Source organism: Paenibacillus sp. FSL R5-0517, from assembly GCF_037974355.1.
GTDB lineage: Bacteria > Bacillota > Bacilli > Paenibacillales > Paenibacillaceae > Paenibacillus.
On sequence record NZ_CP150235.1, the window covers coordinates 5,767,007 to 5,882,349 of the forward strand.

A 115,343-nucleotide genomic window follows, 5' to 3' on the forward strand; every position below is an offset into this window, starting at 1 on the left:
CGTATGCTTCTTCATGCCCCGCACGTATTAACGTTACAAGTTGTATGTACTCATCTTGATCACTCATTATCCATCCCCTTCCTCCTTACACTATATATTGGCATGCCCGCATCATATCGTTCGATTTATTTTATGGAATGAGTAGACAAGGTTATGGTTCAGGCTGATACAAAAAGTCCTCTGGTGTTCATCATGATATAATATACCTAATATTGATATAACTGGAGTTTTTGCATCTGAATTTTACAATCACCTTTAGGATTTTGGTTATCTTTTCTTCTTTTTCTTTTCAAAAACGAACATAGGAGTAAATTAGCAGGGGTGGTCACAACTGTAATGAAATTTTTTAGCAAATTGTACTCAGAATATCTACTGATTCCACGATCTCTACGTTTATTGTTTCTGTGGGCATGGATTGTTTTGTTTTTTGTTGCTGGTGCCAAATTCAGATGGTTTTACTTCCTACAATAATCTGCCGAACAGTCTGTTCTCATCGGAAATAAAAAAAGAGCTGAGTCGTCATCATGACGTCTCGGCTCTTCTGATATTCAGAATTTCTATAGAAAATCCCTCACAAGTTCTTCAGAGTTTATCTCTACTATGGTTGCATTGATAAATCCGTATAGGAGTTGAGCATTTGAAGCTTTCCAGTCCTTCATCTACCAAATCAGCTTGGATTTCCCTACTTTGGCTTGCAGCCGTCCCGATCTTAAATATTTTCTACGGTGTACTAAATCGCCCCGGGGCTCATGTCTATAGTCTTGCAACGCCCCTCGATTCCATGATCCCTTTTGTCCCGTTATTTATCATCCCTTATGTATTATGGTACCCGTTCATTACTGGTGCATTAATAGCACTTGCTTTTAAGGAAAAGCGCACCTATTTTCAAACGCTCATTGCACTTTGCAGCGGTCTGGTGATCTCATACCTCTTCTTTGCTCTGTTCCAGACAGCGATTGAGCGCCCGAATATCCGGTGTGAGAAAGGAATTCTTTTCACGATGGTTGATTATATCTACCGTAACGATCAACCCTACAACTGTTTTCCAAGTATTCACGTACTCACGAGTTACCTGATCCTTAGAGGAACGGGTGTATTTGGACGAGCGATATGGGCGATGACTTCCACCTTCTCGATTCTTATCATCGTGTCTACCGTACTGGTAAAACAACATGTCATCGTAGATATTGCAGGTGGCATCTTGGTTGGAGAACTTTGTTTCCGATTGGTTGGATCAACCCTCCATTCTTCCTCATCCCATGTTAAATCGACTCGATTGGAGTGAATTGGAGTGAGATGAATATTGACAGCTGGCTCTTATCTTTCGTCAAAAAATTGAAATGCACTCCACAACCTATTATTTCGTGTGCTCAAACACTCCATCCAGATGAACACAGCACACCTATGGATCAAGTCTTGCCAATTAAGTTGGCAAGGCTTTTTTCTCTTGCACGTCATTGTTTGGCTTTACTTATGTATTCTTTAGATTTTCTTCAGATTTATACTCATTAATTCCTTAGTTTTTTTCATTATGCTTGCAATATCAACAAGAGAGGGGGCAAAACAATGATCAGTAATACGATCTTGGAGCTGCTTCATCAGTATGGATATCTGATTTTTTATTTTGCCTTCTCATTAGGGCCTTTCGGCATTCCAATTCCGAACGAGATCACGATTATCAGTGGTGCCATTCTAGCCCACACTGGAGTTATCAATTCATGGATCACATACTTCTGTATTTTATCAGGACTACTAACGGCCATTACCTTTGCTTATTTTGCAGGGAGATTATTTGGAACCAAGATAAAACCCAAATTTCAACATCATAAACACTTCGTCAAGGCCGAACTGATTTTGAATAAGAGTGGCAAATGGGCGATGTGCATTGGTTTGTTCATTCCAATTGTGCGATATGTTCTTCCTTTGCTTATTGGAATGAGCGGTGTGCATTATCGAAAATTTGCTCTCATCTCATATTCCAGTGCTTTGTTATGGACCTTAACGTATTTTACAGCGGGAATCTACTTCGGCGGTCCTATTTTATCCACGCTTCAATTATTACATCTCTAACTGGTTTTGCTAACACACCATCACAGATACGGAGGAACCACACACATGAATTCCAATCAACCACTATTATTTCTGAAAAGCTTTCTTCAAAGCCCCAAACATGTTGGCAGCATCATTCCCAGTTCCCGGTTTCTCGCCAACAAAATGGTGAATCAAGCCTCTTGGCTGGAGGCAAAAGCAGTTGCCGAACTCGGATCGGGTACAGGGCCGATCACTCGTTATATTCAACAACAGGTGCAGGACTCCACCAAAGTCCTATTGTTTGAGATGAACGACACAATGAGGAATAATCTTCAGACAGCATACCCGGAGTTCTCCTGTTATCCAGACGCCGCTCGATTGGTAGAATCCATAATTCAAGAGGGCGTTCAGCAATTGGATTACATCTTTAGCGGGTTGCCCTTCTTCAACTTTGAGCCTGAATTAAGAAATACGTTGGTAGAGCAGATCCATAAGGCACTCAAACCCGGAGGATTTTTCATCGCCTTTCAATATTCACTTCAAATGAAAAAATTATTATCCGAACACTTTATCATCGAAAAAATAGAATTAGTGCCTTTGAATATCCCACCTGCATTCGTTTATGTCTGTCGCAAAAAGGAAACAATTTAAACATTCCTGACTATCGTTTACACTGATGTTATCCTCTTGATAAGAAATTAAAATGTTATTTAGATTAGAGCAAAAAGGAGTGTTGAATCATGAGTACCATTCTTGTTGTTGATGATGAACCCGATATCCGTGATGTCATTCATGTCTATTTACGTAACGAAGGATATCAGGTCATTGAAGCAGCCAACGGCGAAGAAGCGCTAAATATTATCAATACAACATCAGTCCAACTCGTCATATTAGATGTTATGATGCCCATTATGGACGGAATCAAAGCCTGCTTCAAAATAAGAGAAGTATCAACCACTCCGATCATTATGTTATCTGCCAAGGAAGAAGACATTGATAAAATTACAGGCCTGACTACCGGGGCCGACGATTACATGGTCAAACCCTTTAATCCATTAGAATTACTGGCTCGTGTTAAAGCTCAGCTCCGACGTCAAACATTGATCGGGAAACCGGAATCGAGTTCACTGATCCTCATTAAGGACCTTGTCATTGATACAAGCAAGCATTCAGTAAAGTTAAAAGAGAATGACATTTCACTAACCCCTCTGGAGTTCTCCATTCTGGTGTTACTTGCGAGTCATCCTGGACAAGTATTCAGCTCCGAGAAGATTTACGAAACCGTATGGAAAGAACCTTACGGGTATTCGGATAATACGGTGATGGTTCATATTCGCAATCTGCGAGAAAAGCTGGAATTGACTCCACGAGAACCTCAGTATATTAAAACGGTATGGGGAGTAGGTTATAAAATTGATTAAACGATTACAGCAATCCAAACAAACGAAAAAAATACAGATCCATATCCTCAATCGAATGGTGATCAGTTTTGTAATTTCAATTGTCGGATCAGTGATTATCAATAATATCCTTATTACGATTGTGGCAAAAATCAGTGAAGGTTTGGAGTGGAATTGGATTCTCAACTACTTCCCTTATATTCTGACACCTATATTTATCTTAATCTTTACGCTTACTTTTTTGAGTTCCACACGAAAAATTGTAAGAGACATCATTTCACTGGAGCAAGGGCTTCAAATCATATCTGAAGGTAATTTAAACTACAGGGTACCTGTAGTTCGACAAGATGAACTGGGCCGGGTTGCTTCCAACATTAATCATATGACTGAACAGTTGCAGATACAGATGAGCAAGGAGCGCGAATTGGAAAAATCCAAGATGGACATGATCACAGGCATCTCACATGACCTGCGTACACCGCTTACCAGCATAATTGGTTATATTGAACTTCTCAAATCAGAATCATTTCAAGACAAAGCTGAGTATGACCGCTTCATTCAAAACACCTATAACAAAGCAACGCATTTGAAGAAGTTACTCGATGATCTATTTGAATACACACGTCTTAACGCAGTGAACACCCAATTGGATTTGAAAAAGGTTGACCTATGTCAGCTATTGGATCAATTGTTGTTTGAATTCGAGCCTTTAGCTCAGGAGAATGGGGTTCATATTGAGAAAAAACTCGGTGATGCTCCAATCATGGTTTCCTTGGATAGTGATAAAATTGCACGAGCCATCGACAATCTTCTCATGAATGCACTGAAGTATTCCTTTAAACCGGGTACGATTCATGTTCGAATGAGTGTGCGGCATAATCACGTTACCATTGAAGTAGAGAATAAAGGCATGCCACTAACAATAGAACAAAAAAACAGACTGTTTGATCGCTTTTATAAGGTGGATTATTCGAGGAATAGCGAAGGCATTCAATCAGGATCTGGTCTGGGTCTTTCTATTGCGAGGAACATTGCGGAGTTACACCAGGGGACTTTAACACTACAACATACACTTAACGTATTTATCTTCCAACTAAACTTGCCTTCCAACATCAAGTGAACCATCAATGCATCTAACCATGGAGGATACCAAGATGAAAACACCCGAACCATTTCTTTTCCTGCAAGGATTTCTGAGGAATCCCAAACGAGTAGGCAGTGTCCTGCCCAGTTCCAAATTTCTAGCTCGTAAAATCGTCCAATCTATACGATGGGATGAGGTTAGGAGCATTGCTGAGCTGGGGCCAGGAACAGGCGCTGTTACACGTCTCATGAGAGCACATTTACCGCAATCTGCAACTGTGTTTTTATTTGAAAGAGACCCCAAAATGAGAAGTAATCTGAAGAGGACATATCCTGAATTCATGTTCCATTCGAATGCATCCTATCTGTTGAAAAGAATCAATCAAGAACATGTGCAACAATTGGATAGTATCATTTGCGGACTGCCCTTTTTTAATTTCTCCAGAGAAATGAGACAAAATATCCTGTCACAGATCCATACAGCGCTGCGACCTGGAGGCATTTTAGTTTTGTACCAGTACTCACTTCATATGAAGAAACGTTTAGCTGAGTTATTTGAGATCGAGAAAATTCAATTTGAACCCCTCAGCTTCCCGCCTGCTTTTGTGTATGTTTGTCGTAAAAGACAAGATGAAGGAGCCAGTAAAACAAGCGAATTGGAGGAAAGCTGATTGTTTTATTACTACAGAACTCAATCGAATTATGCAAATGATGTTTTGCTATCTTCTCATTTTACGGTTGCCAGCCAATGATATGCCTCATCTATGTCATGAAACTCTTGAGATGGATTGGATATGTCCATTCCTGAGAGCATTCGGTTTGCACTCGATTTAGCTATCGCTTTATGGGGAACTAGCAGTGCTGAATACTTTAGTCCTGCTTCGAGTGATCTCGGATGCCACTCTTTTGCAACCCACTCTTGGTCATCTGGCGAAATAACAGCCAAGTGACGGCTATCGTATAACGTCTTATTCGAGCGTTTTTGCACCGCTAACTCCAACAATTTATTTAGCGGTGTACGATATTGTTCACCTTGTGCAAAGCTCTTCCATTGCAAAACAGCTACCTTATTTTCCTCATTCCATGAAACGGTTGCTTGGGGGGAATCATAAAAGATCAAATCGACCAGCTCCTTTTTAGATGTTTAATGTCCTGTCTTATCCTGTGAGGATCTAATCATGCGAGTCATCATCTTACGCGGCAACAACCGCGGCATAAACGCGATGAATCGGTTCCGAGCACCAGGCATAATTAACGTCTTGCCACGCAAGAAACCTTGGTACCCTTCTTCAGCCACCTGCCCCGCTTCCATGATAGGGCCCTGCAGCATCTTCGAGACACCCATACCCGAACGATCAACAAAGCCGGTAGAGGTCAGGCCTGGACACAGTGCCGTTACCGTAACACCCGTTCCGCTTACTTCATTCTCCAAAGCTTCGGTGAACGATAACACGTATGCCTTTGTTGCATAATATACCGACATCATCGGTCCAGGGAAAAAACCTACCAACGAAGCCACATTCATCACACCGCCGTGCCCACGTTGGATCATATCCGGTAAGAACAGCTTGGTCATGATGGTTAAAGCCTTGATATTCACGTCAATCATATTGACTTCTTGTTCCAGTTCCGTTTCCATAAACGTCCCGAACAGACCGAAGCCTGCATTGTTGACAAGATAATCAACAACAATCCCCTTTTCCTTCAGCTCATGATAAATCTCCTGTGGTACCCCAGGTGCCGCCACATCTTTGGCAATAACCGTCATCTGAATGCCATACTTTTTCTGATACTCCTGAGCTAAATCCTGTATCTTACCCTCGCTTCGTGCTACCAGCACAATATGATGTCCGCCTTCGGCAAATCGATCTGCTAACTCTTTACCAATCCCACCTGAGACCCCTGTGATGAGAACTGTCTTTCTCATGTCGTTACCTGCCTCTCTTTTCTTTTCTATAACATATGTTCATCTGAAACACCCATATTAGAACGAACATTCTTTAAAAGGCAGAAAAAAGACTACCTTAGTATGAGATCCATAGATAGCGTCCCTATACGAAGAAGTTTTTCCTCGGTTATTGAAGTCTTGGCCATCACCCTTAGCCCAACGCCTACATTATGCAAATATTCCGCCAATAGCTCGGCGTTGTACTCCATTGTGAATTCACCTTCTTGCTGTCCCCACACAATCATGTCCTTGATGAGTTTCTCCGTATTTGCAAACATCTCCGTCGATCGGTTGTTCATGTCGTCATCGCGTGCCGCTAATTCTACCGTCGAATTGACAATCAAGCAGCCTGATGAAGGATGCTCCTCTTCATGAATTAAAGAGGAAAATATAAACTGAAGTGCTTCCGTTGCCGTTGTAGAACGCTTTACACCTGCCGCAAGAGCTGAGCTGATTTTGTGATCATACAGATCTACTGCCTTCAGAAACAAGGTATGTTTATCACCAAATGTGTCATACAAGCTTTTACGATGAATTCCCATATGATGGACCAGATCCTTCATAGACGTCTTTTCATAACCTTGTTTCCAAAAAAGTCTCATTGCTTTATCCAGAACAACAGACTCTTCGAACTCTTTGCTTCTCGCCATTGGCTTTCCTCCTGTTCAGAAAATGAACATTGAATAGCATGAGCATCATCTTAACGAGATTTTAGAAGGTAACAATGACTTTGCCCTGGGAGTGACCCGTTGATACTTTAATTAATGCCTTTTCAATATCATCAAACGAATAAGCGGATTCGATCGAAGGCTTAATGTCTTCTTTTTCTACAAGAGCTGTAATCTCTTGCAATTGGACCCCGCTGGAGTGCACGAATAAAAACCGATATTCATTTTGGTTCTTACGTGCTAACGAATCCAGGCGTGCACCTACCAGACCAAATAGTGCTCTCTTCCACAACGGGAATTGACTGTCTACTGCAAAGCGATAATTGGGTCCCGCTTTCAAAGAAACTAATTTACCCTGTGGTTTCAAAATGCTCAATTCAGCTTTGATCTCGTCAGCACCCAAAGTGTCAATGACATAATCGATGTCGGACAGGATGTCAGCATAATGCTCCGTCTTATAATTAATGAATTGATCTGCTCCAATGGATAGAGTACGTGCTCTTCCTCTCTCACTGCCACTTGTGATAACCGTTAATCCCATAGACTTGGCAATCGGGATAGCCATCGCACCGAAACCACCAGTTCCTCCAGGTATAAACAGCTTTTTATTCGGTTCAGCTCGAAGTACATCATGCAATGCTTGATAAGCGGTCAGGGCAGTAAGAGGTACTGCAGCCGCTTCAATAAAGGACAAATTCTCCGGCATCATGGACAAAGCATTTTCATGCACGGCTGCATATTCAGCAAAAGCACCAATTTTATTCAGAGGTAACCTTGTGTAGACCGAATCGCCCACTTTAAAATTCAAAACATCATCACCAACAGCTTCAATGACACCTGATAATTCATTACCTAAAGTTAAAGGTAAGTTATAGTCGGCAATCATCCGAACACTGCCATTCATATTCAAGATATCCAGCGGATTTACACCCGCAGCTTTTACTTTGACAAGGACCTCATGGCTCTGAATCTGAGGTATCTCGATATCATTGATTTTCACTTGGATTTTTTTGGAGTACTTCTGAATCTGAGCTGCTCTCATCAGTTATCCTCTTCCTTTGCTTATAGACTATAGAAGTTGAACTAAAGATTATTTACACTGACACTACGATGACAGAACAACCCTCCAATCGCTGTTATCCCCAGATTTTTTTGATTCCCTTTCTATAGGGAAAATCCGGTGATAAAGGCGAGGTGTATGCTTCCGAAGAGCTTTCTTTCAGAAAGCTTGTAGCTTCGCTTTTTCAGGTTCTTTCTGTCCTCTACGTTATCGTGTAAATGATTCGTTCAACTTATGTAGGAACATGGCTAACAAGGTTCAGTTGTACGCCATGCTCCATGGTTGGTGCTAGTGTTGCCCCTCTTGTGACTTCAATTCATCCAACGTAGGATAATCCGTGTACCCTTTACTTCCTGAACCAAAGAAGGTTGCAGGATCTGCTTCATTAAGTGGTGCACCTTGTTGAAGACGTTCCACCAAATCCGGATTGGCCAAAGACCATACACCAACCGGTACCAGATCAGCCAGACCTCGATCTAGATCTGCACTGAGATCTTCTAACGTTCTTCCGGCCCGGTTGACCAACAATGGATTTTGCCAAATTGAACGAATGTCCTGGAGCAGTTCTTCATTTCCAAGATGCATAACATGAAGGTACACCAAGTCCAATTGGGCTAATTCTTTGGCAAGATAACGATAAAGTTCAGGACCTTGTTCCCCATCCTGAATTCCGCCAAGAGGTGTTCCTGGAGAGATTCGGAAGCCTGTACGTTCTGCTCCAATTTCTTCGACAACAGCTTTCGCTACTTCAATTGCAAACCGAGCACGATTTTCTATAGATCCCCCATACTCATCTGTCCGCGTATTTGAATTGTCTCCGAAGAACTGATTGATCAAATATCCATTGGCTCCATGAATTTCGACGCCATCCGCCCCTGCTTCGATCGCTGCGGCTGCTGCTTTACGGAAATCGGCGATGGTCGTTTGAATATCCTCCTGACTCAATTCCCGGGGAACGGGGATATCCTGCATCCCTGTAGCCGTAAACATTTCTACACCCGGTGCGATGGCAGATGGAGCAACCGGTTGGCGATGATGCGGGGTATTGTCCGGATGTGACATGCGACCCGCATGCATTAATTGGATGTATACATATCCGCCAGCTTCATGCACCGCATCCGTTACCTTTTTCCATCCATCAATATGCTTGTCGGTATAGATGCCAGGTGACCACAAGTACCCCTGTCCATCATCCGAGGGTTGTGTACCTTCCGTAATCAGGAGTCCCATGGTCGCACGCTGAGCATAATAAAGTGCAGCCAACTCTCCAGGTGTACCATCTTCTTGCGCCCGACTGCGTGTCATGGGTGCCATCGCTAGTCTATGAGGCAATTCCATGTTGCCAATCTTTGTTTTACTCCATATCTTTTCCAATGGGATGTACTCCTCTTCTTATTTGAGATTTGGTAAAAAGATGTATGCGTGGATGCTTCTGAATTAACTTAGTTCTGAGAGCACTGGGTACATCGGAGCCGTCAGTTGGAAATCATAGTTCTGGTCTACAATCCCCACAACCACATCGTTGCGATCATACAAATCTAACATGAAGCCCGCCATTTCTTTAGCTGTATGGTATTTGGACATATTGGCTTTGTAATCAAAAGCTTCAGCATTCAGTGATTTTTGAATGAATTCTGTTTCAGTGATCGCTGGTGCTAGGATCTTCGCTTTTAGTTGCGCACCTTTCAGTTCAAGTTCTTTGGCAAGACCTTCGGTGAAGGCACTAACATAGTATTTCGATGCAGAATAAGCAACATTGCCTACAGCAATGGCATATCCAAGTGCGGAGGAGACGTTAATCAACTGCGTGTCTTCGATATCCGCATAATCTCGTACATACAGTGTAGACAGGATGGTCAGTGATTCGATGTTAACTCGCAGCATGGTCTCTACTTTATCCAAATTTTGTTCAGCAATGAACGAAACCTCTCCAAGCCCTGCATTATTGATCCAAGTCTCGATTTCATATTCCTTCAAATCGTTGTACAATGCGTAAGCCTCTGCCGTAACAGACAGGTCACTTGTGTGAACAATAACACTCACTTTAGGATTGATACTCTGAATGGTGGATTTAAGCTCTTCTAACTTATCCAATCTTCTAGCTACCAAAATCAAGTTTTTCCCTCGTGCTGCAAATGCCAATGCCGTCTCATATCCAATCCCTGAACTTGCTCCTGTAATTACAGTGTATTTCATCTTATTTCTCTCCCTCATATTCTTTAGTTTAGTGCGATTTCAATTTCGAGAACGATCGTTCTTAAATGTGTAAAAAAAATGATTTCAACTCTGGATTCTTCGCTTGTTTGCTTGTAGCCAATCCGGTGTCCAGCCTTTTTCCAGAGCATCCAGGGTTACACCTGGCGGAACGATCGCATCGATCGCATCCAAGATATCGGCGCTCAAACGGATGTCGCTGCCTTTTAGAGTTTCACGCAATTGCTCAATGGTTCTTGCCCCAACTATCGCGGAAGTAATTGCTGAGTGAGCTTGTGTAAATGCCATCGCAAGATGCGGCAACGTTAATCCTGATTCATTTGCAAGGGCTTGGAGCTTATCCACCGCTTCAAACTTGGTACGGTTTTCCTCTCGATTTGGGTCCACAACAGTAGAAAGTTTCCCAAGTGATGCCGCTGCTCTGGAACCTTTGGCAGCCACTTCGCCGGAGCGGTATTTTCCTGTTAGCAAGCCGCCAGAAAGTGGGCTCCATACCAATACACCCATTCCATATTTTGAGGTTGCAGCGAGCAAATCAAATTCAATACTCCGATTCACAATGGAATAAGGTGCTTGTTCGGATACAAAACGTGCTGTTTTGTTACGTTCGCTATTCCATTGTGCTTCGGTTACTTGCCACGCTTGAAAATTAGATGTACCAATATAACGAATTTTTCCTTCTCGAACCAAATCTGTCAGTGCATCAAGACTTTCCTCAATATCGGTTTGAAGATCTGGCTGATGTAGTTGATACAGGTCAATATAGTCCGTTTTTAACCTCCTCAAGCTATCCTCTACTGCACGTTTAATCCATAATTTTGAGTTACCGGATTGATTAAGTCCACTGCCCATAACCATTCCGCCTTTTGTGGCGAGAACAATATTTTGTCTACGCTCTTTCAAAAGGTTGCCGAGAATCTCTTCAGATTGACCAAGGGAATATACATCCGCCGTATCGATGAAATTAATACCGCCTGCCAACGCTTCATCTAAAAGAACAGCTGCTTCACTTTCCGTGACTTTCCCCATAAAGCCCCACGTACCTGTACCTAATGCAAAACTGCTTACTTTGAGACCCGTATTTCCTAATACACGATACTCCATGTTTCATTCACCCTTTCTTCATTTGGCACATCGAGAACGATCGTTCTAAAATAATTTCAAAAAAAGTAGCTAGATTTCATATCACGTCCCATAACTTTCTGCTACCTCAACAATATAACATATATAGAACGATCGGTAAAGAATATTAAAAAAATTTATTTTAATAAGAAAGACACCTCAAACACCCTTATTGATGTTTGTGATGTCTTTTTGCATGGTTACAATTCTATTTACTACCTACACCATCCGCTGCCTCATCGCCTCAAACAACAAAATCGTTGCCGCCATTGCCGCATTAAGCGACTCCGCCTTGCCTTGCATTGGAATCGTAATTGCATCATCCACCAAGCGTGCCGTAGCATCCGAGATACCCTTACCTTCGTTGCCAATCACAAGCCATACCGATTGCGTAAAATCATAACTATAGCAAGAATGCTCTGCCTGCAAAGAAGTACTTACCAGCTTCACACCCGCACCCTTTGCTTTGGGAAGCAAGGACTCCAACTGGCCCTCCACAATAGGCAAATGAAACAATGACCCCATCGTCGAACGAATCGTCTTCGGGTTATATACATCCGCACAGCCTGCGCCAAGTACGACACCTGCTGCTCCAGCTGCATCCGCACTCCGAATAATCGTCCCCACATTTCCTGGGTCCTGCACCCCATCCAGTACCACAACAAGCCCGCGCGCGCCGTCAATGAGGCTTTCCAGTGGCTCACTGCCTTTACGCACAATTGCGAATACAGGCTGTGGTGTCATCGTATCCGTACATTTGGCGATAACCGCAGGAGATACACTGACCCATTCTACACGCTGTAACGGGTTCTCAAGCCCGGCCAGTTCGCTAGGTACGCCTTGCTCTCCGTCGTACACAATACACTCCAGATCTGCTCCGGCGCGCAACGCTTCCTGTACCAGATGAATGCCTTCAATGATATATTTATGTTGACGGGTACGATGCTTTTTCTCCAGCAGCTGTGCCCATTCTTTTACACGTGTATTTTGCGGTGATACAATATCCATCTTTCCATCCTTCCCATCTGCATCCATCACTTCGGATATGCAAGTTCCATTTTCGTCAAATGATCCTTGTGACCCACAATGACCAGCACATCTCCAGCTTCGATCCGGTCCTCCGCGTACGGAGAGATGTTCATCGAGTTCCCACTACGAATCGCCATGACGTTGCATCCAAAACGTGCACGGATGTTTAATTCCATCAGGTTTTTGCCGATCATTTGCTCGGAAGCTCTCATCTCCAGAATACTGTAATCCTCAGATAACTCAATGTAATCCAGTATGTTAGGCGAGGTCAGATGATGGGCTACGCGTAATCCCATATCCCGCTCAGGATAGATGACCTTGTCTGCTCCAATCTTCTGCAGCACCTTACCATGAAGCTCATTTTGAGCTTTTACGATTAGGACCGGTACACCCATATCTTTCAATATCAGGGTTGTCAGAATACTCGCCTGAATATCTTCACCAATTGCCACAACGACAACGTCGAAATTCCGTATGCCCAGCGCCCGCAGCGCTTCTTCATCTGTTGAATCTGCCGATACCGCATGAGTCACCACATTGGACATTTCCTGTGTCCGCTGCTCGTCCGCATCAATTGCCAGCACGTCGAATCCCATACCGCTCAGTGCATTGGCAACACTTGATCCGAACCGTCCCATGCCAATTACGGCATACTGTTTCTTGGCCATTAGGGTCTTAACCTCCCGCTGCACTTCAGCATAACGCATCATTACGGATACCCATGCTAACGTAAATAATCCTTCGTAGTATACCACAAAGCCCGATAAACTTGAATGCGCTCGCGCTTCCTAGGGAACAGTATTAGAGCAGCCGAATATACGAGGAGGGAATTGCGATGCCCATTACATTAAGCCTGCGTGAAGCGATTGTTCATAAAGTTCATGACAAGAGTGATGATCAGCTCCGGGAGATGATTGAAGGTTCAGTAGATGGACCGGAAGCTGCATTACCTGGACTTGGCGCCATTTTCGAGATGATCTGGAAGAACACAGAACCTGCCAAGCAGGAAGAACTCATTCAAATCGCGCAGGAGCATCTGCACACCATTCCCGTTCAACCGCTTCGCTAATCGAAGCATTGAAGGGTAGGGTAACCATCAAACCGTTTGTTCAGTCTGCAAAAGAAAGCTTTCCCTTATTCGGCTGGATCATACCCGCCTCGAGTTAAGGTGTATAGCAATAGATCCCTCCGCCAATCGGCGGAGGGATCTTATTTTGTACAAGCGTTACCTCATGGTGGCAGCTTGTTACATCCAACCAACCCTTCAATGATTAGCCGGATTACGTCTGTCTGCTTGCGCTTAAGGTGCAGTCTCCAAGAACTTGGCTGTAGGATTTTTATCCATAGCCGTTCTCATGGCGTACTCATTTTCGAAGAGCACGACATAATTTCCTTTTTTATCTTTTACAAGCGCAGAGTTAATCCGGAATTTGCTTGCGTCCAGATTCTCGTCCACGATCCAGCGAGCAAACTGATAAGGCATGCGCTGCAATTGCACGTCTACCCCATACTCGCCTTTCATCCGGTATTCAAATACCTCGAACTGCAGTTGACCAATTACGCCGAGAATCGTCTCGTCGAAACTTGCCGTCTGGAACACCTGAATGGTTCCTTCCTCCGTCAACTGGTCAATCCCTTTTTGGTACTGTTTATGTTTCAACGCATTTTTTACGGTAACTTTGGCAAATATCTCTGGCGAGAACGTTGGCAACTCCTCAAAGACAACCTCGCTGCCTTGGCTCAGTGAATCGCCAATCCGGAAGATACCCGGATCGAACAAACCAATAATATCGCCGGCATATGCCTCTTCAACAATATCCCGGTCTTGTGCCAAGAATTGCTGTGGCTGTGACAGCTTGATCTCTTTACCTACACGAGTATGCTTCACACTCATTCCACGTTGGAACTTGCCTGATACAATACGCAGGAACGCAATACGATCCCGGTGTGCCGGGTTCATGTTCGCTTGAATCTTGAATACATACCCGCTGAATTTCTCATTCGTTGGCTGGATTTCTCCTGCCGTACTGCGACGTGGTTCAGGCTTCGGTGCCAGTTCCAGGAAGTTCTCCAGGAAGGTTTGCACACCAAAATTATTAATCGCACTACCGAAGAAAATAGGTGTCAATTCGCCGCGTTGAACTTTCTCCATATCAAACGGATCTCCCGCAACATCCAAAAGCTCCAGATCCTGAATTAACTGATCATGCAGATATTCCCCTGCCATCTCACGGATAATTGGATCTGTATAACCGTCTACTTTCTGAACTTTGATTGTCGAGTGATCGTCCCCTTGGAACAACTCCACCTGATTTTTCATCCGGTCATATACACCGCATAGTTCGCGACCTGTACCAATAGGCCAGTTCATTGGAACGGAACGAATACCCAGTACATTTTCAAGTTCTTCCATCAGATCAAACGGGCTTTTACCCTCACGGTCGAGTTTGTTGATAAACGTAAAGATTGGAATACCACGCTTCGCACACACCTGAAACAACTTGATTGTTTGTGCCTCGACACCCTTCGCTACGTCAATCAACATGACCGCACTGTCAGCAGCCGTCAGTGTACGATACGTATCTTCACTGAAATCCTGGTGACCCGGTGTATCCAGAATGTTAACGCGATGGTTCAGGTAATCAAATTGCATTACGGAAGAAGTAACCGAGATCCCCCGTTGTTTCTCAATTTCCATCCAGTCACTTGTTGCGTGTTTGCTGGCTTTCCGAGCTTTTACCGTTCCCGCAAGGCGAATCGCGCCCCCGAACAGCAACAGTTTCTCGGTTAATGTCGTTTTACCCGCATCCGGGTGAGAGATAATGGCAAACGTCCGGCGTTTGTCCACTTCCTGTTGAAGAATATCATTTGCAGCTTTGCTCATAGGTTTAATCCCTTTCGTCCGTTCATTCACGTTAATCCGGCATGGCCGGTCCATCATTCAATCTTTATGCAATCCGGCGAGGCCGGTTGATTGTACACTGGTCATTTTGCATATGAGGTATTCATACACTAGATTAATTTTACACATTTACAATGGAGTTCATCCTCCTCAAAATCTGTGCTTTCATCGTTACCGTGAACTGCTTCTTAACCCAACTCTCCTATTGTACCATAATCTGTACCGAAAATAACCGATTACTACCGCAGATTCTTCTCTTTTCAATTGCAAAAAAAAGCACCCTTCAGCCATAATCATGGCATCCAGGCACTCCTCATTTATTTCATGTTATTGTGTTTTAGAAAATCAATGCATCCAGCGCGTATTGTCCGCCACCTGTCAGGGCCAGCGCTACACCAATTACCAGAATCGCGAGATTATATTCGAATCCGTTCTGCGTGGACCAGTAACCGTTCGCACCATGGACTTTCACAATCGCAATGACCATCGTCAATGCAATCAGAATACCGCCTACCGGTGTAAGCAGACCCAGAGCAAGCAGCAAACCGCCACCGAATTCCGCGAGTCCAGCCAGTAAAGCCACCAATGCACCTGGCTTCATGCCCATCGACTCAAACCAGCCGCCTGTACCCTTGATTCCGTAACCTCCGAACCAACCAAACAGCTTTTGAGCCCCGTGCGCCATGAACGACAATCCAATCACCAAACGAATCAATAACAACCCTACATCCAACATCATTTTCTTTTTCCTCCATTCGATATATACAAAATAGTATTCTCAGATTAAAGATATTATGCACATTTTTTCATGATTCTCTGTGACGCAAACCCCTTCAACTGGTTTACATTTTATCTCATGAATGATCACTTATCCGAAACGTTGGCCCGGATGAAGTTTGTCATTGGCGTAACTCTTTAACTCATGTGTTGAGTATAAGTTACATACTTACTTTTTGTCAACAACTTAATTTAAATTACTTATTTCCTTTTGATGGATGCCTTCCTTTTCCCCGCTAAAAAGCCTGAGTACACCGCATAATTTGCGATACCCAGGCTCAGTCATGTTGTCTATGCTGTTAATGTCCTTACCCTACCCATTTACTTGCCAGATCACGCTGTCCTCATCCTGACCATTCACCGGCCACCAGTGGAATCCGTCCTGCTCCAGCAGCTTGTCTGTCGCTTCTGGTCCCCAGGTTCCAGCAGGGTACGTATGAAGCTCTCCCTGATTCTGTCCCCAGGCTGCTGCGATCCGATCCACAAAAGACCAGGCTGTCGCCACTTCATCCCAACGGGTAAAGTACGTAGAATCCCCTTCTGCCGCATCGTGCAGCAGACGTTCATACGCTTCAGGCGAGTTGATTCCAATCATGCAGCTCTGGCAGAAATCCATCGCGAGCGGCTGAATCTCGGAATCCGAGCCTGGTTTTTTGGCGTTGATCTTGATATATATGCCTTCCATCGGATTCACCCGAATCACGAGCAGATTCGGTTCCAATTTATACTTTTTCCCAAGATACACGTTGTTCGGCATCGACTTGAACTCTACTACGATCTCGGTCGTTTTCACCGGAAGACGCTTGCCTGTCCGAATGTAGAATGGAACACCCGCCCAGCGGAAATTATCCACGAATACACGTGCTGCAAAATAAGTCTCCGTATTCGACTGCGGATCAACCTTGTCTTCCTGACGATACCCCGGAAGCTGCTTGCCACGGTACTCACCTTCGGCATACTGTGCCCGCACAACGTTGTTGCTGACTTCCTCATCCGAAGTAAAGGCACGCAATGAGCGCAATACCTTCACCTTCTCATCCCGAATGTCTTCCGGGAATAGGCGACTCGGCGGTTCCATCGCAATCATCGTTAACATCTGAAGCATATGATTCTGCCCCATATCACGCAGTGCACCAGAGTGATCATAATAACCGCCACGTTCTTCCACGCCTACTGTCTCACCGAGCGTAATCTGAACGTTGGCAATATGTTTGTTATTCCAGAGCGGTTCAAAAAAAGCATTTCCGAACCGAATGACTTCGATATTTTGCACCATTTCCTTGCCCAGATAATGATCAATCCGGTAGATTTCCTCTTCACGGAATACCTCACGAATCTGCTCATTCAGATGTTCAGCCGATTGCAGATCATAACCAAATGGTTTTTCGATCACCAAACGGTTCCAACCCCGACTTTCCAGCATACCGCCGTCCCGCAAACTGTACGAGACACTGCCAAACAGCTCAGGTGCCAGTGCCAGATAGAACAGCCGGTTCCCCGGCGTGTTAAACTTCGATTCCAGATGCTCCGTTTGCGCACGCAGCTCTTTGAATCCGTCCACATTATTGATATCTAGTGCTTTGTATTCAAAATGATCGACAAAAGCGTTCCACTCATCAGGTTCCCCCGCCGGATAGCGGCAGAACTCTTTAATGGATTCATAGATGTCTTCCCGGAATTCTTCTGGGGACCTCGGACGACGTGCTACGCCAATAACCGCAAAGTCATCGGCAAGCTTGCCTTCACGGTAAAGACTGTAGATAGCCGGAAACAGCTTCCGGCGGGCCAAATCACCCGTTGCTCCAAAAATGAAAAATACTGCACCTGGTGTCTGTACTTCATCTTGCGATTGTTTTTCAACCATGGGCTCCTCTTTCTTCCGGGAAGATAACCTATATGCTCTCCCCGAGCTATGTAATGGTGTTATATATGCACGACATACAACCGTCAATTACCAGCAAGTTCCTTCTTGGATGTGATGCCATTTTAGCATATCAACTGAACGGATGCACTATTTCCAACTGATTTTTCTAGTAAAGATTCTCACTTCACTGTCTGAATAACTAGAAAATTCCAGCCTCAATACTCAATCGTAATCACCGGAAACCCCACTGTAATTCGATTGTGCATCTCATCACCAATCTGGTGAACTGCGAGCTGCATATTCAACATATGCGATCCACTCCTAATCGACAGGGGCAGTTCAGCCGCCTCATAAGAGACACTTGCGCTGGCTACATCCGTATAACGTTCAACGGAGGTGATATCCACCTTTGTGGACAGCTGTTCTTCGATCAGTTCCAGTTGCTGACTCGCATCATGTTCAGTAGCAGTACCTGCTGTACCTTGCACAGACATATTCCAGGTTGCCTTCATCCCTGAATCTACAAGTAGCTGACCGATCTGTTCATGTGCTGTCATGAATGTGTTCCGATCCGTGTGCGCATCCCCTGACAGTTGTACGATGGCGTAATAACCGTTGTCTCCTGACTCAACGACATTGACCAGTACACCTGCTTCTCCAGTAGCTTCATTAACAACCCCCTCACTGCGATACACACTATGGCCCGTCTGGCGAACCCGTACTGGTTGTTCCAGCCCCAAGTGATTAGCCAATAATACAGCCTGCGCTTGTGCATCTCCCCGGCCTTCTCCTTGCCATTTAATAACCAGACGATCCACATTATCAATCACGCTGTCAGCAGTATAGATTAACTGTTCCAGTTGGGCTGCTTGGGATTCGTTCTTCTCTGCATATACCTGTGTCACACTGATAAGAATAATGATAGCCATTGCCAATATACCTGCTGTCATCCAACGATTTAACATTTGAATCCCCCGTTCCTTCTTGCATTCTATGAATCTATCAAAAGCATGCCCCTTTCCCACATCAGCTATACTTCGTTCAAAGACATCAAAAAAAAGCCCCACCCACCACTTACATGGCAGATCAGAGCTTTCCATTCAAACTTTTCTATCTAAATTGAACTCATCAATATTTACACTAGCCACTCCGATGACAGAACACCCTTCCAATCGCTGTTATCCCCAGATTTTTTGATTCCATTTATAAATATTAAATCCGGGGATAAAGGCAAGTGTATGCTTTCGAAGTAGCTTTCTTTCAGAAAGCTTTTGCTTCGCTTCTTCAGGTTCTTTCTGTCCTCTTATCTATTACTTCCGTACATTACTGCACGGTTCTTTGGCTTAATTATGTGATTGCATATATTCTTGTTATTACTCTGCAAGTCCGTTTTTATAAGCATAGATCGCGGCCTGTGTACGGTCGTCTACGCCCAATTTGGCCAGTAAATTCGTGACGTGAAACTTGACTGTCTTAATGCCGATGATCAGGTCATCTGCGATGTCCTGATTCGACTTGCCTTTGGCCAGCAACCGGAGCACATCCATCTCACGGTCCGTCAATTCATCATGCAAAGGAGCTGCTGCCTGTGGCTGTCGGAATCGATTCATCATTTTGGAAGCCACCTGTGACTCCAGAACGGATTGCCCGCGTGCTGCTGCGCGAATTGCATCTGCCACTTCATTGGCTCTTGATGTTTTTAACAGATAACTGAATGCGCCTGCTTCAATGACAGGATACATTTTTTCATCATCCAGGTAACTCGTCAAGACGATGACTTTGCACTCCGGATACATTTTAAGTACCTGACGTGTAGCCTCGATGCCATCCATACCTTCCATCACCAGGTCCATCAGAACAACATCAGGCTTATATTCCTGCGCAAGCCGAATACCTTCTTCTCCACTGCCTGCTTCACCAACAACTTCAATTCCATCTTCGGTATCCAGTACCGCTGCCAGACCAATACGTACCATCTCATGATCATCCACGAGCAATACTTTGATCGACGTTTCCGTCTCCGTTTCGACTTCCGGTTCCATTGACATGTTCTTCCTCACTTTCATCGTTCATCAAAGGTATCGTAATCTCAATCCGCGTTCCCTTACCAGGCGCTGTTACAAATTGTATGGCTCCACCAATCTCCGTAACACGTTCACGCATGTTAGCCAGACCGTAGGAGGCTTGTTTATTCTCATCCAGATCAAAGCCTTGCCCATCATCACGAATCAGTACCCGAATCGCATCTGTGCGGCGCTGGAGCCGTATCTCCATTTTTTCCGCTTTTGCATGCCGTAACGTATTGGACATAGCCTCCTGAACGATCCGAAACAGATGATTCTCGATGCCTTTGATGAGATCGATGTCTTCATCTATTTCGAGCACAATATCCATGGGGACTTTCGTTTTCAGTTCCATCACCAGATCACGCAGACCTTGTTCGAGTTGTTTGCCCTCCAGATAGACTGGCCGCAGATGTAACAATAACGCACGCATCTCGGATTGTGCTACCGAAGCCATCTCTTCAATCAAAGCCACCTGGCGCTGAGCACGTTCAAAATCCTTCTCCATCTTCCGTCCAACGGCCGTTGCTGTCATAGATATCGCGAACAATTGCTGCGATACCGCATCATGCAGTTCCCGTGCCAGTCGCTGCCGCTCTTCCACAATAGCCGTAATTCTGGCTTGTTCAGCAAGCTGTGCATTATGAGTAGACAATCGCTGGAGCGAAGATACCTGATCTTCCCACTTTTTGCCGATTCGTCCGAGTTGCTCACTTAAACGGCCCACATCATCATCGCCCAGATCAGGTACAGTGCGTGATAGAGAGCCCTTCTCCCACAGTAGAAGAGTTTCCCGCAGTAGTTCTAGCCGACGTTTAACCCGATAACTCTGATAGAACCCAAAGACCGCTCCAATCCCAATCAGAAGCAGCAATAAGGCAAGACCCGATTGAATCAGATGACTCCAGCCTTTAAACGGAGCAAGATAACCATATGTATACAATACATACAAAATAACAGCAAGGACAATGAAAACCAGGAGGATCCCTTCACCCATACTTCGGGTTACCATGTCGGTATGTCGTTTTGTCTTCATCGGGGTCTCCTCCTTCTCTTCATCTATTTTACTACGGATTACTTATGCTTAGGTCGCCAACAATATAAGAAATAACAAATTTTGCTTTATGTTCACTGGATTCATAACCAGGAGTTCTCCATACTAATTTGTTCATCATGCCGCTATCTTGTTCACCATGAAGATTAATTCGGCCGAAAAGAACCGATGCTTCAATCTCAACACCATAATCTTCTGGCAGCGTAAGGCGAACATTCCCCATAACGCCTTGCAGCAACACGATTGTTTGTTTCTCCTCCGGAATCGAAAGAGACAGATCGGCGTTAACTTCACCCATGGCATGCCACAGACTCATACTCCGTAACGTCCAGGATGATTGATCCCAGTAGTACCGGGCCATGAAATTCTGTTTTTTCATAACTGCTTCGTCCAGGTGAATCTTTTTGTTTTTTGAATAAAAATAAGCTAAAGAAGCCAGTACAATCAAAAATACAATCATTAAATTATCCAGCAATAACAGTGCCGCACCAATGCCAAGATACCGATAACCTTTCCGAGTATCTCCTTTGCGGACCTGAAGCATTCCAACCGTTAACAGAATTAGTGCGGCAGCGGTCAGCAAGTTAATATTCTGATTTAATAACATCATTGTGCCAATAATAATAATGACAACTGCTAGCCATTTACTCTTCTTATTCATCCCCGCCGCACCTCCTCTGTAAGTTTATCTTTCTTTATTCAACGGAAAAGCCATACCAGGCAATGAAGTCCTGTATGGCTTAACTTTTGTTCTACCAACCGTACATTATACACGATTTATAGAATATCATATTGTCCACGGGGCGAACAGTTATTCTTTTGAAGTTCCGTTCGCTTCATTCTTGGAACCACTGCCCATTTTGTTTTTGAGGGCTTGTAATTGCTGATCCACTTTGAACTGTTTTTCCACATCTACAGGGTTCGTATACGTGGATGATGTGTTGCGATAAGGTGCACGAGCTACGTCCGCTTCAGCTTCCAGTTGCATGATTTTCTCTTCCATGCGGTGGAATCCTAGTGATGCGCCACCACTTTCAATGGAATGCAGGCTGTTAATGGAAGACATTTGTTTTTTGGCTTTTGCCATTTGTGCACGGGATACGAGTTCATTACGTTTGTTACGCATTTTGTAGAACTCATCTTTCATATCATGCAACTGTTGCAACAGGTCTTTTGCTTGTGCTTCGGACTGTGCATGCAGTTCATTGTACTCCGTAATTTTTTGATCAAAGTAGATTTTCTCTTCAAGCAATTTGCGTGCCACTTCTTCCTGACCGTTGGCCAGAGCAGCTTCTGCTTGGGACTCACGTTGTACCGAAGTACGCTCTGCTTCGTCCAGACGTTGTTTCATGCGACGCTCATTCGCCATTTGTTTGGCAACTGTTACCTCTGCCTCATGAATCTCAGCCTCCATATCACGCAAGTACTGGTTCAACATTACAATCGGGTCCTCTACCTTATCCAACATATCATTTACCGATGCTTTCGTCATATCCTTAATCCGTTTAAATACTCCCATTTTACTTTTCTCCCTTCTCGTAACGAGATAATTTTTGGCGAAGCTCTTCAACTTCTTTTTTCAGTGCTTTTTTCTCGATATCTTTCATCATGGAATCAAGTTCACTTTCTTGTGGTGCACCTGCTCCGTAGGCATTGTTGTCATAAGAACGCGGACCGGATTGAGGTCTGCTGTTGTATCCAGGGCCGGGACCGAAGTTACCAGGACCTTGTTGATTGTGATTATTTTGAAAAGGACCTCTTGGCGGCTGATGATCATAGTTGTTGTATCCTCTGCCAGGACCAGGGCCCGGGCCGTAACCATACGGATCATAAGGCGGATACGGTTCCTTTGGCACCACCAGTGCTGCAATAAAGTATATTAACAACGACGTGCCGCCAGTTACGAAGATACTGATGACGAAGATGATACGCAGCAGGGTGGAATCCATTCCAATACTTTCGGAAATTCCGCCGCACAAGCCGGTTAACATCCGGTCACGCGTTGAGCGGTATAATTTGCTCATGTTCTTGCTCCTTTCGTTTACTTGTACCCTCTTACGTTGGGATCATAAGCATATGGATCAACGTGGTTGGATTCCTTTGGTACCACCAATGCAGCGATGAAGTAGATCAACAATGAAGTACCTCCCGTAGCAAAAATACTGATGAAGAAAATGATACGCAGCAGCGTGGTGCTCAATCCGAGATTTTCAGAAATGCCGCCGATCAAACCTGTTAGCATTCGATTACGCGCCGAGCGGTATAATTTATTCATGTGACTACTCCTTTCTGTCATTGTTCAATTTCTGTCTTAAGCGCTCCAGTTCCTTATCCAGTGTGGAGGATGACATGCTGCCAGTTACTCCTGAACCATCTTGGCCCATTCGCCGGATATCCCGGAGACTTTGTGCTTCATATTCGAGATCAGAGACTTGGTCATCCAGTCGGTTAAACATACGGGGTACATTCTGACCGTTGTGATTGCCTCTCTGGTTCATACGTTGTTGTAACTGAATCGTCTGCATACGAGCGTAGTAATATTGGCGTTTGCTGTATACATTCTGATATTCAACTTTGAGCTGGTCGATCTGTTCATCTAGCTCCTGTAATGCCGCATAACTTTGTGCATACAATTCATTGTACTGTTCCATTTTTTCCTCGTGGAGAATTTTCTCCTGCAAGGCCAGCTTAGCGAGATGCTCTTCTCCTGCTTTTAGAGCCATGGACGCTTGTTCTTCCCGTTTGTTCACCATACCTGCTGCCTGATCGGCTTGTTGTTTCATTTGTCTGGTATGACTTGCATATTGATGACGAAGTTTCTCGGCTTCACCGATGTCTTGGCGGGTCGAGACCAGGAACTGATCAATCAGTTTGACTGGATCCTGACTTTGCTCCAAATGTTCGTTTAGATTGGCTACGGTAATATCCCGCATTCGACGAAATACACTCATTATGTTCTGTCCCTCCTTTTCATAATCGTGAAAGCTTAGTACCGGCGATGACGACCGCGGTTATTGCTTAGCATTGAGATACCGAAGATGATTAACCCGATCGCGATGATCGGTCCGATCAACCATGCCAGTTTTCCCATCAGTGAGATGATACCGATGATAAGAACGATCCATCCGAGCATCACATTTCCTCGCTTGACTCCGTAGTACCCCAGTGCAATCATCAGGACCGGAATCAGATAACCCATTAAGTGTCCAAGAAGTGGAGTTAACTTTCCGAAGAGGAGTAGTGCACCCAGTGCAATCAATACAATCGCCCAGCCATTTCCCTTATTCAATCTCATAATTGTTGTTCACCGCCCTTTCCATTCATTCATTTTAATGTGTTGAGTCATTTGTTCGTTTGTTTCTTGTTTTTTTGTTTCCGTGTTTCTTGTTTAACCTTATGTCCTTATTCTAGGGGAATTTGAGACTTTTCAAAACAGACCGTGGACGGTTTTTCATCCTAGACTCAGGTCGGGGATCTAGTTGGACCTTTGACTGTCCCTATATAAGACCAACGTTCCGCCCATGCTGAACAGCACTCAGGATACCTTCTATATCTCCGTATTCAGGCTACCTTTTACCCGAAATGAACCTGTAGAGAGAATGATGTCCATGTTTCTATTTACGTTCTCACTGCTATTACGTTTCTTATGATTCCGTTTAGAAGAGTCGGACCAAGCCGTTCCTATAGTCTTTTCTGCAAGATCATCCATCAGCAATCCCTTAACTCTGTTTCTATGCCCCTTTAAAAAATTACTTTTTTATCCAAATAAACAAATTTTAGATTGTTCTATATGTAAGCGTTTACTAAAATAGAAAGTGTTACTATTACTTATGTCAGGAGTGGAACTGGAACTGTGCGACCAATCAGCTATCTCCACAAAATGATTATCTTCGGAATCCTGTTAAGCACCCTGCCCATTTTGTTAACGGGAATTGCTGCATTTATCTATTCATCGAACCAATCTGAACTGCATCGTACGCAGGCCAACAGACAGTTGCTGGAACAAATGCAAGCCAACGTAGAGCACAAACTCGCTACAGTCAGTTATATGCTTGATCAGGCCGTCCGCTCTCCAGTAACCCTCAGGTCCCTGTCTGCTTCTTCTTCACTACAAGGGAAAGGACCTTTACTTGCCGACAAGCTGCAGAGCGAGTTTCAACATATGAGGTCATGGGAACCTCTGCTGGATATTAGCCTGGTGAACCAATCACAGAATTGGCTTATTGATCACGCCGGATTATATCGTAATACGGGTTTTCCACTGGCTCTTCCCATGAAGGAATTGATATCGGATACGCTAACCTCTGGGTGGCAGCTCTCCCCTTCATCGGTGTTCAGTAATGACGAGCGTTCACCCGGTACAGGCTGTATTTATCATATTGCCCTTGCGAGAACTATTCCGAATCTGAATACGTCTTCCGATGCTGCCCTCATTGCCGGAATTCCTGCATGCTCTTTGCAAAATACATTTGGAGAAGTCTCCTTAGGCAATACTGCCTCAGGACTGATCATTTTGAATCGGGAACATCGTATCTTGGTTCATCCCGATCCTGTATACATTGGACAACCGTTGTCAGCCATTGGATTACAGGATCGGGATACCGAAGCCAACATAACCAAACTATCACCCATTCCATTTTCAACAGGCTTTGAAAAACGAGAAGTTAAGATCGCGGGTACACCTTATTCCCTGACGTATAGCCCTACTACCTTAAAAGGATGGACTTATGTTCTAATCTCACCTACGAACGTTCTGACACAAGAATATATCGATATTGGATTACACACTTTGTATATAAGTCTCTTTCTGCTTTTACTTTCATTATTGCTTGCCTGGCTCGGTTCCAAACGAATGCTTGTCCCGATTCGGAAGCTCTTAACCCAACTTGGTGACAACAGGCTGTCCAAAGACGGAGGCACCTTCACTCAGCAACCAACTGAGCTGTCTGATGAGTTCGAACAGATTAGAGCAGGTGTGTCACAATTATCTGCATCTCGCTCCCAACTGGAGAACACACTCAATAAGCATCTTTTACAGATTCGCACTCATCTTATGATGAATCTGTTCCAGGGTAAAATCTCTGTTCATACTCTTCATGACACCCTGCATGAATATGGCTTCACGCGTCAGCTTCGGGAATGGCAACAAATTGCTGTTATCACACTACAGGCCGATCTCGTTAATCATACAAAATATAGTGCTAATGATCGTGACCTCCTGTTATTCGCTATTCAAAATATATTAGAGGAAACGGTGGTGCATGACCAACAATTGCTTCCCATTGTTATGGAACAAACGGTAGTCACGGTGATTGGCACTGTTGAAGAGGATCAATTTGTTTTTTCACAGCAGCTATATGTATTAACAGACCAGTTACAACAACAAATTAATAAAATTCTAGCTCTTCAAGTTAGCATAGGCTTCAGCCAACCGCATAACTCCTTATACCACATTCCTCAGGCTTATTTAGAGGCAATGGAGGCACTGAAGCATCGGATGAAGCTTGGCCCAGGTATTATCTTTCAGTATGAGAACATTGATCATTATGCTTCCACTTGGTCCATGACCTACCCAGAATCATTGGAATATTTGTTGATCCAAGCTATTCAAAGTGCGGATGAAGTCCAGGCACCTACTCTTCTGCAACAAATTCTTGAAGTGATCTTTGGTATGGAGTGTTCCCCAGAAGAATATCAGGTGGCTCTTACGAGGCTGCTCACGCATATTTTGCAGATGACTCAGGATTCCGGCATACGTCTCGGGCAGATCTCACAAGGCCGTGGATCGATGTTTCATGAGCTTCATCGTTTGCAGTACGCTGCTGAAGTTGAGGAATGGTTTAACCATCAAGTCATCTTGCCCGTCATTCAGGTTTTTAAAGCGAGACAGGTTGCCCAATATCAGCATATATCAGAGAAAATGATTGCCATGATTCATCAAGATTATGATAAGGATCTGACGCTTGAGCAGTGTGCCTTGAAGCTTCACTACAATGCCAACTACTTAAGTAGTGTTTTTCGTAAAGAGACAGGCTGTTCATTTAGTGAATATTTAACCAAGTACCGATTTAACATCGCTAAAAAATGGCTGGACGAAAGTGATCTAACCGTTAAAGATATCGCAGCGCGACTTAGGTACAACAATCCGCAAAATTTCATTCGGTCATTTCGTAAATGGGAAGGAATCACCCCCGGTCAGTATCGTGAGCGTAAGCAGAATGCAGAACTATGCAGCAGGAAGTAAACTACGTGTTTCGTTTCGTGTCTCGTGTCGAGTTTCAGGCTTAGTTTTTACCGTGGTCTCGATATTGGATTTAAGTATTCCTTTAGCCCATATGTAGTTCATTGATTAAGCTTTATAGGCTCAAGTAATCGAGGACTTGGATCAATGCACTTTAATTTTTAATTAAAAAAAAGAGGGAGCAACGCTCCTGCTCTCTCTTGTAATAACTTATAACTTACCTTCAAACTTCATCTGTTTCACATATACATCTTCTTGTGTGCCAGCGTGAGGCTTCCTAGCGTCATCTCAGACGTTAGACCACGTTGTTTCTCCCGATTGCTGGTTCTCCTTGAACACATAACAAGCCTATACGATTTATCGCTTATCCTTAATATGAACTGTTTTCATGTTTGGCTGTTCAAGTTGGATCAGAATCTTCCCGAACCTTGCTCCACGTGAGAAGGTCACCGTACGATCCTTGTATGTATCTTGGATGTATTTCTCAGCCAGACTAAGAGAATCTTCATCCGATGGTAACTCATACGTATTAAGCAATTCTGGCAGCTTGTCGATAATCTCTTCCACTGGTACTTCAAATGAGTTAACTTCTCTCGTAATGATCATAGTGTATGAATAACCCTTTAAATACAGTAACTGTTGAATATATCCCATATCACCGGCCTTGTATGTAGAAGTTACCCCCAGTACATCCTTAAGTTCATCCATTAATGTGTGTTCCTTCTGTCCAGCCATAGTGCTTATATACACATACTTCCGGGCACAGTTGATCGCCTGCTCGATCGTTTCCCAATCTGACATTGCCGGACACATGGATGCAAATGCAAAGTCATATTTCTTCTCCCAGCCCTTATCTTCAATGGCGATTTCCTCATACCGTTCTTTAACGATTTCGATATTAGATTCAAGAGCTGTAGGTATCGTCTCTTTCATCAGGGAGACAAGCAACTCAGATGGTTCAACTGCAGTCACAATTGCTCCCTTCTCTGCAAAAGGAATGGTGAATATGCCCGAAGCAGCTCCAATGTCCAAAATGGATAATCCCTCGAACTCCACACCTTGGTTCTCAATCCAATTCATAATACGCTCGGAACGTTGCTTCCCTTCTTCAGAGAACGACTGTACATGATAATCCCTAGCCCATCGTTCAAATGCTTCTTCTGTATTAAATGGGGCGCTTTTCTTTTTATATTTTGGACTTCTCGGACGATTTTTCCATGCCTCTTCCCATACAGAAAGATTAAATAACAGATCGGTATCCGATACATTTTTTTCATTATTCACTTTGCTTCACTCCCTCTAAATTAAAGACTTTACTTATCTACAATATACTGAATATAATCATACGTCAATGTTTATTAAAGTCCAATATTCTTTACTGTACAAAAATCTGTATAAAATAAAATAGCCCTACACATTGCATAAGCAACATGTAGGGCTATTCAATATACCGGCGAGAGGACTCGAACCTCCACGGTTTCCCACTCGATTTTGAGTCGAGCGCGTCTGCCATTCCGCCACGCCGGCACATACTGGAGGCGCCACCCAGATTCGAACTGGGGATAAAGCTTTTGCAGAGCTGTGCCTTACCACTTGGCTATGGCGCCATATTTTGGAGCGGACGACGGGAATCGAACCCGCGACCCTCGCCTTGGCAAGGCGATGCTCTACCGCTGAGCCACGTCCGCATAATGGCTGGGGATATAGGATTTGAACCTATGCATGACGGAGTCAAAGTCCGTTGCCTTACCGCTTGGCTAATCCCCAATAAAAAATGAAAAAACAAAGGGGCGATCGAGGGGAATTGAACCCCCGAATGCCGGATCCACAAACCGGTGCGTTAACCACTTCGCCACGATCGCCACAAAAGGTTAAATTTCTTAAAAGTTAATTGGCAGGGGCAGCAGGAATTGAACCCACACCAACGGTTTTGGAGACCGTTGTTCTACCTTTAAACTATGCCCCTAAAAACTGGTGGAGGATGATGGATTCGAACCACCGAACCCGTACGGGAGCAGATTTACAGTCTGATGCGTTTGGCCACTTCGCTAATCCTCCAGGATTACATGGTGCCGGCGAGAGGACTTGAACCCCCAACCTACTGATTACAAGTCAGTTGCTCTACCAGTTGAGCTACACCGGCATATTAAATTGTTTTAAAAATGGTGGCTCGGGACGGAATCGAACCGCCGACACGAGGATTTTCAGTCCTCTGCTCTACCGACTGAGCTACCGAGCCATAATAAAGTCTAATCTTAATTCCTTACACTTTATATAGGGCATCAGTGCCATACAGCAGATGTAGTGAACAGTTTGCCTCATGTAAAGATTAAATGGCGGAACCGACGGGATTCGAACCCGCGATCTCCTGCGTGACAGGCAGGCATGTTAGGCCAACTACACCACGGTTCCATAGTACTTTCACAAGGAAAGTTAATTGCGGGGGCAGGATTTGAACCTGCGGCCTTCGGGTTATGAGCCCGACGAGCTACCGGGCTGCTCCACCCCGCGTCGTTAAAAAAAATATTATGGTGGAGGCTGAGGGGATCGAACCCCCGACCCTCTGCTTGTAAGGCAGATGCTCTCCCAGCTGAGCTAAGCCTCCGAACAACACATTTATGATCATATCATAATCTTGTTGTAAAAATCAACTTCTTTTTTTGAAGTTAATATGACCCGTAGGGGATTCGAACCCCTGTTACCTCCGTGAAAGGGAGGTGTCTTAACCCCTTGACCAACGGGCCTTGTTATTATGGCGGAGAGAGAGGGATTCGAACCCTCGAGACGCTTGTGACGCCTACACGATTTCCAATCGTGCTCCTTCGGCCAGCTCGGACACCTCTCCATATGGCTCCCCGAACAGGGCTCGAACCTGTGACAACTCGATTAACAGTCGAGTGCTCTACCAACTGAGCTATCAGGGAATATGCTTCAGAGTTGGTTCTCTGAAAACTAGATTCGAAACGAAACATGCGAACTATCACTTGCTATTGGATAAGCCCTCGACCGATTAGTACTGGTCAGCTCCATGCATTGCTGCACTTCCACCCCCAGCCTATCTACCTCGTCGTCTTCAAGGGGTCTTACATACTGGGAAATCTCATCTTGAGGGGGGCTTCACGCTTAGATGCTTTCAGCGTTTATCCCGTCCGTACATAGCTACCCAGCGGTGCTCCTGGCGGAACAACTGGTACACCAGCGGTACGTCCATCCCGGTCCTCTCGTACTAAGGACAGCTCCTCTCAAATTTCCTACGCCCACGACAGATAGGGACCGAACTGTCTCACGACGTTCTGAACCCAGCTCGCGTACCGCTTTAATGGGCGAACAGCCCAACCCTTGGGACCTACTTCAGCCCCAGGATGCGATGAGCCGACATCGAGGTGCCAAACCTCCCCGTCGATGTGGACTCTTGGGGGAGATAAGCCTGTTATCCCCAGGGTAGCTTTTATCCGTTGAGCGATGGCCCTTCCATGCGGTACCACCGGATCACTAAGCCCGACTTTCGTCCCTGCTCGACTTGTAGGTCTCGCAGTCAAGCTCCCTTATGCCTTTGCACTCTTCGAATGATTTCCAACCATTCTGAGGGAACCTTTGGGCGCCTCCGTTACTCTTTAGGAGGCGACCGCCCCAGTCAAACTGCCCACCTGACACTGTCCCCGCACCGGATTACGGTACCAGGTTAGAACCTAGATACGATCAGGGTGGTATCCCAACGTTGCCTCCACGCAAGCTGGCGCTCACGCTTCAAAGGCTCCCACCTATCCTGTACAGATCGTACCCAAATTCAATATCAAGCTGCAGTAAAGCTCCATGGGGTCTTTCCGTCTTGTCGCGGGTAACCTGCATCTTCACAGGTATTAAAATTTCACCGGATCTCTCGTTGAGACAGCGCCCAAGTCGTTACGCCATTCGTGCGGGTCAGAATTTACCTGACAAGGAATTTCGCTACCTTAGGACCGTTATAGTTACGGCCGCCGTTTACTGGGGCTTCGGTTCACAGCTTCGGATTGCTCCTAACCACTCCCCTTAACCTTCCAGCACCGGGCAGGCGTCAGCCCGTATACTTCGCCTTACGGCTTCGCACAGACCTGTGTTTTTGCTAAACAGTCGCTTGGGCCTTTTCACTGCGGCCCCCTCGTGCTATTCACACTACCGGGGCACCCCTTCTCCCGAAGTTACGGGGTCATTTTGCCGAGTTCCTTAACGAGAGTTCTTCCGCGCGCCTTAGAATACTCTTCTCGCCTACCTGTGTCGGTTTGCGGTACGGGCACCTTCACCTGGCTAGAGGCTTTTCTTGGCAGTGTGAGATCATGACCTTCGCTACTACAATTTTCGCTCCCCATCACAGCTCAGCCTTACGATGTGCGGATTTGCCTACACATCAGCCTCACTGCTTAGACGGACATCCATCAGTCCGCGTCACTACCCTACTGCGTCCCCCCATTGCTCATAACGGCTTACGGTGGTACAGGAATTTCGACCTGTTGTCCTTCGACTACGCCTTTCGGCCTCGCCTTAGGTCCCGACTTACCCTGAGCGGACGAGCCTTCCTCAGGAACCCTTAGGCTTTCGGCGGATCAGATTCTCACTGATCTTTTCGTTACTCATACCGGCATTCTCACTTGTATAATGTCCAGCGCTCCTTACGGTACACCTTCAACCCTTATACAACGCTCCCCTACCCCTGATGCAAAGCATCAAGCCATAGCTTCGGTGGTGTGTTTAGCCCCGTTACATTTTCGGCGCAGAGTCACTCGACCAGTGAGCTATTACGCACTCTTTCAATGGTGGCTGCTTCTAAGCCAACATCCTGGTTGTCTGTGCAACTCCACATCCTTTCCCACTTAACACACACTTGGGGACCTTAGCTGATGGTCTGGGCTGTTTCCCTTTTGACAATGGATCTTAGCACTCACTGTCTGACTCCCGGAAGTAAGTCTATGGCATTCGGAGTTTGACTGAGCTTGGTAACCCTTGCGGGCCCCGCACCCAATCAGTGCTCTACCTCCACGACTCTGTTTTCCGAGGCTAGCCCTAAAGCTATTTCGGGGAGAACCAGCTATCTCCGAGTTCGATTGGAATTTCTCCGCTACCCCCACCTCATCCCCGCACTTTTCAACGTGCGTGGGTTCGGGCCTCCAGTGCGTGTTACCGCACCTTCACCCTGGACAGGGGTAGATCACCCGGTTTCGGGTCTACGTCCACGTACTACATCGCCCTATTCAGACTCGCTTTCGCTGCGGCTCCGGCTCTTCACCTTAACCTTGCACGGGAACGTAACTCGCCGGTTCATTCTACAAAAGGCACGCCATCACCCCTAAAACGGGCTCTGACTTTTTGTAAGCACACGGTTTCAGGTTCTATTTCACTCCCCTTCCGGGGTGCTTTTCACCTTTCCCTCACGGTACTGCTTCACTATCGGTCGCTAGGAAGTATTTAGCCTTGGCAGATGGTCCTGCCGGATTCATACGGGGTTTCACGTGCCCCGCACTACTCGGGATCCGTCTCGGAGGGAACAGACTTTCAATTACAGGGCTTTTACCTTCTTTGGCGGGCCTTTCCAGACCTCTTCGCTTAACCGGTTCCTTTGTAACTCCATGTGAGACGTCCCACAACCCCAAAGAGCAAGCTCTCTGGTTTGGGCTTCTCCGCGTTCGCTCGCCGCTACTGACGGAATCACTATTGTTTTCTCTTCCTCAGGGTACTTAGATGTTTCAGTTCCCCTGGTATGCCTCTACATAACCTATGTATTCAGTTATGAGTAACTGGAAATTACCCCAGCTGGGTTTCCCCATTCGGACACCCCCGGATCAAAGCTTGCTTACAGCTCCCCGAGGCAGTTTCGTTGTTCGCCACGTCCTTCATCGGCTCCTAGCGCCTAGGCATCCTCCGTGTGCTCTTAGTAGCTTAACCATTGCGCTCGTGTTCGAGCTGTCGCTCCGCTTGGTTTGCTTGCGCAAATCCAAAAGTCGCTCCATTTCGATCACTCGCTCCAGCAATCTACCGTTTTTATTGAAACTTGTTTACACAAGTTCAGCTAAAAAGGAATGTTCTAATTCGCATTTACTTTCGTTTCGATATCTAGTTTTCAAAGAACAAGCTCCATGCAAAAGCAAGCTGTTTGAGAGTTTGAGCTCTCAAAACTGAGCAACGAGTGAGTTAAACGCTTTACGAAGTAAAGCTCGCTTCGGAAGCATGCTTCCTGAAGACTTTTATTTGAATGTTTCCGTTACAGGAAACGATTCTCCATAGAAAGGAGGTGATCCAGCCGCACCTTCCGATACGGCTACCTTGTTACGACTTCACCCCAATCATCTATCCCACCTTCGGCGGCTGGCTCCTTGCGGTTACCCCACCGACTTCGGGTGTTATAAACTCTCGTGGTGTGACGGGCGGTGTGTACAAGACCCGGGAACGTATTCACCGCGGCATGCTGATCCGCGATTACTAGCAATTCCGACTTCATGCAGGCGAGTTGCAGCCTGCAATCCGAACTGAGACCGGCTTTTTAGGATTCGTTCCACCTCGCGGCTTCACAGCCCGTTGTACCGGCCATTGTAGTACGTGTGTAGCCCAGGTCATAAGGGGCATGATGATTTGACGTCATCCCCACCTTCCTCCGGTTTGTCACCGGCAGTCACCTTAGAGTGCCCACCCGAAATGCTGGCAACTAAGATCAAGGGTTGCGCTCGTTGCGGGACTTAACCCAACATCTCACGACACGAGCTGACGACAACCATGCACCACCTGTCTCCTCTGTCCCGAAGGAAAGATACATCTCTGCATCGATCAGAGGGATGTCAAGACCTGGTAAGGTTCTTCGCGTTGCTTCGAATTAAACCACATACTCCACTGCTTGTGCGGGTCCCCGTCAATTCCTTTGAGTTTCAGTCTTGCGACCGTACTCCCCAGGCGGAGTGCTTAATGTGTTAACTTCGGCACCAAGGGTATCGAAACCCCTAACACCTAGCACTCATCGTTTACGGCGTGGACTACCAGGGTATCTAATCCTGTTTGCTCCCCACGCTTTCGCGCCTCAGCGTCAGTTACAGCCCAGAGAGTCGCCTTCGCCACTGGTGTTCCTCCACATATCTACGCATTTCACCGCTACACGTGGAATTCCACTCTCCTCTTCTGCACTCAAGTCACCCAGTTTCCAGTGCGATCCGGGGTTGAGCCCCGGGATTAAACACCAGACTTAAATGACCGCCTGCGCGCGCTTTACGCCCAATAATTCCGGACAACGCTTGCCCCCTACGTATTACCGCGGCTGCTGGCACGTAGTTAGCCGGGGCTTTCTTCTCAGGTACCGTCACCTTGAGAGCAGTTACTCTCCCAAGCGTTCTTCCCTGGCAACAGAGCTTTACGATCCGAAAACCTTCATCACTCACGCGGCATTGCTCCGTCAGGCTTTCGCCCATTGCGGAAGATTCCCTACTGCTGCCTCCCGTAGGAGTCTGGGCCGTGTCTCAGTCCCAGTGTGGCCGATCACCCTCTCAGGTCGGCTACGCATCGTCGCCTTGGTGAGCCGTTACCCCACCAACTAGCTAATGCGCCGCAGGCCCATCCCCAAGTGACAGATTGCTCCGTCTTTCCAGTTTCCTTCAGGCGAAGAAAACAACTATTCGGTATTAGCTACCGTTTCCGGTAGTTGTCCCAAACTTGAGGGCAGGTTGCCTACGTGTTACTCACCCGTCCGCCGCTAAGCATCAAAGAAGCAAGCTTCTTATCAACTCCGCTCGACTTGCATGTATTAGGCATGCCGCCAGCGTTCGTCCTGAGCCAGGATCAAACTCTCCAATAAAGTATTGAAAAGAGCGATAAGCTCATTTTGAATCTGACGAGATTAAAAATCTCAATTGTGCTCCAGTCGATTCAAGCCAAGGCTTGTTTCAAACTTTCGCGTTCATTCTGCAAGCAGAATGTTTACTCACTCGTTGTTCAGTTTTCAAAGATCAAACACGATTTGTTTCACTTCTTTTTCGTCTCAACCAAGTTTCGGCGGCGACTTAAATAATGTATCACATTTCGTTTGTTTTCGTCAAGAACTTTTTTAATTTCTTTTTTGATGCGTTAGTTCTTCACTTTTCCTCTGAAGAATTTATCGTTTGTTGGCGATAATCTCGTTTGAGGAACGAAATATAATGTATCATATATCGTGAATCAGAGTCAACATTTTTTTATAAATTATTAAACAAACAAAAAAGGAAGGTTTCCCCTCCCTTATGCGATCAATTATTGCCAGACTTTTGAAGAAGGTTATGTCTCAATCCAATACCGAATTTCCCGACCCTCTCCTTCGATAGATGGCCACCCTGGCGATTCTTTTACTATAGAACGAAAGACCAACTTGCGTATAACCAGAGGTAGATCTTCTCGAACGAATCTTAACTGCGGATGATGAACAAGTTCATTGATGCTCCAAGGCTCCTTGCGACTTCTTAACACACGTAGCAGCAGCTCTGAGCATTCACTCATTTTGGACATTACCGAAAACTCACAGGCAAGCAGTACAAGCTCTACTCTCTGCTCCAGTGTCTCCGAGCTTACCGTAAGCTCTTGGTATAGTTTCCACAAAGCACGATCCAGATTCTGCACATGTGTCCAGACGGCATGATCCGGGTATATCCCCTGTTCAATCAATACAATTCTTGCCCAGTTGCCCAGAGCTTCTAATACATTGTAGTAGGCATCTACAACATGACCTTCCTGGATATGACGTTTCGCCTCCACATACATCCTCAAGAAACTGGTGAATTCATGCAGGAGCTTCTGCTCACGTAATTCTGTACCAAAGGCAGACAGTTCTTGTCGCAAATCGCTTAAGGCGCTGTCCTCTTCCCATATAATCTCACCTTCAATCAGACACTCGGTAAGATTATTGTGATTCCCGGTAACTATACTACTCTTTAATTCATGACGGCTTGCATAGATCATTTGATAACGAAGATCACCATATCTGTAATGTCCCACCGCCGATTTTAATTGATCATCATTATGAACAACAAGTACCAATAATTCGAAATCTTGAATTAGGGAGCCGTGGAATCGCTCTCCCGGGTGGGAATAAGCGATAGCCCCAACTGCCCCTGTCTCTTCCGACTGTTCGGACAAAAAAGCAAGGTTCTTTAATTCCACGATTCCCTCCATACATTTCATGGCAGATAAGCGCCAAGTCAGTTATAATGTAATTCTACATCCAGACTAAAGTTTCCTTCTTTTCCAGGTCCGATACTACTCATACGATAGGAGCATTTTTCATGATTTTTAAATCAGCAAAAATTAATGCTTTCCGCACTTGGGGATTACTACTGACCATGCTAGGGATGGGCCTAATGATACTGGGAACAGCCGGAATTGTTTTCTGGGGACATGCTGGCAAGGTATTCGCAGCTGTAGGACTTGTCATCGGATTAATCGCCATGATGGCCAGTCTAGCCATTTATTTCTGGGCGGGTATGCTCTCCACCAGCGCAGTACAAGTCGACTGTCCGGAATGCGGGAAGTTAACCAAAATGCTAGGCAAAACGGATCGATGTATGTTCTGTCATACCATCCTCACCCTGGATCCTAATAAGGCCAATATGACCAGTCAACAACTGAAAGCGCCTTCCACAACAGTTCCCCCCACTGATGGTTAGCACGAAATGATCTCCAACCGCTAAATGTCTTTGCCCTAATTTCATTGAAGAACAAAAAAGGCCCGGTATGTCTACCGGACCTTTTTGGACTTGGCTTATCAGTAAGTCCTTGTTGCTGTTTAATAGTCGAGATATGAAATTAAGTTATGATTCCTATAGCTAATAAAATGATAGATTACATATAAGGTGGTATCGAGCGGGAGCGCCTTCTGGCTTGGCAGAGAAGAACAGAGAAGCCATTCGTCGAACACCGAGCATGAGCCTATTATTTCTGGTAACCGGCCTGCTTCAATACCTCCCATGCAGAGGCGTTAGCAAAACTCCGATTCCATGCCGCTACTCCGCCCAGCTTCAAGGAAGCGATCAAATCCACGCGCGCCTGAAGGGACACGGCATCTTCGATCCATATTTTCTTGGTAGCTCCTTCTTCCTCATATTCCACATAGTTTTGTCCACTTGCCTGATCCAGTTCGGGTTTGAGTTTCTTTTCTTGGATCAGTTCCACGATGGTATTCATGCCTACCGCTTTGGAAGACACTTTAACCTCCCCTTGATCATTCTTCTCTTCCGTCCAGATTCTTGTATAGAGCGGAACCGCCATGATCAATTTGTTAGAAGGTACTTCATCCTCCTCAAGTATGCGTCTCATGGAAGCCTCAGTCCATGGGAGAGACGCTACCGACCCAGCCTTGGGACTGGCCGCCCAATGTTCATCATAAGCCATCACAATGACATAGTCTGCAAAAGAACCTAATGCACGGCGATCCAGAAAGGCGGACCACATTTCACTGTTCGATTTTGGTGTTACATCGATCGATAACATCAATCCATGTATGCGTGCCATCGCCTTGATCTCGCGCACAAACTGCGTAATATTCGGCCCGTCATCGGTATACACGTTCTCAAAGTCGATATTGATCCCATCCAATTGATACGTCTGTGCATACTCCAACATCTGCTCAATAATATGAGTACGTGTCTCGTAAGAAGCGACAGCTTCTTTGGTAACGTCCGGGTCAAAGCTGTTATCCATAAGTCCCCATACTTCCATACCCGAACGGTGAGCCCAGTTCACATAAGCTTGGTTTCCCTTGCTTTTCACCGTGCCCTGTCCATCCGTAATGTGAAACCATGTGGGGCTGACCACATTCACACCAGGCATTTTACCGATAGAGCCCACATCAGGCTGACGGTTGTACACGGCTTCCCAAACCAGATTCACCGGTTTATTCTGCCACTTCTTCTCTGCTGCAGTCAGCGTATACTTGGGCGTGTCCACCTTCTTTTTCTCCGTGAGTGCAATATGATCATTATCTACATATCCGGCATATCCATTATCGAGTTGAACAAAACTCTGTTCATCACCCGTCTGCCATACACGTACCCGTGCATCCTTTTCCATATCGGCAATGATTGGTGAGGATTCTCCCCCACGTTTATATAACGGCACCGTCTTATCTGCTTTGGATGACAACGTATCAATCTCTGCATATTGTATCGTGTCTCCTCCACGCATCAGCAGTACAGCACCTGTTACCGAATCTTCCTGTATGGCGATGCCGTACACTTCCTTCAAAGGTTTGAGCGGAATGTATGCTTCTCCATCCTTAACCTCAGGCTTAACCGTCATAGGATAATCTTTGTGATTAAGTTCTGCTTGTGTGCTGTCCTCTTTCATATGAAGAACTCGCTGAGGGGAAGCAATAATGATATCGCCTGACTCTGGTTCGTAACGTATGCCCGCATCAACTGCTTCTTGCAGCACCTTTACAGGCAACTTGAGTTGATCTCCTGTACCCAAGGCGTCTCCATCCATCAGTTGCCCATCTACAAAAATAGGCTGGCTTCTCCCTACCCAATCGGGGTCTTCATGGATCTGGTTCAACCATACATTTGTTATAAGCCAGTAAGCCCCTCCAGCGATCAGACAAGCCCCGAGAAAACCGGGCCAAAATGAACGTCGCTTCTGACGTGTATATCTGCTTTTTCTACCCAAACGTCTACCTCCGTTAATTATGCTGAATCATAAGGATATGCGCATAAGTTGTTTTAAAAATGAATGTTTTGCATAAATGCTAAAAAAAAACGTGAAGAATCCATACTGAATTCTGCACGTTAATATTGTAATTCAACTCTCTTAATCCCTGCAACTTTTGCAAACGCCATACACTTCCAATCGGTGGCCGTGTACTTCAAATCCTGTACTAGACTCCGCCTGAAGCTCTACACTTTTCAGTGAAGGATAGCTAAAGTCTTCAATCTTGCCGCATTGATCACAGATAACATGATAATGATCCGTCACATTGGCATCGAAGCGGCTTGAATTATCTCCGTATGTCAATTCCCGGACCATGCCAGCTTCCAGAAACATCTTCAAATTGTTATATACCGTTGCCACGCTCATACTGGGAAATTGGGGTTCAAGGGCTCGGTAAATTTCATCGGCTGTCGGATGCCCCATGGATTCCATCAGATAGTTCAATATGGCATGACGCTGGGGTGTAATACGGACACCGGTCGTTTTCAGATGCTCCAACGCATGTTGGACACGTGTTGCCATAAAACCCACCGCCTTACCTTTCATTCTCTGGTGAAGAGTGATTAACTGTCTCCTCGCACAGAGTTGATTCCCGGCCATGAAGAACGACAATCCATCTTTCATGCCGTGTAATCTTGCCAGTGTATATTTATTGTACGGCGATTACAAGTTTATTGTCAACGCGGCAGTCAAGGAACCTCTGTAGAATCATCCTGGGAATTTGGTCCGTCCTCGGTAGTCTGTTCCAGATTTTCAGCCGTATCTTCAGAATCAGGTAGGACTGTTTCAGGCGTAGATACAGCCGGGTTCCGCTGAATGGTAAGATCGCTATTTCCTTCGATTTTCACCCTATACTCACCTTCGCCCAGCTGGCCTTCTATGGTTTTGTTCTGTACTTTTAAAGGCAGATCGGTACTTAGATCTCCATAACTGCTGGAACCCGCAAGACTGTAGTCTCCGCGATCAGGAAGTAATATGTTAATGGCTCCCACAGCACTGTACACATCCCAGTCTCCCCCGACTTTGGAAGATACGATGTTAATACTGCCATTAAGCGATTGAGCTTTAATACCCAGATTGGCTCCATCCAGCGTAATATTACCGTTACGTGTCTCTGCGGTGAATTCTCCTACGGAGTCTGCAATACTGATACTTCCCACTTGTGTGGTTAGATCGACATCACCGGATACCCCTCGAGCCTTCATGTCTCCACGGTTACTGTCCAGATCTACATTACCAATGGCGTTGGCTACAATGACATCTCCGTTCAAGGTTTTCCCTGAGATATCTCCAACAGCATTGGTAATCCGGATACGTCCGTTACCCGTTTCGGCCAGTATGGTACTAATCGCTTCCGGACGGTTTAATAATATGGCTCCATTGGAAGTTCGAATATCCAGATTAAAACGACGATCATCTGGGATTGTGATAGTAAGATTCATACGCGGCTGCGTTTTTTCATTATCTCCATACGTCTTGCCTGTAGCCTTGATATGAATGACTTTTGTACCATCGGTCTCTACAAAAGAGGCTGCTGCAACCGCCTTTGCCTGTACTTCCGTCGTCTGATCTACCCAGACAACCGTTCGTACCTCAATCTCCTCCGTATCACCCCGTTGCACCGAGATATCTCCGTTGACACCTTCGACTACAAGATCCGACGTATCCATGCGAACAGGTACACGAATCGTGCCCTTATCCTCCATATATCCTGCCGCTTGACTGTAGTCCATGGATGCCGCTCCGAGATTTAGACTTACTCTATTCCATAAGTGCATGTAGTGATCCTGCTCGGTGACGATAAACACGGAAGCCGCCAAAATCAGTGAGGCCAGAATGCCTTTGGCATCGGGTCTGAAACGTACTTTGACTTGTTCATCAGGATTGCTCAGCTTATTAGATTGCACTTTTTTCCTTCTGCGTGTCCAGAGGAACAGCACAATATATTCAACACCTAGAACAACGAGCAAAAATGGCCACCAGTCCACCATCTCATATACATAGTCAGTTCCCCACCGTTTATCCATAATCAACAGCACACCGACCGCTACGATTAAGGCGGCAGCCGTATAGCGGCCAACCCGGACTTTACGGTTCATCACGTTCCCCCCTTGTATCGTTTCGACTACAATTTTTTCTTGTTCAACATGACCCAGAACTCACGCCCAAACAGAAGCAAACCTCCCGCGATCATGAGAACCGCAAACGAATATCCGCCGTACATAGCAAGGATCTCTTGGAACCAGCGCGGTTTACGGAAAAACAGCACCATCAATGATCCTCCTACAATTAAAAGTAATCCAAACGATATTCCTCTCTCCCAGACCATCATTGCATCTCGTATAGAACGTTCGTTGGATAATGGCTTGTCCGCGGTTGCCTGGGTTACGGCTCTACGTCTGCGCATCATGACCCAATCCGCAGATTGCAGTACATCATATACATTGTAAAAGTAAATAACCGGGATACACAAAGCCAGCAGGATAAGCAGTGGCACATTGATCTGTATACCAATGGATGAGAAGTAAAGCACTGCTGACAAGTCAAGCAAAACAAGCAGCATAAAGGTCAAACCTCTCATGTACAGTCTCAGATAAATATGACCCAAGCCAGGTATAATGGCACTCAGTAATCCCGCAATAAACTTGTGAGTCCGATTCCTGATCGGTTTGCTCTGACCCGTGCTGTTCTTTCTGTTTGATTGACGTCTCCGTTTCATAACATACTCCTCTCTTCTGAACTGACCTTCCGCTCTTCATGCATTTGGTTAGATAGTACCCTAAAGAGCAAGGAGAGTAACTGGAAGAAATATGGATATGACCAAAAACCCTCCGGCACTACTGGCCTGGGGAGGGTTGTAATTCATTTATTCGACCGATACCTTGGTAACGTGTTCCCACTGTCTTAACTTGGATACCAAGCCTACCGTTTTGAAATCATGAGGTACCTGAACATGTAACACAATCTCAATTTTACGTTCAACTGACACCATCTCGGCATATGCCAGGTCTTGTTCATTCACGGTGATTTTACGAATTTTGATCTTCTCCTGTTCCATGCATGAGGACAGTTGCTCTAGAAAACCGGGTTCTGACAAAGTATGAAGTGTAACCACATGCAGTTTGTTCCCTCGTAAATACCTCAACTCTAACTTATTGAAGACCCATAGATTAAGCAATACCAGGACCGTTGATACGATGGAGGCAAAAAAGAATCCCGCACCTGCTGCAAGCCCAATGGCTGCAACAACCCAGATTGAAGCAGCTGTCGTCAGTCCGGTAATGGATTTACCAGTGAAGAGAATTGTTCCTGCTCCCAGGAATCCAACACCCGTAATTACAGCAGTGGCCAGACGTGCTGGATCGATCCTTACATTTAATTCATTAGCAAAATCTTTAAAACCATAAACAGACAACATCATAATTAATGCAGAACCAAGACATACCAGGATATGGGTACGCAAACCGGCCGCATGATTGGACCGTTCCCGCTCCAGGCCTACGAGCCCTCCAAGCAGCATAGCCAGCAATAATCGTAATAAAATGTGCCACTCATCAATGAACCAGGGATCGCCCAAAGTCGGTATTCCTCCTCAAGTTGTTCATATTATTAAAGTTTATTCTTGTGAAAAGTCGTTAATTCCACTCCAGGTGCAATCTGTGTGACTTCCACGGGATGAAAACCAAATCTGGTGTACAGATTGACAGCGGGTTGATTCAGCGTTCCTGTGGAGACGATATAACGCGGAAGATCCGCATGCTGTTCCAACACGTACGTCATCAAAGATGCTGCGATTCCCTTGCGAAAGTGATCCGGGTGCACCATCATTCGTGTAATGGTCAGTGTATTCTCCTCTTCCTCCGCTACAGCGACAGCCCCGATAAGTTCTCCGTCATCATGGATACAGCCGTAAAAGCTCTCTCCACAATCCCGTAGTGTCTCCATTGTATCCATCAAAGGAGGAATCTCCTGAAATCCGATGATTTCGGCTTCCAATCGATAAGCTACATGTTGTAGTCTCCATAACTGCCCCAACATCTCCAGATCACTCAATGACAATGGTTGAATGTTCATATCCGATCCCCCGTCCGAAATACATTTGTATCTATCAATACCAAAAAGAGGCTGTCACAGGGACGAGCCTCTTTCTGTCCGGCCTCACCGGAAGGATTAGCGGTTCAGTACATCTGCAAGCAGTTGGTTGGCTAAAGCAGGATTCGCCTTGCCTTTACTTTCTTTCATAACCTGACCAACAAGGAAGCCAATGGCTTTTTGTTTACCGGCTTTATAGTCTTCTACGGATTGAGGGTTATTCGCGACAACCTGCTCAACGATGGCAAGAATGGCGCCTTCATCACTAATCTGCACAAGACCTTTCTCTTCAACGATCTGCTGTGGAAGCTTACCGCTCTCCAGCATTTCCTTGAATACGGTTTTGGCGATTTTGCTGTTAATGGTCCCCTTCTCCAGCAGTCCGATCATCTCGCCCAAACCTTGACCTGTCAGTGGAACCTGAGTCACCTCAAGATTGCTCGTATTCAGGTAACCCAGCAAGTCGCCCATAATCCAGTTGGATACGGATTTGGCATCCTGAGTGAATTTCAAACTATCTTCAAACAGATCGGCTATAGCCTTGGATGAAGTAATAACTTCTGCATCATAGCTAGGTAACCCATAATCAGCCGTGTAACGGGCTTTACGCTCGTCCGGGAGCTCAGGTATGGTAGCCTTGATACGCTCTTTCCAGGCTGCATCAATATGCAGCTTCACGAGATCCGGGTCCGGGAAATAACGGTAGTCATGCGCCTGTTCCTTACCACGCATCGACAGTGTTTTTCCTTGCGCTTCGTCCCAGCGACGTGTCTCCTGCACCACTTCACCGCCATCATCCAGAATCTCAGCCTGACGATATTGTTCATATTCGAGACCACGTTGAACACCACGGAAGGAGTTCATGTTCTTCAGCTCGGCTCTTGTTCCCAGTTTCTCCTGTCCATGTGGACGCAAACTGATGTTGGCGTCGCAACGCAGTGAACCTTCTTCCATCTTCACGTCCGATACATCACAGTACTGCATGATGGCGCGTAATTTTTCAAGATATGCACGTGCTTCTTCCGGAGAAGAAATCTCAGGTTCGGATACAATCTCCACAAGCGGAGTACCGACACGGTTGAAGTCCACCAAAGACGCGTATCCGCCATCAATATGTGTGAGCTTCCCTGCATCTTCCTCCAAGTGAAGACGCGTGATGCCGATTCGTTTCGTTTCACCATTCACTTCGATATCAATCCAGCCGTTCTCACCGATCGGTTGATCGAATTGCGAGATCTGATAGGCTTTTGGTGAGTCAGGGTAAAAGTAGTTTTTACGGTCAAACTTGCTGACATCAGCAATCGTACAATTGAGAGCCATCGCTGCCTTCATGGCGTAGTCCACCGCCTGACGATTCAGTACAGGCAGTACACCCGGATGTCCGAGACAGACCGGGCAGGTATGCGTGTTCGGCGGAGCTCCAAAAGCTGTGGAGCAGCCACAGAAAATTTTGGAGTTCGTATGCAACTCCACGTGGACTTCAAGTCCAACGACCGTTTCATATTTAGATGCGGACATTTCTATATTCCTCCGTTCCGGGCAGTCTACAGCTGCGGACGCTGCTTGTGGAATTCTGTATTTTGTTCAAACGCATGCGCTACACGCAATACGGTTGTTTCATCAAAGGCTTTACCGATAATCTGCAAACCGACAGGCAATCCATCCGAGAATCCACATGGAATGCTAACGGCAGGTACGCCAGCCAGGCTGACCGGAATCGTCAAAATATCGTTTAGATACATTGTAAGCGGATCATCCACCTGTGAACCGAGTTTGAACGCCGTAGTTGGCGCCGTAGGTCCAATAATCACATCATATTTGGCAAATACATTGTCGAAATCCTGTTTTATCAATGTACGTACTTTCTGTGCTTTCAGATAGTAGGCATCATAGTACCCCGAACTGAGTGCATACGTTCCGAGCATGATACGTCGTTTCACTTCGGGACCAAAGCCTTGGCTCCTAGACTGATGATACAGATCCAGCAGGTTATCCGGATTGTCTGCACGCACGCCATAACGCACGCCATCAAATCGAGCCAGGTTCGAAGAAGCCTCCGAAGAAGCTAGCAGGTAATACGTAGCCACAGCATATTCGGTATGCGGCAGGGATACTTCTTCCCATGTTGCCCCAAGTCCTTCGAGAACTTTCAATGCAGACAGAACGGTCTCTTTTACTTGTGGATCGACGCCTTCACCGATGTATTCCTTCGGAACAGCAATACGAAGTCCTTTAACATCACCTGTCAGTCCGCTCAAATAATCCGGAATCTCCACTTTTGCAGATGTCGAATCTTTCGCGTCATAACCGGCAATGGCTTGCAATACATAAGCAGAATCTTCAACATTTTTCGTCAAAGGTCCAATCTGATCCAAGGATGAGGCAAATGCAACCAAACCAAAGCGGGAAACAAGTCCGTATGTCGGCTTCAATCCAACAACACCACAATACGAAGCAGGTTGTCTGATGGAGCCGCCTGTGTCTGATCCGAGCGTGAAGTATGCTTCTCCCGCAGCCACAGCTGCTGCAGAACCACCGCTGGAGCCTCCTGGAACACGATCAAGTGCCCATGGATTACGTACAGGGGAGAAACTTGAGTTCTCATTGGAGCCACCCATGGCGAATTCGTCCATGTTGAGTTTACCAATAGTCACGGTGTCCGCAGCTTTCAATCTTTCGACAACTGTTGCATCATACACCGGGTCGAAATTACGTAGAAATTGGCTGCCGCACGTCGTACGCAGTCCGTTCGTCACGATGTTATCCTTAATTCCTACAGGCAGGCCGAAAAGCAACCCCTTCTCCTCACCGCTAACCAGACGGTCATCCAGTTGACGTGCACGAGCGCGTGCTTGTTCTTCATCCAGTGCCAAATACGCCTTAACCTTATCGTCATGCGCACCAATATTCTGATATGCCTGATCCACCAGATCGCTGACCGACAGCTCTTTGGCATGCAGCTTGTTATGTAACTCAGGCAACGATTGTTCAAATAAACTCACAGTGTTTGTCCTCCTTCCGGTTGTCCGTTATTCCATTACAGCAGGCACTTTAAACTGCCCGTCTTCTTCTTCCGGTGCATTGCGCATCACCTGTTCAATCGACAGGCTTTCTTTGGTCTCATCTTCACGCATGACATTGCTTACGTGCAGAACGTGAGTGGTGGGTTCGATGTCTTCCGTATCCAGCTCATTCAGCTTTTCTGCATATTTTAAAATCGCGTTCAGCTGACCTGTCAGGGTCTGTTCTTCTTCAGCAGTCAAGTTGAGTCGGGCCAGCTTGGCCACATGCTGAACGTCATTATTCGAAATACTCATTAGCGGATGCCTCCTTCATTCGTTCTGATTCCCGAAACGACCTGAAACGAATCGCTCGTTTAACGGGCTAAAGTCTCAAGATAACTTTTTTCATTATAGGTGAGATAGTTCGACAATTCAATGCAAATGACCTGACAGTCTTCATGTAAGCTAAAAACGAACTTATAAAATAAAAAAGAGCCGGCATCAGCCGACTCCTCAAAATTCTAAATCCATGCACGCAGATTAACCTGCTTTATAAAATCCGCCTGAGACATAACATCGTTCGCGGTTTCCTCTTCCTCTTCCACAGCTTGAAAATCTCCGTTCATCAAATGATGAAACAGCTTCTCATTGTGTGTCGCAAGGGCGTAATCTATCAACGCTTCTCGCTCGACCCGCTCAGCTTCCTGCTTCAGCAGAACCTCTTCCAGATCGACGTCGCCGGATGGAACAAAAAAGTTCCGATTCACCTGCGGCACTCGAAGCACGTAATCGAACGCATTGTCCGGATTCCGGTCATAAGCGATGATGAAACCATATTCCCCCACAGGAAGATTCTGCTCAAACGCATCCGCGACGATGACAACCTTCTCTCCTAATCGCAGCATCGTCTAACCTCCTGGTAGTCTATCTTAATATTTATTTGTATAGTCTACTAGAAAAGAATAACGATGTCTAGGAATACTAGAATTAAACAACATATTTGTGCAAAATCTTTTTCCTCTCTATTTTATACGTGTTCAAAAAGAACAGTACACAGTACCGAGAAGATGGATAAAGCTAGAAATGGAGTAGCGATTTTTTCTAAATAACCTCTATTAAAACAATCATGTTTTCTTTGTGGATCCACCTGGCTTGCGTTGTGATCGAATCACGACAAACCAATATATGATGAGCGGCGTGGGAAATCCGGTGATCCCCCATAATCCCCATAACCAAGGGAAACGTCCACGTCTACGTGCGTCCTGAAAGATCCAGGTGCCTTGAACCAAGAGAAAAATGCCAAGCAGTATAAGCCACAATGGAGAAATTTCATCCAATGAATAATGCATTTTATTCATGACGAACCTCCTTCCGGCGCCGTCCTGCCCAGATCACAACTAAAATCACGGCAACAACTGTACCAAAAGCCTGGATACCCAAATATAGAGCTGGAGCAGATACGAGGAATAATGCCCCGAACGTAATGGCTAGCAATCCCACCAACCAGAAACAGATCATCTCGATCCAATGGGCTCGTCGTCTGATCTGTCTTCGTTCTCTGACTTGGGCTTCAAGTGAACCTAATGAAGGTATGTTTGCCGGCTCAAACGCATCATCAAGTACTCTCATGTGTTGCTGCAATCGCTCTACAACCTCTTGTTCCTGTTCATCATCTGATCTGCTCATCCTTATTCCAGCTCCTTTCTTAACTGACGGAGACCGTAGGCTGTTCGTGACTTCACCGTTCCGGAGGGAATACCCAACATTTCGCCAATTTCGTCATATCCGTATCCATAATAATGCTTCAACAGTACTGCCACACGATGTTCAGGTGTCAGCCTTGTCATCGCATCCATGACATCTGTCCATTCTTCATTCCGACTCTCGAGCTGCCAGCGGAATCGACGTACAGCCTGATCACGGATAAGACTAAGCCAGCTCTGCTCTCTCTTCCTGCGTCTTGTCTTGTCAATATAGATTCGGGTCGCAATGGTAATCATCCATGATGAAAAGGCAGACGTGCCATCATATCGATGGATATTCTCCATACAACGAACCATCGTATCCTGCACGGTCTCTTCCGCAAGATTCGCGTCCATTGTAACTTTGACAAGATACTTATACACAAACGTGTAGTTACGTTGTAACAAAGCTGCGAGTGCACTATCATCTCCCGATACCGCTCTGCGTACTTCTTCAAGTTCAGCTGCCTTGATCATGGTCATCACCTGCTTCCCGTTCAATCTGGAGTTAATACGACAGGCTCTGCGGAAACGTTCAATGAAATTTTAAAAAAATTCTAACCCGACAATTTCCCGGGCAATCAGACTTGATTCCGGTAATCTTGCAGCTTGTCGAACCACGGTTGCTTGTGGGCTCCATTTCTTAACACACGGCTTGTCCATATATTCTGCTCAGACTTCATCACTTCACCGGTCACGCTAGGGTTATGTATTAAAGTTCGCTTGGTACTAGTTTCTCTTTTCACACTTTCCAATATGCGACGGTTTTCATCCATAATCGAATGCTCGACACGCTGTCCCAACGGGATAACTCTTATTTTCTCCACTTTGATATTCCCCACTCTCTCATGATCTATATAAGTTGAACTAAAGATTATTTACACTGACACTACGATGACAGAATAACCTTCCAATCGCTGTTATCCCCAGATTTTTTGATTCCCTTTTCTTAAAGGGAAAATCCGGGGATAGCGTATGCTTACGATGCAGCTTTCTTCCAGAAAGCTTTTAGGCGAACACTTCGCTTTTTCAGGCTCTTTCTGTCCTCTCCGTTATCATGTAAATGAGTAGCTCAACTTATAAATTATTTTCATTAAAATTCATCAATCTGTGCTTTTGTTAAATTGCTATTGGTCTCAAACTAAATTGTGGTGAAGCTCATCATGCATCTCTATGTAGCGTAAAAAAGGCTAATTCTGTGATAAAAAAGGTCTGAAAACAAAAAAAGAACGCAAACCGGGTATAGACCACAGTCTGCGTGCTTCGCAAGGTTGGGTGTTTCTTGGTAATGCTTCAGTTAGATGATGCCTTAACGCTTGTAACAACTAATTGCTATTCTAATGAAAAAGTTGTCACTTGTCCAGACTTTCTTCACATATCATGTCGGATTATCTTGCGGACACGTAAGGATTGTTCTGTTTCTCATAACCAATGGTCGTTTTGGGGCCATGGCCTGGATACACTTTAACCTCATCAGCAAAGGTATACAGCTTGTTCTGAATCGAATCAATCAGATCCCGTTCACGTCCTCCTGTGAGGTCCGTTCTGCCCACACCCATGCGGAACAGTATATCACCGGCAAAGAGATCGTTATCACAAAGCAAACTTACACTGCCTGGTGAATGTCCAGGTGTGTGGAACACTTTAAACGTATGTCCAATCAGATTCAGCTTCTGCCCTTCATCCATGGCATATTCAGCAGGATCTGTCGAAAGTGGTGGTGTCGCCTGCGGCCAATTCAAAGATCCATTTAATTTTGGGGTCGTGAGCCAGTCACTCTCCAAGTCATGAAGATAAACGGGACAGCCCTTCAATTTACGGATCTCATCTACCCCGCCCATATGATCAAAGTGAGCATGTGTCAAGAGAATAGCTTCGATCTCCAAATCTTGAATCGCCTTAAGTAGCGGCCCTGGATTCATGCCCGGATCGATAATGACGGCTTTGCCCGGATCATCTCCTTGTAAGAGATACGCATTGGTCTGAAGCGGGCCGAGTGTAAACGTGCGAATGTTAAGCATATCGGCTTAGTAACCCGAAATCAGTTCACGCAGCTCACGGATAATGGCCGCATGTGACTCCGTTCCTTCCCCATAACGTTTACCAATCTCTTGACGCGCTACAGCCAAATTCTCTTGATAATCTGCTGCTTCACGATCCGGATTAAGGCGTTTGAATTCAACCATGACTTCCTGTACATGCTGCGGACGAGGTCCCCACTGACCAAGCACATGACCACCTGTATCTGCAAAAATAACGACTGGCACGGAACGGCCACCCATCGTCAGGAACTCATCCATCACTTCAGGATGGTGCTCCATAATCAGAACTTCAGTTGGGATTCCTGAGATTTCAAGCGCCTGGAATACAACCGGAATATTACGCACAACATCCCCGCACCAGTCAGCAGCCAGAATTAACACACGCAGGTCGTCGCGATGGTTCAGGCTTTCAAAGAACTCACGATCCTCTTCGTTCGACCAAGTAAAGCTATCATAGTTGGCCTGGAATTCACTTTGGTTCTTGGTCATACTCTCGATAAATTCCTTCGGTGGCAGACCTTTACCGAATTTGTGAGACAAGTTGGGTTTACCCATGACTAGACACTTCCTTTCTTTTTGCGAGCATTCATCCATTTAATAAGTACATAAACGATCATAAGGGCGAGAGCGACAAGCAAAATAGGCATAACATATGGCGCCGCTTTCTCATCAATATGCTTCCATTGATCTCCAAGGATCATCCCTAAATATATAAACAATGCAGTCCAAGGTATAACAGCGAGTGTAGTAAGCAAAATGAATTTACCTACGTGCATTTTTGTGATGCCAGCCGGGATGGAGATGGCATGCCTTACCACCGGAACAAAACGCGCCGTGAAAATGACACCTGCACCATACTTGCGAAACCACTCCTCGGAATGGTCGATGTGTTTTTTCTGGATGAGTATGTATTTACCGAAGCGTTCCAGTACAGGTCTGCCGCCATAACGGCCAATCCAGTAAATAAATAACTGGGCAACCACACCGCCCACCGTACCAAAAATCATAGCACCGAAGAAGTTGATATTACCTTGTGAAACGAGAAACCCTCCATACGCCAGCACAATTTCGCTCGGAATAACTTCTAACATTAATCCAAGCATGATTCCAAAGTACCCGAGACTTTGAATCCAATCGAACAATTGGCCGACAAGGTTATGAATAAAGTCCATCTCAACCCTCTTTCTCCATCCTGATTGGCGGTGCCCCTCCGCACCATGGATGTTCGTCCCTATTTTATCACAGGCCTGTATACGTTGCTACTTCAAGAGGTTGGGATAGTGTCCCGTTCGCAGCACTCCGCATATGGTATGGGGAGAGGAGCGTGAGAAGATGTCACACAAGTCAATACCCGGTTCTCCGCCGGTCAAACATACGCAATCCGGTCAAAATCTTCCTTCCGCCAGGGGAATTCGCAGGGCATGCAGCAAGGAATTGTACCGGACAGCCAAAAGGCTAAAGGTATATGTCTCTCCCGAACGGATGAAGCAGGCGGAAGAATATTATTACGGCAAGGTGATTGCGAATCTGATCTGGATTGGGGAAAATCGCGACAACCGCAAGAAATTATGTGAGTGGTGGAACACGGATGTCAGTGCAGAAATTGCCGCGCTGTGGGAAGTAGAGGTTGAACCATTAAAAGATGCGTTTCAGCATGCATTTGGCGGATATCGCCTGTAGAGCCTGTAGAAATGCAGGAATAAAAAACTTCTCTTATAAGTGGAGTCAGGAGATGTCTACTGGTTTAGGGGTACGGTTACGGTTGGAACGGAGCATGGAGCCAATGAACAGCACAGGGAGTGTGAACAACGCTTGGAGTATGAGCCTTAACAGGGAGTGCAACAAAGCTGAAAATTATGAGCCTAATAGAGAGTGCGAACATAAATAGTGGGTTTGAACAACGCTGGGAGTTTGAACAACGCTTAGTGCATGAACAGGAACAGCGAGTGTGAACATAAACGATGCTGTGAAAAAAGCTGGCAGTATCTTTACATGTTCATGCTCATGCTTATGCTCAAGCCCACGAGCGGTAACCAATCTGAGGCGCCTTATTCAAGGATTTGAAACACTCTCAGAAATTTAAGGAATCTGAAACATGTTATATCGGAATTTTCGGCCTATTATAGGGTATCTGTCAGGGGAGTTGTGGAAATAACGTGTCTGAAGTTCTTTACAATTTAAAAGGAGCAGCTAAAGGCCAAATAAGACGTCCTGTGTTCCTTAGAGAAACGTATACCATCCCCGCGAGGCAGCCAGTTTAGATTTCAAAATTTACAGATTTTAGAGACTTTAGAGACTTTAGAGACGCTGACATCCATTGTTATATCGCTCGGGTCAGCGTCACTATTCACCAGTGAGTCAAGGGCTACGCTTGGTCAACTCTGGAGAAAATGGAGGAGAAGAAGCCCCCGCAAGCCTGCGCAGGTTCTCTCCATAGCCTGGAGCATGTTCTTCCAGTACAAAATGGCGATCATTGCGATCACCCCCTGCTTTCACTTCCTCAGCCAGCAGTTGATACCGTTCATACATCTGTACACCAGCGGCGGCAGTCTCTCGGGCTCGTTCTCTATATCCTGCCTTCCATTCCCGCCGCGCTGCCTGTTCCATCCAATACAAAGCGACGGATTGACCATTGCCATCATACCGGTTCAATGCGATCGCTTGTTCAAAATATGTTCCAGCCTGCTGCCCTTTGCCGAATTGGGCAGCCAATCGTCCCAATTCGATGTAACTCTGAGGCTGCATCGGGGAAAGGGACAAGCTGTTCAGAAGTAGTGATGTTGCTTCTTGCCCCGGGAGAGATCGTGCAAGCGTTATTATGATGTCGGTTCGATTCGGATTTGATTGAAAAGCAGCCATAAGATGCAGCTTGTGTGCTGAAGTTCCCTCCGGTTCAGTCATCGCCTGACGGTACTGCAATTCTGCTACGGCGAAGCGGGAGGTCAGCCACATTGTTCCACCTAGCCAGAAAAGGATGATCATCACTGCGGATGCCTTTATTAACCGAGCAGTCACTCGCTGAAGTATATGAAAGAAGGTACGCATCGGGATAGTTGATGTGCTGAATTGAGTTGATAAATATCGGATAAGACGAGCTCTGGCTCTGGCTCTGAATTTGAATCTGGATCTGGATCTGGATTCGGATATGGATTCAGATCTGAAAGGTGTGTATTCCGCAGTTCCACCCAATTGCTTGCCTTTCACTGCTTCGGTCTTCAATGCGGATGCCCATGAACCAAGCCAAATAAAGAGCATCCAGAATAAGGTGAAGCTCCAGTCGAAGTCCATCGCCCCATGCAGGCCAAAAACAAGCACGGCTGGCATAAGCTGCGGTGCAAAATAAAAGGTGCTTCGCAGGGTGAGGAGAAACCACCCTGCGACAAGCAGGATGCCGATCATGCCCGTGTCCAGGGCGAGATCAAGCAAGCCGTTGTGGACCTCGCCTCCGACATATGGCGAGGATTGAATGGCGCGGAACATGTTGCGCCATGTGTCTCCCCCGTGGCCAAGCCATGCGGCCTCGGTCCACAACTGAAGGGCATCCCGCCACATCTGCAGGCGGGATACCCCCGTGCCGACACCTGCCGCTAGGCGATCGGCGGTGGAGGCCACGGCCATCAGTGCGGCGGTGGCTTCCGCCAGCACGATGGCCGTCAGGGCAGCGGCGCGCGGAGCCTTGGCGGCGCCGCTGTGCCATAGGCGGCACAGCAGCAGCGTGCCGAGCAGCGCAGCTGCCCATGCCCCGGCCAGTGCCAGCAGGCCGGGCACGGGTGCAGGCGCCAGCTGGGCAGCAGCCAGCTGGCGGTACAGCCAGGCCGCGCACGCTAGTGGCGCGGCCATGGCCAGCAGCAGCGGCAGGCGGGCACCGCGCCGCTGCACAGCAAAGGCGGCGACCGCGGCGCAGCCGGTCGCCAGCCAAGCGCCGCGCGACTCGCTCAGCAGGAGCGCGGCTTGCGCGGGCATGAGCGGTAGCACTGCCGCGATGAGTCGCCCGGCCGGCACAGGCCGGGCCAAGACTCGCGCGGCGGCCGACAGCCGCTCCAATGCGTACATGCCAACAAGGGCACCGTACGCATTAGGGTACTGCAATAATCCGCCGAGCCGTGCTCCGGCGGAGCTGATCTCGGGGTCAGCAGTCCGCATTACCCCGAAGGGCAGCGGCAATACTCCGCACACGGCAAGAATGCCGCTTAGCACAAGCAAGCCGCCGGCCATCTGCCAACCGCAAGCCAACCAACGCGCACCATCCGTGCGCGCAGCCAGTATTGCGGTGAGCAGCGTGAACAGCGCAAGCAGGCTCCAACGCAGCATTTCATCCATACTGCCCTGTCTACTCACCGAGCCTGTCCATGCGTGTAGCCCAAAACATGTCATCATCGCTAGCGGCAACAATACCCGCCAAATCTCCGGCAATCGAAATATTTTCTCAACCATTGGTTCCATGTTCCCCTGCCGCTGTACCAATGACATGGGTATCCGTTCACTCGCCTTCTGCGGACGAAAGACTGTAAGAAATAGCACTATCACAATCATAATCAAAGTGCTTCCTGCTGCGATCAGATTAACAGGGTACAGATCCACTGAATAATACAGTCCCCGACTCAGACATCCTGCGAGCAGCAAGACAATGGAGAGTATGCCCACTGACCAAGTCCATCCCGACCCTGAATAATGTTCACATCTCAAACTTCGAGAAGAACTGCCTGACCCCTCCGTTTGCATAACTCTATTTGTATGATATGTAGCATCTTTTTTATACATATCATCTTCGTTGTATGTATCTTCCCTATTATATGTACTGTCTCTACAGATCCTACTGCCTCTACCGTCCCTACTGCCCCCATTATCTATATCCCTGTTATCTACATATTCTTTATCATTTGCGTGGTGAATCCCCTCAAACGCCCGTTCCATAAGTTCCTCTCTCGCCGCATACCCTCGTTTATACCTTACAATTCCCTTATCTATCGCCCTATTCTTCATCCTTATCCACCCTCCTTCCTTCCAGCGCTCGATACGCATAACAAAAAGACAGAAGATCCCGATAAGGGGTCCTTCTGTCTGATACATAACTAACAGTTATGGTGTTGCCTGCTACAACGTATGTGCATAATATTGAAATTTACATTCAAGGACCCTAATTGCAGTATGTCCCTGGATTGGCATCGGCACACTTAGCAAATGTCACAATTCGTGGAATCCTGGACGGTTTCTTTGTTCGATTTTGATTTCCCAATAACCTGCTTGCCATCATCAGGGAGCAAATCCGAACAAGCCCGCTCCAAATATGGATCGGCATGAATGAAATCACGGAAAGCCGTATATTCGTTCCACATCTCTGACACTTCACCCGCCTGACCGCGAACAGCACGTATCAATATGTTTTTAGGTGTATTCTCCATATCGATGAATTCAAGTAATTGTGTCTTGTATCCCATTAGATCAAGCAATTTGGCGCGAATTCCATCCGTAGCCAGTGCGGAGAAACGTTCCTTGAGGATGCCATGGGACAACAACGGATTCATCACGGAAGCCTCTACTTGGTCGAACAGTTCATGCTGACAGCAAGGAACAGACAGAATAACAGAAGCCCCCCATCGAACCGCTTTCTCCAAAGCAGCATCGGTAGCTGTATCACAGGCATGCAGTGTTACAACCATATCCACTTCATTCAATTCATCGTAGTCCGCGATGTCTCCAACCAGAAACTTCAGATCACCGTAATGTAATCGATTAGCCAGATCATTACAGTGTTCAATGACATCTGCCTTCAAGTCCAACCCAATAATTTGTAGTGAACGCCGTTGTTGTACAGACAGATAGTGATATAACGCAAAAGTCAGATAAGACTTGCCACAACCAAAATCAACAATGGTAAGTGGACGTCCCTCCGGCAGATGCGGAATGACATCCTGCACCATTTCGAGGAAACGGTTAATCTGTCTGAACTTGTCATACTTGCGGGCCAGCACACGACCTTCTTCGTTCATAATGCCAAGTTCAACAAGGAACGATACGGGTACTCCCTCTTCCAATACATATTGCTTCTTGCGATTATGCGACAGATCCACCGCAGTTTTGGAAGCCGATTTAGTCAGAATCGATACTTTATATTTTTTGCTGATCAAAATTTGATAGTCTGCATCGGTAGTACAGAGCAGGCCTTGACGAAACGTCTCTTCGCATAGCAAAGTCATACGCTCTGCCGCTTCAGCCGGAGTCAAATTCTCGTGCAGCACTTTGTTGTTATAATGAAATGCAAATTGATAATGCAGCTGATTCTTCAGTGTCACCGGCTTGACTTGCACTTTGGTATACGAGACATTGTCCCGTCTGCGCAGCTGGCTCCAGGTCGCTGTAATCAGCGAATTCTGTTCAAAGATGTCTTGTATAAGCTTTCGCAATGAATCCACGGGGTACATCTCACTTTCGGTTTGGTTTGGTCAACCGTTACCATACCACACTTCCGTTCCCTCTCCAAGTGAAGGCAGGTAACAAGCCTTGATGCACAATTCATATTTATGAGTTCATCTCTTGACGATTTAGTTCGGCTAACCCCTCTTCAACTTCGTTGCGCGGCAAACCGCCTTGCTCCAATTGTTCATCCGTGAGTTGGCTCAACCTTTTATAGAACGACTGTGCATCATCTTGGTAGCTTACAGGGAATTCCGGACCAAGCTGGAGCAACCTGTACCAACTGTTCTCTGCCTGGTCGTAATGTCCCTGTTGCTCACGATACAGGGCAAGCTGTCTTTCGGTCCGGGCAGGGAGCTCATATTCTTTGGTAAGTCCCAATACACCCTCCACCCGTTGCGGTGCATCTAATAACTGGGGATTAGCGCCATGATTCAATGCATACAGGTAAAAATGAAGTGATCTCATCAATCGGATGACAGCCTCATCCTCTGCGTCCATTCTCTCCTGATCCTCTATCCCTTCCACTTTGGCCTTCTCTTGATATATATAGGCTTCTTCTTCAATCAGCCTGGCGGCGTGCTGCAGATTGTCCACTTCAATCATCCCGCGAAAACGGAACATTTCAATAACATCCTCAGCTGGTAACGAGTTCAGCAAAGACAAGTTTAGCCCAAACTGCCTGCGCATCAGCTCATCCAGTTCAGACAATGCCTCGGTGTGCTTACGTTGCTGTTTGAGCGTGAACACTTTACCTATTGCTTCAGTCATTTCCTCCATCATGCGGAGCAGATAATCTTTTCTGAACATGCTGTATGCCCCCTCATCATTCGACCTTATCCATTCAATCGCTCTCCTAACGTCCTATTGTAGTTATTTTAATTCATGCCATGACAAAAAGCCAAAAACAAGACGCATGTCTTTACTCTGGCCATGGAAGTGACAAAAACCCCTGCTTATCCCAAAAAGGACGTTGCAGGGGTTCAAATGATGTGGGAACCGATAATTCTCCAAAAGGAATCAACACTATCCAGGAACCCAACTATATTTTAATGAAATCAACATAAATCACTTCATTTATTACTTCGATAATCCAGACATAAATTGCTTAATGACCTGAATTAATTCTTCAGGAGCTTCATACATGCTCATATGACCCGCACCCGGGATAACAGCTTGCACGATATGCGGCTTGTCACTTGTAAATGTACGTTCTGGCGGAATAACAGCATCCTTCTCTCCTGCTACCAGCAATACAGGTAAAGGAGTGGCGGATAGTACATCGCGGCGATCCGGGCGTTCTCGCATAGCAAGAGCAGCACCAACAGCACCTTGAGGCGCGGTCTGGTAACCAATTTCCTTCACGCGTGTTACGTGCGTGGATAACGACTCAACATGTTCCGGTGCAAATAAGCCAGGAACCAGTCCATCTACAAAATTCACGATACCTTCCGTTTGAATGGTGGAGACGGCACGAAGGCGTTTCTCTTTGGCTTCTTCACTGTCCGGGTAGGCTGTGGAATGAATCAGGCCAAATGCATTCAAACGCTCAGGGTGACGTTGTGCGATCGAGAGCGCAATATATCCCCCCATCGAGTGTCCTAGAAGGACAGCCTTTTCCACGTTCAACTCGTCCATCAACTGTAATACATCGTTGCCCATCTGTTCGATGGTATAACTTCCTACAGGTGCATCTGTTTTCCCGTGTCCACGCAGATCAGGTACGATACAGCGATAGCTGCGTGCCAGTTCAGATACGACCTCATCCCAATACGATGAACTGCCACAGTATCCGTGGAGCAAAATGAGTGCTTCTCCCTTACCTTGTTCGGCATAACAAATCGTCGTTCCATCACACATCACTTTTTCCATATGAATCCCTCTCTCTGCGCGAATTAAATAATTCAGGTTGTATATTATTAAGCCTACATCTCATGAATGAAACGTTTGTCTCCATTTCCATGCTTCAATTGCGGCGTCTGCAATCGTTCGGGACATCTCCATGACCGAGTGAAGCGAGGTCATCTGCAATATGGAATAAGGCCTTGGTCCATTGGCATTAACCACAGCTGCCAGACTGTATTGTCCGACAGGAGGGAGCTTCCCTCCAACCGATTGAGCTGGAATGAGTGGGTTGTTCGAGAGATAATATGTACCTACGGCATGCTTGGGACCCAGACACGCATCGATCGCTATGATGGCATGGTGTGCAGGAATGAGTGCTAATTTCCTCTCCAGCGTGTCTGCATCACAAGGGGAAGACAGCGTGCCTATCACGTTACCTATTCCATTCTCTTGCAGGATACTCCCTGTCAGCGGGCCCAGGGCATCCCCGGTGGAACGATCGGTTCCGATGCAGACAAACGTGATTTCATCTAGAGCGTGAAGTTTGAGGATATTTTCGAAAAATAAAATCAGATTCTCTGCAGGCACGCCTTTGCGGACTTCCCTTCCTTGATGGCGAACCATTTCTCGCTTATACGCTGCCAAGCTGTATTCCCTCCAGTACACTCTGTTTTCCATGAAAACCGGTTGTTGTATCCATCATTGTAACCGATGCTTGGTTTCCCCGCAAAAGCATTGGCCTGAGCACTTCCAATCATGATACAATAACAAGAGTTTCCGATACGGAAGGGATGAATTTAACGATGGATTTAACACAAGCAACAGCAGCCAATATGGAATATATGATTGAAGCGATCAAAACCAAACTGCGTATGGCAAGCGGTGCTGCCATGCAAGCTTCGTCATTCCCACTTGAGAAATATGAAGATCTGTTTGACCTGTATGAAATGATTTTGGGCAAGGAACATCTCAGTATCTCCGAAGTGGAAGCTGTCGCTTCTGAACTGGGTAAGCTTCGTAAATCCTAGTCCAAGCAAGCAAAAAAAAGGACCTGTCTTCCACATCAACGTGGCAACAGGTCCTTTTCGCCTATTTTTGTTTCAAGACTATCGTTATTAGGAAGTACATCTGATCCTTAAGGCAGATCGACCAGAACAAATTCGGCAGGTTCACTGTCTGTACTCGTAATTTGCAGATCGCAGCTTTTACGAATTCGTGCAGCATCCCCCGGCTTCAGGCTGAAGTTACCGTCCGAGCAAAGAATCTCCACATGTCCACTGATCAGGAAAAGATGTGTCCGTCGCTCTTCATGTTGCGGGTACATCAACTTCTTCCCAGACTCCAAATGGGACAGGTAACAGGTTACATCCTGGGAAATAGGCAATGCGCCTTCGGTTCCCTCGCCCCCTTGCCCGGATACAATCGGACATAAACGATTCAAAGGCTCCTGTGGCTCTATTTTCCGATTCGTATAGGATGGTTTCAGCATACGCTCCGATGGCAAAAACCACATCTGAAGAAATCGTACCGGTTCATCCGCTGACGGATTGGTCTCGGAATGTTCCACTCCTGTACCTGCACTCATCACCTGGACTGTACCCGGTTCAAGCAATTGTTCTGTTCCCATACTATCCGTATGTTTGAGTGTACCTGATATGACATAACTGACAAGCTCAAGATCATGATGTGGATGTTTCTTAAAGCCTTCTTGCGGCATCAGCGTGTTTTCATTATGAGCCAGCAGACAGCCAAAATGGGCGTTGCTCGGATCATCATAATCCGCAAAGGAAAAGCTGAATTCACTGTGTATCCAACCTCGATCCGACGTGTGCCTTTCTTCCGATGTCACCACTTTAATCATGTTCATCCACCTCCAAGGGTTTAGAGCTGCCACATTACTGAGGCAGTCCATGCGTGTATATGAATTGTTTAGATAAATACCAGTTGGTATGTCATCTTTACCCGGGGTCCGGCAACTCTAATCACGCCCCTTCTTAAGGTTATACGCTATCTTCAAGTGAGTGGAGAATGAACTCGCTATCTGCATGACCTACAAGGGTACCCTCATCATTACGGATGTCGGAAGGGAACACTTCAGCCAATCGTGCAAGGGTTCTCTCATTGGAATAACCGATCTGTTTCAGGATGGATTGGGTAATGAAGGCCCACTCTTCCTCGGAACCATCAAGTACCTTGAAGGTGATTCCCAATCGTTCTTTTTTCAGACCAAAACCGAATACCCCTTTGAATCCACCTTTTGCGACAATGTTATCGTCTTCCAGCAGTACTGAATCTACACGCTCTGTGCCCCCTACCATTAACGGATGTTCATTCATGGCTGATGTAATCGTCTCTACAGCTGTTCTTGTAGAAGGATCGGCGATAAGATCCGGACAAGCGAGCTTCAGATAGGCGTTCGACAATGCTGATAACGGCAAAGAAAATACCGGAAAGCCGCAGCCATCCGTCCCAAGCTTAATCTCTTTTTCCTCAATACCTGCCAGGTCGGCAAACGTTTCAAGAATTTCACGTTGTACGGGGTGATCCGGTTCAGCGTAACTGCCCAAATCAACCTGCTTCATCTGACTGTACCCCAGAATTCCCAGATGTTTTCCGGAGCAGTTATGCAAGATGCGGCGTTTCTCTCCTTGTCCACGTATCCATTGATTACGGCTTTCTTCATTAAGCGGGTAGCTTGGTGCACAGATCAGGCACTCTTCACCCAGTCCGATTTTACCGGATAACTGCTCCAGCACCCGAATGTGTTCCGGCTCCGAACGATGCGAAGAGGACATAATGGCAATCTCCTGTGCAGATAGGCCATAGTGACTGACGATCCCTGCCCGGATTCCTGGAATAGCTTGAAAAGGTTTGGCAGATGAGCGAGTGAACGCTCTAAAATGAGGGTCGCCAGCCGAGTATACGATTCGGCCATTCTCATCCGTAATACTTATGTGTCCGTAATGGGCGCATTCCATGACGCCTGCACGGTATTCTTTAATTAACAAGGCACTCTCCATGCGAGTTCTCTCCTTTGTGCTCCCAATTTCATCTCTGCTTTGCGTCACGACGCCGCATGGGATATCTTAAATAGTATAGTACAAAAGCGACGTTTTTACAGTTTTTTCGACATGCATTTCGGGTATAGCTTTATCATCTATGTTCATGACTACCATAATGAAGGAGAAACTCACTATGCCACGCAAAATGTCTACACCATTCTCATCAGGTTCGACCTCTGGCATGTCGTTACGCCCCCTCTTCAACTGGAGTTTGGCTGGTATGGCTATCAGTGCTTCGGTCGTATTCATCATGGCAGGTCTGGGTGCCTGGTTGGGCGATGATTCTATTATTCGTCTGGATGCTGAAATTCAGCAATTATTTTATCTGAATTCGGATTCACGTCTGTATCTATTTCCTTACACTGCATTTATAACTGCGCTGGGCTCATTCAAAATCTCTGCTGTAGCCGTAGTAGGTTTCGCCCTTCTTTTCTTCATACAACGCAGCCCAAGGTTTGTTATATATGGATATGCGATCACGGGAAGTTTTGCCATGATGTGGATCCTGAACACGTTATTGAAAGAATTTTTCAGACGAAGCAGACCTGAACTGGATCATCTGCTGGTCGTTCACGGGTACAGCTTTCCCAGCGGACATGCCATGATCTCCATGGGCTTCTACGGCATGCTCTTTGTAATCTGGGCCATTGAGCAACAGCGACACAACTCTTCTAGTATGTGGCTTCCTGTTCTATGCGGCATCATTTTTATTTTCTTGATTGGCCTGAGCCGCATCATGCTCGGCGTACATTATCCTACGGATGTATTTACGGGATTTGCCGCTGGATTGGCATGGATCTTCTGCATGATTAAAGGTATTAAACAAAGTCACTAAAGAAGGAATTCCTCTGATTTCCAGTTCATTCATCCTCATCTTTATTGTTTCACAGGGTTGCACGGCGTTTATATACGAAGTAAGCAAACGCGAACAGACAACATCCTACATCAAGTTTAAAGGAGGCGGTTGTTATGTGGGGCATCATTATCAGCATTGTGATGGCTGTCATCATCGGTTTGATCGGAGATGCACTTGCCGGTCACAACATGCCTGGAGGCATAATCGGTGCAATGATTGCCGGATTTGCCGGAGCCTGGCTGGGAGCACTTTTGCTTGGTAACTGGGGACCCGTTATCGGTAACTTTGCCATCATCCCTGCCATCATTGGTACAGCGCTCTTTGTTTTCTTGCTGGGGCTTGTGTCCAGACTGCTAAGACAGGCTGCCTGATTCGGGCAACAAGGTGTTCGTTGTTTCGTATTTGTTTCTTAATTTGAAGAAGGAGTGATTAGACATGAATAAAGCAGAAGAGCAATATCCTGTACAGACGGGTTCGACTTTCGCCAAAGGGATTTTCATCGGAGGTTTGCTGGGAGCGGCTGCGGCCCTACTCTTTGCGCCTAAACCAGGACGAGAATTGCGTGGTGACCTTTCCGAGAAAGTAGGCATGGTTACTGACCGCACGAAAGAAGTTGCAACGGTTGTAGGTGATAGAGCATCCGAACTGGCTAAAACGGTCTCATCCAAAACTTCCGACATTGCAAAAACAGTAAACCAAGGACGCAATGATGTCATGGAATCTGTGAGAAAAGCATCCGCGGATGTGGCTAACGAAGCATCCCGTGCATCTGAAGAAGTGGCTGCCGCTTCCGTAGAAGCGAAGGAAGATGCACGTAAAGAACTTAACTCGACTAGCCTGTAAGGTGATATAGATCGAGTGACCAATAGCCAGCTGCACTCCAGCTGGCTATTTTTTATCCAATGCGAGTTGAGGGGGAATAATTATGAGTAAAGTTACAATTAACGGTAATACTCCAATTACGGGGAGAACACCGGCACAGCAGTACGATACAAGCGAGCATCCTTTTGAATTGCGACACGAGGTAAAGCGGTTGAACACACGTCTGGACCAGATTGCGGACAGTCTGGAGAGAGCACAGATCAAAGATATTATTGAGAATTACAGCAGTCCCAAAAAGCGGATTATTACCAACTTCACAGCAGGTATGGCACGAGGGCTCGGTCTGACCGTAGGTACCTTTGTTGTTCTGGGTCTGCTCGCATTCATTCTCAGCCAATTCGTCAATATGCCGATTGTCGGTCAATATATTGCTGACTTGCTTGGCTATATTGAAGATTACAAGAAATAAGGAGACTAACCGACCGCAAGCTATCCCTTACGTTTTTCCGTTTCTCCTTTTTTCTCAATCTCTTCAGCTGAAGGCTGTGAGGATTTCACTTTGAGCAGATCCCCTGTCCATCCTTTCATCATCAGCCATACGTACATGCCAATCATGCTTAGGATAATGGCAACAAGGACCAGAACAACTCCCCATGATTTATCGATAAAGGGCAGGTTCTCAAAGTTCATTCCCCATATCGCGCCGGCAGCCGTGGCGGGTATGAACACAGCGGTGACAATGGTCAGTGTTTTCATGATCTCATTCCCACGCACACCGGAGATCGCATTATCAATAGAGATTAATGTATCAATCTCTTTCTCGTAGTGTCTAAACAATCGTTCCATTCGCTCTACGCGATGTTGGAGCTGTTGGAAGTATCGATTTTCATTGATTTCATCAAGGTAAGCCTCATGTGAAGCGGCCATCAGTTCCGAGTAAGGGATGAACAGATTACTCCAATACAATAATTCAAATCGAGCGGCGAGAATCTGGTCCATCAAGGTGCGAGCATTGCGGGATTCCATCTTCCGTTCCAGATCACGCAGGTTCATCTCAAAATGATCCATTCCCACATGGTAGTAATGCAGTATAGCTCGAAAAAGTACAAACATCCCATCCCTGGCCTCGCTACATTGCTGTAACATATGAGCACGTTCATCTGTCTTCATAATCCCTCGTGTGTTGTCATCCATATTCAAAGTAACCAGATGATTGCGATCGACGTAGAAAAACATCTGATTATCTTGACGTTGGTCATCTCTCTCATTCTTGATCGCATATAACAAGGAACCAAATATGACTGGCTCTGTACCGTTCACAAAACGGACGGACAAATAATTCGATTCCACTTCCGGAATTTTGTGAAGCCAATACTGCATGTCCGGAAATGCCTCTGTCAATTCCTCCAATGCATCGTTCATGCTGTTGTTGTCGGGTGCAACCCAATCCCACCATTGCCAATGGTCCGAACAAGATAACTTGTCACGGCGACGTTCCAACTTGATTTGGTTCACAATCACTTTATCCACTCCTGCACTTATGTTCGTTCATTGCATACTTATCTTTTTTGATCCCAAAAAGGACACGTATGCATTCCAGTGCAATGACGTGTCCTTATTTATGCCGTACTCAACAACATTAGGGTTCCATTTTTCATAACATTGAAGCATTAGACATGATCTGTTTCAATTTCTCTGTAGCTCGCTTCTGAATACGAGATACGCTCATCTGTGAAACACCAAGCTTCTGGGCAATTGCCCGCTGAGATTGGCCATCCTGAAAGGCTAGAATAAGTACCTGCTGCTCTTGTTCCTTCAATTGTCCCAATGCCTGTTGCAAGTCCATCCGTTTTTCGACCGAATCATAGTCATTAACATCCGCACTGATCAGTTCACCTAATGTTGCTGCACTGTCATCCTGAGACAGAGGAGAATCCAGTGACACATAGTGATAACATTCCCGACCAGCCAGAACTTCAATCGTCTCTTCTGCAGTCAAATCAAGGTATTCAGCAATTTCGTTCACACCGGGTGAGCGCTCCAGCTTCACGGTTAACTCATCAATGGCATGTTGCACAAGTGCTCCCTTTTCCTTAATTCTCCGGGGCACCTGAATATACCAGGATTTGTCTCGCAAATAGTTCTTCATATGTCCGATCATGCTCTTCATGGCATAAGGTTCAAACGGAATACCCAGGTTGATATCATATTGCTTAAGCAAACGTATCAAGGCCATCTGCCCGGTCTGATACAGATCTTCGTATAGATCGGGGCGATTCCGAGCAATTTTACCTGCTGCCATCTTAACCATCGGTTCATATTTACGGATGAGAACTGTTGCAATTTCATTATCTTGGGTCTGCTGGTATTCCCAGATCAAACCAATAGCTTCAGACATGGACTCTGGGGGAGTCACTTTTTCATTCATACTTTCTCCTCACTTCTTGCAAGACGTTTTACGAGTACTACTTTCGTACCTTTGCCCGTCTCACTTTCCACACTGACATCGTCCATCAAGGCTTGCATCAGGTAGAACCCGAGTCCGCCAATCTGTGCTTCTGTCAATTCTTTGTCGTGAAGACCAGCACGTGACACAGCAGGGTTCATGTTCTCGAAGCTTGCACCTTCGTCCTTGACAGTAATGGACAATGTATCGCCATCCACTTCGAATACAACTTCAACCATGCCGCCTTCGTGTGAGTAGGCATACAGTACAGAGTTGTTACAGGCCTCGGATACAGCAACTTTCATATCCTCAATGTCTTCATAAGAAAATCCCATTTTTGATGCTACTCCATAGAGATTGAGTCTAACAATATCAACGTAATCAGCTGTCGCCGGTAAATTAAGGGTGACTCTTTGAACTTCTGCATTCATTCCTTTTTCGATCCTTTCCTATTGGGAATTCTTCTGAGTGACAAAGAATTTGGCGATGCCCGTCATGTCAAAAAGTTTCTGAATTTGCGCAGGAACTTCCTGTACTTCGAAGCGAGCTTCCATTCCATGTCTTGCCTTCAAAACAGATAACAGGATACCAATCCCTGTACTATCGATATACTTCAGTTCTTTCATGTTGATCACGAGATCCTGTTCCTTGTTATCCACCAGCGGCTCCATCACCAAGCGGAAGTCAGGAGCAACCGACAAATCCAGTTCGCCAGTCAGATACACCGTGCACACGCCGTCCTGTGTTTCAGTTCTTGCATTGAATTTTTCATTTTTGTTTGTATTCATTAGACATCTCTCTCCTGATCAATGGTTTCCTTACCTAATAACCCAACTTCAGCACGAGTGAAACAAAAAGGAGTTTGGAAATTTTTTCAATTGGCCTGATTCATAGCAGAAGGGCCTGAATTTAGCCTTTGTCGTTGTTTCTGAAACTGGGATATTTTCTGTTTTACATTGCCCATTTTGACTGGTTTACTAATATAATCATCCATACCTGCAGCCATACAGCGTTGCTGAATACCTTCCATCACGTTCGCAGTCATAGCTATAATGACCGGCTGATCGGACGGGGGCAGGCTTTCTCGAATCCGCCGTGTACATTCCAAACCGTCCATAACAGGCATCTGCAGATCCATGAACACATAGTCATAGGGAGACGGGCTACCCTTCACCATATCGAGTGCGCTCTGCCCATCTTCAGCAATGTCTGAGAGCAACCCAAGTTTACCGAGCATAATCGACATCAACTTCTGATTAATCGGATGATCATCCACAATTAATACCGTTGGATATTTATTCTCATTCTTTACATCCGTTAAATTCTCTTCCCCACTCCTCTGGACCAGTTCAGTTTCGACATAGCGTTTTGCCTGAATGGTAAATACAAACGTCGCTCCCCGTTGCTCTGTTGTATCCAGATAGATCTGTCCACCCATCATTTCAACCAGAGTCTTGCAGATTGCCAATCCCAAGCCAGTTCCACCGTATTTACGTGTCATTGATGTATCCAGCTGGGAAAACGGCTGAAACAGGCGGTCAACTTTGTCTGAAGCGATACCTATCCCGGTGTCTTTAACAGCAAACTCCAATGCCAGGTGTCCATCCTTTTCTTCCTTAACAGACACGATCAGATACACTCCACCGTGATCAGTAAATTTAATCGCATTGGCAATAAGATTCAACAGAACCTGACGCAACCTCGCCATGTCTCCGTAAATTAATTCAGGAACAGAATCTTCCAGGAAATAATCCAGTTCCAGATTCTTTTTGCCTGTTTCAGCAGCGAATAATCCCAGCACTTCACGGATACAGGAGACGATTTCAAAAGGATGCTCTTCCAGTTCCATTTTGCCGGATTCCATTTTGGTGAAGTCGAGAATGTCGTTGATGACCGTGACGAGTGCATCTGCACTGCGACGAACGATGTCTGCGTATTCTTTCTGATCGTCCTTCAGTTCCGTCTCCATCAGCAGATCCACCATACCGATGACACCGTTCATCGGGGTACGAATCTCATGGCTCATCATCGCCAGGAATTCGGTCTTGGCATTCGCTGCAATCTCCGCTTCTTCCTTGGCCTGAATGAGTTGTTGATTCATCTTCTCCAATTCCTGTGTCTTCTGGTGAAGCAGCATCGTCTGAGTCTTCAGTCGTTTATTGGTGATAAACATCTCCACAAATCCCTCGATTTTGGATTTCAAAATCTGAGGAATAAATGGTTTAACCATGTAATCAATAGCCCCGGCTGAATATCCGGCAAACAAATGCTCCGCTTCTCTGCTATTCGCAGAGATGAATATAATCGGCACATCCTTGGACTTGTCCCGTGCCTTAATTAATTTTGCTGTCTCAATTCCGTCCATTCCAGGCATCTGCACATCGAGAACGATAACCGCAAATTCGTCTTTTAGCAGACAGCGGAGTGCCTCTTCTCCAGAAGTTGCCTTAACGAGTTTATATTGTTCCGATTCCAGAACTGCTTCAAGAGCAAGCAAGTTCTCAGGGCGGTCATCTACCAATAATATGTGGATTGGTTCATTGAGCCCCATGGCTAACCCTAACCCCCTATTTGATCTTCCGGTATATTTTTTCGGTCCGGTCTAACGGCTCATAGGTATCACTGAACTCTGTAAAATGTATCGATTCTTTCGACCCTAGAACCAGAATACCAAAGTGGCTCAAGCTCTCATGAAACAGCCCATGCACATGGTTCCGCAGTTCATCATTAAAATAAATCATGACATTTCGGCAAAAGATAACATTAAACTCGTTAAATGACCGGTCTGTTGCCAGATTATGCTCGGCGAAAATGATGTTCTTCCTTAAAAAAGGATGAAATATCACCGAATTGTATTTCGCTGTATAGTACTCGGAGAAGGCTCTGGTACCCCCTGCCTCCAAATAATTTGTAGTAAATAGTTTCATCTTCTCAATACCGTATACGCCTTCTTTGGCCTGTTGCAAAGAGCGATCATTCATATCCGTTGCGTAGATTCTCGCCTTGTCATACAGTCCTTCCTCATGCAACATGATGGCCATGGAATAGACTTCCTCTCCGGTAGAGCAACCCGCATGCCATATTCGGATATACGGGTAGGTTCTCAGGATAGGAATAATCTTTTCCCGAAACATTCGGAAAAGCGAAGGATCTCGAAACATTTCCGTTACAGGGATGGATAAGTTCTGTACAAAACGGTCAAATGCGGAACGGTCATGAAGAACGCGCTCCTGCAAGCCGGATATGCTCTTAACACCTTCAGCATGTGCATGATGCCAGATTCTTCGTTTCAGGGACGGCAGTGCATAGTTTCTAAAATCATATCCATACAAACGGTGCATGCCTTCCAACAGCAACTCAATCTCGATCAGCTCGCGCTCTTCATCTTGCGGCATACGGACCAAATCTGCCCCCGTCTCGGTAGGTTCCCACGGTGTCATAAATTCTCTCCACTTCTTCATTTGTTACTTGCGTATTCGTCGTATTGTCTTTCATTACCCAAACAATGAACTTCCGAATAATGAACTTACGAATACAGCCATACGCGCATTAAGGATAACAATTGATCTGTCTGGATCGGTTTTTTCACATAATCAGATGCTCCGGCCTCAATACATTTGCCGCGATCCTCTTTCATGGCTTTCGCCGTGAGCGCAATAATAGGCAACTTTTCAAACTGCGGGATCTGTCTGATTCGTGTCATCGCTTCATAACCGTCCATTTCTGGCATCATCATATCCATCAGTACCAGATCAAATTCCGGATTTTTCTCTAAAATCTCCAGAGCCTCACGGCCATTTTCTGCAAATGTTACATCCATTCGATAGCCTTCAAGGACACTTGAAAGAGCAAATACATTACGGATATCGTCATCTACAAGCAATATCTTTTTGCCTTCAAACAACGTTTCCTTGTTGTGTAACTTCTGCAAGATGCGACGCTTGTCTTCCGGCAGATTGGCTTCTACCCGGTGCAGGAACAATGTGGTTTCGTCCAGCAGACGTTCCGGTGACTTCACATCCTTGATAATGATGGATTCCGCATATTTGCGCAGCTTCATTTCTTCCTTGGAATCCAGTTCTTTGCCTGTATAAATTATAATCGGCAGATCGTTCAGATATTCATCATCCCGAATCTGGTCGAGCAACTCAAAACCGGTCATATCCGTTAACATCAGATCCAGTACCATGCAGTCATAACGCTGGCTGTGTAATTCATTCAATGCCTCGCTACCTGTGGATACTGCCGTAATTGCAACATCGTCATGACCAATCAATTCAATAATGGCTTTACGCTGAATTTCATCATCTTCCACAATCAACAGTCGTTTCAACTGATTCTCGGTATAGGATTTGATATGCGAGAAAGCCTTATCCAGTGAATCCTTGCTTGAAGGTTTTTTCAGATATGCAATGGCGCCCATCATCAAACCTTGCTTCATATCATCAATGACTGAGATGACATGTACCGGGATGTGACGTGTTGCCGAACTGCTCTTCAGTTCACCCAGAATGGTCCAACCGTCCATAACAGGCAGTTGAATATCAAGGATGATGGCATCCGGCAGATACTGACGGGCCATGTCCAGACCTTTATCCCCTTGAAGGGCAACAAGTGCTTTGAATCCTCTTCCTCTCGCCATATCCATCAAAATATGTGCAAAGTTCACATCATCCTCAATGATAAGAAGGATTTTGTCACCTTCCATGAGATTCTCCCGATCATCTTCGATCTGCGTGACATCCGGAGTATGGCTAGGAGACAGATCTGTACCCACGCTTCGCTCTGGATCAGGAGATAGGACGGACTGATGACTTGAGAGCATGGTCCGTGTTTCGAAGGATTGTTCATAAAGCTCCTCTGAGGATACAGCCGCTTCTCTAGAAGCCCCTTCCTCCGCCAGTGCTTCCTCTTCATGATTATCCGGCAGGTACAAGGTAAAGCAGCTACCCTCGCCTTCGGAAGATTCCACCTGTATTGCGCCACCAAGCAAACGTGCCAGCTCCCTGCTAATGGACAATCCCAGGCCAGTTCCACCGTATTTGCGACTTGTGGTCCCATCTACCTGCTGGAATGCTTCAAAGATCAGATCCGTCTTGTCCGAAGGAATGCCAATGCCCGTATCTTTCACACTGAATCCGAGATATTCCTGATTGGTGTTCATATATCCCGGGAGTTCTTCCGGTTTCATCCGTCGTCCAATCAGACTAACCGAACCACGATTGGTAAACTTAAATGCGTTCGATAACAAGTTCCGCAAAATCTGTTTGACACGATGACTGTCTGTGTACACCCATTCCGGTAAGTCGCTGTCGAATTCGATGTTCAAGTTCAGCTCTTTTTTATTTGCCATCGGTCCAAAGTTTTGCTGAACAAAGCTGGTCAGCTCTTCCATTCGAACCGTCTCATAATTGATATCCATCTTACCAGCATCCACTTTGGACAGGTCCAGAATCTCATCAATCATCTTCAGCAGATCCGCACCCGACATGTAGATGGTTTGGGCATATTCCTGCTGTTTATCAGTCAGGTTTCCACCCTTGTTCTCCGACAATAGCTGAGACAAAATGAGCAGACTATTCAGTGGTGTACGAAGTTCATGTGACATATTCGCCAAAAATTCGGACTTATACTTGCTTGTCATCGACAGTTGCGTAGCTTGTTGTTCCAACTGTGTCTTCGTTTTCTCAATTTCGTCATTTTTCTCTTCAACTTCACGTACCTGCTCTTCAAGTGCCCGCGTTTTGGCAATAAGCTCCGTGTTGTAATGCTCCAGTTCTTCTTGCTGACGCTGCAACAATTCCTCCGAGCGTTTAAGTGCTTCTGTCTGCTCCTCCAGATTCTCATTGGAGCGACGCAGTTCTTCCTGTTGTGTCTGCAGTTCTTCCGATTGAACTTGTAGTTCCTCTGTAAGTGCCTGGGATTCACGAAGCAGTTCCTCAACACGTAAACGACGACGAACGTTGTTCAAAATAACACCCAAGTTCATGATCAGTTGGGCAAACAATTGTCTATGCTGTTCATTGAACCCTTCAAAGGAAGCCAGTTCAACAACACCAATCAGTTCATCTTCAAACACGACAGGATAGATCATGATACCTGCAGCACGTGTTGAACCTGAAGCCGATCCAATATGCACATAATCCTCTGGTGTATTCTCCAGAATAATAGGCGTCATATCCAGTGCGGCCTGACCAATCAGACCTTCACCGATTCGGTACATTTCCTTTCCAACGTCTTCGTTCTCTTCGAATGCGTATGCACCGTAACGTCTCAATTCGTCGGGATGTTTCTCCTCATCAATCAGATAGACGACCCCCAATTGAGCACCAAGAACCGGTGTGAACTCGCTGATAAACATTTGTGAGATTTGACGAATGGAGCCAATTCCACGAAGTAGCTCAGGAACTCTTGCGATGTTGGAGTTCATCCAGTTTTGATCCTGCTGAGCCTGTACGTAAGCCTTCTCGACTTCCAGTTTTTCTTCCAGATCACTGGACACATCTTTGAAAACACTGGCGATCTGACCAATTTCATCAGTGGATTTGACCTGAATACGCCGAATGGTACGGTAACGACCTTTACCGAAACTGGTAATCATCATGGATACCGTATTCAACCCTCGGGTGATGCTTGGCAGCACCCACATGATCACTCCCAGAGCAAGCAACAATCCCGCAATCATGATGCTTATCGTAATCTGCACTGCTCTTGTATACGCTGCGTTAGCGTTCTTGATCTCGGCATCAATCTCTTGATCCTGGTATCGGGAGAGGGCATTCAAACTATCTACGGCTTCTTTCTGCACCGCGAGCCCTGTTGAATTGCGGTAGTTATTTGCATCTTCTGCCCTTCCTTGAGACATCAGGCTAATCTGTCTCGTGGCATAGTCTGTATACGCGCCCCATGCAGTATTCACACGATCCACCAACTGATGTTCAGGTGCACTGTCCGCACGGTTTCTTACCTCTGTGAGGTAACCATCCCCCCGATCTTTCATGTCTTTCAGGTCACCGTCCGCAGCAGCAGTCGAATTATTAGGATTCAACAACAAGTTAGCCAGCACTTTAGCAATGTCATTAACCTCTCCGCGCGCTGCTGAAGTGAACCGTACTTTGAGATAACGTTCCTGATACATCTGATCAATCTGTTGATTACTGCTGTTTAGCCGTTCATAACTCACAAACGTGAGCACGATCAAAATAGCCATCAGAGCGGTAAATCCAACCAGCAGTTTATTTCTGATCTTCATTCAGTATCCGCTCCTTTTTCCAGCGTAATCCAGACCAGACACTTGTCATCATCACGTTCCTGTGATATCTCGTCGTCGAAAAACAGTGCCTGCATGGCATCTTCATTCCATTGATGTGAACCGCTCAGTTTTTCGACCAGGAATTTATGTTGTTCCTCCTGTCCACCCTGAACAGTTTCCAATAATCCATCTGTATAAAGCGCGATATGTCCATCGCCCTCGTAATGAATCGTTTGTGGCTCAATATCCATTTTGTCAAATAAACCAACAGGACAGCAGACGCTGTCAAAAGTAGTGACACTGCCGTCTTCTCGGAAGAATAATGCAGGCGGATGCCCTGCGTTGACATAATCAATACGCTTCATCCGTGTATCCACAACCAGGTAAATTGCGGTGAAATAGTACTGTACCAATTGTTTCCCTAAATGGAGCTGATTGAAGCGACGGTTCAACTCCTGAATAACCTTCTCTGGATCGACGTAGGTGGTCACTGTATCTTTCAAGACAGAAGCGATAAACATCGTAAACAAGGAAGAAGATATTCCGTGTCCCATCATGTCGAGCAACAATACCCCATAACGCCCTTCCCCGAGCGGATACCATGAATACAGGTCACCCGCAAGCTCAAAAGAAGGTTTATAGATGGCATGTACTTGGAACAACGGGTCCCTAATTGCCGGACTTAATACAGCATTTTGAACCATTGCTGCCAACTTGAGTTCATCCTGAATACGTTGATCTCGCTCTTTATGCCAATCCTTCTCCTGTTTCAAACGAAGTGCGAGTCGAATTCTGGCCATCAGTTCGACTTTATTAATCGGTTTGGTCACATAGTCAGATGCACCTGCATCCAATGCTTCGGCAAGTTTCTTGGAGTCTCCGATGGCAGTCACCATAATAATCGGTATATCCTTCAAATTTTCAAATTTTTGCACAATACTGCAGGCTTCGATACCGTCCATCTCGGGCATCATCATATCTAGCAAAATCAGGTCAATATCCGACGGTCTTGGACGAAGTTCGTTGCTTTCCTCCCCAATTCCCAACACTTCAAACATTTCCATGGCGGAACTCGCCGTTACAATGTCACGATAGTTCTCTTTTTTCAGAATTTCTCGAATGATAATGACATTCGTCGGATTGTCGTCAACAATAAGTATTCTCATTGATATCTCCTTATCTGTGGCGTCCGGGTTTGTCGATTCTTATTAGGTAGAAACGAACGTTAATTATACAAATTTTTCATACAAAACGGCAGTAGACATAATAATTCCTAGTATAACTATAATCGTAAAAACAAAAAAACTCTATCAGTAAATGGCACCATCACGGGTAATCTTCACCGCTTTTCGCCCTGTTTTTGCAGCGTCCTGATCCCGCTTCCAAACTTGCAAAAACATAGATAAGGAATGGGGAAAGCCCCATTCCTTATCTATGTTTTTGATTAAGCATTTTACCTAAGTGATTCAGAAGTTTGTCCATGTTCAGCAAACTTCAACTTGTACCGCTATATGGATCAATCTTTCTTTTTAGCAATGACGAGTACTTTACCTTTATACAACTCACTCTCGTAAAAGTCAGCTTCGGCTTCAGTAAAGCCCATCGAAACAATTTTGGCCCGGAGTTCATCACCGCGTGAGCGGAACAGATTCGCCATGGAATCAAATACGCCTTCTTCCTTTATGCCAATTTCTTTGGCATCTGCTGTATCGGCAATTCGATCTGTACGATCCTTCTCATGGGCGAGAACAAAGATATGATCAGCAAGGTATCCGGTAATCTGCAATTCTTTCACCGCTTCTACCGCTTGGACTCCGTTTTCTACCACTTTAGCATAAGCTTGCTCATTGGTTGAATTCATCGTTTCCACTCTCCTCTGATTTAATCTTCTGTATCGAGCTACTTAGTATATAACCATACAATTTGGGATTGAAACGATTTCGTATTAACCAATATCAGGATACGGTATCATCAAAAAGATCAATGCCATCAATCTGGCTAGAGCCTGACTTCATATATACCTTTAGCGCCTGATCTCCACGGAGAAATACTTCTCCGTCCTCGGCCACATAGTATGGTTTCCCAAGAGCATGATGGATCGCTTCAATCTTCATCTCGATCCTCTCTCCGTTTAACATGATGTGATCTTCAGATGCATCGATATGCACATATTGAATGACATCTGTATCTTCACACAAGCCAACTTTCACATCACGAAAGTGATATTCAGGACATCCCAGATAAGGATCTTCCTGTTTATACACCGCCTGGCCCTTCTTGGCCGACAAGTCATCTATGGTGTCATCCAAAGAAATGCCATTCAGAGTCCGAAAATGCTGGAAAGTCTCGGATCGATCAACAGCCAGAGTTACCTCTGACGCCTTCTCCTCCATTGCCGTCCATTGCATATCGTGAGCAGCAGGTACCGCTGCCGGTTGAACGGAAAAGGGAGAAATTACGCTAAACATCACAAGCAGTAGTTTCATCATGATTCTCACCCTTTCATCAGGTTCATCACCGCTCTGAAGGTTTCTTCATGGATTACAAAGCGATCATGTTATTTACGCATTCGTTGCCATACATTCGCGGCCACATCGACATACTTCATCCAGTTCTTCCCGCCCTTAGCATCACCATTATATGTAGCTTCATAGGATAGCAAGGTACGATCCGTTGATGTAGCAGGTGGTGCCGTTACATGAGACGGTTCAGCGTGCGTTTTATCTTCGGCATGGTTTCGTTTCGTCTGAAATCTGGCCATCAGCGTCGTGGAGACTTGTTTGGCTGCCGCCGTCACTTCATTCAACACTTCACCAAGATTCTCAACAGATTCCATCACAGGATCAATTTTTTTCATTTTGTGCTGGACATCCACCGTAATATCATTGGCGTGTCTTACCGTTTGCTTCACTTCATAACTAAGTTCATCAATGGTCTTCTGTACCTCCTGCAACGTCTGTGAGACATTGTCCAAGGAACCCTGAGCGGATTTCAAGGTACGAATTAAAAAGAAAACAAGGACTGCAAATGCCACTGCAATCAGGGCCACGCTAATTTGATAGATCATAGAAGAACCTCACTTTCCATATGTGCATCAGTTTGTTATTGCTATAGTTACCCGGCGTTTTCCCGGACGAAACAAAATTTCATGTTACTTCAAATATGCTCACGCTTGGAAAAAAAACCAATGTTTCAACTGGATAGCCCTCGGTTAAAGTTAGACTACACAGGGCGGTGAGGTGAACACAACTCACTCCACAATCAAGTAACGAAAGGATGAAACCTTATGTTGAAATGGTCTGTATTATTTCTAATTATTGCACTGGTCGCAGGTATTTTTGGATTCTTCGGTATTGTTGAAGCAGCTGCTTCAATCGCGAAAGTACTCTTCTTCATCTTTGTTGTACTGTTCGTCATCTCCCTCATTACGGGACGCAGCCGAATGCGATAAACTCAGCTCTAATTGGACTGAGTCATATTAACGAATACATACAAAAGCCGATCGTGCTACCAAGCCGATTGGCTTTTGTGCGTTTTTTAGACATAGGTCAACTTTTCTATATTATGTATTGCACCCCCTCCTGCTTTATTCCAAACTGCACTCCCATGAATTCCATAAAATTAGGACTTATTTGAGATAGCCAACCCGGTTTTATCCCACCGAAGTATGATATTTACAGGCTTGCTATATACCCACATATGCGCCAGTTGACACTGGAGAATGCAAGAAAATATTGTTATAATTTGTGATTCATAAGGTAGCTCGCTTGGTTACTTTTAACACAGGACAACAAATTACATACCTAACCGAGGAGGAAAAACAAATGAAAAAAATCGTAAGTTTTGCCGCTGCTTTAACGTTGATGGGTTCGATGGCTGCCGCTGCTGGTGCTGAGGAAGCGGTTACCGGAACGGTGACTCCCGAAAATGGAACAGAAGCTACAACAACGACAACAACTCCGGCTGTTGAAGTGAACAAACCTGCTGTAGACACCGTAGAAGGTACTGCTGAGACAGTAACCGGTACAACAACAGACACTACAGGTGCAACAGGTACTTCGACAACAACTGAAACTCCAGCTACAACTACAGATGATAAAATGTTTGAAGAGCCACTTGTAAAACCAGGCGATGAAGTTCTGGCACCTACAATGTTGCTGAACCTTCTGGAGCGCACTTGGTTCTATGATGCACCTAACGGTAAACCAATCGGTGCATTGAGCTCCCAAGTCATCGATACAACAGGTGAAGTGGTTGACGGATTCGACGGTGGCGAGTGGGTGCAAGTGTACACTTGGAAAGGCAAAGCGTGGATTCACGTTGCCATCCAGTAACATCGTATAATCGTTCTAACGATAAGTAAAGAGGACAGCCCGCACAATCGCGGCTGTCCTCTTTTGATTTTCCAGGATATTCACTCCCTGTTCAAGGGTTCCCTGTGACTTCTTCTGTCTTTGGTTCAACATGTACATGTACATGCATGATGTTATGCGATCGTTTCAGACGCTCTTCCACTCTGTCACAGATTTGATGGCCTTCAATCAAGGTTAGGCCTCCATCCACTTCGATAACCACATCCACAAGTACATGACTTCCATGCACACGTGCCTTGACATCCTTGATTTTCTCAACACCGGGAACACGAGCTACGGAGGATCTGAGATCCGTCAGCTCTTTTTGATCAAATCCATCGGTAAGACGATGGGTAGAATCCCGAAAAATCTCCCAAGCCGTCTTGCAGATTAACAGACCTACAGCAATGGCAGCTACTTTATCCAACCACGGGAGTCCGAACTGCGCACCTATAATTCCAACGGCAGCGCCTATGCTGACCCAGGCATCCGAACGATTATCTTTTGCCGCGGCCATCAGGGCCTGACTATTAATCTGTTTAGCCAGACGGTGATTGTAACGATACACGCCTAACATCACCACAGCACAGACTACAGCCACAGCTGCCGCCCAGAGGTTTGGAGCAACAAAGGCTCCCTCATACCAGGAGCGAACCGCTTCAACCAATACTTGCAGCCCAACCATAGCCATAATAAATGAAGCCACCAAAGCAGCAACAGTCTCCGCTCTAAAATGACCATAGGCATGATCCGAATCAGGTGGTTTCTGGGAGATCCGAAGCCCGATCAATACAGCAACAGATGCCACAATATCCGTAAGGTTATTAAAACCATCGGCCAACAAGGCGCTGGAAGCAAATACATATCCACAGATCAGCTTAAAGGCGGACAAGACGAGATAGGCTACAATACTAACCCAAGCCCCTCGCTCCCCTTTTCGAATTTCTTCATAAGCGTTCAACCGGGCGACACTCCTTTAACGTTTCGTATTACGGTTTTTTCATGTTACCAAATGCGGAGCGTGTGGGTCTACAGAAACAGTGTTGCCAGGCTGCATTGCTGTAGGCAAGCCGAAACAAAGTTGCCAGACGGCAGGGCTGTAGTTAATGAGAAAGAATGTTGGCCTGGGTAAAACCAAAGGTTTTGAGCATTTTATCAGGTTGCCCTTGTGGGGCTTTTATAAAACGTATAAAATAGGTACATCCCGTCCAATCTGGACGGCTTACTGTAAGACCGGGAGGGAAATAACGATGAGCGAAAATAACGAACCGAAAAAGGTCAGTTTGCAGGATGCTATACGCCAAAAGCTAGCGCAAAAGAAAGAACAAGCAAATTCCGGTAACCAATCCAGCGCCTACTTTGAAGGCGGACCCAAAGCGATGAAGAGTCAAAACAACAAGAAGCCTAACAACCAACGTCGCCGTACTGGTGGATCTTAGGTCTTAAGGCCGCAGAGAAACCCATTAGATTACAAAAAGAACCGCAAGCCCTCTTCACAGAGGCTTGCGGTTCTTTCGTGTTCCTATGAAAATGCGCCGTAGTTGATGCTTCGTTTAAGCTTCTACCGGATACATTTTATTGCGCAGTTCTTTGATTTCATCACTTTCCAGATACTCGTCATAGCTCATTTGGCGATCAATGATGCCATTCGGCGTAATTTCGATAATCCGGTTAGCAATGGTTTGAATGAACTGATGGTCATGGGATGTGAACAGCATAGTGCCGTCAAAATCAATCATACCATTGTTCAGCGCTGTGATGGATTCGAGATCCAAGTGGTTCGTAGGCTCATCCAGAATCAATGCGTTAGCACCCGTCTGCATCATTTTCGCCAGCATACAGCGAACTTTCTCTCCCCCGGAGAGTACACTTGCCTTTTTCAGGGATTCCTCACCAGAGAACAGCATACGTCCCAAGAATCCACGCAAATACGTTTCATCCTGATCTTTGGAATATTGACGGAGCCAATCCACGAGCGTCATGTCTACACCATCAAAATATTTGGAGTTGTCTTTCGGGAAATAAGCTTGAGTTGTAGTTACACCCCAAGTGTATTCGCCGCTATCCAATTCCGTTTCACCCATCAGAATGTCAAACAGTAGTGACTTGGCATTCCCGTTTGGTCCAACAAATGCAATTTTATCCCCTTTGTTCACGACAAAGCTGATATCATTCAGCATTTTTACACCATCAATGGATTTGCTGATGCGATCTACGGTCAACAATTGTTTACCGGCTTCACGCTCAGGCTTGAAGTTGATAAACGGATATTTACGGTTCGAAGGACGAAGGTCATCCAGCGTGATTTTGTCGAGTTGTTTCTTCCGGGAAGTTGCCTGTTTCGATTTCGAAGCATTCGCGGAGAAACGTTGAATAAAGGCTTGAAGCTCTTTAATCTTCTCTTCTTTTTTCTTGTTGGCATCACGTTGCAACGCAAGTGCCAATTGGCTGGACTCGTACCAGAAGTCATAGTTACCTACGTACAGCTGGATTTTACCAAAGTCGATATCCGCAATGTGCGTACATACTTTGTTCAGGAAGTGACGGTCATGGGATACCACAATAACAGTACCTTCATAGTCCATCAAGAAGTTCTCAAGCCATTGAATGGATTCGAGATCCAAGTGGTTGGTAGGCTCATCGAGCAACAGGTTGTTTGGACGACCAAACAATGCTTGTGCAAGCAGGACACGAACTTTTTCGTTACCACTTAGTTCATTCATTTTCTTATCGTGCATGTCACGGTCGATACCCAGACCGATCAGGAGTGCCGCCGCATCCGGCTCAGCATCCCAGCCATTAAGCTCTGCAAATTCACCTTCAAGCTCACCTGCACGCAGTCCGTCTTCTTCGGTAAAGTCTGCTTTGGCATACAGTGTATCTTTTTCTTTCATAATGGCATAGAGGCGACTATGGCCCATAATTACCGTTTCGAGAACCGGATACTCATCATATTCAAAGTGGTTTTGCTTCAAAACGGCCATACGTTCGCCCGGGGTGATGTGCACCTCTCCCGAGTTTGACTCAATTTCACCGGACAAAATTTTCAAAAATGTTGATTTGCCGGCTCCATTGGCGCCGATGAGGCCGTAACAGTTTCCTGGTGTGAATTTGATATTTACATCTTCAAAAAGTGCACGTTTTCCGTAGCGGAGCGTGATGCCGCTTGTACTGATCATTAAGCATACCATCCTTTATTGGTTAATCTGCATACTGCATGAATAGCAAGTTGCGTAAATCCTGGATTCAATATCCCGATGCCTATTCTGGCACCATATTATAACACAAAAAAGCGGCAAATTCGAAAATTGGCCGCTTTTTACTGATTAAAGACTTGGTAAAAATACTGTTCATGCGGGTATACCCCTACATTAACATATTTGGCTCCCTTTTGTTAGTCCTGTTTACCTTCTTCATGCCGAATGCGAAGCGTTTCGCCATGACCAAGCACCCGAATCCGCTCTTTACCAATGCCTAGCCGTTCACGTTCAACTTCCAGACGATCCAGTGCTTCCTTAGGCGTATCATCTGCCAGCTTGAATGTGCCGTAGTGCATGGGCACCATAAGCTGGGAGCCGGTTTCAACGAACCCCTGCAGTGCTTCTTCAGGTGTCACATGCTGAGAAGTCATGAACCATTCTGGATCGTAAGCACCGATGGGCATCAGGGTAATACCAATGTCAAAGCGCTCTCCAATCGTCTTGAAACCTTGGAAGTAACCTGTATCCCCTACAAAATACAACACAGGCGGGCCACCCGAATCTTTGGGTGATTTGTTCTTCCCTGATTCCGCCGTGGATAAATGATCCTGATCGCTCTTTGTTGCAGCACTTTCCGCTGCAGAGGTCGTCGCTAGATGATGCTGTTCCAACACATAACCGCCCCAGTGGGACGTATTGGTATCGAACAGCGTCCGGCGCGTCCAGTGCTGTGCAGGGACAAAGGTTATTTTGACTCCGCCGAGTGTAATATGTTCCCACCACTTCATCTCATGGCACCGATGGAAACCTTTGCGAATCATCTTGCGCTTCAGACCATCAGGTACGATCAGCAATGTCTTGGCGGTAATCAGCTTCCGTAGGGAAGCCAGATGCAGATGATCATAGTGGGAATGGGATATCAGAATGACATCCAATGGTGGAATATCCTGAATCGGAATCCCCGGGGCACCGAGTCTTCGTTGAAATCCCATTTTTTCGGCCCACACCGGGTCAGTCACGATGTTCAATCCATAATATTGAATGAAAAACGTGGAGTGACCAATCCAGGTAATACTTGTGTCCTCCCGATTGGCATGCAGATAATCCAGTTCAGGCGGGTGTTTGGGCACGGTGTAGGAGTAGTCCTTCACTTTATTGCGCCGCTGCTCCCTCCATTGCTTGAATTCCTTCAGCGTTTTGTCCGTACTTACATTATCAATGTTGTTATAACGGATTTTAGGCATGAAAGGGTCATCCTCCCTTCCTGATTTCTTAACAACAGATTACCCCAAACGGGAATGCACGTACCAGTTAATCAATCCTTCGGATTTTTGCATACGGCCAGATATATGAACAGAAAGACAATCGCAGCCATAATGATAAGTGGCGGGGCATACATAATCGTGAATGTCTCAAAAAAACTCAACCCGGTTATACCGGGTATGCCCGTGACTCCCTCAGAAGATAGTGGATACAGCAAGGGAGTCATAAGTAGGAACATGTTCAGCAGCATGAACAGACTCATCCTTTCTTTTTACCAGAATTACCACGTACATAATTGGCATCGAACAGGAACAGCTTCATAATCAGCACAAGCGACGGAATCAGCACGAGCAGCCCCAGGCTGAACGCCGTAATCAGTGCAATCCCCATCGTACGATTAGTAAAGCTGTCATAGATATTAATGTAGGGATACAGGATATACGGAAGGTGGGATCGCCCGTAACCATACCAGGCAAAGGCAAACTGAAGCATGACAGCGATAAAACACCAGCCCAGATATTTGCGTTTCCACACCAGCGACACCGCAATGACAAAGCAGATAAACGAAGCAATGAACATCCATGAGATATTCACCATCTGCTCAAAATGTGCGGGATTCTGTTTGTTAATCTGCAGAAATGCCAGAAAACTCGCAAAAATGGTGGGCAAGCTCCACAGCAATGCATACTCTCGAAGCACCTCAAATGCCGGCTCATCCCCTGCCCTTTTTGCATAATAGGAAAGAAACATCGCCGAGATGTACAGCACACTGACCAGTGCAAGCAAAACAACCGACCAGGTATAGGGATTCGTCAAAAATTCACGCCAGCGAAAAAACACCTCTTCGCCCACCTGCTCAATGATTCCACCCTCGGATATCGCCAAAATGGTGGAGAATACCGCCGGAATAAGCAAGCCCGTCGCTCCGTACAATGCCATGTAGATCCGGCTGTTCTCCCCATGGTTGCCATAAGTATTGTAGGCATAATACACCCCCCGGATGGCAAGCAGTACAATGGCCAAAGAACCCGGAACCAGCAAAGCAGTCCCATAGTAGAAGGCGCTGTCCGGATAAAACCCGACCAAGCCGACCACAAAAAAGATCAGAAACACATTCGTCACTTCCCACACGGGAGACAGGTAGCGCTGAATGATGTTATGAATTTTGTTCTCGTGCCCGGTCAAAATGCTGTAAAAGCTGAAGAACCCAGCACCAAAATCAATTGAAGCGACAATCAGGTAACCGAACAAAAACGTCCACAATATCGCAATGCCTGCAATTTCGAAACTCAATGCACGATCCCTCCTTCAAGCCCCAGAGACGCCAGTTCCTTCTCTGCTTCCTTGTTGCGGAACAGCTTGCTGAGCACTCGAATGCACGAGAAACATAGAATCAGATACAGTAAAATAAACAACACCAGCATCCATCCTACCGAAGTCGACGTCGTGGCTGCTTCCGACACCTTCATATACCCGCGTAAAATCCAAGGCTGTCTGCCAACTTCAGCGAACATCCACCCCAGCTCGATAGCAATCATGGCCAGAGGACCCAGCAAGACAATGCCGAGCAACAGCCATTTGGGATATGGCTTGCGCCCTGGCAACCACCGACGCAGTACATATAACACAGGAATCATCAGGATGATCACTCCGGTTGTGACCTTCAGGTCGAACATATAATGAATGGACAGTGGTGGCCTCAGGTCCGCTGGATATTCTTCGAGACCTTTCACTTCCGTATCAGGACGATTCCCCGCCAAAATGCTGAGTGCATAAGGAATCTCAATGGCGTATTTTACTTCATTGTTCTCATCCAAAATGCCCCCATAGACAAGCGGTGCCTCTTTCATCGTCTTGAAATGCCATTCTGCGGCAGCCAGCTTCTCCGGCTGATATTTCGCCAGGAATTTACCGGAAGAGTCCCCGATCATGACGGTGCTGATGGCAAAGACAAGCGCAGATACCGTCGTGAGTTTTAGTGCTTTTTTGTAATACACATGATCCCGTCCCCGAAGCAAACTGAAGGCGGCTATCCCCGCCAGGATACCTGCACTCAGAGTGTAAGATGAGGCGAGTACATGGGACACCTTGGTTGGTGTTGCCGGATTCAACATGGCAGCAATCGGATGAATGTCCTTCATGATGCCATTAATCAGGGTGAACCCCTGAGGCTGATTCATGAAGGAGTTCACCGTCGTAATGAAAATCGCAGAGGCAGATGAACCAAGAGCTACCGGAATCAACAACAGCATATGCGTGTATTTTTTTTTGAAACGATCCCATGTATAGAGGTAAATTCCCAGAAAGATCGCCTCGATAAAAAAGGCAAACGTCTCCATAAAAAGTGGCAGGGCAATGGCCTGACCTGCTACCCGCATAAACATCGGCCACAGCAGACTAAGCTGTAATCCGATCGAGGTGCCTGTAACGACACCAACGGCAACGGTGATGACAAAACCTCGTGCCCACCGACGTGCCAGCAAGGTGTAATGCATATCATTGGTTCGTAGTCCTCGCCACTCGGCCAAAGCAATCATAAGGGGAACGCCTACACCGATAGAGGCAAAAATAATGTGTACGAACAGGGTCAGGCCGGTTAGTATCCGGCTGAGCAAAACAGGGTCCAGGGATGACATGGTTACACTCCTCTTTCACATAATCGTTATGTAAGACAGCAGTTACTCTGCTTGAACGTGTATCTCAATAACTCATGATTCGGATGATGCTTTTCACAACGGCATACAGCACAACCACAGCGGCAACCAGACAGACGATGATGAGTGTTTTCTCTTGTTTACGGAACATATTCCTGCCGTCCTCCTTTTGCATGGGATGCAAATTATGGCTCTATAGACAGTTTGCAAAAGAAGTTGTTTTTTTATCCGGGAAAATTGAAAAACAAAAAAAGCCTTTCCCTTTATCACGCTTACGCGCTCAAGGGCAAAGGCTCTATTCCTAGGAATCATACTTAAATATGGATCATTAAAAAGTGAGACACATCTCTTCATCCATCATTACATTCAAACCAATACATCCTGCTTGGGCAGTCTTACCTTGAATGTACTTCCCTTGCCCGGTGCAGATATAAAGGTCAGCGTTCCCTTGTGATCCTCTACAATTTTACGGGAGATGTACAACCCGATTCCTGTTCCACCAATCTGCCGATGGTCCGAATTATCCACTCGATAAAATTTGTTGAATAACATGTCCTTCTCTTGCTCCGCAATCCCTATTCCATAATCACGGACATCAAGACATAGCCACTCCTCTTCTTCCCATAACGTAACATCGATGCGATCGGCTCCTGGAGAATACTTGACTGCGTTGCCCACCAGATTATGCAGAACCTGAACCATCCTGTTCTGGTCCGCGTAAGCAAAAAAGTCTCCATTAAACGTATGCACGTAGATTCGTTGGGCAGACTTCATATTCCACTGTTCAGCAACCCCTTCTACCAACTCAACCAGCGGTACATACGTCATATGGTAAGTCATGCCCTCATTATCGAGGCGCTGAATATCGAGTACATCATCGAGCAGACTGCTGAGCCGCTTGCCCTCGGAAGCGATCGTCTGCATGAATTCCTGCTGCTGAGCTGCTGGAAGGTCGTACATCATCATGAGTTCCACATACCCCATAATGGTGGCTACAGGCGTTCGAAGCTCATGAGATACCACGCTGATCAGTTCATTCTTCATCCGATCCAGCCGTTCTTCTCCCGTCCGGTCCCGGAAGACCAGCAGAAAGCCATGGTTTTTCCCCGGTACATCCATCTGCTTCATATATAACGAGAATACACTTTTCTCCGCATTGTTAAATATAAATTCAGTCTCAATAAATGCTGTTTCACCATCCAGAAATGCTTTGGTCTGTTCTAGCAGATTGAAATTATCCGTTAATACCATCGTATCAATCGCCTGCGCCAAATCTTCAATAGATCTGCCCAGAAAATCACCCAAACCAAACATCTCTTCGATCCTGCGGTTGACGATGGTTATGGTCCCTGATCGATCTGACATCACGAGCCCTTCCCGTACGGATTCAATAAATTGCTCACTGATATCTCGCTGTTCCTGAATGGCAATCTTTTCATTGAACAACTCCAGGTTCAGCTTCTCCAGCGCAAGAGCATGACGCACACGATCTTCTTCTGCTCTGGTCCGCTCCGTAATATCCTTGATAAACAGGTTATATAACGTCTCATTCTTGCCAAGCTGAATTTCTACAATTTTGTACTCAATCGGAAAGACGGAACCATCCCGGCGAATCCCTGAAATTTCATCTACGATCGTATATCTCTTACCTTCAACATAATCGAATCGCTCCAACAATTTCTTGATCTCGATGCAGCTTGCCCCCTGGAAAAGAGACGGTGCTTCCTTCTGTTGGATCACTTCTTCCCGACGTAACCCAAACATTCTTTCAGCCTCTGGATTAAACTCAACGATCTGTCCATTGGAGTCCACAGCGATAATGGCATCAATAGAGGATTCAATGATTGCACGTTTGACCTCTTCACTATTCTTGAGTTCCTTGGTGCGTTCTACGACCCTGTCCTCCAGCGTTAACTTGTCATGACGAATCTGTTCGAATTGTTCCAGCAGCACATCGGCCATTTTACGCAAATTACCAATCAGGATCTGTACTTCGGTTACATGGCTGGTGGGCCACTCCAGCTTCCCGTTTCGAAACAATATTCTCGGCAGAGAACCCGTCATTCTGGTCAGTCTTAACAGTGGGCTAACGACTTTTCTACTGAGAGGAGCCGCTACAATCATAGAAGCCACAATGATGATGAACAGGGATTGCAGCGTAGTCAGATATATCGATTCAATTCGGGGGTAATACTTGGACGAGTCAGTCACAATAAATACCCGATAAGGTGTTATATTTTTCATTTTTGCTTCGTAGATAAAGATGGCTTGTCTCCAATGATTCAATACATCGCTGTAATGGATATTAGCAGAACTTTTCAGCATGAGGTTATCCTTCGACTTCAGAATATTGAACCTGTCCATGTCCAGGTACCCACCAGGCTGAAGTGTATTTAAACCAGAAGCGATGACTGTATCATTCCGATCAAGCAGTATCACATTCACACCCAATAGATGATGATAACGCGCCATATTTTGTTCCATATTCTCGGATGTAACATACTCTTCATCAAGATCCTGTACAACCGCACTCGATGCGTATTTCATCTCACGTAATATGGCATCATTCATTTGACTCAACTGTCTTTGGCTATCGGCGGATAACAATACGAGCGAAACAAATACCACGAAGGCGACTACGTATTTAAACGCAATCCTTGTGAGTGGAATGGTTCCCGTGCGTTTTAATCTTTGCTCACCCATAGTGATCCAGAAATCCACCACAATACCTGCAATTAGAGCATTTACCATGCCAATCACGGCAATATACATATACTCATACTTCAAATCTTCTATATCCAAGCCCAACACATAATGTCCGCAATAGATAACCGGAAGTAACATCACTACCCAGAAGACAGCATTCGCCTTGATTAGGCTTCCGTTCTTCCAACGAATCTGCCAACCAAGCATCCAGAGCAATTCAATGAAATGCGCCATCATTACGGTTAAATTCCGTGGCTCGAAGCCGGCAATGATGTTATTCAACAGATGGATGACTGTAAAGGTGACCAATCCATAGATAGCCCCATGCAAACGAAGAGCAATGAGTACTGCTGCGCTGCCCACCATAATTTGCACACCATAGAATAACGTCAGTGGAAAAATAGTGCTTAGTGAGCCTAGCATAATTAGTATGCAGGTCCCAATCCAGGGAATCTGCAGCTTCGAGATCACCCAATCCAGCATCTGTATCTTCTTTATATGATCCATTAGCAGTTAACCTCATGAATCATTTTTTCTTCTGTTTTCAACAACAACGTTGGTTCCCCCTATAAACTTAAGCGGATACAATCTACATTTTTTCCCCTTAACTCGTTCTGATCTATTATACTGTAATTAGTAGTTGGTGTAGATTTGGGAAATTCTGAGTCATCGGCAACCTAATTGCATTCATGCTAAGATATTGAAGCTCAATAAAAAAAGTTTATTCCTTCTCTACATACACATCCTATATTTTGGAATACAAACATTAAAAAATTTGCGGCATTTATTCGCAATTCACCTTGTTTTTTTAGTAGTTTCTTAACATATTATTTTCACCAGGAGTGTGACCCTATGACGATCAAAGTACTTCTTATAGAGGATGAGAAAAATCTGGCCGACATGATTGCTTTCTTTCTGGAGGAGGAAGGATACATCACTGAACGGGTTCAACATGCCCGCGAGGCTCTTCAACTGTTTCCACAATTCCAGCCGGATATTGTTGTAACGGATCTCATGCTTCCTGAAATGGATGGAAATGATCTCGTAGAAGCCTTTCGCCAGCACTCCACTGTGCCTATTCTAATGATCTCCGCAAGCACCATGCTGAACGATCGACTGCGCGCATTACATAATGGTGCGGATGACTTTCTGTGCAAACCATTTAGTTTGAAAGAGTTGGATGCACGGATTAAAGCACTGCTGCGAAGATCAATCATTTCCTATCAGGATAAACCGGCAAAGGAAGACAAGCAGGCAGAGGTTACTGGGCATGTGAATGTGAATGAGTACAGAAGAACCCTGTTTGTGGATGGTGTTGAAATCGAGGTCACTCATATTGAGTTTGAGATTATGAAGGAATTGTACCGAAATCCGGGTAAAGTGTTCACCCGCAATGAACTGATGGATCGAATCAAAGGCTCCGAACGCGCCTATCTGGATCGTACCATCGATGTTCATATCTCAAGTCTGCGTAAAAAAATTGAGCCTGACCCCAAGAACCCACGTTATATTAAGACGGTTTGGGGAACAGGCTATAAATATGTGATCTAATCACGATCGTAACAATTGAAGTTAAAAACTATAGCCACATCCCTCTTTTATCTCATGGATAAGATGGGCGGTATGGCTATTTCTGATTTGTGGACAGACGATGAATGAAACCAATTCTCCATTTCCTTGATGAGATGATCCGGGTCTTGCTCGTTCCAGAGAAACATCTTCATCTCACCCGTGCCTGTAATCTGTTGCAGGTGTCGCTTCCGAATGAGGGATTTGAAATCAGTAATGACCAGTAACGGAAGTTGTGGCATAAAAGCCCGAATGGCATTTGCTGCTGACACTGCTTCTTCGGCAATCTGATAATCAACAATACAATACCGGGCATTTTCCCAACTTCCCCGATGTGTTTCTATCGCAGAACCAGATGTTGAGTCCTCCATCCAGTTCCTGAACAATTGAATAATATTCTCATATGCAATACGACGTTTACCATCCGAGAGCACGGTAATGGGTTCCATAAGTATAACCTCCAGTTGTTTCTTCCTATTATTGTGCCAATTTTCGTTTAAAAATGTTTGTGAGTGAACATGAAAGAAGTGTTAACAAATTTCGCACTTCTTCACACTAAGTGTCAGATATGCCCATATCGCTTCTGGTTGATTTCGCAGATTCCACACATTGATGTAAAATAGAGAAATACCCGTGTGATTTAATTAACGGGAGGTTAAGGATGAATTTGGTATTATAGGAGGTTACACTGATGAATATTGTTTCCATTGAACCAACACCGAGTCCAAATACGATGATGCTGCATCTCGATGAACGTCTGGAGGACGGAATTCGCAGAACATATACACTGGACAACGAACGATCCGCCCCGGCGTTCATTCGCCAGATGCTTCATATTCCCGGCGTAAAGAGTGTATTTCACACGACCGACTTCGTGGCGCTTGATCGCAAAGGAAACGCAGACTGGTCTGTCATTCTGGGCGAAGTCCAGAATCGTCTCGGACAGGAAGGCATCAATCTGGACTGGATTGAGTCTGAGGACGGATCTGGCGAACACTTCGGAGAAGCACAGGTATTCGTTCAGTTCTTTAGAGGGGTACCCATGCAAATCAGGGTTAAGGCCGGAGCCAAAGAAGAACGAATCTCGCTGTCAGATCGTTTTGTCAAAGCCGTTACCGAAGTTGCCAGTGCAACCATGATCAAAGAACGTAAACTGAGTGATTACGGCGTTCGTTACGGCGAATTGCCGGACATCGCACGCGAAGTTGAGCAAGAGCTGGAAGCGGCCTATCCGCCAGAACGACTGGAGCAGGTCATCCAACAGGCGATTGAACATGGTACCAACTCCGAAGAATTTATTGAGCGTCGTCGCGAACTGGATGGTGCCGAACTCGAAGAGGCCTTGCGTAACAGTGACTGGAATGTTCGCTATGCTGCCTTGGACGGCATGGAGCCTACAGCAGAAAGATTGCCGCTTGTAGCTCAAGCTCTGCATGATGACAAAATGCAGATCCGGCGTTTGGCCGTGGTATACCTGGGTGACATTCGTACACCGGAAGCAATGGAACTGCTGTATGAAGCGCTCCAGGACAGTTCACCTGCGGTACGCCGTACGGCCGGGGATACCTTGTCTGATATCGGCGATCCTGCCGCCACACCAGCCATGACAGCAACATTATCGGATAAAAGTAAACTTGTCCGCTGGCGTGCTGCACGTTTTCTATATGAGGTCGGTACAGAAGAAGCAGAGCAAGCGTTGCGAGTTGCAGCCGATGATCCCGAATTCGAAGTCAGCCTGCAAGCCAAGATGGCTCTGGAACGAATCGAATCCGGCGAACAAGCTGCCGGAACGGTATGGCAACAGATGGCCGGCCGCAACAAAAAAGAGGAATAGTCGTCCCTCAAACCTCACATCCAACAATTGTTATTGCACTGGAAAAGCACGCGCGTTATACTGGTTGTCTGTTTACTAAACTGAACACACCGTGTTAAGTTGCGTTGTTCATAATTTCATAGACAATAGATACACCTCATCCATGAATGGTGAGGTAGAGGTCGCGGGTGCGATCAGTACGCTGAAGGAGGCGCTAAGGAGCCGCTTATGAGATCAGCCGAAAGGTGCACCCGCCGAAGCTTACTGGACGTTCCTTATACGGTCCGGTGGGCTGGGGCTGCTGTCGAAAGGCGCAGAACTGTCACGGAAGTACATTTCCTTTGTATAAAGGTATGAATTCTTCTGTGTTGAGCTATCTTAATCATCTGGGACATGGTGCGGACATTGAAATATTAAAGACCGCAGGCTGATGCCTGTGGTCTTTTTGTTTAGGAAGCAATTATCGCAAACATCAGTATATCGAATGAAGGAGTGTTTCCATGCAAGACCGCAGTAACCCAACAACAACTAGACCTTCCCTGAAAAAAGGATTACGCGCACGCCATATGACGATGATCGCCCTCGGTGGCTCAATTGGAACCGGGCTGTTTCTCGCAAGTGGTACCGCCATCTCAACCGCAGGCCCTGGCGGGGCATTAATTGCATACGCGGCCGTTGGCATCATGGTCTATTTCCTCATGACCAGCCTTGGTGAGCTTGCTACCTTTATGCCGGACTCCGGTTCATTTAATACGTATGCCGCACGTTTTGTCGATCCCGCCCTCGGGTTCGCCATGGGCTGGAACTTCTGGTATAACTGGGCGGTAACCATCGCGGCAGAGCTTGCTGCCGCAACAGTGCTCATTAAATACTGGTTCCCTGACAGTTCGTCCATGTTATGGAGCTTACTGTTCCTCGTGCTGATCTTTGCCTTGAATGTCCTGTCCGTCAAAGGATACGGGGAGTCCGAGTACTGGTTCGCCATTATCAAGGTAGCTACCGTTATTATCTTCCTGGCCGTTGGTGTGCTTATGATCTTTGGTATTATGGGCGGAGAAGCCGTTGGTTTCAGCAACTTCACCATCGGTGATGCGCCCATTCATGGCGGATTCTTCGCCGTGTTAGGCGTATTCATGGCTGCGGGATTCTCCTTCCAGGGTACCGAGCTTATCGGAGTAGCCGCCGGGGAAAGTGAAAATCCGCGCGAAAATGTACCTCGTGCCATTCGGCAGGTATTCTGGCGCATTCTGATTTTTTACATTTTGGCGATTACCGTGATCAGTCTGATCATCCCGTATACTCATCCGAATTTGCTCAAAGGAGATCTGGAAAATATCGGGGTCAGCCCGTTCACACTGGTGTTTGAAAAAGCAGGACTCGCCATTGCGGCTTCCGTCATGAATGCCGTTATTCTAACTTCCGTACTCTCTGCCGGAAACTCAGGCATGTATGCTTCAAGCCGGGTTCTCTATGCCCTTGCCCGAGACGGTAAAGCGCCTCGGTTCCTCGGTAAGCTGAACAAAAAAGGCATTCCCATGAATGCCTTGCTGCTTACCACAGCCGTTGGCATGTTGGCATTTCTTGCCTCCCTATTCGGCGATGGCATTGTGTATACCTGGTTGCTGAATGCATCCGGTATGTGTGGTTTTATTACTTGGCTAGGTATCGCTATCAGTCATTATCGCTTCCGTCGTGCATACGTTGCACAAGGCAGGGACCTAAGCGATCTGCCTTACCGGGCACGTTGGTTCCCGTTTGGGCCGATCTTTGCCTTTGTCCTGTGTATTATCGTGATTATTGGACAGAACTATCAGGCATTTACGGGTGACGAGATCGACTGGAGTGGAGCCATCGTTGCCTATCTGAGCGTCCCCCTGTTCCTCGTGTTGTGGCTTGGTTACAAATGGATCAAAAAAACCAAAGTGGTGCCGCTGAAGGAATGTGATTTCACACCTACCGATGCACCAAGTAACAAATAGTAGCTCCAACGTACTATCATCTACAGATACAATTGACTTTATATAATAAAACCTCCCCGTGGCGTTGCAGTTTTCATTCTGTAGCGATACGGGGAGGTTTTTTGGTGACGGCCCCTTCGAACATTCCTGTACCTCTTCGTCCTTTCGTCTCCTGTCCATATTTTGTATAGGTCTGTAAGTAAAAATAGATAAAGGTATACTATTTTTCTTGAACAACGGGAGTTGATGCATAATGAAAAAATTCTCTATCCTGCTCATTCTGCTGGGCATGCTGATCATCAGCTTTCCTTTCCTACGGGACACGTATTATGACTGGCAGCAAACCCGTGTGATGAACGATCTGGAGCAACTGCAAGACGGCTTGTCCAAGCTGAATCACGCCTTCGAACAAGGCATACAGGATGCAGCTTCCGCCGAGCCAACTACTGACAATACAGATATAGTGCAAGACGAATCTTCGGATACGTTGGGGGTACTCTCCATTGACAAGATTGATGTCCGCTTGCCGATTTTGGAGGGTGCCACGGAAGCAAACATGAAGGTAGCTGCAACCCACCTTGTCGAAACCAATAGAATCGGTAACAAAGGTAATGCCGCCATTGCCGCTCATCGCGCCCACAAAAAAGGACGACTGTTCAATCGCTTGGGAGAACTCCAGATTGGCGATTCAATGGAAGTCACCCTGGCAGATCGAACGATCATCCATTATAAGATAGATCGGATATCCGTTGTGGAGCCTAATGACTTGTCCGTGCTGGAAGACCCCGGACTTGGACAGGTCCTTACCTTGATTACCTGTGATCCACTCGTCAATCCAACACATCGGTTAATTGTAAGAGCCATTAAAGTAAATCCTGACGTCGCTGGATTTGATCTTCCTTAAGGTTCAACCGAAATAAAATAAAACACCCTCTAGTATATTCACACCGTGACTCTGGGTCACTTGTGAAGCTAGAGGGTGTTTTTATCTGTTTTATCTGAAAATGATCTATTCCTGCATTACGTGCTGCGTGCGATCTAACGCTGAAGCAGTTGTCTACGTCGGAAGTAAACGTATCCCACACTGCCCAATGCCATCAGCATCATGCCTGCCACAGTGAAAGCACATGTGCTCTCTTCGCCTGTCTTCGGCAGCATTCCCTGTGATGCAGAGTTTCCGGTCTGCTGTGATGCAGAATTCCCAGTCCCCTGCGATCCATCTGTATCCGTTCCCGCAGAAGGTGCCAATGCGCTATCCCCATCCGTTGTTTCTGTATCCCCCGCTGGAGGTGCAGTGTCGTCACCGTTGGAGACGCCAGGCGAAGGAGGAGTTACTCCGTTATCTTCATCTGTTGGAAGCTCGGTTCCGTCTCCAGGTTCAGTAGGTCCAGTAACCACTGTACCTGGGACAGACGTTCCTGGTTTTTCTGGTCCCGGTGTTACTGGTTTCTCCGGATCTGGTGTTACACCCGTAGTAGGTGTCCCCGGATTATAAGGTCCACTCGATCCACCGCCCGATACCGGGATAGCCTGATTTGTTTTTTCTACAACTATGGCTTCGGTTTGTATGTTCGTAATTTCAAATGGTACAGGTGTTTTGTCCAAGATATATCCGTTAGGTGCTTTTATTTCGACCAACTGATATTTATTGACATCCAGGTCTTTAAGTACAATTTCACCTTGCTGATTGGTTGTCAGTGTGGCTTCATCCAGACCTGTTACCTTGTGGAACTCCCAATTCCCATTTGCATCCATCAATGCAGTTTGAGCCCGTAATTCAAACACTGCACCTTGTAGATGCTGAGTTCGACCCGCATTGGTTTTAATCAATTTCACGGAACGATTATTTTCTTTATTTTCAATAGTCAATTGCGTTTCCGGTTTGATAATAGATACAAGCGTCTCCGGCTGTTCAATGACAAAACCTTCTGCCTTGGTCTCTACCAATGTATATGAACCATAGGTTAATCCATCGAATTCAATGACCCCGTTCAGATCCGTTACTTTCGTATCGATGATCGCATTGGAGTGATCACGCAATTCGAATTCAATTCCACTTAATACGGACTGATCCTTCGCATTGACTTTGGTAACGACAAGTTTGCCACCTGCCCCTATGGCATTCGACTTCGTCAGTGTAATAATCTGAGTCTGATTCTCTACGATGGTGAAGGGAATCGGGGTAGCATCCAACTGATAAAACTCGGGTGCCACAACCTCTACCAATTCATAATCCCCAGGTAAGAGATCACCTTTGGCGATTTTCCCATCTTCCCCTGTCGTCAACTCGTCTATTTTCTCTCGGGTTGCGCCATTGTTCAAGTACAATTCAAAGGTTGCACCCTGGAGCTTCTTGGATGATTCAATGGCATCTACCTTAGTTAATTCGAAGCCTTGTCGAATCTTTTTATTTTCAATGTCAAAGGCAATATCCGCATCCTTGAATTCAATCGTTTTACCTGAGGCAGAGCCATACTCTGGATCAACCATGTATCCTGCCGGTGCAGATAATTCTTTTAACTTATAAGGTATACCGTTGGTTAGATTGTTTAATCGATAGTTTCTGGAGCTTTCAACCACACCATTCTCGTCCGTTGGTTTCAATGTTTCCAGGAGCGTAGTTCCAGACGCATTATAGATTGCGAATATGGCTCCTTCCAGTGGAAGCCCAGTATCACTGACTTTGTGGATTCTAATCTTGCCCAGACCAGTAGAGGCTCCTCCACCCGCTCCAGCCAATGAAACTTTGATACCTACCTGATTGCCTTCTCCCACCACTGAGGAGGACTGACCTGCAAATTCAACTTTATTCTCAATTCGGGCGCCATGATCGGCATTAATATAGGACTGATATTCCAGAATGAATGCCGTATGGATATCTTTATTGAAGGTGAGGGTAAATGTATTACCTTCCACGGTCAATTCATAATCTGCCGGATCAACCAGTCCAGCTTTGTTGGATATATTGCCTGAATTGTTGGCAGGCAGGTTCGTTGCATATAATTTTAAGGAGTCCGCCAATAAAATTTGATTCTCCGACAAGGTATCTGTTAATGATGTACCCGCTGGAACATAAGATTGACTTGGATTGATATTTACCGTCCATGATGCTTTATCCGTTGTACCGATCTGTTGACCTGTTTTTTGTACATACACACCCCCGTGAACTGGCGTGATGCTCGCTGATCTGTTAAAGCGCTCTTCACCGCCCTCACCATCGGTTAGTACGGCCTGGTTGGCATACGTGCCTTCGACGGAATAAGGTCCATCCAGGCTCGTTTGATACTGAATGCGATAAGCTGCTTTGCCGATGTTCCCCAGGTCCAATGTAAAACCTTTACCGTCCGGGTTCAGCTGGAATTGACCAGGTGTGAGCGGAACCTCGCTACCTACAGCAGTAACATTATTGGCTCCCTGTAACTCTAACTCATGAACTTTTAATGAACCGTCTACAAAAGATTGGTTACCCGTGTAGGCATCCTTAAGGATAGCCTCCTGAATATCAAACAAGTTATAGTTTACATCAATTGTCCACGTGATCGTTTTGTCTTTGGCGCTGTATTCGCCCTTTTTGTTACCATTTTGAATGGTGTACTCTTGCGGTTTGACCATAGCCGACTTGGTAATCGCAGTCTGTGCTACATTGGACTCTTTCCAATCGACCTTGGCCGAGTTGCGATATTCATTATCCGTTGGCATACCTGCCGTCGGATCAAAGCTTGTCGTATAGGTAATGACATGTTCCGTGTTAATGGTAACGCCGTCCTTTAGGCGAACGGAGAATCCTTTTTCATACGTAGGATCAGCCGGGTCTGGAGTCAATTCAAAGTCGTCTTTGTTAACCCCAGTCACTTGAAGACTACCCGGAATTAGCTTCATGTGTCTGCCTTCATAATTGTCGGTAATGACGATATCCGTCATGTCCTGCAAATCACGGTTCAACACCATCTGCCATTCAATTTCTTTGGTGTTGAAGTTTTCACTTTTTACGCTTTTGGCAAAAATGACTTCCCGAATGTCTTTCCGGCCTGTTTTGGAAGTACCATCATACATGTTCACTGTGTTCGTAATGGTATCGTTTGTATAGACACGATGAATGGATTGTGTATCATATTCAATCTCATAGGCCTTGGTAATGTCGTTCTTAAAATGTAATCTGAAGCCGTCATCAAATCCTGTATTTATCGTTTCAAGTGTGTATTCATTCGGATTCACCAGCGTTCTGTTCGAAGCCGCTCCGCTCGCATTAATATCCACCTGGTACACGTTGACGGAATTGTTGATCAATTGCTGTTTGGCCGTATCAAAACGGTCTTCAATCCATGCATTTGCTTGCATGATTTCTTGCTGATTATAGTTATATTGCACTTTCCATGTGATTGTCTGTGTCACCGGATCATACGCACTATCTTGCCCTGACTTGTTCAAGGGCTCATTAAAACTCACACGAACTCGGCCAATATCCGTTTCGTTATGCTCGCTCTGATCCGTTGTAAGCGCAACCTGGTTTTGATACTCCACATTGGTGAACGGAGCAGTGGTTGGTGCTTTAACACTTGTCGTATAGGTTACACGATAGGCCTTATCCGTGTCTCCCAATACAATTGGAAACTGTGGTTCCGTTTGAACTATTGGACCTTCTTTTACAGATCCATTCAATTGCACTTCCAATTCACGAATTTCGATATTGCCCTTGAGTTCAAGGTTTGTTGGCAATGTATCTGTAAGAAACGCATTTTTCAAAGCCTTCTCGCCTTGGTTAAAATCTACAGTCCATTTAATTTCATCCGAGTTGAAATTGTTTTTGTTTGCGCTTCCCGATTTCTTCAATTTATCTACGGCTGTGTTGGCAAAATGCACATCAATGCTGCCTTGCCCTACGGAACTAAAGTCTATCTGTTGTTTCAATCCATCTTCCATCTTGCTCTCATCGAACTTAATCCACACGTAGAAGTTGCCTTCCAGCTGCGCATGCTCGATCAGTTCGTTGAAGGTAAAGATGATTGTGCCATCTGGATTCACCACATACTCCCCAACACCGCCATCCAGATCGCCCTTAAGCTGTGATCCAATGATGAATTTATCCGGCAAGTTGAAGGTAAACGTGGAACCATCGCTGTAGTTGTGGGTGTCATTTGCAAGCCCCCACGTAAAGACGACAGCCACCTCATCCTGAATGGATGGACGAATATCCTCAATTTTATCGCCTTTGATATCAATCGTTCCATTTCCATTATCTTGCGGTGCCTGATTGTACATCTGCACACTCGTAATTAATTGCTCTGTAATTACCGGACCTGCAGCTGCACCAAGCAGATGCATCGTATTATCCTCCTGATCTTCCGGAGTACTGACATCCTTATCTTCTTCCGGAATGGCAGGATCTTCTTTCACTTCTCCCGAACCTGCCGAACCGTCTTCTACCGCTGTATCACTGATTGCACTGGCTGGCAAATTAGTTAATTCATCCTGAGCATGCATCGTTGGTGTTAATATCCAACCCTGCATCATTTGTGTGACCAGCAACAGAGCAATGATCACTATGCTCACTTTTTTCCTCATTTTTTGCATATCCTCCTCGTACGTAATGTTGGCATGCGCCGAAGAATAGAATAGCAAAGCGACATATACAAAAAATAGACAACACTAAAACCCTCGTCGTTGAACATAAATTGAACGCAAAAAAGGATACTCCTCAAGCGGAGCATCCTGTTCAAAACAATTATAACGTCCAGTTAATTTTGACGCGCAGATCCGTAGTACCTTCCATTTTGGACACATAATAAGATATCGATTTCATGCCAAGCTGGTACAAATCCTGTAAATCTTCGATCAGTCCAGCCTCCGTACCCTTGTACCTAAACGTGAGCGAGGTTCCGCCTTCCTTCAGTGTACCTTGAACCTTGGTCTTCAGCGCAGCATGACCTTTAACGGCATCCTGTTCATCATACAGGGAATAGTCCAGAGCATGGTACAGCTTCTGATAAGCGGCCTTTTTGCTATCTCCAGCCTTCACGAGCTTTAATAAAGCTTCTCGATATGGGGCTGGCGCAGCGGGGTACTTGCTTTTGCCTGTCCAGATATGGTCACGTGCCATCTCATCATCACTCAGCAAATAATAGCTGTGGCTTACCTTACCTTTCCGGTCAGGAGTAGGATCATCCCAGGTGGTGTCCATGTGATACCACTTGCCGTCCAGGTTCACGATATTCCAGGCATGAAGCTGCCCGCCTGCTGTACCTTCCACAATCCGGTTATCGATGCCTACTCGCTCCAGCATTCGATAAGCCAGCAATGAGTATCCCTGACAGACGGTACTGCCTGTAACAAGCCCGTCGTAGGCCGTATATTTCTTGAGCGAAGTATCGTAGGACAGGTTAAGTACAATCCAGTCATGGATGACCTTGACCTTCTCATGATCCGTCATGCCTGGTTTGATGATTTCTTTCAACACATTCGTAACTTTACGATTCACATAATCGGTCTGTTCCTTGGTCTCCCGGTAGGAAAGCGTCACATGTACTTCGGCCGATACATTGGAGCCTTTATAATTAAATGCGTAACTTTTAACGGTATATTGGATATAGGGGTCACTCTTCATTGCCTCATCGATGGAGGTTTGTAATTGTTTTTTGAGGCCTTTCACATTGCCTTTGTATGTAAAAACAAGTTCCTCCGTCCGCTGTGACATTGCGGTAAGCAAGGTCTGGCGCAAATCCGTTGCCGTGGATATATCCGATGTTCCTGATGCAGCGTACAGTTGATCCAGATCAACCGTACGTGGTAACGCTACAGCAATCAGACAGCCTGCCAGCAGTACGGTGATAATTCGTTTCCCGTTCTTACCCATGAAAGGAACCCACCCTTCTTTGCAAAGTTCTCACGCCTTATTGTATCACAAAAGGCTCTGGCGTCATTCTTCTATATAATTTCAACTAAAAATATTTACAATAACACTCCGATGCCAGAACAACTTTCCGATCGCTGTTATCCCCAGATTTTTTGATTCTTTTTCAAATGGGCAAATCCGGTGATAGCATATGCTTCCGATGCAGCTTTCTTTCAGAAAGCTTTTAGGCGCACGCTTCGCTTCCTCAAGTTATTTCTGCCCTCTCCGTTATCGTGTAAATGCTGAGTTGAACTTATATAATTTTTGTAAAAATTAAATCAAAAGAGACCTTCTATGGAAGGTCCCTTTGATCTTCAATTCGTTGAATCACGAGTACCCGTTATCTTCATCCTATGATTCGGACGGGCGTAATATGTGTGATTCCTCGTCTAATACAGACGATTGCCACTCATAAACGTATCGGTCTTGCCTTGAAGTTTGGCAAGTCGTTCCAGTACCTGTGAAGCTTCAGCTACCGTCACTTTGCGTGCAGGCATGAAACGTCCCTCAATTGAAGGAAGTAATCCCAGCTTCAAACTCAGGGAAACCGCCCCTTTACTCGAAATGGCACTGGCATCTGCGATATTGGGAAGATCCGATGGCAATGTGTAGAATCCGGCCAGCTTCTCATAGCGCAGTATGCGTACAAGCAGCACCGCCAATTCTTCACGGGTCATCTCTTCTTGCGGGTTCAGATTCTGTTCTGGGTCCGCTCCGGCAAGCCAGCGTTGATCGATTAACACCTTGATTGCCTTATAATAAGGGCTGTCAGGGGTTACATCAGCGTATAGCTTGTCATCTCCGTCCCCACTATAATACAGATCCATATTCGGGTTAATCGCTCTTGCCAAATAGTTAAACCAGTCTCCTCGGGTGATCACCCGATCCGGGAATACACGTCCCTGCTCATCCGCTAGCAACACGCCATGCTGTGTCATATTGCGAAGCGCATCTTCGGCCACATGGCCTGAGATATCCGTAGGTTCTGTCTTGCTTGCAGCACCTGTCTCCCCGTATTGAAGCTTCCACTCTCCCGTGTTAGCATCCAGTACTTCATAAGTGCCATAGATGGAATTCTCATCACGGGTTGGCATATAAGCAAGGTTAACTCCCACCGGAATAACTTGACCATTATTCAGACCATACCCGCCATAACGGGAATATGCGAGGATCAGCTTGAACTCCTCCAGATAGAGCGCCTTGGCCTCTTCATAACTGATGGCTGGCTTATCATCTGCTGGCAATTGTTCAGGCGTTGCTGCAATGCGTGTATAGAACTCGTTCACGGTTCCATCGTTCAACACCTGCACTTGTGCTGTATCATCTTTCACCGGAATTCCATTCAGATAGCGTTGGAACATAAACGTACGAGCATCGTCTACCTCAATAACGTTAGCCAATCTAAATTGCTCCGTTGCATCTGGAACTAACGCAATCACCGTGTTCATCGCCAGTTTCTCAGCTTGCTTTCGGGTAATTAATTTGCCTGTTTTCTCTTCAGTCTGCTTTTCCTGCTCTGGTCCAATGCGTTGCATCATCGTATAGCTGTAGATCTGCCCAGTCACTGCATCCACCTGTGCTGAAATATCCCGCATGAACATATAGGACGTATTGGCACTTCGATCACTCCAGCTCAGACTCCATACCTGATTGTTCGGACTTGCAAAAAAACCTTTGCTTAACTGGCTATGCTCCAGCTTGTAACCTTTGGGAATATCAAAGTTCGTTACCACCCGATTGGCGGCCTGCTGTACATTTAATCTTGTACCATTGCTTGGAACAAAAGGCGTCACGTCCCCTTGCAACTTCGTATCCTGCTGTAAAGAATCCTCGTCCACTGCTTTGCCTGTTAATGTATTAATCCGTTCCAACGTATTGGCTTCAATCGGAACAATACTGATATTCTTCGGTGTATATCCAAGGTAATACTGCTGACCCTGTTTGGAAGACGAGCGATCTTTGGAGATATAAGCCAGCTCTACATCAAACTGTTCTTCAAACTGCTGTCTGGCCTTCTCTTCCGAAGCTGTCGGTTTCGATGAAGGATATTTAGCAGATGTAGTACCTCGTGAGTAACCTGTCACCAAACCACTTTCATCCACATTGATGTGGACTGTCTCTGCGTCAGATAACAATCCGTCATGTTTTAACTGGTAAGCATATCGGTATTCTGTTCTGCCAAACAAAGACTCTTGTTCGATGGAAGAATACAGATCTCCTAGCGGAGCATACTCCGTATCCTTCAAGCCTGGAATCGCTTGATACAACAGTGCCACGGCCTTCTCTTCAGCTTCAGCTTTCGTTAGCTTAACATCCGATCCCGAGACATGTTTATCCAGAATATCCGATGGTAGATGTACACTTAACACTTCCCCTGTGCCTGCATGTACAGTCCCACTGAATCCCGATGTATGATTGCCTTGTGTAATCTGGAATCCAATCTCCCATGCCTTGTAGTCTGGCGGTGGATAGGAATTAGGTGAATCGAATCGTGCAGATGAGATCGTTGCTTTTTTTAACAATGGAAATAATCTAAGTATATTTTCACTGGCTTGCCTGGATGAGATTTTCGCTCCCTCTGGCACGTCATTGCTGGTTGCGTCTAGTTGTTCATTTTCCCCCGTTGTTGCTTCGTTCACCTGCTCTGCTTGCGCGGCTGATGCGCTGCCTGCAAAACCTGGTGTTTGCGAAGCAAGCAGCAGTGTTGCCATCGCTGCAGTTGTTGCTTTGGTTGCGAACATTTTGATACGTACATTGAACTTCCAATTCAAACTCAAATCTGGACCTCTCCCTTCAATTTCATACAAAGAAGCATAACAAATAACCTCGCATGAATATTGCCAGTCTACTCTATGATACCATAAGCTTCCTTTTTAATCGTCTTTTCCCGTCAATTTTACAATTGTGAATTTCTGCATATTGCTCATAAAAGCAAAAAAAACGCCAACCACGTTGGCGTTTTCTCTGTTAGCCTGCACGCTTATGTAGGCTGTTCTATCCTGTTAACTACTCGCTATAGACGAATCATTCAACTTCGCCTGACCATGAACATGGGTTTTCAGAAATGGAATAACGGTATCCCAGAAGGCAGGATCTTCCTCGGAACAACTGTGACCTCCGCTATTAACCCATAGATGTTCCACAGGCGGATCGGCTTTGGACATAAAATATTCAAGCTCACTCGGAGGAATAAAATTATCTCCCTTGGAGTGCACCATGAGCAACGGGAGTTGCATCCCCCTGCGCCGTTCATTCAGCATCATCACCGGATCGCGCTGACGATAGGATTTCAGAGATTCACCCAGTCGCCAGAACCAGATTCTCGGAATTAACTGGGCCAGGGGAAACAGAGGCAGACGTCGGCGTCTCAGCTCCGAACTGACAATAACCTCAAATTGCGATGGCATGGAATCCGTAATTACTGCTGATACCGGAATGCCTTCAGTCACTGCAAGAATCGTACCCAGTCCACCCAGTGAATGTCCAAGCACTCCGATAGCAGATGAATCAATCTCTGGCCGTGCAGACGTATACTGCAATGCCGCCAGCAGATCATCCCGGAACAGATAGGCAGATGCAGCACGAACTGGATCACTGGCCCCATGACTGCGGACATCATACATAAACAGGGCATATCCTGCTTCCCAGATCGGCCTCGCATAACGTAGAACACGAGAGCGATTGGAGCCCCAGCCATGTGCAATAATCACGAGCGGCCATGGTTTCGGAATATCAGCTCTGGCCGGGATGAACCACCCATGCACCCGACCTCCCCCACTGTCAAAGGTCACATCCTCAAATGGCATTGGAGGTGTCAGTGTGATCGGAATCTTCTTGGGTGTCTGGCTCTTTACCGCCGCCTTCCATAATCCACCTGCCGTTACTGCAGCAACGGCCAGCATGCCGCCAATCATTGTTTTAGCTTTCACAGGGCATCTCTCCTCTCCGAATTCTGGCATACATCCATCATACGACACTAGAATGAACGGCACGTTAAACGACATCGGTTCTTATGATAACGAATAATCCAGCAATTGATCTAAAGCTACCTTAATATATACCCAAATGGACATATCCCTCATCTTTCGCTGAAGTCTAAACTTCAGCTGCTTCCACAAATCTCCGTGCACATGCTGCAATCTGCTCATGATCTCCTGCTACAAGGGCTTCACGTGGTAAAAGTGCACTTCCCAGACCTACGGCAGCAGCACCTGCTGCATAATAGTCAGCAATATTCTCCAGTGTAGCGCCGCCTGTTGCCAACAGTGGGATATGGTTCAGCGGAGCTTTAATCTCCCGCAGATACGGTATGCCCAGGCTCGCCATCGGAAACAGCTTCACAACACGTGCTCCCGCCTCATGGGCTGCGACAATCTCCGTTGGTGTCATGGCTCCAGGCCAGATCTCGACACCATGTTCTACAGCATATTCAATGACAGACAGATCGACATTGGGGGACACCAGAAACTGTGCTCCTGCAGCGACCGCTTCCTTCGCCATCTGCACATTCAGTACCGTACCAGCTCCGACATAAGCCTTTCCTTCATGCCGCTCACGCCAGTCTGCAATAATATCATGTGCTCCAGGTGTGTTCAGCGTGACTTCCATCAGTCGAATTCCACCACTCGTCATGCCTTGTCCAGCTGTTACTGCCGCTTCACGGCTAATACCGCGCACAATCGCGACCAGCCTCGACTCCAATAGTACTTCCGTCAGATTCATATCCAGTTCCCCTTATTTCATCAATTCGGCAGCCGAAGACAGGTAATCATGTTCACTGCTTTTCCGTTATTCATTATTGTAAAGCATATCCTCCCCTGGATGAAATACATTAATCCATTTCCAAACTGAATCCGTCTTTTGATCAGTACTAAGAAGTCATTGCATTGCAACGTAAAAAAACCTCTCCATGGACATGGGGATGATTCACCCATTCAATTCCACGAAAGAGGCATCATTGAGACCTTCATGCTAAGCCTTTTCCAATACGTTATCCTTCTCCAGATCTTTAAAGTAACGATCGTTATATAACATGCTCGGATGTGTTGGATGATAGGCGAGTGCGATATCATTATGTTCCCGGGCCTTGGCACGGTTACCCATCCGGTCATAACAGACACATAGTTGCAGATGCGGCATCCAGGTCCAGGCTGCTTCATTTAGCACCACCATAGGATCATCAGGACGTACAGCACGAGTCGCTTGTTCATACCAGAACAGGGCTTTGCGATAATCTTCACGGTCGGCAAAATAACCACCCAATCGACAGCAAATCTCGGCTCTTGGCAGATCATAGGCGAATGATCGGAACAATGCTGTTACTTCCTGTTCTGATCGTTTAAGTGCAGCTTCACAATCCGCAATTTTCTGGCAAGCCGCAATCTGGTCTTCCACCCAACCCAGCCCGGTGTCCAGAAACTTTTCATAGTACTTCACCGCATCCTCATGCTGTCCATGGTCCTTCAGTTCATTGCCAAAATAGTATAAGTCACGCGGTGAGAATTCCTCTCCGGTCTGTTCCCTCTTGCGATAGATCCGCAGATTCCGATCGGTATACTCCTTATCTTTCTTGTGGGTAACCGCTATGTCACTATGCAGCAGATTGCCTGCTACAGCCAGATATTCATGCACCGCGCCAATCCAGCGAAATTGCCGATCTCGACGCACCAGGCGATTCCGGCGCAGACTGTAGGATACTTTGCCTTCTGCCGTAAATGACAGATTGTAATCCATTGTGACACTATCAACAGCCGGGTCCAGCGAACGTTTCAAGGCAATAAGCTTCGCCCGATCTTCCGCTTCAAATACATCGTCGGCATCCAGCCACAGAATATATTCGCTCTTCGCCTGATCGAAGGCAAAGTTGCGTGCTGCTGCAAAGTCATCCACCCATTCAAAATCAACGATACGATCCGTATATCTGGAAGCGATCTGACGGGTACGATCCGTTGAACCGGTATCAACGATCACAATCTCATCGGTAATGCCGTTGACCGAGTCCAGACATCTGGCGAGGGATGCTTCTTCATTTTTCACAATCATACAGAGCGTAATGCTGATCGTCTCTTCCCCACGTCTGGCTCTGCGGTTAAAGGCAGCTACCCCCGGCAGTTCGGACAAACGGTAGATGTGGTACGCAGGGAGATGCGTATCAACGAAAAGGCGAAAACCAAGTGCCTGCGCACGGATACAGAAATGACGATCTTCTCCCCAGAAGGATACATTCGGAATCTGGTCATAGGAAACCCCGGCGGCCAGAACATTTTTGCGAATGAGCGTACATGCCCCCAACCCTCCAACTTCGTAACAACCTGGTATCCGCAGTTGATTCAGAAAAGCAGTCGTTTGCGCGCCCTCGTCTTCCGCTTCATTTCCGGCTGAAGATTTGCCGCCTCGACGATACAAAGCATACTCATCTTGCAGCCATACCTGAGGCATTTCCCTGGCCCCCGGCTGCCACCGGGTCCAAAAGATATTGGACACGATGTCTTTGCCACTCGATACGAGTTGTTCCAATGTCCGCGGATGCAGCACCAGATCAGAGTCTATCAAGAAAACAGCATCGTACTCGTTGTCGCGTGCATAATTCAAAATGCGGTTTTTTAGACCAGCTACACGCCAAATCTGTTCATCCTGCCAATAGTGGCCTCCCTCATCCTTGGTGTACAACCCTTTGTTGTCAGGACTATCGCTGCTATGTTCATCTGCCTGAATAACCGTCCCTTCATGCTGGAGCACAAATTCACGTAATATATTCGACGCAGCTTCTTCCTCGTTATCGTCAACAAACAGATAATCCGTCTTCACTGTTGTTCGTTCTAGTGCATGCAGAGAATCCAAAAATTCACGCAGCACCGGAGTTGTCTGACGAACCGGGCTGGCAATCAGTATTCTTTCCTGGACAAGCGTTTCAAGATTCTCCGGTTGGCGGGTTTCCTTCGATATAACAGAACGCCTGGACGGTCGATGATTACTCTGGCTCTTTACTTGGCTCTCTACATGGCTTTCATGTTGGTTTTGATGTTGCTTCTCTTTCTGTTCCCCATTTATTTGGGAATTCGGCTCTATTGGAGGTTGGGATTCCTCTTGCGATTGCGATTGGTGTAACGGGTCTTTCTTGCTCAACGTGCTCACTCCCCCTCTCCTTATTCGACCCATGCCAACAGTCGTGGCTCTTGATCCAATATCGATTCGTACTGTTCCTTCCAACCGTATCTTGCTTCAGGGTCCAATGCTTGATAGCGCTCATATTTGCGGATGCGGTCTTCTTCCCGCGCCCATCCATAATGCTTCACCCGGGGAGCATGACATCCATAACTCCAATGCTGGATCGTTAACGGAAAACGCCCACAATGCTGGGGTGTTTCCTTCCATTCATAGCTCATCCCCGGATGATAACGAATCAGAAACGGCCGATAGTAGGCATGGGCTTGCCAGAACTCATCTTCCCGGTAATGCGTATCACTCCACATATCAAACAATCTGAAATAAATCGCATCCTCGTTGCCACGAAGCAGCAGATCGCGTACAGCCCCAAAGTCACTGGTTAGAATCTCATCCGCATCCAGATTCAAAATCCATTCCGGATCGGTCGCCACTGTTTCTTCCCATTGTTGTTTCCTCAAGCTTACTTCGTCTGCAAAACGTGAAGAAGCGTTCTCCACCAATACAAGTGGAATACCGTCCAGAAGTTCCCGGCACATCGCCACCGTTCCATCCGTGCTTCCATCATCAATGATTACTGCACGATCAATCCAGGCACGATGTGTCTCCAAAGCCTGCTTGAGATAACGATTCTCCTCATTACGAACGATCATCGACAAGGTAATATGTGGTCTTCCATGTACCTCATGTTCATCCAAAGCTTCACCCCCATGCTCAAGCTTCTTCCTATTAAAATCGCCGGACACCCGATGTCTGGACAGATCACAATCCTCTATTCTCAATCTATGCAGAGCCGGAATGCGGATATGCAGGACAAGGAAACCTTTCACGGGGTTAATCTTGTTGAACGACAAAAAAAAGCACCCGCCTGTGCGGATGCTTCTGCATGTATGATATACATGTTTCATGTGATGAATTAACGGTATTCAGCCAAACGATCATTGAGACTACGTGTCTGTCCATAGACTTCCTGGTACAGTGCGAACAATCCATCATAGACAGCAACCGTTTCCGGGTTCGGCTCATAGGACTTCGCCGGACGAATAAACGCCGTTGCACATTCCTGCAAAGACGAGAACCAGCCACATCCATAGGCAGCCAGCATTGCTGCCCCCATAGCCGGACCCTGTTCGCTCTCCAACTTCACAATTGTGGCGTTGAAGACATCTGCCTGCATTTGCAACCAGGCTTCATTTTTGGCACCACCCCCAATAGAGATGACTTCATTAACGGTTTTACCTGCGCCGCGCAAAATATCAATGGATTCACGCAGCGAGAAGGTGATGCCCTCCATCACCGCACGTCCAAAGTGCTCCAGCTTGTGCCCGGCATCCATACCGATGAAGCTGCCCCGGATATTCGCATCTGGATGAGGTGTACGCTCCCCAACGATATAAGGTGTGAACAATAATCCGTTGCTGCCGGCCGGAATCTGATCAATGCCCTGTAAGAGCACATCAAAGGATTTGTCCGCTGCAAACGTATCCTTGAACCAGGACAAGCTATATCCTGCGGCAAGTGTTACCCCCATAATATAGAAGGCATCTTTCTCCCCATGATTGAAAAAGTGTACTTTGCCTTCGAAATCGAGATCTTTACGCTCTTCGTAGGAAAGCACCACCCCGGACGTTCCGATGCTGCACATCGTCTGTCCTTCACTCAGAATGCCTGCGCCAATGGCACCGCATGCATTGTCCGCGCCACCTGCGTATACTTTCGTCGCAGCTGCCAGACCTGTTTGATCCGCAATCTCCGGCAACAGGGTACCCACTTCCTCAAACGATTCCACTAGACGTGGACATAGGGAGATCGGCAGCTTGAATGCTTCTGCAATCTCATTGCTCCACTGCTTGCCCGCAACGTCCAGCAGCAAGGTACCTGCTGCATCGGAATAATCCATGGCATAATCCCCTGTCAGGCGATAACGCACATAGTCTTTGGGTAACAGGAATAAGGATGCTTGCTGTAACAATTCAGGCTCGTTCTCCTGAACCCACAGAATTTTTGGCAAGGTAAAACCTTCAAGGGCGCGGTTCCGGGCAATGCTTAACAGCTTGCCATCCAGCACTTTTTCAATCCGGCGGCACTGAGCCGTTGTGCGTGTATCATTCCACAAGATTGCATTCCGCAGTGGTTTACCTTCGGCATCCACCAAAACCAGTCCATGCATCTGTCCGGAGAAGCTCAAACCTTCAATTTCCGAAGGCTGCACGCCAGATACTTCGAGCAATTTGCGCAGGGAAACAATCGTCTGCTCTACCCAATCTTCGGGATTTTGTTCACTGTATCCAGCCTTGGGCTGGTACAACGGGTATGCCTCCGATGCTTCAAATGCCACTTTTCCTTCACGATTGACCAACACGGTTTTAACCGCACTGGTTCCTAAATCGACGCCAATTACGTAACTCATAGGTTAACTCCTCTCGTTTGTAACAGGATTGTATAAATGAAACCCTTGATGCTCATGTGGCCACTCCGTGATCAGAAAACCCTCGGATCGCCGTTACCCCCGGATTTCCTTTATCCCCTTTAGCAAGGGTGAAATCCGGGGATAAATGCGACCGCTTCGCTTCTTCGGGTCCTTTCTGCTCACTTCGTTCTGCATGCACCATCTTAGACAAACATTTATATCAAAAAAGTAAAAACATACTCGTTTTTGTAGCGAAAAGATGATCCAATGACCTTGATCCGTCATTGGTTATAAATGAAACCCTTGATGCTTATGTGGCCACTCCGTGATCAGAAAACCCCTGGATCGCCGTTACCCCCGGATTTCCTTTAACCCCTTTATCAAGGGTGAAATCCGGGGATAAATGCGAACGCTTTGCTTCCTCGGGTCCTTTCTGCTCACTCCATTCTGCATTCACCATCTTAGACAAACATTTATATCAAAACAGTAAAAACATACTCGTTTTGGTAGCGAAAAGATGATCCAATGACCTTGATTCGTCATTCGTTATAAATGAAACCCTTGATGCTCATGTGGTCACTTCGTGATCAGAAAACCCTTGGATCGCCGTTACCCCCGGATTTCCTTTATCCCCTTTGGCAAGGGAGAAATCCGGGGATAAATGCGAACGCTTTGCTTCCTCGGGTCCTTTCTGCTCACTTCGTTTTGCATGTACCATCTTAGAAGAACATTTATATCAGCAATTTAAAAACCTCATTGTTTGTTTAACCAAAAAACCGCCCCCGTCTTCCCAGGGGAAAGTCGGGGACGGTCCGAATGTCATGCTTGTTCAGGCGTTCCATGGTACAAGCTAGTCTTGCGCATAGGCTAGTTTGGATACTGATGTCCAACACATATGAGTTGAATAACCATCGGTGGTCGACGTGACCAACCCTGCCTAATCCACTATTAATCAGCCAGAATGTACTGGTTCAGTTGTGCTCTCAGCAATTCCTGACGTCCGGATTGGTTTTTGCGTGGGCTTTCATTATTCAATGCATACTCAGCTAGGGAAGCCAGTGTTGCTTTACCTGCAACCACATCTGCACCAATGCCTTCGCTGAAGCTGCTGTAACGTTTTTCGATGAAGTCATCGAATACACGATCTTCAATCAGTTTTGCTGCTACTTTCAGACCTTTTGCATACGTATCCATACCTGCGATGTGTGCCAGGAACAGATCGTCTGCTTCAAAGGAACCACGACGTACTTTCGCGTCAAAGTTCACACCACCACGGCCGATACCGCCGTTTTTCAATACTTCATACATCGTCAATGTCGCATCGTACATATCAACCGGGAACTCATCCGTATCCCAACCGATCAGCATATCGCCTTGGTTCGCATCGAGGGAACCGAGCATACCGTTGGTACGAGCAACGCGGATTTCGTGATCAAATGTGTGACCAGCCAGTGTAGCATGGTTCGCTTCCAGGTTGAGTTTGAAGTGTTTGTCCAAACCGTATTTTTGCAAGAAAGCAATGGAAGTTGCTGCATCATAGTCATATTGGTGTTTCGTTGGCTCTTTCGGTTTAGGCTCGATCAGGAATTGTGCATCAAAACCAATTTCCTTCGCGTAGTCTACAGCCATGTGGAACATGCGAGCAATGTTGTCTTGCTCCAGTTGCATGTCTGTGTTCAGCAATGTGTCGTAACCTTCACGTCCGCCCCAGAATACATAGTTTTCAGCGCCCAGACGTTTACCCACTTCCAGACCTTTCTTGATCTGTGCCGCAGCATGAGCATACACGTCTGCGTTACAAGTCGAAGCTGCACCAAACATGAAGCGTGGGTTCGAGAACATGTTCGCCGTGTTCCAGAGCAGTTTTTTGCCGCTGGATTTCATATGATCTTCAATCAGATCAACGATTGTATCAATGTTGCTGTAGAACTCGCGCAGGTTGTTGCCTTCTGGTGCAATGTCCACATCGTGGAAACAGAAGAACGGGAGATTCATTTTTTCCAAAAATTCAAATGCCGCTTCCACGCGTACTTTAGCGAGGTCCAGACCCGAGTATTTATCCCACGAACGAACAGCTGTCTCTGCACCAAACGGGTCACTTCCGCCTGCAGTTAATGTATGCCAATAAGCCATACCGAAACGGAAATGTTCTTCCATCGATTTGCCGGCTACCACTTCTTCTGGATTATAATGTTTAAAAGCAAAAGGATTCTTGGAATCTTTACCTTCGAATGAAATTTTATTAACGGATTCAAAATAGGCCATGTGTAAAATGCCTCCTCAATAGTTTTAAGAAATCGTTTACACCGTTATCCTAACACATCGAATTTACTTTGTCTATTGGTTAAACAAAGTAAAATAAAATTGTTTTTTACACGCTTGTTTACGCTATAATAGTCGAATAACTTGTTTCGGATGTGGGTCAGAACCCTTTGATCAGAAGAATAGGAGTGCCTTAACGATATGAAAATAACCGGAGACCAGATGCTGGTCAAAAAAATAAACAAATCGATCGTTCTGGATACGATCCGGCGCCATGCCCCTCTTTCTCGCGCGCGAGTGTCCGAGGTTACGGGGCTGAACAAAGCAACGGTATCCAACCTCGTTGCTGATCTGATTAGTGATGATCTGGTGCAGGAGATTGGCCCTGGGGAATCCAGTGGCGGACGCAAACCACTTATGTTGCTGTTTCGGGGGACATCCGGCTATGCAGTCGGCCTGGAACTCAGTGTGACCCATTTAAAAGGCGTGCTCACAGATCTGGAAGGACACATCATTACAGAATACGCAGTGACATTGGAACATCATGACGTGTCCTCTGTATTGGAGCAATTGAAATTGGCAGCAAAACAGCTCATTGAAGCAGCTCCTGCTTCTCCTCACGGTGTCATAGGCATCGGTATCGGAGTGCCCGGCATGGTCGATGAGGCAGGAACAGTCCTGTTTGCACCCAACTTGGGGTGGGAGAAGGTAGCGCTGCGCTCCATGCTTGAAGAAGAATTTGAACTGCCTGTCACCATCGACAATGAAGCCAATGCTGGCGCTCATGGAGAGTTGAATTTTGGTGCAGGCATCGGTGTCCGTCACATGATCTATATCAGTGCAGGCATGGGGATTGGTTCAGGCATCATGGTAGATGGTGAATTATACAAAGGCGCGTGGGGTTACGCAGGGGAAACAGGCCACATGTCCATTGAAGCGGAAGGTCTGCCTTGTTCCTGTGGAAATCGTGGTTGTTGGGAGTTATACGCTTCGGAAAAAGCCTATGAACACCCGGATCATCAGCTGAAATTACCTGCTCATACCACACGTGAGCTGATCCATTATGCGGAGCAAGGCCACAAAACTGTTCAGAAATTATACGACACGATTGGACGCAAATTGGGGATTGGCATTACCAATATTGTCAACAGTTTCAACCCGGAACGTATTATCATTGGTGGTCCGCTCTCTGAAGCAGGTCCCTGGATAGAAACCGCGTTAAAACAGGTTGTGGAGGAACGTACATTACCTTATCACCGTCGCAGTTTGCAGATTGAATGGGCAGCTCTGGGCAGCCGTTCCACCCGTGTTGGTGCCGCTTACTCTGCAATATCCCAATTTTTAGGTAAAATAAGAGTTTCAGTCTAATAACAGATGAAAATTGACATCATTTCGCCCCATTTCCTCCCTTTTTGTTAAAGAAATCCAGATGTATAATGGGGTTATGTGATTTTTGTCATGGCTGTGTCGATATAGCTGTGTTAATTCCGATAACGAAACGGAGTGAAAAGAAGCGTGACCTACGTGGATACTTCAGATATCTCGGCGCCAGTATTTGTCACCGTCCTCCTGTTCCTGATTGTGCTTGCGCCCCTGTTCAGCCTTGGCATACTCCGATTGTTCCAGAGCAAAAAGAAGGCTGGTTTCATGTACATGCTGTCAGGAGTGCTGGTATATGTTGTGTTTCAGACTTTCATGAGTATTTTTTTCTAAAGAATATATTTAATTGAATTGCTAAATCCCCTTTCGCAGTAATTCCTGAAGTTCACATGTTAGCATGTGCTCCAAATTATAGCGGCAAGGGGATTTTTCATTTTATCTTGATAGATTAATCATACTCACTACTTTTGAGTATTCTCCAGAGCTCGTTCTTCCATCATGTCGACAATATCCTGAATCTGACCCATGACGGAAATCGGATCGGAAAAATAAAATTTATATCCATCAATCTCGTATAACTCATTGTTTTTGACTGCTTCTAACGTTCCCCACACCGGATCGCTCGCATAGTCGTATGATTCCGCTTTGGCATTCACGGCCATAAATATGTAATCACCAGCATATGATTCGGCGAGTTCATTGGAGATCGTAGCCCAACCCACTTTTGGATCAATGCTGCGTATTACGTTCTCGTTCATAGGCAAGTCCAATTCACCATGGATCGTTCTGCCCGTATGCGCATTACCATAAAGCGTGATGTCTTTGCTTAAGCCTCCGTCAAACACAGTAACGGTTTCTCCCTCTTTGATTATACTGCTTAAACTCTCCTTGGCCGAAGTCACCTTTTGTTCAAAATCGGTAAGCCATGCCGATGCTTCAGCCTCTTTCCCCAATATAACGCCAAGCTCTTTAACCTGATCACGAACGAGGGCAGAGTTGTCCAGAAAGACGGTTGGGGCGATTTTGGAATAAACATCGTAACTTTTGGCATTGCCTGTAACGATTAGGTCAGGGTTCAGTCCAGTTATTGCTTCAAGATTGTCCGAAATATCCTCGATACCGGAAACCTTGCCCTCCAAATAATGGTTTTGCATGAATACGCCGTTACTTCCCACAGGCTTCACATCCAAGGCCAGAATATGACCTAGGAAGAAATCCGTGACGACACGCTGCGGATTAGCAGGCACTTCGACCTCACCCATGGAAGTATTCACTTTACGTGTCGTTGCTTGGGCATTTTCATTTGTGTTACTTTCGCTTGAACTGTTCGCTTGAGAAGCTGTTGCTTCCGATTGAGCTGTACTTCCATCTCCCGTTGCGGCCCCTGTATTCCCTGAAGAACCGCCACTACATGCATTTAACAGCAACCCAAAAGCCATCAGCAAAGCCACCGGGACTCTCTTTATATTTTTTAACATTTCGTCAGACCCTCCATCTAAGTATTGATAATAATTATCATTATCATATAGAGGAATATAACATGGGGCTGGAGAGCCAACAATATGATTTCTTCCTGCTGAGGATGTAACATCTTCATCTACGAATCGCTTACGGTACTTCTGTGGAGAAACACCCATATACTTTTTGAATGCATTACTAAAATAGTACGCATCCTGATACCCAATAGCTGACGCAATCATTCGTAAGGGAAGCCTTGTTTCGGCTAATTGCTTGCAAGCTTTTTGCATACGCAAACGGATTAGACAGTCAATCGGTCCACGATTAAGCACCTGTTTGAAACAATTCGAGAGATGGCCCGGACTCCGCCCCATTGTTGCCGCCAAAGAGTCCAACGTATGAGGTTTTGCATAGTTCTGCAACAGATACTCCAGCGTCTGTATGACCAACTCGACTGGACTAGCTGTTTTGACGACCGGAGACTGTAGATAATATTGTTCCAACATCTGATAAACCCATTGGTAGAACGATGCCTTGAGTTGAAGCAGAACCGAAGGTCCTTCCTGCTGCTGGGCCTCTAGCATACGATTTGCAATTTCGTATAACATCATTGGCTGCGTTAGTGTCACACGATATGTAATTTGAGTTGGATCTTTGCGATCATCTACAAACAACGGCTCATCATCGTACGTTTGACCCCGTTCTGCTTTATACGAAATCACTATATACTCTGCTCCGTCTGAACCTGCGTTAACTTCAAACAGACTTCTGGAAGGAGAATGAATGATCTCAAAATGATTGATGGAAAAGGTCTTCTGATTGAGCAATACCAGCAAGTTCCCTCTCTTTATACAAAAAAAACTGCTGGGCTGCATCGTGAATAATATTCTTTGACCCTTTGCAAGAATAGTTCTTTCAACATGGATATCCCGTATACTCGCCTGTTCCCAGAAGAGAAAATGCTCCTCCTGATCTATAATCATGCTGTTTGTTCACCTCAATTAAATGATAATTCATTGCAAGATCATCTTACAACTTCACAATGTTTAGGACCAGCTTCCAATTCATCCAATACACTCATAGAAAACGCACAAAAAACCGTACCCTTCGGGGTACGGTTCTTTCTATATCCTAACGGCTCGCGAAAACCGGAATTTCATATGAATTGAAACGTTCTTCAACACATCATGTTCCAGATGATCAGCGTAATTTAAGCGTCCAATACTTTGGCAAATTGAGTTTTGTTCATACCCAGAATGCGGTGTTCACCAATGACAGTCAATGGCACGGCACGTACACCCATGTCCCACACTTGTTGTGCAAATTCATCGCTAGTTTCGATGTTGCGCTCTTCATAAGAGATCCCTTTGTCAGCCAGGAATGTTTTTACGGATTTGCAGTTCGGGCAGTTCGTTGATGTATATACAATTACGTTTTCCATGTTTAATTCACCTCATATGGTTTATATTATTCTATCGTTTGGTTGAAATCAGTGGAATCAGCTCATTCTATTACAGAACAACTGCGCTGTGCTCCAAACTTTCAATGTATT

The 115,343-nt window shown here is 46.0% G+C and carries 103 protein-coding genes, 15 tRNA genes, 2 rRNA genes and 1 riboswitch (2 of these 121 running past the window's edge); of the genes, 24 read left to right on the plus strand and 96 right to left on the minus strand.

The genetic code is table 11. The features are described from left to right. Nucleotides 1–67, minus strand: the 5' end (the start) of a protein-coding gene (locus MKX40_RS25715) for a sigma-70 family RNA polymerase sigma factor (RefSeq protein ID WP_339237611.1). 521 nt of this gene lie to the left of the window's left edge; only the first 67 of its 588 coding nucleotides appear in the window; the start codon lies at nt 65–67; its stop codon lies beyond the left edge, outside the window. Between the two features lie 570 nt (nt 68–637). Here MKX40_RS25715 and MKX40_RS25720 point away from each other — a divergent pair. The 6 genes from MKX40_RS25720 (at nt 638) to MKX40_RS25745 (ending at nt 5,185) form a co-directional block, all read left to right on the plus strand. Continuing rightward, on the plus strand, nt 638–1,285 hold the full coding sequence (locus MKX40_RS25720; RefSeq protein WP_339237613.1) for a phosphatase PAP2 family protein: 648 nt from the start codon (nt 638–640) through the stop codon (nt 1,283–1,285). Nucleotides 1,286–1,566: 281 nt separating this feature from the next. Then, nucleotides 1,567–2,070 carry a DedA family protein gene (locus MKX40_RS25725; RefSeq protein ID WP_339237616.1) on the plus strand — a complete coding sequence of 168 codons (504 nt, stop codon included), beginning with the start codon at nt 1,567–1,569 and terminating at the stop codon, nt 2,068–2,070. Between the two features lie 45 nt (nt 2,071–2,115). Then, nucleotides 2,116–2,682: a methyltransferase domain-containing protein gene (locus MKX40_RS25730; protein WP_339237617.1), complete on the plus strand. Its 567-nt coding sequence runs from the start codon at nt 2,116–2,118 to the stop codon at nt 2,680–2,682. An 89-nt stretch (nt 2,683–2,771) separates the two neighbouring features. After that, entirely contained in the window at nt 2,772–3,452 is a 681-nt protein-coding gene (locus MKX40_RS25735; protein ID WP_339237618.1) for a response regulator transcription factor, read from the plus strand. Beyond that, nucleotides 3,445–4,551, plus strand: a complete 1,107-nt coding sequence (locus MKX40_RS25740) for a HAMP domain-containing sensor histidine kinase (protein WP_339237620.1) — start codon at nt 3,445–3,447, stop codon at nt 4,549–4,551. Before MKX40_RS25735 ends, MKX40_RS25740 begins: the two co-directional genes overlap by 8 nt. 34 nt (nt 4,552–4,585) lie before the next feature. Beyond that, the gene (locus tag MKX40_RS25745) at nt 4,586–5,185 is read left to right on the plus strand and encodes a methyltransferase domain-containing protein (RefSeq protein WP_339237622.1); all 600 of its coding nucleotides are present in this window, start codon (nt 4,586–4,588) and stop codon (nt 5,183–5,185) included. Between the two features lie 56 nt (nt 5,186–5,241). On the opposite strand, the gene MKX40_RS25750 is transcribed toward MKX40_RS25745, so the two are convergent. The 9 genes from MKX40_RS25750 to MKX40_RS25790 form a co-directional block, all read right to left on the minus strand. Continuing rightward, nucleotides 5,242–5,634 (minus strand): hypothetical protein, encoded by a 393-nt coding sequence (locus MKX40_RS25750; protein WP_339237624.1) that lies wholly within the window; start codon nt 5,632–5,634, stop codon nt 5,242–5,244. A gap of 24 nt (nt 5,635–5,658) precedes the next feature. Beyond that, nucleotides 5,659–6,441 carry an SDR family oxidoreductase gene (locus MKX40_RS25755; protein WP_339237626.1) on the minus strand — a complete coding sequence of 261 codons (783 nt, stop codon included), beginning with the start codon at nt 6,439–6,441 and terminating at the stop codon, nt 5,659–5,661. Nucleotides 6,442–6,533: 92 nt separating this feature from the next. After that, nucleotides 6,534–7,112: a TetR/AcrR family transcriptional regulator gene (locus MKX40_RS25760; RefSeq protein WP_339237628.1), complete on the minus strand. Its 579-nt coding sequence runs from the start codon at nt 7,110–7,112 to the stop codon at nt 6,534–6,536. A 61-nt stretch (nt 7,113–7,173) separates the two neighbouring features. Then, on the minus strand, nt 7,174–8,172 hold the full coding sequence (locus MKX40_RS25765; protein ID WP_339237629.1) for an NADP-dependent oxidoreductase: 999 nt from the start codon (nt 8,170–8,172) through the stop codon (nt 7,174–7,176). Between the two features lie 306 nt (nt 8,173–8,478). After that, nucleotides 8,479–9,564, minus strand: coding sequence for an alkene reductase (locus MKX40_RS25770; RefSeq protein WP_339237631.1), 1,086 nt, complete (start codon nt 9,562–9,564; stop codon nt 8,479–8,481). 63 nt (nt 9,565–9,627) lie between these two features. After that, nucleotides 9,628–10,386, minus strand: coding sequence for an SDR family NAD(P)-dependent oxidoreductase (locus tag MKX40_RS25775; protein ID WP_339237634.1), 759 nt, complete (start codon nt 10,384–10,386; stop codon nt 9,628–9,630). Nucleotides 10,387–10,470: 84 nt separating this feature from the next. Then, nucleotides 10,471–11,508, minus strand: a complete 1,038-nt coding sequence (locus tag MKX40_RS25780) for an aldo/keto reductase (RefSeq protein WP_339237635.1) — start codon at nt 11,506–11,508, stop codon at nt 10,471–10,473. A gap of 237 nt (nt 11,509–11,745) precedes the next feature. Beyond that, entirely contained in the window at nt 11,746–12,534 is a 789-nt protein-coding gene (locus MKX40_RS25785) for an RNA methyltransferase (protein WP_339237637.1), read from the minus strand. A 26-nt stretch (nt 12,535–12,560) separates the two neighbouring features. Beyond that, on the minus strand, nt 12,561–13,262 hold the full coding sequence (locus tag MKX40_RS25790; RefSeq protein WP_339243208.1) for a TrkA family potassium uptake protein: 702 nt from the start codon (nt 13,260–13,262) through the stop codon (nt 12,561–12,563). Between the two features lie 128 nt (nt 13,263–13,390). Here MKX40_RS25790 and sspI point away from each other — a divergent pair, with 128 nt between their 5' ends. Then, nucleotides 13,391–13,624 (plus strand): small acid-soluble spore protein SspI, encoded by a 234-nt coding sequence (gene sspI, locus MKX40_RS25795; protein WP_036673259.1) that lies wholly within the window; start codon nt 13,391–13,393, stop codon nt 13,622–13,624. Between the two features lie 231 nt (nt 13,625–13,855). Here sspI and MKX40_RS25800 read toward each other — a convergent pair whose 3' ends face one another. The 12 genes from MKX40_RS25800 to MKX40_RS25855 all read right to left on the minus strand — a co-directional run bounded on the left by MKX40_RS25800 (nt 13,856) and on the right by MKX40_RS25855 (nt 24,510). Continuing rightward, the gene (locus tag MKX40_RS25800) at nt 13,856–15,439 is read right to left on the minus strand and encodes a peptide chain release factor 3 (RefSeq protein ID WP_339237639.1); all 1,584 of its coding nucleotides are present in this window, start codon (nt 15,437–15,439) and stop codon (nt 13,856–13,858) included. Nucleotides 15,440–15,794: 355 nt separating this feature from the next. Further along, the gene (locus MKX40_RS25805; RefSeq protein ID WP_024634146.1) at nt 15,795–16,193 is read right to left on the minus strand and encodes a DoxX family protein; all 399 of its coding nucleotides are present in this window, start codon (nt 16,191–16,193) and stop codon (nt 15,795–15,797) included. Nucleotides 16,194–16,547: 354 nt separating this feature from the next. Further along, nucleotides 16,548–18,098, minus strand: a complete 1,551-nt coding sequence (zwf, locus tag MKX40_RS25810; RefSeq protein ID WP_339237642.1) for a glucose-6-phosphate dehydrogenase — start codon at nt 18,096–18,098, stop codon at nt 16,548–16,550. Between the two features lie 215 nt (nt 18,099–18,313). Next, nucleotides 18,314–19,063: a YwmB family TATA-box binding protein gene (locus MKX40_RS25815; RefSeq protein WP_339237644.1), complete on the minus strand. Its 750-nt coding sequence runs from the start codon at nt 19,061–19,063 to the stop codon at nt 18,314–18,316. A gap of 408 nt (nt 19,064–19,471) precedes the next feature. Continuing rightward, a complete protein-coding gene (locus MKX40_RS25820) occupies nt 19,472–20,140 on the minus strand; it encodes a response regulator transcription factor (RefSeq protein ID WP_091020933.1) in 669 nt (222 codons plus the stop codon). Further along, on the minus strand, nt 20,082–21,197 hold the full coding sequence (locus MKX40_RS25825) for a sensor histidine kinase (RefSeq protein WP_339237647.1): 1,116 nt from the start codon (nt 21,195–21,197) through the stop codon (nt 20,082–20,084). Before MKX40_RS25825 ends, MKX40_RS25820 begins: the two co-directional genes overlap by 59 nt. A gap of 31 nt (nt 21,198–21,228) precedes the next feature. Next, a complete protein-coding gene (gene liaF / locus MKX40_RS25830) occupies nt 21,229–21,876 on the minus strand; it encodes a cell wall-active antibiotics response protein LiaF (RefSeq protein ID WP_339237649.1) in 648 nt (215 codons plus the stop codon). Nucleotides 21,877–22,026: 150 nt separating this feature from the next. Further along, nucleotides 22,027–22,734 carry a PspA/IM30 family protein gene (locus MKX40_RS25835; RefSeq protein WP_339237651.1) on the minus strand — a complete coding sequence of 236 codons (708 nt, stop codon included), beginning with the start codon at nt 22,732–22,734 and terminating at the stop codon, nt 22,027–22,029. 1 nt (nt 22,735) lies between these two features. After that, entirely contained in the window at nt 22,736–23,239 is a 504-nt protein-coding gene (locus tag MKX40_RS25840) for a PspC domain-containing protein (RefSeq protein WP_278298326.1), read from the minus strand. Between the two features lie 17 nt (nt 23,240–23,256). Then, nucleotides 23,257–23,490 carry a PspC domain-containing protein gene (locus MKX40_RS25845; RefSeq protein WP_091020938.1) on the minus strand — a complete coding sequence of 78 codons (234 nt, stop codon included), beginning with the start codon at nt 23,488–23,490 and terminating at the stop codon, nt 23,257–23,259. 4 nt (nt 23,491–23,494) lie between these two features. Next, nucleotides 23,495–24,166 carry a PspA/IM30 family protein gene (locus tag MKX40_RS25850; RefSeq protein ID WP_062838036.1) on the minus strand — a complete coding sequence of 224 codons (672 nt, stop codon included), beginning with the start codon at nt 24,164–24,166 and terminating at the stop codon, nt 23,495–23,497. A 35-nt stretch (nt 24,167–24,201) separates the two neighbouring features. Then, nucleotides 24,202–24,510, minus strand: coding sequence for a hypothetical protein (locus tag MKX40_RS25855; RefSeq protein ID WP_339237657.1), 309 nt, complete (start codon nt 24,508–24,510; stop codon nt 24,202–24,204). Between the two features lie 558 nt (nt 24,511–25,068). On the opposite strand from MKX40_RS25855, the gene MKX40_RS25860 reads away from it, so the two are divergent. After that, nucleotides 25,069–27,459 carry a helix-turn-helix domain-containing protein gene (locus tag MKX40_RS25860; protein ID WP_339237659.1) on the plus strand — a complete coding sequence of 797 codons (2,391 nt, stop codon included), beginning with the start codon at nt 25,069–25,071 and terminating at the stop codon, nt 27,457–27,459. A 354-nt stretch (nt 27,460–27,813) separates the two neighbouring features. Here the strand turns inward: MKX40_RS25860 and MKX40_RS25865 are convergent, their stop codons facing one another. From MKX40_RS25865 to MKX40_RS25955, 19 genes are all read right to left on the minus strand, one after another. Then, nucleotides 27,814–28,740: a methyltransferase domain-containing protein gene (locus MKX40_RS25865; protein WP_339237661.1), complete on the minus strand. Its 927-nt coding sequence runs from the start codon at nt 28,738–28,740 to the stop codon at nt 27,814–27,816. Nucleotides 28,741–28,904: 164 nt separating this feature from the next. After that, a tRNA-Leu gene (locus MKX40_RS25870) sits at nt 28,905–28,983 on the minus strand. A 6-nt stretch (nt 28,984–28,989) separates the two neighbouring features. Beyond that, nucleotides 28,990–29,063 (minus strand) — tRNA-Cys (locus tag MKX40_RS25875). Nucleotides 29,064–29,069: 6 nt separating this feature from the next. Continuing rightward, nucleotides 29,070–29,144, minus strand: a tRNA-Gly gene (locus MKX40_RS25880). A gap of 4 nt (nt 29,145–29,148) precedes the next feature. Next, nucleotides 29,149–29,223 (minus strand) — tRNA-Gln (locus tag MKX40_RS25885). 22 nt (nt 29,224–29,245) lie between these two features. Then, nucleotides 29,246–29,318 (minus strand) — tRNA-His (locus tag MKX40_RS25890). A gap of 30 nt (nt 29,319–29,348) precedes the next feature. Next, nucleotides 29,349–29,422: transfer RNA gene (locus MKX40_RS25895), tRNA-Trp, on the minus strand. Between the two features lie 6 nt (nt 29,423–29,428). Next, nucleotides 29,429–29,514, minus strand: a tRNA-Tyr gene (locus MKX40_RS25900). Nucleotides 29,515–29,523: 9 nt separating this feature from the next. After that, nucleotides 29,524–29,599: transfer RNA gene (locus tag MKX40_RS25905), tRNA-Thr, on the minus strand. Nucleotides 29,600–29,619: 20 nt separating this feature from the next. After that, nucleotides 29,620–29,695, minus strand: a tRNA-Phe gene (locus MKX40_RS25910). Nucleotides 29,696–29,790: 95 nt separating this feature from the next. Further along, nucleotides 29,791–29,868, minus strand: a tRNA-Asp gene (locus MKX40_RS25915). Nucleotides 29,869–29,893: 25 nt separating this feature from the next. After that, nucleotides 29,894–29,967 (minus strand) — tRNA-Met (locus MKX40_RS25920). 18 nt (nt 29,968–29,985) lie between these two features. After that, nucleotides 29,986–30,061, minus strand: a tRNA-Val gene (locus MKX40_RS25925). A gap of 67 nt (nt 30,062–30,128) precedes the next feature. Further along, nucleotides 30,129–30,200: transfer RNA gene (locus MKX40_RS25930), tRNA-Glu, on the minus strand. A gap of 9 nt (nt 30,201–30,209) precedes the next feature. Continuing rightward, nucleotides 30,210–30,301, minus strand: a tRNA-Ser gene (locus tag MKX40_RS25935). 3 nt (nt 30,302–30,304) lie between these two features. Further along, a tRNA-Asn gene (locus MKX40_RS25940) sits at nt 30,305–30,380 on the minus strand. Nucleotides 30,381–30,446: 66 nt separating this feature from the next. Next, a 23S ribosomal RNA gene (locus MKX40_RS25945) occupies nt 30,447–33,372 on the minus strand. Nucleotides 33,373–33,711: 339 nt separating this feature from the next. Continuing rightward, a 16S ribosomal RNA gene (locus MKX40_RS25950) occupies nt 33,712–35,263 on the minus strand. The 16S and 23S rRNA genes sit together here with 15 tRNA genes alongside, the layout of an rRNA operon. A 455-nt stretch (nt 35,264–35,718) precedes the next feature. Continuing rightward, nucleotides 35,719–36,597 carry a nucleotidyltransferase-like protein gene (locus MKX40_RS25955; RefSeq protein WP_339237663.1) on the minus strand — a complete coding sequence of 293 codons (879 nt, stop codon included), beginning with the start codon at nt 36,595–36,597 and terminating at the stop codon, nt 35,719–35,721. A 122-nt stretch (nt 36,598–36,719) separates the two neighbouring features. On the opposite strand from MKX40_RS25955, the gene MKX40_RS25960 reads away from it, so the two are divergent. After that, nucleotides 36,720–37,100: a DUF2614 family zinc ribbon-containing protein gene (locus tag MKX40_RS25960; RefSeq protein ID WP_076319627.1), complete on the plus strand. Its 381-nt coding sequence runs from the start codon at nt 36,720–36,722 to the stop codon at nt 37,098–37,100. Between the two features lie 265 nt (nt 37,101–37,365). Here MKX40_RS25960 and MKX40_RS25965 read toward each other — a convergent pair whose 3' ends face one another. The 17 genes from MKX40_RS25965 to MKX40_RS26045 form a co-directional block, all read right to left on the minus strand. After that, on the minus strand, nt 37,366–39,096 hold the full coding sequence (locus MKX40_RS25965; RefSeq protein ID WP_339237665.1) for a glycosyl hydrolase family 18 protein: 1,731 nt from the start codon (nt 39,094–39,096) through the stop codon (nt 37,366–37,368). A gap of 141 nt (nt 39,097–39,237) precedes the next feature. Further along, the gene (perR, locus tag MKX40_RS25970; RefSeq protein WP_026081471.1) at nt 39,238–39,660 is read right to left on the minus strand and encodes a peroxide-responsive transcriptional repressor PerR; all 423 of its coding nucleotides are present in this window, start codon (nt 39,658–39,660) and stop codon (nt 39,238–39,240) included. 167 nt (nt 39,661–39,827) lie between these two features. Then, on the minus strand, nt 39,828–41,237 hold the full coding sequence (locus MKX40_RS25975) for a DUF4097 family beta strand repeat-containing protein (protein WP_339237668.1): 1,410 nt from the start codon (nt 41,235–41,237) through the stop codon (nt 39,828–39,830). 26 nt (nt 41,238–41,263) lie between these two features. Further along, complete coding sequence (locus tag MKX40_RS25980; RefSeq protein ID WP_339237670.1) at nt 41,264–41,857, minus strand: hypothetical protein; 594 nt, start codon at nt 41,855–41,857, stop codon at nt 41,264–41,266. Between the two features lie 147 nt (nt 41,858–42,004). Further along, a complete protein-coding gene (locus MKX40_RS25985; RefSeq protein WP_339237672.1) occupies nt 42,005–42,715 on the minus strand; it encodes an MgtC/SapB family protein in 711 nt (236 codons plus the stop codon). Nucleotides 42,716–42,747: 32 nt separating this feature from the next. After that, nucleotides 42,748–43,212, minus strand: coding sequence for a GNAT family N-acetyltransferase (locus tag MKX40_RS25990; protein ID WP_339237674.1), 465 nt, complete (start codon nt 43,210–43,212; stop codon nt 42,748–42,750). 96 nt (nt 43,213–43,308) lie between these two features. Beyond that, nucleotides 43,309–44,748 (minus strand): Asp-tRNA(Asn)/Glu-tRNA(Gln) amidotransferase subunit GatB, encoded by a 1,440-nt coding sequence (gatB, locus tag MKX40_RS25995; RefSeq protein WP_062836483.1) that lies wholly within the window; start codon nt 44,746–44,748, stop codon nt 43,309–43,311. 26 nt (nt 44,749–44,774) lie between these two features. Next, complete coding sequence (gene gatA, locus MKX40_RS26000; protein WP_339237676.1) at nt 44,775–46,232, minus strand: Asp-tRNA(Asn)/Glu-tRNA(Gln) amidotransferase subunit GatA; 1,458 nt, start codon at nt 46,230–46,232, stop codon at nt 44,775–44,777. Nucleotides 46,233–46,259: 27 nt separating this feature from the next. Beyond that, a complete protein-coding gene (gene gatC / locus MKX40_RS26005) occupies nt 46,260–46,547 on the minus strand; it encodes an Asp-tRNA(Asn)/Glu-tRNA(Gln) amidotransferase subunit GatC (protein WP_036607033.1) in 288 nt (95 codons plus the stop codon). A 206-nt stretch (nt 46,548–46,753) separates the two neighbouring features. Beyond that, nucleotides 46,754–47,137 carry a hypothetical protein gene (locus tag MKX40_RS26010; RefSeq protein ID WP_024631336.1) on the minus strand — a complete coding sequence of 128 codons (384 nt, stop codon included), beginning with the start codon at nt 47,135–47,137 and terminating at the stop codon, nt 46,754–46,756. A gap of 219 nt (nt 47,138–47,356) precedes the next feature. Continuing rightward, nucleotides 47,357–47,590, minus strand: coding sequence for a sigmaY antisigma factor component (locus tag MKX40_RS26015; RefSeq protein ID WP_339237677.1), 234 nt, complete (start codon nt 47,588–47,590; stop codon nt 47,357–47,359). After that, nucleotides 47,583–47,918 (minus strand): YxlC family protein, encoded by a 336-nt coding sequence (locus MKX40_RS26020; RefSeq protein WP_339237679.1) that lies wholly within the window; start codon nt 47,916–47,918, stop codon nt 47,583–47,585. The genes MKX40_RS26015 and MKX40_RS26020 overlap by 8 nt, the downstream gene beginning before the upstream one ends. Nucleotides 47,919–47,920: 2 nt before the next feature. After that, entirely contained in the window at nt 47,921–48,457 is a 537-nt protein-coding gene (gene sigY, locus MKX40_RS26025; RefSeq protein WP_339237682.1) for an RNA polymerase sigma factor SigY, read from the minus strand. Between the two features lie 98 nt (nt 48,458–48,555). Further along, a complete protein-coding gene (locus MKX40_RS26030) occupies nt 48,556–48,801 on the minus strand; it encodes a hypothetical protein (RefSeq protein ID WP_339237685.1) in 246 nt (81 codons plus the stop codon). Between the two features lie 561 nt (nt 48,802–49,362). Further along, nucleotides 49,363–49,995 (minus strand): MBL fold metallo-hydrolase, encoded by a 633-nt coding sequence (locus tag MKX40_RS26035; protein WP_339237687.1) that lies wholly within the window; start codon nt 49,993–49,995, stop codon nt 49,363–49,365. Nucleotides 49,996–50,001: 6 nt separating this feature from the next. Continuing rightward, complete coding sequence (locus tag MKX40_RS26040; RefSeq protein WP_339237689.1) at nt 50,002–50,571, minus strand: thioredoxin family protein; 570 nt, start codon at nt 50,569–50,571, stop codon at nt 50,002–50,004. 2 nt (nt 50,572–50,573) lie between these two features. Further along, a complete protein-coding gene (locus tag MKX40_RS26045; RefSeq protein WP_339237691.1) occupies nt 50,574–51,188 on the minus strand; it encodes a DedA family protein in 615 nt (204 codons plus the stop codon). A 160-nt stretch (nt 51,189–51,348) separates the two neighbouring features. On the opposite strand from MKX40_RS26045, the gene MKX40_RS26050 reads away from it, so the two are divergent. Continuing rightward, nucleotides 51,349–51,696: a dehydrogenase gene (locus MKX40_RS26050; protein WP_339237694.1), complete on the plus strand. Its 348-nt coding sequence runs from the start codon at nt 51,349–51,351 to the stop codon at nt 51,694–51,696. 678 nt (nt 51,697–52,374) lie between these two features. Here the strand turns inward: MKX40_RS26050 and MKX40_RS26055 are convergent. From MKX40_RS26055 to yyaC, 5 genes are all read right to left on the minus strand, one after another. Beyond that, complete coding sequence (locus tag MKX40_RS26055; protein ID WP_339237696.1) at nt 52,375–54,999, minus strand: O-antigen ligase family protein; 2,625 nt, start codon at nt 54,997–54,999, stop codon at nt 52,375–52,377. Nucleotides 55,000–55,190: 191 nt separating this feature from the next. Continuing rightward, complete coding sequence (locus tag MKX40_RS26060) at nt 55,191–56,438, minus strand: SAM-dependent methyltransferase (protein ID WP_339237698.1); 1,248 nt, start codon at nt 56,436–56,438, stop codon at nt 55,191–55,193. A gap of 97 nt (nt 56,439–56,535) precedes the next feature. Further along, nucleotides 56,536–57,240 (minus strand): DUF6483 family protein, encoded by a 705-nt coding sequence (locus tag MKX40_RS26065; protein WP_339237701.1) that lies wholly within the window; start codon nt 57,238–57,240, stop codon nt 56,536–56,538. 270 nt (nt 57,241–57,510) lie between these two features. Further along, entirely contained in the window at nt 57,511–58,302 is a 792-nt protein-coding gene (locus tag MKX40_RS26070) for an alpha/beta hydrolase (protein WP_339237703.1), read from the minus strand. A gap of 60 nt (nt 58,303–58,362) precedes the next feature. Beyond that, a complete protein-coding gene (gene yyaC, locus MKX40_RS26075; protein WP_339237705.1) occupies nt 58,363–58,920 on the minus strand; it encodes a spore protease YyaC in 558 nt (185 codons plus the stop codon). 158 nt (nt 58,921–59,078) lie between these two features. Here yyaC and MKX40_RS26080 point away from each other — a divergent pair, with 158 nt between their 5' ends. Further along, nucleotides 59,079–59,303, plus strand: a complete 225-nt coding sequence (locus tag MKX40_RS26080; protein WP_253440906.1) for a DUF1128 domain-containing protein — start codon at nt 59,079–59,081, stop codon at nt 59,301–59,303. A 107-nt stretch (nt 59,304–59,410) separates the two neighbouring features. Here the strand turns inward: MKX40_RS26080 and MKX40_RS26085 are convergent, their stop codons facing one another. Then, a complete protein-coding gene (locus MKX40_RS26085) occupies nt 59,411–60,136 on the minus strand; it encodes a pirin family protein (RefSeq protein WP_339237711.1) in 726 nt (241 codons plus the stop codon). 139 nt (nt 60,137–60,275) lie between these two features. Next, nucleotides 60,276–61,295, minus strand: coding sequence for an asparaginase (locus MKX40_RS26090; RefSeq protein WP_339237714.1), 1,020 nt, complete (start codon nt 61,293–61,295; stop codon nt 60,276–60,278). A gap of 175 nt (nt 61,296–61,470) precedes the next feature. Here MKX40_RS26090 and MKX40_RS26095 point away from each other — a divergent pair, with 175 nt between their 5' ends. From MKX40_RS26095 to MKX40_RS26110, 4 genes are all read left to right on the plus strand, one after another. After that, nucleotides 61,471–62,172: a phosphatase PAP2 family protein gene (locus MKX40_RS26095; protein WP_339237716.1), complete on the plus strand. Its 702-nt coding sequence runs from the start codon at nt 61,471–61,473 to the stop codon at nt 62,170–62,172. A 134-nt stretch (nt 62,173–62,306) separates the two neighbouring features. Then, a complete protein-coding gene (locus MKX40_RS26100; RefSeq protein ID WP_017692278.1) occupies nt 62,307–62,564 on the plus strand; it encodes a GlsB/YeaQ/YmgE family stress response membrane protein in 258 nt (85 codons plus the stop codon). 64 nt (nt 62,565–62,628) lie between these two features. After that, a complete protein-coding gene (locus MKX40_RS26105; RefSeq protein ID WP_074096444.1) occupies nt 62,629–63,036 on the plus strand; it encodes a YtxH domain-containing protein in 408 nt (135 codons plus the stop codon). A gap of 82 nt (nt 63,037–63,118) precedes the next feature. Next, a complete protein-coding gene (locus MKX40_RS26110; RefSeq protein WP_339237718.1) occupies nt 63,119–63,484 on the plus strand; it encodes a DUF5665 domain-containing protein in 366 nt (121 codons plus the stop codon). 20 nt (nt 63,485–63,504) lie between these two features. Here MKX40_RS26110 and MKX40_RS26115 read toward each other — a convergent pair whose 3' ends face one another. The 11 genes from MKX40_RS26115 to MKX40_RS26165 form a co-directional block, all read right to left on the minus strand. Beyond that, a complete protein-coding gene (locus MKX40_RS26115) occupies nt 63,505–64,536 on the minus strand; it encodes a magnesium transporter CorA family protein (RefSeq protein WP_339237719.1) in 1,032 nt (343 codons plus the stop codon). A 133-nt stretch (nt 64,537–64,669) separates the two neighbouring features. After that, on the minus strand, nt 64,670–65,443 hold the full coding sequence (locus MKX40_RS26120; RefSeq protein WP_047841571.1) for a sigma-70 family RNA polymerase sigma factor: 774 nt from the start codon (nt 65,441–65,443) through the stop codon (nt 64,670–64,672). After that, nucleotides 65,440–65,892 carry an anti-sigma B factor RsbW gene (rsbW, locus tag MKX40_RS26125; RefSeq protein WP_339237721.1) on the minus strand — a complete coding sequence of 151 codons (453 nt, stop codon included), beginning with the start codon at nt 65,890–65,892 and terminating at the stop codon, nt 65,440–65,442. The genes MKX40_RS26120 and rsbW overlap by 4 nt, the downstream gene beginning before the upstream one ends. Nucleotides 65,893–65,910: 18 nt before the next feature. Next, nucleotides 65,911–66,249, minus strand: a complete 339-nt coding sequence (locus MKX40_RS26130; protein WP_036606989.1) for an STAS domain-containing protein — start codon at nt 66,247–66,249, stop codon at nt 65,911–65,913. A gap of 86 nt (nt 66,250–66,335) precedes the next feature. Continuing rightward, nucleotides 66,336–68,012 (minus strand): response regulator, encoded by a 1,677-nt coding sequence (locus MKX40_RS26135; protein ID WP_339237723.1) that lies wholly within the window; start codon nt 68,010–68,012, stop codon nt 66,336–66,338. Between the two features lie 16 nt (nt 68,013–68,028). Further along, nucleotides 68,029–68,901, minus strand: a complete 873-nt coding sequence (locus MKX40_RS26140) for a protein-glutamate O-methyltransferase CheR (protein WP_017692270.1) — start codon at nt 68,899–68,901, stop codon at nt 68,029–68,031. A gap of 86 nt (nt 68,902–68,987) precedes the next feature. Beyond that, nucleotides 68,988–72,713 carry a response regulator gene (locus MKX40_RS26145; RefSeq protein WP_339237725.1) on the minus strand — a complete coding sequence of 1,242 codons (3,726 nt, stop codon included), beginning with the start codon at nt 72,711–72,713 and terminating at the stop codon, nt 68,988–68,990. Next, a complete protein-coding gene (locus MKX40_RS26150) occupies nt 72,710–73,879 on the minus strand; it encodes a fused response regulator/phosphatase (protein ID WP_339237728.1) in 1,170 nt (389 codons plus the stop codon). The genes MKX40_RS26145 and MKX40_RS26150 overlap by 4 nt, the downstream gene beginning before the upstream one ends. A 350-nt stretch (nt 73,880–74,229) precedes the next feature. Continuing rightward, nucleotides 74,230–74,574 carry a general stress protein gene (locus tag MKX40_RS26155; protein ID WP_339237730.1) on the minus strand — a complete coding sequence of 115 codons (345 nt, stop codon included), beginning with the start codon at nt 74,572–74,574 and terminating at the stop codon, nt 74,230–74,232. 94 nt (nt 74,575–74,668) lie between these two features. Then, a complete protein-coding gene (locus MKX40_RS26160; RefSeq protein ID WP_339237732.1) occupies nt 74,669–75,202 on the minus strand; it encodes a hypothetical protein in 534 nt (177 codons plus the stop codon). 68 nt (nt 75,203–75,270) lie between these two features. Then, complete coding sequence (locus tag MKX40_RS26165; protein WP_339237734.1) at nt 75,271–75,780, minus strand: DUF948 domain-containing protein; 510 nt, start codon at nt 75,778–75,780, stop codon at nt 75,271–75,273. 219 nt (nt 75,781–75,999) lie between these two features. Between MKX40_RS26165 and MKX40_RS26170 the strand changes: the two genes are divergently transcribed. Further along, nucleotides 76,000–76,164 carry a DUF1328 domain-containing protein gene (locus MKX40_RS26170; protein WP_017692264.1) on the plus strand — a complete coding sequence of 55 codons (165 nt, stop codon included), beginning with the start codon at nt 76,000–76,002 and terminating at the stop codon, nt 76,162–76,164. A gap of 373 nt (nt 76,165–76,537) precedes the next feature. After that, nucleotides 76,538–77,047 (plus strand): hypothetical protein, encoded by a 510-nt coding sequence (locus MKX40_RS26175; RefSeq protein ID WP_339237736.1) that lies wholly within the window; start codon nt 76,538–76,540, stop codon nt 77,045–77,047. A 91-nt stretch (nt 77,048–77,138) separates the two neighbouring features. Here the strand turns inward: MKX40_RS26175 and MKX40_RS26180 are convergent, their stop codons facing one another. Further along, nucleotides 77,139–78,026: a cation diffusion facilitator family transporter gene (locus MKX40_RS26180; RefSeq protein WP_339237738.1), complete on the minus strand. Its 888-nt coding sequence runs from the start codon at nt 78,024–78,026 to the stop codon at nt 77,139–77,141. 289 nt (nt 78,027–78,315) lie between these two features. Between MKX40_RS26180 and MKX40_RS26185 the strand changes: the two genes are divergently transcribed. After that, complete coding sequence (locus MKX40_RS26185; protein WP_017692261.1) at nt 78,316–78,504, plus strand: hypothetical protein; 189 nt, start codon at nt 78,316–78,318, stop codon at nt 78,502–78,504. 114 nt (nt 78,505–78,618) lie between these two features. Here MKX40_RS26185 and MKX40_RS26190 read toward each other — a convergent pair whose 3' ends face one another. From MKX40_RS26190 to MKX40_RS26215, 6 genes are all read right to left on the minus strand, one after another. Next, nucleotides 78,619–80,244, minus strand: coding sequence for an ATP-binding cassette domain-containing protein (locus MKX40_RS26190; protein WP_091038559.1), 1,626 nt, complete (start codon nt 80,242–80,244; stop codon nt 78,619–78,621). A gap of 215 nt (nt 80,245–80,459) precedes the next feature. Next, nucleotides 80,460–81,509: an MBL fold metallo-hydrolase gene (locus tag MKX40_RS26195; protein WP_339237740.1), complete on the minus strand. Its 1,050-nt coding sequence runs from the start codon at nt 81,507–81,509 to the stop codon at nt 80,460–80,462. Between the two features lie 71 nt (nt 81,510–81,580). Beyond that, a complete protein-coding gene (locus MKX40_RS26200; RefSeq protein WP_339237742.1) occupies nt 81,581–81,778 on the minus strand; it encodes a hypothetical protein in 198 nt (65 codons plus the stop codon). An 8-nt stretch (nt 81,779–81,786) separates the two neighbouring features. Next, complete coding sequence (locus MKX40_RS26205) at nt 81,787–82,821, minus strand: cytochrome d ubiquinol oxidase subunit II (protein WP_339237744.1); 1,035 nt, start codon at nt 82,819–82,821, stop codon at nt 81,787–81,789. Next, on the minus strand, nt 82,818–84,164 hold the full coding sequence (locus tag MKX40_RS26210) for a cytochrome ubiquinol oxidase subunit I (RefSeq protein WP_339237746.1): 1,347 nt from the start codon (nt 84,162–84,164) through the stop codon (nt 82,818–82,820). Before MKX40_RS26210 ends, MKX40_RS26205 begins: the two co-directional genes overlap by 4 nt. A gap of 384 nt (nt 84,165–84,548) precedes the next feature. Next, nucleotides 84,549–87,395: an ATP-binding protein gene (locus tag MKX40_RS26215; protein ID WP_339237748.1), complete on the minus strand. Its 2,847-nt coding sequence runs from the start codon at nt 87,393–87,395 to the stop codon at nt 84,549–84,551. Nucleotides 87,396–87,740: 345 nt separating this feature from the next. Between MKX40_RS26215 and MKX40_RS26220 the strand changes: the two genes are divergently transcribed. Beyond that, nucleotides 87,741–88,439 carry a response regulator transcription factor gene (locus MKX40_RS26220; RefSeq protein WP_339237750.1) on the plus strand — a complete coding sequence of 233 codons (699 nt, stop codon included), beginning with the start codon at nt 87,741–87,743 and terminating at the stop codon, nt 88,437–88,439. A 47-nt stretch (nt 88,440–88,486) separates the two neighbouring features. Here the strand turns inward: MKX40_RS26220 and MKX40_RS26225 are convergent, their stop codons facing one another. Next, nucleotides 88,487–88,906, minus strand: a complete 420-nt coding sequence (locus MKX40_RS26225) for a hypothetical protein (RefSeq protein WP_339237752.1) — start codon at nt 88,904–88,906, stop codon at nt 88,487–88,489. Between the two features lie 242 nt (nt 88,907–89,148). Between MKX40_RS26225 and MKX40_RS26230 the strand changes: the two genes are divergently transcribed. The 3 genes from MKX40_RS26230 to MKX40_RS26240 all read left to right on the plus strand — a co-directional run bounded on the left by MKX40_RS26230 (nt 89,149) and on the right by MKX40_RS26240 (nt 93,132). Then, nucleotides 89,149–90,291, plus strand: a complete 1,143-nt coding sequence (locus MKX40_RS26230) for a virulence factor (protein WP_339237754.1) — start codon at nt 89,149–89,151, stop codon at nt 90,289–90,291. A gap of 147 nt (nt 90,292–90,438) precedes the next feature. After that, nucleotides 90,439–90,654: riboswitch (Lysine riboswitch) on the plus strand. Between the two features lie 116 nt (nt 90,655–90,770). Next, complete coding sequence (locus MKX40_RS26235) at nt 90,771–92,249, plus strand: amino acid permease (RefSeq protein ID WP_339237756.1); 1,479 nt, start codon at nt 90,771–90,773, stop codon at nt 92,247–92,249. Nucleotides 92,250–92,481: 232 nt separating this feature from the next. Continuing rightward, nucleotides 92,482–93,132, plus strand: a complete 651-nt coding sequence (locus tag MKX40_RS26240) for a class D sortase (protein WP_339237758.1) — start codon at nt 92,482–92,484, stop codon at nt 93,130–93,132. Nucleotides 93,133–93,266: 134 nt separating this feature from the next. On the opposite strand, the gene MKX40_RS26245 is transcribed toward MKX40_RS26240, so the two are convergent. From MKX40_RS26245 to xylA, 9 genes are all read right to left on the minus strand, one after another. Further along, a complete protein-coding gene (locus MKX40_RS26245; protein WP_339237760.1) occupies nt 93,267–97,790 on the minus strand; it encodes a collagen binding domain-containing protein in 4,524 nt (1,507 codons plus the stop codon). A 160-nt stretch (nt 97,791–97,950) separates the two neighbouring features. Further along, on the minus strand, nt 97,951–99,078 hold the full coding sequence (locus MKX40_RS26250; RefSeq protein ID WP_339237762.1) for a transglutaminase domain-containing protein: 1,128 nt from the start codon (nt 99,076–99,078) through the stop codon (nt 97,951–97,953). Nucleotides 99,079–99,506: 428 nt separating this feature from the next. Next, nucleotides 99,507–101,894: an S-layer homology domain-containing protein gene (locus MKX40_RS26255; RefSeq protein WP_339237764.1), complete on the minus strand. Its 2,388-nt coding sequence runs from the start codon at nt 101,892–101,894 to the stop codon at nt 99,507–99,509. A 225-nt stretch (nt 101,895–102,119) separates the two neighbouring features. Beyond that, entirely contained in the window at nt 102,120–103,046 is a 927-nt protein-coding gene (locus MKX40_RS26260) for an alpha/beta fold hydrolase (RefSeq protein WP_339237766.1), read from the minus strand. Nucleotides 103,047–103,212: 166 nt separating this feature from the next. Beyond that, complete coding sequence (locus MKX40_RS26265; RefSeq protein WP_339237768.1) at nt 103,213–103,839, minus strand: bifunctional 4-hydroxy-2-oxoglutarate aldolase/2-dehydro-3-deoxy-phosphogluconate aldolase; 627 nt, start codon at nt 103,837–103,839, stop codon at nt 103,213–103,215. Between the two features lie 249 nt (nt 103,840–104,088). After that, nucleotides 104,089–106,251 carry a glycosyltransferase gene (locus MKX40_RS26270; RefSeq protein ID WP_339237770.1) on the minus strand — a complete coding sequence of 721 codons (2,163 nt, stop codon included), beginning with the start codon at nt 106,249–106,251 and terminating at the stop codon, nt 104,089–104,091. 11 nt (nt 106,252–106,262) lie between these two features. Then, a complete protein-coding gene (locus MKX40_RS26275; protein ID WP_339237772.1) occupies nt 106,263–107,135 on the minus strand; it encodes a glycosyltransferase family 2 protein in 873 nt (290 codons plus the stop codon). Between the two features lie 62 nt (nt 107,136–107,197). Further along, on the minus strand, nt 107,198–108,691 hold the full coding sequence (gene xylB / locus MKX40_RS26280; RefSeq protein ID WP_339237774.1) for a xylulokinase: 1,494 nt from the start codon (nt 108,689–108,691) through the stop codon (nt 107,198–107,200). 948 nt (nt 108,692–109,639) lie between these two features. Continuing rightward, complete coding sequence (xylA, locus tag MKX40_RS26285; protein ID WP_091019299.1) at nt 109,640–110,956, minus strand: xylose isomerase; 1,317 nt, start codon at nt 110,954–110,956, stop codon at nt 109,640–109,642. Nucleotides 110,957–111,154: 198 nt separating this feature from the next. On the opposite strand from xylA, the gene MKX40_RS26290 reads away from it, so the two are divergent. After that, nucleotides 111,155–112,321: an ROK family protein gene (locus MKX40_RS26290; RefSeq protein ID WP_339237778.1), complete on the plus strand. Its 1,167-nt coding sequence runs from the start codon at nt 111,155–111,157 to the stop codon at nt 112,319–112,321. 147 nt (nt 112,322–112,468) lie between these two features. Continuing rightward, nucleotides 112,469–112,666: a hypothetical protein gene (locus tag MKX40_RS26295; RefSeq protein WP_339237780.1), complete on the plus strand. Its 198-nt coding sequence runs from the start codon at nt 112,469–112,471 to the stop codon at nt 112,664–112,666. A 128-nt stretch (nt 112,667–112,794) separates the two neighbouring features. Here the strand turns inward: MKX40_RS26295 and MKX40_RS26300 are convergent, their stop codons facing one another. The 3 genes from MKX40_RS26300 to trxB form a co-directional block, all read right to left on the minus strand. Further along, complete coding sequence (locus MKX40_RS26300) at nt 112,795–114,627, minus strand: AraC family transcriptional regulator (protein ID WP_339237782.1); 1,833 nt, start codon at nt 114,625–114,627, stop codon at nt 112,795–112,797. A gap of 374 nt (nt 114,628–115,001) precedes the next feature. Beyond that, on the minus strand, nt 115,002–115,232 hold the full coding sequence (locus MKX40_RS26305; protein WP_339237784.1) for a glutaredoxin family protein: 231 nt from the start codon (nt 115,230–115,232) through the stop codon (nt 115,002–115,004). Between the two features lie 70 nt (nt 115,233–115,302). Then, nucleotides 115,303–115,343: the 3' end of a thioredoxin-disulfide reductase gene (gene trxB, locus MKX40_RS26310; RefSeq protein ID WP_105601888.1), read on the minus strand. The gene runs 901 nt beyond the window's last position; only the last 41 of its 942 coding nucleotides appear in the window; its start codon lies beyond the right edge, outside the window; the stop codon is at nt 115,303–115,305.

Bases quoted from the DNA above. Each gene is read 5' to 3' on its own strand.
- MKX40_RS26050 (WP_339237694.1), top strand. From the start codon at position 51,349: ATGTCACACAAGTCAATACCCGGTTCTCCGCCGGTCAAACATACGCAA.
- MKX40_RS26160 (WP_339237732.1), bottom strand. From the start codon at position 75,202: ATGATGAAACTACTGCTTGTGATGTTTAGCGTAATTTCTCCCTTTTCC.
- MKX40_RS25745 (WP_339237622.1), top strand. From the start codon at position 4,586: ATGAAAACACCCGAACCATTTCTTTTCCTGCAAGGATTTCTGAGGAAT.
- MKX40_RS25975 (WP_339237668.1), bottom strand. From the start codon at position 41,237: ATGAACCGTAAAGTCCGGGTTGGCCGCTATACGGCTGCCGCCTTAATC.
- MKX40_RS26070 (WP_339237703.1), bottom strand. From the start codon at position 58,302: ATGGAAAAAGTGATGTGTGATGGAACGACGATTTGTTATGCCGAACAA.
- MKX40_RS26245 (WP_339237760.1), bottom strand. From the start codon at position 97,790: ATGAGGAAAAAAGTGAGCATAGTGATCATTGCTCTGTTGCTGGTCACA.
- MKX40_RS26305 (WP_339237784.1), bottom strand. From the start codon at position 115,232: ATGGAAAACGTAATTGTATATACATCAACGAACTGCCCGAACTGCAAA.
- MKX40_RS26265 (WP_339237768.1), bottom strand. From the start codon at position 103,839: ATGAATCTGACGGAAGTACTATTGGAGTCGAGGCTGGTCGCGATTGTG.
- MKX40_RS26010 (WP_024631336.1), bottom strand. From the start codon at position 47,137: ATGCTGCGATTAGGAGAGAAGGTTGTCATCGTCGCGGATGCGTTTGAG.
- MKX40_RS26215 (WP_339237748.1), bottom strand. From the start codon at position 87,395: ATGGATCATATAAAGAAGATACAGATGCTGGATTGGGTGATCTCGAAG.
- MKX40_RS25760 (WP_339237628.1), bottom strand. From the start codon at position 7,112: ATGGCGAGAAGCAAAGAGTTCGAAGAGTCTGTTGTTCTGGATAAAGCA.
- MKX40_RS26110 (WP_339237718.1), top strand. From the start codon at position 63,119: ATGAGTAAAGTTACAATTAACGGTAATACTCCAATTACGGGGAGAACA.
- MKX40_RS25850 (WP_062838036.1), bottom strand. From the start codon at position 24,166: ATGAGTGTATTTCGTCGAATGCGGGATATTACCGTAGCCAATCTAAAC.
- MKX40_RS25805 (WP_024634146.1), bottom strand. From the start codon at position 16,193: ATGTTGGATGTAGGGTTGTTATTGATTCGTTTGGTGATTGGATTGTCG.
- MKX40_RS26185 (WP_017692261.1), top strand. From the start codon at position 78,316: ATGAGCGAAAATAACGAACCGAAAAAGGTCAGTTTGCAGGATGCTATA.
- MKX40_RS26140 (WP_017692270.1), bottom strand. From the start codon at position 68,901: ATGACACCGTGGGAACCTACCGAGACGGGGGCAGATTTGGTCCGTATG.
- MKX40_RS25725 (WP_339237616.1), top strand. From the start codon at position 1,567: ATGATCAGTAATACGATCTTGGAGCTGCTTCATCAGTATGGATATCTG.
- MKX40_RS25990 (WP_339237674.1), bottom strand. From the start codon at position 43,212: ATGAACATTCAACCATTGTCATTGAGTGATCTGGAGATGTTGGGGCAG.
- MKX40_RS26290 (WP_339237778.1), top strand. From the start codon at position 111,155: ATGAAAATAACCGGAGACCAGATGCTGGTCAAAAAAATAAACAAATCG.
- MKX40_RS25855 (WP_339237657.1), bottom strand. From the start codon at position 24,510: ATGAGATTGAATAAGGGAAATGGCTGGGCGATTGTATTGATTGCACTG.
- MKX40_RS26100 (WP_017692278.1), top strand. From the start codon at position 62,307: ATGTGGGGCATCATTATCAGCATTGTGATGGCTGTCATCATCGGTTTG.
- MKX40_RS26085 (WP_339237711.1), bottom strand. From the start codon at position 60,136: ATGATTAAAGTGGTGACATCGGAAGAAAGGCACACGTCGGATCGAGGT.
- MKX40_RS25755 (WP_339237626.1), bottom strand. From the start codon at position 6,441: ATGAGAAAGACAGTTCTCATCACAGGGGTCTCAGGTGGGATTGGTAAA.
- MKX40_RS25815 (WP_339237644.1), bottom strand. From the start codon at position 19,063: ATGTTAAATCGTTGGATGACAGCAGGTATATTGGCAATGGCTATCATT.
- MKX40_RS26130 (WP_036606989.1), bottom strand. From the start codon at position 66,249: ATGAATACAAACAAAAATGAAAAATTCAATGCAAGAACTGAAACACAG.
- sspI (WP_036673259.1), top strand. From the start codon at position 13,391: ATGCCCATTACATTAAGCCTGCGTGAAGCGATTGTTCATAAAGTTCAT.
- MKX40_RS25820 (WP_091020933.1), bottom strand. From the start codon at position 20,140: ATGGAACCGGAAGTCGAAACGGAGACGGAAACGTCGATCAAAGTATTG.
- MKX40_RS25730 (WP_339237617.1), top strand. From the start codon at position 2,116: ATGAATTCCAATCAACCACTATTATTTCTGAAAAGCTTTCTTCAAAGC.
- liaF (WP_339237649.1), bottom strand. From the start codon at position 21,876: ATGAATAAGAAGAGTAAATGGCTAGCAGTTGTCATTATTATTATTGGC.
- MKX40_RS26190 (WP_091038559.1), bottom strand. From the start codon at position 80,244: ATGATCAGTACAAGCGGCATCACGCTCCGCTACGGAAAACGTGCACTT.
- MKX40_RS25960 (WP_076319627.1), top strand. From the start codon at position 36,720: ATGATTTTTAAATCAGCAAAAATTAATGCTTTCCGCACTTGGGGATTA.
- MKX40_RS25835 (WP_339237651.1), bottom strand. From the start codon at position 22,734: ATGGGAGTATTTAAACGGATTAAGGATATGACGAAAGCATCGGTAAAT.
- MKX40_RS25980 (WP_339237670.1), bottom strand. From the start codon at position 41,857: ATGAAACGGAGACGTCAATCAAACAGAAAGAACAGCACGGGTCAGAGC.
- MKX40_RS26015 (WP_339237677.1), bottom strand. From the start codon at position 47,590: ATGAATAAAATGCATTATTCATTGGATGAAATTTCTCCATTGTGGCTT.
- MKX40_RS26035 (WP_339237687.1), bottom strand. From the start codon at position 49,995: ATGCTTAACATTCGCACGTTTACACTCGGCCCGCTTCAGACCAATGCG.
- xylB (WP_339237774.1), bottom strand. From the start codon at position 108,691: ATGAGTTACGTAATTGGCGTCGATTTAGGAACCAGTGCGGTTAAAACC.
- MKX40_RS26060 (WP_339237698.1), bottom strand. From the start codon at position 56,438: ATGTACCCCGTGGATTCATTGCGAAAGCTTATACAAGACATCTTTGAA.
- MKX40_RS26135 (WP_339237723.1), bottom strand. From the start codon at position 68,012: ATGGGGCTCAATGAACCAATCCACATATTATTGGTAGATGACCGCCCT.
- MKX40_RS26200 (WP_339237742.1), bottom strand. From the start codon at position 81,778: ATGCTGCTGAACATGTTCCTACTTATGACTCCCTTGCTGTATCCACTA.
- MKX40_RS25790 (WP_339243208.1), bottom strand. From the start codon at position 13,262: ATGCGTTATGCTGAAGTGCAGCGGGAGGTTAAGACCCTAATGGCCAAG.
- MKX40_RS26150 (WP_339237728.1), bottom strand. From the start codon at position 73,879: ATGAGAATACTTATTGTTGACGACAATCCGACGAATGTCATTATCATT.
- MKX40_RS26105 (WP_074096444.1), top strand. From the start codon at position 62,629: ATGAATAAAGCAGAAGAGCAATATCCTGTACAGACGGGTTCGACTTTC.
- gatB (WP_062836483.1), bottom strand. From the start codon at position 44,748: ATGTCCGCATCTAAATATGAAACGGTCGTTGGACTTGAAGTCCACGTG.
- MKX40_RS26120 (WP_047841571.1), bottom strand. From the start codon at position 65,443: ATGAATGAAAAAGTGACTCCCCCAGAGTCCATGTCTGAAGCTATTGGT.
- MKX40_RS26040 (WP_339237689.1), bottom strand. From the start codon at position 50,571: ATGGGTAAACCCAACTTGTCTCACAAATTCGGTAAAGGTCTGCCACCG.
- MKX40_RS26065 (WP_339237701.1), bottom strand. From the start codon at position 57,240: ATGTTCAGAAAAGATTATCTGCTCCGCATGATGGAGGAAATGACTGAA.
- MKX40_RS26055 (WP_339237696.1), bottom strand. From the start codon at position 54,999: ATGAAGAATAGGGCGATAGATAAGGGAATTGTAAGGTATAAACGAGGG.
- MKX40_RS26095 (WP_339237716.1), top strand. From the start codon at position 61,471: ATGCCACGCAAAATGTCTACACCATTCTCATCAGGTTCGACCTCTGGC.
- MKX40_RS25735 (WP_339237618.1), top strand. From the start codon at position 2,772: ATGAGTACCATTCTTGTTGTTGATGATGAACCCGATATCCGTGATGTC.
- MKX40_RS25825 (WP_339237647.1), bottom strand. From the start codon at position 21,197: ATGAAGACAAAACGACATACCGACATGGTAACCCGAAGTATGGGTGAA.
- MKX40_RS26170 (WP_017692264.1), top strand. From the start codon at position 76,000: ATGTTGAAATGGTCTGTATTATTTCTAATTATTGCACTGGTCGCAGGT.
- MKX40_RS26175 (WP_339237736.1), top strand. From the start codon at position 76,538: ATGAAAAAAATCGTAAGTTTTGCCGCTGCTTTAACGTTGATGGGTTCG.
- MKX40_RS25785 (WP_339237637.1), bottom strand. From the start codon at position 12,534: ATGGATATTGTATCACCGCAAAATACACGTGTAAAAGAATGGGCACAG.
- MKX40_RS25840 (WP_278298326.1), bottom strand. From the start codon at position 23,239: ATGAGCAAATTATACCGCTCAACGCGTGACCGGATGTTAACCGGCTTG.
- zwf (WP_339237642.1), bottom strand. From the start codon at position 18,098: ATGGTTGAAAAACAATCGCAAGATGAAGTACAGACACCAGGTGCAGTA.
- MKX40_RS25800 (WP_339237639.1), bottom strand. From the start codon at position 15,439: ATGAGCAAAGCTGCAAATGATATTCTTCAACAGGAAGTGGACAAACGC.
- perR (WP_026081471.1), bottom strand. From the start codon at position 39,660: ATGGCAACACGTGTCCAACATGCGTTGGAGCATCTGAAAACGACCGGT.
- MKX40_RS26235 (WP_339237756.1), top strand. From the start codon at position 90,771: ATGCAAGACCGCAGTAACCCAACAACAACTAGACCTTCCCTGAAAAAA.
- MKX40_RS26210 (WP_339237746.1), bottom strand. From the start codon at position 84,164: ATGTCATCCCTGGACCCTGTTTTGCTCAGCCGGATACTAACCGGCCTG.
- MKX40_RS25775 (WP_339237634.1), bottom strand. From the start codon at position 10,386: ATGAAATACACTGTAATTACAGGAGCAAGTTCAGGGATTGGATATGAG.
- MKX40_RS25780 (WP_339237635.1), bottom strand. From the start codon at position 11,508: ATGGAGTATCGTGTATTAGGAAATACGGGTCTCAAAGTAAGCAGTTTT.
- MKX40_RS26250 (WP_339237762.1), bottom strand. From the start codon at position 99,078: ATGGGTAAGAACGGGAAACGAATTATCACCGTACTGCTGGCAGGCTGT.
- xylA (WP_091019299.1), bottom strand. From the start codon at position 110,956: ATGGCCTATTTTGAATCCGTTAATAAAATTTCATTCGAAGGTAAAGAT.
- rsbW (WP_339237721.1), bottom strand. From the start codon at position 65,892: ATGAATGCAGAAGTTCAAAGAGTCACCCTTAATTTACCGGCGACAGCT.
- MKX40_RS25845 (WP_091020938.1), bottom strand. From the start codon at position 23,490: ATGAATAAATTATACCGCTCGGCGCGTAATCGAATGCTAACAGGTTTG.
- MKX40_RS26145 (WP_339237725.1), bottom strand. From the start codon at position 72,713: ATGAAGATCAGAAATAAACTGCTGGTTGGATTTACCGCTCTGATGGCT.
- sigY (WP_339237682.1), bottom strand. From the start codon at position 48,457: ATGACCATGATCAAGGCAGCTGAACTTGAAGAAGTACGCAGAGCGGTA.
- MKX40_RS26220 (WP_339237750.1), top strand. From the start codon at position 87,741: ATGACGATCAAAGTACTTCTTATAGAGGATGAGAAAAATCTGGCCGAC.
- MKX40_RS26165 (WP_339237734.1), bottom strand. From the start codon at position 75,780: ATGATCTATCAAATTAGCGTGGCCCTGATTGCAGTGGCATTTGCAGTC.
- MKX40_RS26080 (WP_253440906.1), top strand. From the start codon at position 59,079: ATGGATTTAACACAAGCAACAGCAGCCAATATGGAATATATGATTGAA.
- gatC (WP_036607033.1), bottom strand. From the start codon at position 46,547: ATGAGTATTTCGAATAATGACGTTCAGCATGTGGCCAAGCTGGCCCGA.
- MKX40_RS26155 (WP_339237730.1), bottom strand. From the start codon at position 74,574: ATGAATTCAACCAATGAGCAAGCTTATGCTAAAGTGGTAGAAAACGGA.
- MKX40_RS26230 (WP_339237754.1), top strand. From the start codon at position 89,149: ATGAATATTGTTTCCATTGAACCAACACCGAGTCCAAATACGATGATG.
- MKX40_RS26225 (WP_339237752.1), bottom strand. From the start codon at position 88,906: ATGGAACCCATTACCGTGCTCTCGGATGGTAAACGTCGTATTGCATAT.
- MKX40_RS26020 (WP_339237679.1), bottom strand. From the start codon at position 47,918: ATGAGCAGATCAGATGATGAACAGGAACAAGAGGTTGTAGAGCGATTG.
- MKX40_RS25765 (WP_339237629.1), bottom strand. From the start codon at position 8,172: ATGAGAGCAGCTCAGATTCAGAAGTACTCCAAAAAAATCCAAGTGAAA.
- MKX40_RS26240 (WP_339237758.1), top strand. From the start codon at position 92,482: ATGAAAAAATTCTCTATCCTGCTCATTCTGCTGGGCATGCTGATCATC.
- MKX40_RS26045 (WP_339237691.1), bottom strand. From the start codon at position 51,188: ATGGACTTTATTCATAACCTTGTCGGCCAATTGTTCGATTGGATTCAA.
- MKX40_RS26195 (WP_339237740.1), bottom strand. From the start codon at position 81,509: ATGCCTAAAATCCGTTATAACAACATTGATAATGTAAGTACGGACAAA.
- MKX40_RS26090 (WP_339237714.1), bottom strand. From the start codon at position 61,295: ATGGAGAGTGCCTTGTTAATTAAAGAATACCGTGCAGGCGTCATGGAA.